This window comes from Pseudomonas sp. I8001 (assembly GCF_013385345.1).
Lineage (GTDB): Bacteria > Pseudomonadota > Gammaproteobacteria > Pseudomonadales > Pseudomonadaceae > Aquipseudomonas.
Genome location: NZ_JACAQC010000027.1, coordinates 1 through 96448, shown reverse-complemented (window position 1 = coordinate 96448; position 96448 = coordinate 1). Strand labels below are relative to the sequence as shown.

General features: G+C 60.9%; 79 protein-coding genes and 1 tRNA gene. 25 read left to right on the top strand and 55 right to left on the bottom strand.

Going from position 1 to position 96448, the window contains the following annotated elements; genetic code table 11:
- Window positions 1–264: 264 nt before the first annotated feature.
- From HX839_RS19470 to HX839_RS19455, 4 genes are all read right to left on the bottom strand, one after another.
- On the bottom strand, window positions 265–666 hold the full coding sequence (locus HX839_RS19470; RefSeq protein ID WP_003218118.1) for a biopolymer transporter ExbD: 402 nt from the start codon (window positions 664–666) through the stop codon (window positions 265–267).
- A 1-nt stretch (window position 667) separates the two neighbouring features.
- A complete protein-coding gene (locus HX839_RS19465; protein ID WP_085984637.1) occupies window positions 668–1393 on the bottom strand; it encodes a MotA/TolQ/ExbB proton channel family protein in 726 nt (241 codons plus the stop codon).
- A gap of 50 nt (window positions 1394–1443) precedes the next feature.
- Entirely contained in the window at window positions 1444–2256 is an 813-nt protein-coding gene (locus HX839_RS19460) for an energy transducer TonB (RefSeq protein ID WP_177067561.1), read from the bottom strand.
- 240 nt (window positions 2257–2496) lie between these two features.
- Window positions 2497–3348 (bottom strand): LysR family transcriptional regulator, encoded by an 852-nt coding sequence (locus tag HX839_RS19455; RefSeq protein WP_008433713.1) that lies wholly within the window; start codon window positions 3346–3348, stop codon window positions 2497–2499.
- Window positions 3349–3453: 105 nt separating this feature from the next.
- Between HX839_RS19455 and HX839_RS19450 the strand changes: the two genes are divergently transcribed.
- From HX839_RS19450 to HX839_RS19425, 6 genes are all read left to right on the top strand, one after another.
- The gene (locus HX839_RS19450) at window positions 3454–3915 is read left to right on the top strand and encodes a nucleoside deaminase (protein ID WP_087693642.1); all 462 of its coding nucleotides are present in this window, start codon (window positions 3454–3456) and stop codon (window positions 3913–3915) included.
- The gene (locus HX839_RS19445; protein WP_134325532.1) at window positions 3902–5101 is read left to right on the top strand and encodes a CynX/NimT family MFS transporter; all 1200 of its coding nucleotides are present in this window, start codon (window positions 3902–3904) and stop codon (window positions 5099–5101) included. Before HX839_RS19450 ends, HX839_RS19445 begins: the two co-directional genes overlap by 14 nt.
- Before the next feature lie 74 nt (window positions 5102–5175).
- Window positions 5176–6108 carry a LysR family transcriptional regulator gene (locus HX839_RS19440; RefSeq protein ID WP_003218124.1) on the top strand — a complete coding sequence of 311 codons (933 nt, stop codon included), beginning with the start codon at window positions 5176–5178 and terminating at the stop codon, window positions 6106–6108.
- 130 nt (window positions 6109–6238) lie between these two features.
- Window positions 6239–7411, top strand: coding sequence for an L-dopachrome tautomerase-related protein (locus tag HX839_RS19435; protein WP_177067560.1), 1173 nt, complete (start codon window positions 6239–6241; stop codon window positions 7409–7411).
- Window positions 7412–7423: 12 nt separating this feature from the next.
- The gene (locus tag HX839_RS19430; RefSeq protein ID WP_008433706.1) at window positions 7424–8305 is read left to right on the top strand and encodes a LysR family transcriptional regulator; all 882 of its coding nucleotides are present in this window, start codon (window positions 7424–7426) and stop codon (window positions 8303–8305) included.
- Between the two features lie 291 nt (window positions 8306–8596).
- Complete coding sequence (locus tag HX839_RS19425; RefSeq protein WP_003218128.1) at window positions 8597–8908, top strand: putative quinol monooxygenase; 312 nt, start codon at window positions 8597–8599, stop codon at window positions 8906–8908.
- A 38-nt stretch (window positions 8909–8946) separates the two neighbouring features.
- On the opposite strand, the gene HX839_RS19420 is transcribed toward HX839_RS19425, so the two are convergent.
- Entirely contained in the window at window positions 8947–10026 is a 1080-nt protein-coding gene (locus HX839_RS19420; protein WP_102367874.1) for a fatty acid desaturase, read from the bottom strand.
- Window positions 10027–10127: 101 nt separating this feature from the next.
- On the opposite strand from HX839_RS19420, the gene HX839_RS19415 reads away from it, so the two are divergent.
- Entirely contained in the window at window positions 10128–11132 is a 1005-nt protein-coding gene (locus tag HX839_RS19415; RefSeq protein ID WP_177067559.1) for an AraC family transcriptional regulator, read from the top strand.
- 145 nt (window positions 11133–11277) lie between these two features.
- Here HX839_RS19415 and HX839_RS19410 read toward each other — a convergent pair whose 3' ends face one another.
- Together HX839_RS19410 and HX839_RS19405 are read right to left on the bottom strand one after the other, a co-directional pair.
- Window positions 11278–11643 (bottom strand): response regulator, encoded by a 366-nt coding sequence (locus HX839_RS19410; RefSeq protein WP_003218132.1) that lies wholly within the window; start codon window positions 11641–11643, stop codon window positions 11278–11280.
- A gap of 38 nt (window positions 11644–11681) precedes the next feature.
- Window positions 11682–12368 (bottom strand): Crp/Fnr family transcriptional regulator, encoded by a 687-nt coding sequence (locus HX839_RS19405; RefSeq protein WP_177067558.1) that lies wholly within the window; start codon window positions 12366–12368, stop codon window positions 11682–11684.
- 83 nt (window positions 12369–12451) lie between these two features.
- On the opposite strand from HX839_RS19405, the gene HX839_RS19400 reads away from it, so the two are divergent.
- On the top strand, window positions 12452–12976 hold the full coding sequence (locus HX839_RS19400; RefSeq protein ID WP_003218136.1) for a DUF962 domain-containing protein: 525 nt from the start codon (window positions 12452–12454) through the stop codon (window positions 12974–12976).
- Between the two features lie 156 nt (window positions 12977–13132).
- Here the strand turns inward: HX839_RS19400 and HX839_RS19395 are convergent, their stop codons facing one another.
- The 6 genes from HX839_RS19395 to dibA all read right to left on the bottom strand — a co-directional run bounded on the left by HX839_RS19395 (window position 13133) and on the right by dibA (window position 19487).
- Window positions 13133–14113: a sulfate/molybdate ABC transporter ATP-binding protein gene (locus tag HX839_RS19395; protein WP_003218138.1), complete on the bottom strand. Its 981-nt coding sequence runs from the start codon at window positions 14111–14113 to the stop codon at window positions 13133–13135.
- Window positions 14114–14116: 3 nt separating this feature from the next.
- Complete coding sequence (gene cysW, locus HX839_RS19390) at window positions 14117–14989, bottom strand: sulfate ABC transporter permease subunit CysW (protein WP_003218139.1); 873 nt, start codon at window positions 14987–14989, stop codon at window positions 14117–14119.
- Between the two features lie 13 nt (window positions 14990–15002).
- Window positions 15003–15821 (bottom strand): sulfate ABC transporter permease subunit CysT, encoded by an 819-nt coding sequence (cysT, locus tag HX839_RS19385; protein ID WP_003218141.1) that lies wholly within the window; start codon window positions 15819–15821, stop codon window positions 15003–15005.
- A 163-nt stretch (window positions 15822–15984) separates the two neighbouring features.
- Entirely contained in the window at window positions 15985–16995 is a 1011-nt protein-coding gene (locus HX839_RS19380) for a sulfate ABC transporter substrate-binding protein (protein WP_003218143.1), read from the bottom strand.
- Between the two features lie 76 nt (window positions 16996–17071).
- Window positions 17072–17254 carry a sulfur starvation response protein OscA gene (gene oscA / locus HX839_RS19375; protein WP_003170956.1) on the bottom strand — a complete coding sequence of 61 codons (183 nt, stop codon included), beginning with the start codon at window positions 17252–17254 and terminating at the stop codon, window positions 17072–17074.
- A gap of 322 nt (window positions 17255–17576) precedes the next feature.
- On the bottom strand, window positions 17577–19487 hold the full coding sequence (gene dibA, locus HX839_RS19370; protein ID WP_177045619.1) for a phosphodiesterase DibA: 1911 nt from the start codon (window positions 19485–19487) through the stop codon (window positions 17577–17579).
- 166 nt (window positions 19488–19653) lie between these two features.
- Here dibA and desA point away from each other — a divergent pair, with 166 nt between their 5' ends.
- Window positions 19654–20838 (top strand): delta-9 fatty acid desaturase DesA, encoded by a 1185-nt coding sequence (gene desA / locus HX839_RS19365; RefSeq protein ID WP_087693634.1) that lies wholly within the window; start codon window positions 19654–19656, stop codon window positions 20836–20838.
- 391 nt (window positions 20839–21229) lie between these two features.
- The gene (locus HX839_RS19360; RefSeq protein ID WP_177067557.1) at window positions 21230–22228 is read left to right on the top strand and encodes a sensor domain-containing diguanylate cyclase; all 999 of its coding nucleotides are present in this window, start codon (window positions 21230–21232) and stop codon (window positions 22226–22228) included.
- Window positions 22229–22348: 120 nt separating this feature from the next.
- Here HX839_RS19360 and HX839_RS19355 read toward each other — a convergent pair whose 3' ends face one another.
- The 3 genes from HX839_RS19355 to gabD form a co-directional block, all read right to left on the bottom strand.
- Window positions 22349–23557, bottom strand: a complete 1209-nt coding sequence (locus HX839_RS19355) for an HDOD domain-containing protein (RefSeq protein WP_177040710.1) — start codon at window positions 23555–23557, stop codon at window positions 22349–22351.
- A gap of 137 nt (window positions 23558–23694) precedes the next feature.
- Window positions 23695–24972 (bottom strand): 4-aminobutyrate--2-oxoglutarate transaminase, encoded by a 1278-nt coding sequence (gabT, locus tag HX839_RS19350; RefSeq protein WP_003218153.1) that lies wholly within the window; start codon window positions 24970–24972, stop codon window positions 23695–23697.
- A gap of 182 nt (window positions 24973–25154) precedes the next feature.
- On the bottom strand, window positions 25155–26597 hold the full coding sequence (gene gabD / locus HX839_RS19345) for an NADP-dependent succinate-semialdehyde dehydrogenase (RefSeq protein ID WP_177067556.1): 1443 nt from the start codon (window positions 26595–26597) through the stop codon (window positions 25155–25157).
- Window positions 26598–26992: 395 nt separating this feature from the next.
- Here gabD and HX839_RS19340 point away from each other — a divergent pair.
- Window positions 26993–27069 (top strand) — tRNA-Arg (locus HX839_RS19340).
- Between the two features lie 57 nt (window positions 27070–27126).
- On the opposite strand, the gene HX839_RS19335 is transcribed toward HX839_RS19340, so the two are convergent.
- The 6 genes from HX839_RS19335 to HX839_RS19310 all read right to left on the bottom strand — a co-directional run bounded on the left by HX839_RS19335 (window position 27127) and on the right by HX839_RS19310 (window position 34358).
- Window positions 27127–27726, bottom strand: a complete 600-nt coding sequence (locus HX839_RS19335) for a hypothetical protein (protein WP_177067555.1) — start codon at window positions 27724–27726, stop codon at window positions 27127–27129.
- Window positions 27723–28283, bottom strand: a complete 561-nt coding sequence (locus HX839_RS19330) for an RNA polymerase sigma factor (RefSeq protein WP_003218160.1) — start codon at window positions 28281–28283, stop codon at window positions 27723–27725. Before HX839_RS19330 ends, HX839_RS19335 begins: the two co-directional genes overlap by 4 nt.
- 26 nt (window positions 28284–28309) lie before the next feature.
- Complete coding sequence (locus HX839_RS19325; protein ID WP_177067554.1) at window positions 28310–29971, bottom strand: VWA domain-containing protein; 1662 nt, start codon at window positions 29969–29971, stop codon at window positions 28310–28312.
- Window positions 29972–30045: 74 nt separating this feature from the next.
- Complete coding sequence (locus HX839_RS19320) at window positions 30046–30639, bottom strand: hypothetical protein (RefSeq protein ID WP_003218164.1); 594 nt, start codon at window positions 30637–30639, stop codon at window positions 30046–30048.
- An 88-nt stretch (window positions 30640–30727) separates the two neighbouring features.
- Window positions 30728–33316 carry an autotransporter domain-containing protein gene (locus HX839_RS19315; RefSeq protein WP_177067553.1) on the bottom strand — a complete coding sequence of 863 codons (2589 nt, stop codon included), beginning with the start codon at window positions 33314–33316 and terminating at the stop codon, window positions 30728–30730.
- Window positions 33317–33665: 349 nt separating this feature from the next.
- Window positions 33666–34358 (bottom strand): hypothetical protein, encoded by a 693-nt coding sequence (locus HX839_RS19310; protein WP_102367864.1) that lies wholly within the window; start codon window positions 34356–34358, stop codon window positions 33666–33668.
- 390 nt (window positions 34359–34748) lie between these two features.
- Between HX839_RS19310 and HX839_RS19305 the strand changes: the two genes are divergently transcribed.
- Complete coding sequence (locus HX839_RS19305) at window positions 34749–35006, top strand: hypothetical protein (protein ID WP_008433674.1); 258 nt, start codon at window positions 34749–34751, stop codon at window positions 35004–35006.
- A 50-nt stretch (window positions 35007–35056) separates the two neighbouring features.
- Here the strand turns inward: HX839_RS19305 and HX839_RS19300 are convergent, their stop codons facing one another.
- The 19 genes from HX839_RS19300 to HX839_RS19210 all read right to left on the bottom strand — a co-directional run bounded on the left by HX839_RS19300 (window position 35057) and on the right by HX839_RS19210 (window position 62751).
- On the bottom strand, window positions 35057–35446 hold the full coding sequence (locus HX839_RS19300; protein WP_008433672.1) for a hypothetical protein: 390 nt from the start codon (window positions 35444–35446) through the stop codon (window positions 35057–35059).
- Window positions 35447–35590: 144 nt separating this feature from the next.
- Window positions 35591–36079 carry an Imm6 family immunity protein gene (locus HX839_RS19295; RefSeq protein ID WP_008433671.1) on the bottom strand — a complete coding sequence of 163 codons (489 nt, stop codon included), beginning with the start codon at window positions 36077–36079 and terminating at the stop codon, window positions 35591–35593.
- Between the two features lie 358 nt (window positions 36080–36437).
- Window positions 36438–37163, bottom strand: a complete 726-nt coding sequence (locus tag HX839_RS19290) for a hypothetical protein (RefSeq protein ID WP_008433670.1) — start codon at window positions 37161–37163, stop codon at window positions 36438–36440.
- Between the two features lie 4 nt (window positions 37164–37167).
- Window positions 37168–37329, bottom strand: a complete 162-nt coding sequence (locus HX839_RS19285; protein WP_008433669.1) for a hypothetical protein — start codon at window positions 37327–37329, stop codon at window positions 37168–37170.
- Between the two features lie 136 nt (window positions 37330–37465).
- Entirely contained in the window at window positions 37466–37702 is a 237-nt protein-coding gene (locus HX839_RS19280) for a methyltransferase domain-containing protein (RefSeq protein WP_256579544.1), read from the bottom strand.
- A 135-nt stretch (window positions 37703–37837) separates the two neighbouring features.
- Window positions 37838–38296, bottom strand: a complete 459-nt coding sequence (locus HX839_RS19275) for an SMI1/KNR4 family protein (protein ID WP_008433668.1) — start codon at window positions 38294–38296, stop codon at window positions 37838–37840.
- 6 nt (window positions 38297–38302) lie between these two features.
- Window positions 38303–46687, bottom strand: a complete 8385-nt coding sequence (locus HX839_RS19270) for a DUF637 domain-containing protein (RefSeq protein WP_102367863.1) — start codon at window positions 46685–46687, stop codon at window positions 38303–38305.
- 31 nt (window positions 46688–46718) lie between these two features.
- A complete protein-coding gene (locus tag HX839_RS19265; protein WP_102367862.1) occupies window positions 46719–48440 on the bottom strand; it encodes a ShlB/FhaC/HecB family hemolysin secretion/activation protein in 1722 nt (573 codons plus the stop codon).
- 321 nt (window positions 48441–48761) lie between these two features.
- Entirely contained in the window at window positions 48762–49244 is a 483-nt protein-coding gene (pgaD, locus tag HX839_RS19260) for a poly-beta-1,6-N-acetyl-D-glucosamine biosynthesis protein PgaD (protein ID WP_177067552.1), read from the bottom strand.
- Window positions 49241–50587 (bottom strand): poly-beta-1,6-N-acetyl-D-glucosamine synthase, encoded by a 1347-nt coding sequence (gene pgaC / locus HX839_RS19255; protein WP_003218180.1) that lies wholly within the window; start codon window positions 50585–50587, stop codon window positions 49241–49243. The genes pgaD and pgaC overlap by 4 nt, the downstream gene beginning before the upstream one ends.
- Before the next feature lie 3 nt (window positions 50588–50590).
- Complete coding sequence (gene pgaB, locus HX839_RS19250; protein ID WP_102367860.1) at window positions 50591–52588, bottom strand: poly-beta-1,6-N-acetyl-D-glucosamine N-deacetylase PgaB; 1998 nt, start codon at window positions 52586–52588, stop codon at window positions 50591–50593.
- Between the two features lie 12 nt (window positions 52589–52600).
- Complete coding sequence (gene pgaA / locus HX839_RS19245) at window positions 52601–55054, bottom strand: poly-beta-1,6 N-acetyl-D-glucosamine export porin PgaA (protein ID WP_177022636.1); 2454 nt, start codon at window positions 55052–55054, stop codon at window positions 52601–52603.
- A gap of 181 nt (window positions 55055–55235) precedes the next feature.
- Window positions 55236–56732 (bottom strand): YdgA family protein, encoded by a 1497-nt coding sequence (locus HX839_RS19240; protein ID WP_087693604.1) that lies wholly within the window; start codon window positions 56730–56732, stop codon window positions 55236–55238.
- A gap of 266 nt (window positions 56733–56998) precedes the next feature.
- Window positions 56999–57631, bottom strand: coding sequence for a hypothetical protein (locus tag HX839_RS19235; RefSeq protein WP_003218188.1), 633 nt, complete (start codon window positions 57629–57631; stop codon window positions 56999–57001).
- A gap of 81 nt (window positions 57632–57712) precedes the next feature.
- Complete coding sequence (locus HX839_RS19230; protein WP_008433656.1) at window positions 57713–59155, bottom strand: efflux transporter outer membrane subunit; 1443 nt, start codon at window positions 59153–59155, stop codon at window positions 57713–57715.
- Window positions 59152–60042 (bottom strand): efflux RND transporter periplasmic adaptor subunit, encoded by an 891-nt coding sequence (locus HX839_RS19225; RefSeq protein WP_003218191.1) that lies wholly within the window; start codon window positions 60040–60042, stop codon window positions 59152–59154. The genes HX839_RS19230 and HX839_RS19225 overlap by 4 nt, the downstream gene beginning before the upstream one ends.
- Entirely contained in the window at window positions 60039–60248 is a 210-nt protein-coding gene (locus tag HX839_RS19220; protein WP_003218193.1) for a DUF1656 domain-containing protein, read from the bottom strand. The genes HX839_RS19225 and HX839_RS19220 overlap by 4 nt, the downstream gene beginning before the upstream one ends.
- The gene (locus tag HX839_RS19215; RefSeq protein WP_102367858.1) at window positions 60245–62323 is read right to left on the bottom strand and encodes an FUSC family protein; all 2079 of its coding nucleotides are present in this window, start codon (window positions 62321–62323) and stop codon (window positions 60245–60247) included. The genes HX839_RS19220 and HX839_RS19215 overlap by 4 nt, the downstream gene beginning before the upstream one ends.
- Window positions 62320–62751 carry a MarR family winged helix-turn-helix transcriptional regulator gene (locus HX839_RS19210; protein ID WP_008433651.1) on the bottom strand — a complete coding sequence of 144 codons (432 nt, stop codon included), beginning with the start codon at window positions 62749–62751 and terminating at the stop codon, window positions 62320–62322. The genes HX839_RS19215 and HX839_RS19210 overlap by 4 nt, the downstream gene beginning before the upstream one ends.
- Window positions 62752–63011: 260 nt before the next feature.
- On the opposite strand from HX839_RS19210, the gene HX839_RS19205 reads away from it, so the two are divergent.
- The gene (locus tag HX839_RS19205; RefSeq protein ID WP_003218199.1) at window positions 63012–63290 is read left to right on the top strand and encodes a hypothetical protein; all 279 of its coding nucleotides are present in this window, start codon (window positions 63012–63014) and stop codon (window positions 63288–63290) included.
- A complete protein-coding gene (locus tag HX839_RS19200) occupies window positions 63287–63580 on the top strand; it encodes a type II toxin-antitoxin system RelE/ParE family toxin (protein WP_177027844.1) in 294 nt (97 codons plus the stop codon). Before HX839_RS19205 ends, HX839_RS19200 begins: the two co-directional genes overlap by 4 nt.
- Window positions 63581–63584: 4 nt before the next feature.
- On the opposite strand, the gene HX839_RS19195 is transcribed toward HX839_RS19200, so the two are convergent.
- Both HX839_RS19195 and HX839_RS19190 read right to left on the bottom strand, forming a co-directional pair.
- Window positions 63585–63830, bottom strand: a complete 246-nt coding sequence (locus HX839_RS19195) for a DUF2789 domain-containing protein (RefSeq protein ID WP_003218203.1) — start codon at window positions 63828–63830, stop codon at window positions 63585–63587.
- A 75-nt stretch (window positions 63831–63905) separates the two neighbouring features.
- Window positions 63906–65501, bottom strand: coding sequence for a glycosyltransferase family 39 protein (locus HX839_RS19190; protein WP_177067551.1), 1596 nt, complete (start codon window positions 65499–65501; stop codon window positions 63906–63908).
- Between the two features lie 222 nt (window positions 65502–65723).
- On the opposite strand from HX839_RS19190, the gene HX839_RS19185 reads away from it, so the two are divergent.
- Window positions 65724–67886, top strand: coding sequence for an outer membrane assembly lipoprotein YfiO (locus HX839_RS19185; RefSeq protein ID WP_177067550.1), 2163 nt, complete (start codon window positions 65724–65726; stop codon window positions 67884–67886).
- 3 nt (window positions 67887–67889) lie between these two features.
- On the top strand, window positions 67890–68594 hold the full coding sequence (locus HX839_RS19180) for a DUF3142 domain-containing protein (RefSeq protein ID WP_008433644.1): 705 nt from the start codon (window positions 67890–67892) through the stop codon (window positions 68592–68594).
- A 62-nt stretch (window positions 68595–68656) separates the two neighbouring features.
- On the opposite strand, the gene HX839_RS19175 is transcribed toward HX839_RS19180, so the two are convergent.
- From HX839_RS19175 to HX839_RS19125, 11 genes are all read right to left on the bottom strand, one after another.
- Entirely contained in the window at window positions 68657–71110 is a 2454-nt protein-coding gene (locus HX839_RS19175; RefSeq protein ID WP_177067549.1) for a TonB-dependent siderophore receptor, read from the bottom strand.
- Between the two features lie 93 nt (window positions 71111–71203).
- On the bottom strand, window positions 71204–72160 hold the full coding sequence (locus tag HX839_RS19170) for a FecR domain-containing protein (protein WP_003218213.1): 957 nt from the start codon (window positions 72158–72160) through the stop codon (window positions 71204–71206).
- Window positions 72157–72666 (bottom strand): sigma-70 family RNA polymerase sigma factor, encoded by a 510-nt coding sequence (locus HX839_RS19165; protein WP_177067548.1) that lies wholly within the window; start codon window positions 72664–72666, stop codon window positions 72157–72159. The genes HX839_RS19170 and HX839_RS19165 overlap by 4 nt, the downstream gene beginning before the upstream one ends.
- Before the next feature lie 73 nt (window positions 72667–72739).
- Entirely contained in the window at window positions 72740–74182 is a 1443-nt protein-coding gene (locus HX839_RS19160) for an efflux transporter outer membrane subunit (protein ID WP_177067547.1), read from the bottom strand.
- Window positions 74179–75237 (bottom strand): HlyD family secretion protein, encoded by a 1059-nt coding sequence (locus HX839_RS19155; RefSeq protein WP_177067546.1) that lies wholly within the window; start codon window positions 75235–75237, stop codon window positions 74179–74181. The genes HX839_RS19160 and HX839_RS19155 overlap by 4 nt, the downstream gene beginning before the upstream one ends.
- A 26-nt stretch (window positions 75238–75263) precedes the next feature.
- Window positions 75264–76799 (bottom strand): MFS transporter, encoded by a 1536-nt coding sequence (locus HX839_RS19150; RefSeq protein WP_087693599.1) that lies wholly within the window; start codon window positions 76797–76799, stop codon window positions 75264–75266.
- A 229-nt stretch (window positions 76800–77028) separates the two neighbouring features.
- The gene (locus HX839_RS19145) at window positions 77029–77949 is read right to left on the bottom strand and encodes a LysR family transcriptional regulator (RefSeq protein WP_003218223.1); all 921 of its coding nucleotides are present in this window, start codon (window positions 77947–77949) and stop codon (window positions 77029–77031) included.
- A 198-nt stretch (window positions 77950–78147) separates the two neighbouring features.
- Entirely contained in the window at window positions 78148–78996 is an 849-nt protein-coding gene (locus tag HX839_RS19140; protein ID WP_177067545.1) for an ABC transporter permease, read from the bottom strand.
- Window positions 78997–79008: 12 nt separating this feature from the next.
- Window positions 79009–79860: an ABC transporter ATP-binding protein gene (locus HX839_RS19135; protein ID WP_008433632.1), complete on the bottom strand. Its 852-nt coding sequence runs from the start codon at window positions 79858–79860 to the stop codon at window positions 79009–79011.
- 1 nt (window position 79861) lies between these two features.
- Window positions 79862–80887 (bottom strand): ABC transporter substrate-binding protein, encoded by a 1026-nt coding sequence (locus tag HX839_RS19130; protein WP_003218229.1) that lies wholly within the window; start codon window positions 80885–80887, stop codon window positions 79862–79864.
- Between the two features lie 14 nt (window positions 80888–80901).
- Window positions 80902–81795: a TauD/TfdA family dioxygenase gene (locus HX839_RS19125; RefSeq protein ID WP_177067544.1), complete on the bottom strand. Its 894-nt coding sequence runs from the start codon at window positions 81793–81795 to the stop codon at window positions 80902–80904.
- Between the two features lie 298 nt (window positions 81796–82093).
- Between HX839_RS19125 and HX839_RS19120 the strand changes: the two genes are divergently transcribed.
- From HX839_RS19120 to HX839_RS19100, 5 genes are all read left to right on the top strand, one after another.
- Window positions 82094–82804 carry a GntR family transcriptional regulator gene (locus HX839_RS19120; RefSeq protein ID WP_177067543.1) on the top strand — a complete coding sequence of 237 codons (711 nt, stop codon included), beginning with the start codon at window positions 82094–82096 and terminating at the stop codon, window positions 82802–82804.
- Between the two features lie 452 nt (window positions 82805–83256).
- Window positions 83257–84021, top strand: coding sequence for a DUF3050 domain-containing protein (locus HX839_RS19115; protein WP_134325511.1), 765 nt, complete (start codon window positions 83257–83259; stop codon window positions 84019–84021).
- Window positions 84018–84965, top strand: coding sequence for a diiron oxygenase (locus HX839_RS19110; protein ID WP_102367850.1), 948 nt, complete (start codon window positions 84018–84020; stop codon window positions 84963–84965). The genes HX839_RS19115 and HX839_RS19110 overlap by 4 nt, the downstream gene beginning before the upstream one ends.
- On the top strand, window positions 84962–88345 hold the full coding sequence (locus HX839_RS19105; protein ID WP_177067542.1) for an amino acid adenylation domain-containing protein: 3384 nt from the start codon (window positions 84962–84964) through the stop codon (window positions 88343–88345). The genes HX839_RS19110 and HX839_RS19105 overlap by 4 nt, the downstream gene beginning before the upstream one ends.
- 27 nt (window positions 88346–88372) lie before the next feature.
- The gene (locus tag HX839_RS19100; protein ID WP_177067541.1) at window positions 88373–88822 is read left to right on the top strand and encodes an SRPBCC family protein; all 450 of its coding nucleotides are present in this window, start codon (window positions 88373–88375) and stop codon (window positions 88820–88822) included.
- Between the two features lie 42 nt (window positions 88823–88864).
- On the opposite strand, the gene HX839_RS19095 is transcribed toward HX839_RS19100, so the two are convergent.
- Window positions 88865–90745 (bottom strand): methyl-accepting chemotaxis protein, encoded by a 1881-nt coding sequence (locus HX839_RS19095; protein WP_003218243.1) that lies wholly within the window; start codon window positions 90743–90745, stop codon window positions 88865–88867.
- A gap of 279 nt (window positions 90746–91024) precedes the next feature.
- Here HX839_RS19095 and HX839_RS19090 point away from each other — a divergent pair, with 279 nt between their 5' ends.
- From HX839_RS19090 to HX839_RS19075, 4 genes are all read left to right on the top strand, one after another.
- On the top strand, window positions 91025–91525 hold the full coding sequence (locus tag HX839_RS19090; RefSeq protein ID WP_008433614.1) for a sigma-70 family RNA polymerase sigma factor: 501 nt from the start codon (window positions 91025–91027) through the stop codon (window positions 91523–91525).
- Complete coding sequence (locus tag HX839_RS19085; protein WP_003218246.1) at window positions 91522–92505, top strand: FecR domain-containing protein; 984 nt, start codon at window positions 91522–91524, stop codon at window positions 92503–92505. Before HX839_RS19090 ends, HX839_RS19085 begins: the two co-directional genes overlap by 4 nt.
- Before the next feature lie 105 nt (window positions 92506–92610).
- Window positions 92611–95103 (top strand): TonB-dependent siderophore receptor, encoded by a 2493-nt coding sequence (locus HX839_RS19080; RefSeq protein WP_177067540.1) that lies wholly within the window; start codon window positions 92611–92613, stop codon window positions 95101–95103.
- Between the two features lie 71 nt (window positions 95104–95174).
- Window positions 95175–96350 (top strand): PepSY domain-containing protein, encoded by a 1176-nt coding sequence (locus HX839_RS19075; RefSeq protein ID WP_177067539.1) that lies wholly within the window; start codon window positions 95175–95177, stop codon window positions 96348–96350.
- Window positions 96351–96448 lie beyond the last annotated feature (98 nt).

Genomic DNA, 96448 nt, shown 5'->3' with positions numbered 1-96448 from the left:
GGCCATGGATGGCCCGTCGCGGCGGCCCGCGGAACCGGGCCGGAGTGCGGGCATGCCGAGCCTAGGCGAGGCACCGAGTGGTGGGGCAAAGACCTTTTGGTTACTTTTGGGGCGTTTGCCAAAAGTGACCCGCTGTAAGAGCGGAACCATAAGCCGCCGTTACCTAAATAATGGATATGTACCCAGCCCCCCAAAACCACAGCCCAAAAAAAAGGCCGCACCCTGCCAAGGAGACGGCCAAAAAAATTGTCGAGGCATTTGAAACTAACGTGCAGTAATCACCGACAGCTTGGTAATCCCCGCCCGCTCGATCGACGCCATGGCTCGCGCCACTTCGCCATAGTTCACTCCATCATCAGCCTGCAGTTGCACCCGCACATCCGGGTCCTTGGCCTTGGCCGACTGCAAGTTGAACTCCAGCAAATCCGGCTGGATTTCATCCTTGTTGATAAACAGTTTCCCGGCCGCATCAATGCTCACCACCAGCGGGTCCTTCTGCTCCACCGGGGCCACGGCCTCGGTCTTGGGCAAGTTGATCGGAATCGCATTGGTCAACAACGGCGCCGTGACGATAAACACCACCAGCAGCACCAGCATCACGTCCACCAGCGGCGTAACGTTGATCTCGCTCAGCACCTCATCACTGTCTTGCGTGGAGAAGGCCATCTCAGGACGCCTCCTTCACTTTTTGCGCGCCACCCTGGGCACCGGCCTTGCTCAGCGTCGGGTGCAGCAGCACGCGGAACGAGTTCTTCTGCGCCAGGCTGTAGAAGTCGTGGGCGAAGTCGTCCAGGTCAGCAGCCGTGAGCTTCAGGCGACGCAGGAAGTAGTTGTAGACCAGCACCGCCGGCACCGCGACGGCAATACCCACACCCGTGGCAACCAGTGCCGCACCGATCGGCCCGGCCACGGTTTCGAGGCTGGCGGAACCGGCGGCGCTGATGCCTTTCAGGGCTTCCATGATCCCCCACACAGTGCCGAACAGGCCGATAAACGGCGAGGTGCTGCCGATACTCGCAACCACGGCCAGGCCGGTTTCCAGGGAGCGACGCTCACGCACGATCTGTTGGCGCAAAGCGCGTTCAAGACGGTCCTGATGGTTGATCGCCTGGCTCAGGTCAGCAGCGTGTGGCGCTTCACCCACCTGGATCGCGGCGTAACCGGCCTGGGCCACACGAGCGGCGGCGCCGGGTTTGGTTTCGGCCAACTCAGCGGCCGAGTCCAGGCTGGATGCCGCCCAGAACTGTTTGTGGAACTTGCGATCCTGGGACTTGAGGCGGCCGAACTGGACGCCCTTGAGCAGGGCCAGGCCCCAGGTAGCGACCGAAAAGACCACCAGCAGCCAGATCACCGCGCTTTCGATGGATTCAGTTGGAGATGCTAATGCCATGATGTTTTCCCTCTGTGCAGGTCGCGATGTGTCCAACACACCGCATCCAATAATTAATGAATCTTGAAATCGATCGGTACGCTGACCCAGCCGTCCTGGGCCACATCACCCTGCTTGGCCGGTACAAAACTCCAGCGCTTCACGGCAGCCAGTGCGGCTTCGTCGAGTTGCTGGCGACCACTGCTTTTCTGAATCTGGATCTCACCCGGCTTGCCGGTGGCCAATACATGCACCCGCAACAGCACCGTGCCTTCCCAACCCCGGCGCTGGGCCAGTGACGGGTATTCGGGCGCCGGGTTCTTCAGGTACGCGGCGTTGGCCGAGGCCGGTGTGACCGGCGCGGGCGCAGGCGGTGCCGGCGGTGCTGGAGACGGTGGCGCGGGTACAGGCGGCGCGGGCGGCTGCTCGGCTACCGGTTTCGGTGCGGGCTTGGGCACAGGCTTCGGCACCGGCTTGGGTTTCGGAATCTTTTTCGGCGCCGGCTTGGCGGCCAATTCATCAACCACCGGCGGCGGTGGCTCGACAACCGGTGGCGGCGGCGGTGGCGGTACAGGCGGTGGCGGCTCCACAACCGGCGGTGCCGGCTGGGAAAATTCGATCGTCATCGGCGGGATTTCCGGCGGCACAATCGGCAGCACCGGGGTTGGCTTCTGGCTGACCCAATAGATCACCGCGCCATGCAAGGCCAGCGCGAGAATCCCCAACAGGATCGCTTCACGCCGACTCAACACACCCTTCGGGGTTTTCTGCGTACGCAACTGCCCCAACGGCGCGCGATGCGGCCGGCCAAGGTCGACCAACTCACCACCCGGTGCGTGGCGCCACTGCGCCTCTTGTGCACTGGCGGCGGTCTGGACATTGCCCATTGATTAACTCCCCTGCGGTCTTAAGCAAAAAAACCGACGGGCCTGCCTTGGCGGCCGTCGAGGGCTGAATCATCGGGGGCAGACGCTTATCTCTTAAAGTAATCTTTAAAGTTATAGATAGATCTAAATTGAATAACCGAAACATCCGGATACGCCGAAGCCACGTCCTGCGCGGCCTGGCGCCGTGGGGGAAAATCTCAATGCTTTTGAGGCATACAAAATATTCACTGAAGGCATGGCTCAGCGTGGATTACCGGCACATAAATCCTGCAATTGGCGTAGCAACGCCTGCCCGGCCGCACCAAGGCCGTTGCGTCCATACAGCGCCAGCCGCACGCCCTGCACCGCAGGCAAACCGCTGTCCGCGCCCAACACCACGTGCCCGGGCTGCACCACCCGCACCGGCAACAGGCTGATCCCCAGCCCCGCCGCCACCGCCGAACACACGCTGGCCAAGCTGGCGCTGGAATAACCGATGCGCCAGCGCCAGCCGCCCACCTCCAGGTGATGCAGCATTTCATTGCGGTACAGGCCGCCAGCGGGAAACGCCACCAACGGCAGCGGATCACGTCCCAGGGACGGCGAACTGCGGCTGTCGACCCAACACAACGGCTCCGGCCAGGACACCAGGCAGTCATCGCTGTCACCCATTTGCTTGACCAGCAGCACGTCGAATTCACCGCCGCGATAATCCCGCAACAATTCCGGCCCCAAGCCGCTGGTGACCTCCAGGCGCACCCGGGGATAAGCCTGCACAAACGCCGACAGCAGCGGCATCAGGCGCTCGGCCGCAAAGTCCTCGGGCACCGCCAGGCGCAACACGCCATCGCTCTGCTGATTGATCAGCACGTCGGCCGCCTCTTCGTGCAGCGCCAGGATGCGCCGCGCATACGCCAGCAAGCGTTCACCTTCCACCGTGGCTACCACGCGGCGCTGGTCGCGGTCGAGCACCTGGCTGCCCAACGCATCTTCCAGGCGGCGGATCTGTTGGCTGACCGTGGACTGGGTCAAGTGCAGCCGCTCGGCCGCGCGGGTGAAATTGCCGCAATCGACGACGGCAACAAAGCTGCGCAACAACACAGGATCGAACATGGGCTCACCATTCCATTTGCCACTGATTGGCATGGTTATATTTAATTTCAGAATACCCCTGCGGCTGCCCATACTTCACGCCTCATTGCGCACGAGGGGTTTTCCATGACTGACGATCAACAGCATCTGCATCACGCCGTGCAACTGGCCAAGGCCAACGTAGCCGCCGGTGGCCGCCCGTTTGGTGCCGTGCTGGTGCGCAACGGCGAGGTGCTGGTGGAGGCGGTCAACGAAATCCACTTGAGCCAGGACCCCACCGCCCACGCCGAGATGCTCGCCATCCGTGCCGCCAGCCAACAACTCGGCCCGCGCCTCGACGGTTGTGTGATCTACGCCAGCGGCCAGCCCTGCCCGATGTGCCTGAGTGCGATGCACCTGTGCGGCATATCCCGCGTGGTGTTCGCTGCCAGCAACGACGTGGCGGCGCCCTTTGGTTTGTCCACAGCAGCGATCTACCAGCAACTGGCGCTGCCGCTGGCGGAGCAAAAATTGCCCGTACAGCACCTGCCGCAGGCAGCGATGCAAGCCCTCTACCGCGAGTGGCAGGCCCTGCATGACGCTGAATAATTCATTCGCCGGCAAGCTCGCCGGTTGGGGTTTGCTGGTAGTGCTGGGCCTGAACCTGCGGCCCATCCTCAGTTCCATCAGCCCGTTGCTGGGGGAAATCCGTCTGGCCACCGGCCTGAGTTTCCAGAGCAGCGCCCTGCTCACCAGCCTGCCGGTGATCTGCATGGGCCTGGTGGCGCTGGTAGGTGTGCGCCTGGAGGCGAAGCTGGGGGAGCGTCGCGGAATCGCCCTGGGCTTGATGATGATTCTGCTGGCGTGCCTCGCGCGCTGGCTGTTTGGCCAGGCGCCGGCGCTGCTGGCCACGGCATTGTTCGGCGGTGCGGGTGTGGCGCTGATCCAGGCGCTGGTGCCGGCGATGATCAAGCGCCAGTTTCACCAGCGCGTGCCGTTGGCGATGGGGGTTTACTCGGCTTCGCTGATGGGCGGCGGTGGCTTGGCCGCCCTGCTCAGCCCGTTGGTGGCGGGGCATTTCCAGCAGTGGCAGGCGGGGCTCGGGATCTGGCTGCTACCGGCCCTGGGCGCACTATTGTTGTGGGCGTGGCTGCCATTGGGTGCGGCGAAAAACCCGCAGGTGACGGCGCCGTTCCAGGGCCTGCGCAACCGTCGGGCGTGGTTGCTGGCGCTGTATTTCGGCCTGGTGAATTGCGGCTACATGAGCATGGTCGCGTGGCTGCCGGCCTACTATCAGCAGTTGGGTTGGGGCGTACTGCCCAGTGGTTCGCTGCTGGCGTTCATGACGATCTTCCAGGTAATCGCCGCGCTGCTGATGCCGGCACTGGCGCAACGTGGCATTGATCGTCGACCGTTACTGAGCATCAGCCTGCTGGCCCAGACCGTGGGCTATATCGGCCTGCTGACGGCGCCGCTGGAATTCCCCCACGTGTGGGTGGCGTTGATCGGTTTCGGCCTGGGAGCGTGTTTCGCCCTGAGCCTGTTGCTGACCCTGGATCACCGCCGCGACCCTCGGGAGGCCGGCCAACTGGCGGCGTTCGTCCAGGGCGTGGGCTTTTTGATCAACGCCGTATCACCGTGGCTGACCGGCTGGCTGCGGGAATTGACTGGCAGTTTCGTCAGCGCGTGGATGGTGCTGACGCTGACGGTGGTGGCGATGCTGATACTCACCCGGGTGTTCAGCCCGGGCACCTACCGCACAGGCTCTATGGATATGCAATTTGAATCTAGATAAAACAATGAACATTCTTTTGCGGAATAAGCGAGGCGATTAGAATCGCGGTTTCCTTCAGGACGCCGGAAAACTCCATGGACCTTCGCCAACTGCGCTACTTCATTGCTCTGAACGAGTACCGCAGTTTTGTGCGCGCCGCCGACGCCATGGGCATTACCCAGCCGGCGTTCAGCCGCAGCATCCAAAGCCTGGAACAGGAGTTTGGCTGTGTGCTGGTGGACCGCGCCCACAAAGACCTGCGCCCCACTCCCGAGGGCCAGGTGGTGTTGCAACATGCCTTGTCGCTCGTTCAGGGGGCGGCGCGGCTGAGCCACGAAGTCACCCGCATGACCAAGCTCGACGCCGGCGAATTGCGCTTTGGCTGCGATGCCGTGGCGGCGGTGAACCTGGTGCCTGGAGCGATCGCACGGTTTGTCGGCGCTCATCCACGAGTACGCAGCGGTTTGCATGTGGATAACTGGGAAAAACTCGGACGCAGTTTGAGTCGCGAAGAGATCGAATTCTTCATCGCCGATGTGCGCCACTTCGAGGCCGATCCGAATTTCCAGACCCAGGCCCTGACACCCCGGCGCAATGTATTTTTCTGCCGCGCCGGGCACCCGTTACTGGCCAAGGACAGCCTCTCGACCAACGACTTGTTTGACTACCCGCTGGCCACACCGCTGATCGCTCCCGGGGTACGCAAGCTACTGGCCAACCTGAGCGGGCGTGTCGACTTTTCTCCCGCTATCGAACTGGAGCAGTTTGCGGCGCTGGCAGCCATCGTGCACCAGTCCAACGCGATTGGCCTGGGTGCCGAGGATGCGTTTGCCGAAGACTTTGCCCGTGGCGCACTGACGGTGTTGCACTGGCGCAACGTGCCTCACAGCCTCGACAGTTTGAACAACCGCTGCGGGATCATCAGCCGTACCGGGTTTCGCTTGTCGCCGGCGGCGAAGGCGATGATCGAAACCCTGATCACCGTGGATACCCCCTCTGCTGAAGCAAGCTTGCTCGCCCGCAATTAAAAAACCAGGCTTGCGCGCGACAGCCCATTCTCTTGATTTCAATGAAACTGTTATCGGCAATCAGCGGGTTTTTTCGCCTGCCGGGAACCGACACCATTGGCTCCAGAACAGAAAAACCTGGAGCCCTGCCATGTACTTGAAATACCCAATCAGTTGGACTGCCCTTGCCTTGGCAGCGGCCCTCACCGGCACCGCCGCCCAGGCTTCCATGCCGGCGAACCTGCCCGCCGATCAGAGCGTTGGCGCCATCGAGCAGGTGCACGCCTTCCACGATGCCATGCCCACCGGCGTGAGCGTTACCGAGACCGGACGCATCTTTGTCAACTTTCCTCGCTGGGGCGACGAGGTGCCGTTTACCGTCGCAGAATTGCGCGACGGCAAAGTCGTACCCTACCCTGACCAGGCGATAAACCAGGCCAACCCCAAAGACCCGGCCAAAGGGTTTATCAGCGTACAAAGCGTGGTGGCCGACGGGCGCGGACGCCTCTGGATACTGGACACCGCGGCGCCTGGCTTCTCGCCTCCACAGCCAGGTGGTGCCAAGCTCGTCGCAGTTGAGCTCGCCACCAACAAGGTGGTCAAGACCCTCGTATTCCCGAAAAACGTCATGCTGCCCGGCACCTACGTCAACGACATGCGCTTTGATTTTCGCGTGGGTGACCAAGGCGTGATCTATATCACCGACTCTTCACTTACCGGCCCGGGCGCGATCATCGTCATGGACATCGCCAGTGGCACGGCCATACGCCGGCTCAGTGGTGCACCCTCGACCTCGGTCGACCCGAACTTCGTACCCACGGTCGAAAGCCAGGTCCTGAAAGTGCGGGATGCCAAAGGCGGCACCCAGCCTTTTGCCGTGGCTTCGGACGGCATCGCCCTGTCGGCTGATGGGCAGACCTTGTATTTCTGCCCGCTGTCGAGTCGGCACCTGTACGCCATCCCCACGGCACTGCTGCGTGACGAGACAGTCAGCGAAGCACGGCTCGAAATGGCGGTCAAAGACCTCGGGGAAAAAGGCGCCTCGGACGGGCTTGAAGCCGACGCCTCGGGGGCCGTGTATGCCGGCGACTACGAAAACAACAGCGTGCGCAAACGGCTGGCGAACGGGCAATGGCAGACCATCGTCCATGATCCGCGTGTGCTTTGGCCCGACACACTGTCAATCGGTCCTGATGGCTACCTGTACTTCATCGCCAATCAGCTGCACCGCCAAAGCATCTTTCACGCAGGCAAAGACTTGCGCCAGAAACCCTACAGCCTGCTGCGCGTGAAGATCGATGCCGCGCCGGCGCCCACACACTAGCGGCGCCGAAGCATGAATATTGATGCGTTGAACCTGTTCATGCGATCAACAGAGCTGGGCAATATCACCGCAGCCGGCAGGGAGCTGGGACTCGCGCCCTCGGTGGCCAGCCACAAACTGGCGAAGCTTGAAGAATACCTGGGCATGCGCCTGCTGCATCGCACCACTCGCCAGGTCAGCCTGACCGAAGACGGTGCGCTGTTTCTGCCCCATGCAATCCGGGTGCTGGCAGCCGTGGACGAGGCCTATCTGGTCGCGGTGAAAGGCAAGGACGTGGCCAAGCGGGTGTTAAGAGTATCCGCCCCCGGGTCCTTCGCGCGGATGTGCCTGATGCCGGCCATTACCCGGTTCCTGCACGCCAACCCGAAGCTGAAGATCGACCTGATACTGTCCGATCAAATGCAGGACCTGACCGAGATCGGGATTGATGTGGCAATCCGCATCGCCGCCCTGAAGGACTCATCCCTGGTGGCGCGCAAGCTCGGCTGCGACAGACGCATCCTGTGTGCGGCACCCGCCTACCTCCAGGCGCATGGCGAACCGACTTCACCTGCGGAGCTGGTCAATCATTCCTGCATCCTGCTGGGCGACGAGGACCATTGGCGTTTCGTGGGTGCCCAGTCACACAAAGTCACGGCAATCAGTGGTTCGCTCAGAGTCAATTGCGGCGAAAGCGCACGGCTTGCAGCGGAAGGTGGGCTCGGCATCGTCTCTGTTTCACAGTGGAACGTCAGGCCCTCACTGGAAAGCGGCGCATTGGTGGAAATCATGCCGTCCTGTGTCCTGGAGCAAACCCGGGATATATGGGCGATCTACCCCAGCGCGCGGTTGATCTCATCCAAGGCTCGGGCTTTCGTCGAGTTCATGATCGCCGAGTTCCAGGGCGATTTTTAGCATCGGAAAAAATCATGACGCTGACTCACCAAGCTGCAGGCAAAACAAATCTCGCGAGCGGCCCACGCGTCGTTCGACTAGGGGTGACAGACTTGTCGTTCCATCGGGTTACCGCTGCGGTGGTAGCGCTGGTGTTGCAACGCATGGGCCTGACCGGGCAAAGACGGCCGTTCGATTCCGAGGCCTTTTACGAATTCTGAATTCGCGGCAGGCTGGCTACAAGGGCCTGCTCACTGAGGCTAGTTTGGCGATGCAGATGTTCTGCAATCTCCCCAAACCGAGGATTCCAACATGCTCTACCTGGTTTTCAGCGGCACCATCAAAGAAGGCAAACAGGCCGAGTTCTATCGTGATGTAGCGGCCGTTTCACAAAAGCTCACCCACCAGCACGACAAGGCCGTGGTCTATCAATGGCATAAGGATGAAGAGAACCCCAACCGGTTCTTTCTCAACGAACAGTGGGAAAGCGTCGCGGACCTGCACGCGCATTTCGAAACGCTCTACAAAGCCTTCGGCCCGGCGAAACCCACCGAGCGCCTGCCGGCGAAAATCCTCGCGTACCTGGATGAAGCACAGGTGAACTTCTACCAGGCCATTCAGTAAATCGCACCCGGTCACCCCAGGGTGACCGGGACGCTTGCTCAGCTCGCTGTCCTTTCCACCGGGTTGAGTTCGCTCAGCCGTCCCTCCTGGCGCGCAAACCGATTGGCCCGGGCAAACGTGCCAAAATCGTTGAAGCGCACGCCCATCTCCGCCATCACCTTGTGCGCCGTTTTCACCGTCATCTGGCGGATGTAGAACGGCTCCTTGACCACAAAGTGATGAATCCCGTGGGTACTGCCGAAATTGAAGCAGAACGCCTGCAACGGCCACAGCCACCACGGGTTGAGCACCTGGGTTTGCTGGATCACGTTGCCCGGCTCGATGTCGCCGTAGTAGTGCATGTTGGAGCTGACAAAGTGCAGGCAGAAGGTACGCAGCACGTTGGGGCCGATGATCACCACGGCGGCGATGTCGATGATGTGCATCACCGCCAGCGTGTTGGCCGACCAGTCGATCGGCGCGCCCAGCAGGCTGGCGATGCCATTGGCGGCATGAAAGCCGAGGAACACATACCACGCGCCCCAATGCAGCAGCGCCAGCGGTGCGTAGACCAGCGCCGTGCGCTTGAGAATGCCCAGCTTGTGCTTCCAGGACGGTGCCCGCAGCACCCGGATCAGTGCCGACATGATGTTGTCGCCGACCATCAGCAAACGTGCCAGGCCCCACGGTTCACCGTTGGTGATCGCGCGCTCTTCGATGTCGGTTTCGCTGCCGGAAACCTTGTGGTGATTGAGGTGGATATGGCGCCGTACCCAAGGGTTGATGGTGCTGGGCCGCGCCAGCCACACCAGGCCCATCATCAGGTTGTGGGGCAGGCGCTGCTTGCGAAAGTACATGCTGTGGATCAGGTCGTGTTCCAGTTCGTGGGTCAATGACGCGAGGAATGCGTTGAGCAGCAGGCACACCCACCACGCCATGTGCCCGGTGATATACAGCGCCGCCGAACCCAGCATGCCCACCAGGGCAAAGGCCAGGATGCCCGCGCCCAACGCATCCTGATGCAGCAGCCAGGGGTGGCGCTGGCGCAATAACAGCCCCTCGGCCAGCACCACTTCACGAATATGCGCTGAACGCTGTTGTGCGTTCATCTGCCGGGGGCTTGCAGAAGTACCGTCCATGCTTCCATCCTCTGTCTTATTGATGCGTACATCCTGCCCTATGCGATCTGGCGGGACGCTAGCCCCACACGCCAACCTGTTGACCGCAAGCGCCAATCAACATGACCGAACCGACCTCTCTCGCCAGCTGGACCCGCGCCCTGCGCAAGCAGCTCGACGCCCTGGGCCTCGACAGCGCCGCGCTGTGCGCCCAGGCCGGGCTCGACCCGCAGTTGATGGAAGATCCGAACGCGCGCTACCCGCTATCGGCCACCACGCGCCTGTGGGAACTGGCGGTACAGGCCAGCGGCGACCCGGCGATTGGCTTGCGGGTGTCGCGGTTTGTCAGCCCCACCACCTTTCACGCGCTGGGTTATGCGCTGGTGGCCAGCGGCAGCCTGCGGGAAGTGTTCGAGCGGATCGTGCGCTATCACCAGGTGGTCAGCGACGCCCTGAGCCTGGAGCTTAGCCGGGAGGGCGAACGTTACCGCTTTCGCCTGCAACAGCCCCCCGGTACACCCGCACCCGCGTTTGAGGCGATTGATGCGTTCGCCGCGATTTACGTGCGCACCTGCCGCAATCGCCTGGGCCGGGAGTACGCGCCGCTGGCGGTGTACCTGCGGCGGCCCGAGCCGGCTGATCCCAAGCCGTGGCACACGGTATTTCGCGCGCCGGTGTTTTTTGCCGCCGAGGAAGACCGTCTGGAATTTGCGGCCCGGGACTTTGACAGCCACCTGGACGATGCCAACCCCGAGTTGGCCGAGCACAATGAAACCGTGCTCAAGCGCACCCTGGCGCAACTGCGGCCGCTGACCTGGGAACGCAAGGTGCGTTCGGCCATCGAAGCGCAGTTGCCTGACGGTGAGCCGAGCGCCGAGCGCATCGCCCAGGCGTTGCATCTGAGTTTGCGCAGCTTGCAGCGGCATCTGGCGGATGAGGGCTGCCGGTTTGATGCGCTGCTGAACGAATGCCGGGAGAACCTCGCGCTGCTGCATCTGCGGGATCCCGAGTGTTCGCTGGCGGAGATCAGTCATTTGCTGGGGTTTGCCGATACCAGCAGCTTCAACCGGGCGTTCAAGCGCTGGACCGGGATGACGCCGGGGCAGTTTCGGGATGGGTTGAGGTAGCTGGAGTTGCGGCGGCTGCGAGGGCCTCTTCGCGAGCAAGCCCGCTCCCACATTTGACCGCATTCCAAAGGATGTACTCGGTCAAATGTGGGAGCGGGCTTGCTCGCGAAAGCGGTCAATCAAACACCCCAAAAGCCAGTGGCAGTCAGCGCCCCCGATCCCGCCGCAACACTTTCTTCACCCGCGCCACCAACGCCCGGGCTTCAAACGGCTTGAGCAGATAATCATCCTCATGCAGTTCCAGCCCACGCAGCCGATCTTCAATCCCGTCCGGCGTGGTCAAAAACAACATCGGCGTCTCACCCTTCAACCGGATCGCCTGCTGCAGCTTCCAGGCGTTCAGCCCCGGCAGCATCACATCCAGGATCACCAGGTCGTATTCGGTGCTTTCCACAAAGCGCAGGGCCGCCATGCCATTGGCCGCCACCTCCACCGTGTAGCTGGCCTCTTCAAGACTGCGGCCCATCGCCTCGGCCGCCTCTGACTCGTGTTCCACTAGCAGGACGCGCATAACACACCTCGAATAATCGTGAACGCAGGCTACCACCCTCAGGCATGCGCCGCCTCGCGCAAACGTTGCGGGTCGAGGATTTCGATCTCGCCATAGCCCAGGCGCACGATGCCCTGGCCTTGCAGGTCCTTGAGCAACGCATTGGTGGTCTGGCGCGACAGGCTCAGCATCGCGGCCAAGTCTTCCTGGGGCAGTTGCAGCACCTGCCGGGCCTGCTCGATGTCGCCATAGCCCTCGGCGATCATCAGCAGGCGGTGCGCCACCCGCACCGACGCCGGCATCAGGCTCAATTGCTCGATATTGATAAAGGTCAGGCGCAGTTTCTGGCTCATCAACAGGGCCATGTCGCGCCAGTAACGCGGAGTCTGTTCAAGAATGTGCAGCAACGCCGGCTGCGGTACCTGCAGCAACGTACACGGCCCGACGGCGCAGGCATCGTGGGTGCGGGGCAACCCGTCGAACAATGAGATTTCGCCGAACCAGTATGGCAACTCCGCCAGGCTCAACACTGCCTCCTTGCCCTGCTCGTTCACCGCGCTGATGCGCAGGGAGCCTTCCAGCACCGCATACAACCCACACGGCGGATCGCCGCGCTTGAACAGGTATTGCCCCACCGTCAGCTGCCGCAACCGGGCGCTGGCCAGCAAGCTATTCTGTAGATCAGCAGGCAGATGGCTGTACCAGTGACCGGTGGCCAGCCGTGGGTGCCATTTCTCTACATCCATGCGAACTCCGAAGATTGTCGGCCAGTTGACAGTGTGTCGTGGGCCTACAGGGCATGATCAAACATCCTACAGGAGGAACAACAATGAAAAGCCTCGTCGACCATCTCAGTCAATACGCCGCCTACCACCGCGACCCGCGCAATATCGCCAGCCACTTTATCGGCATCCCGCTGATTGTGGTGGCCGTGGCCGTGCTGCTGTCACGCCCCGAATGGACGGTGGCCGGGCTGTGGCTGTCGCCCGCGGTGGTAGTGGCGCTGCTTTCGGCATGGTTCTACCTGCGCCTGGAACTGGCGCTCGGCGTGTTGATGACGGTGCTGATGGGCCTGTCGGTGTGGGCCGGGCATGTGCTGGCGGCACAAAGCACGCTGGTGTGGCTGAGCAGCGGCATCGGCATGTTCGTGGTGGGCTGGGTGATCCAGTTTGTGGGGCATTACTACGAGGGGCGCAAGCCGGCGTTTGTCGATGACGTGTCCGGGTTGATCGTGGGCCCGTTGTTCGTGGTGGCGGAGTTGGCGTTCCTGGTGGGGCTGCGGCATGACCTGAAGCGGCAGATTGAAGAGCGCTCGGGGCCCGTGGCCGTGCGGCACAAGAACGCCACGGCCTGAGCAACACTGGAGATCCAAATGTGGGAGCGGGCTTGCGGCGCTTGATCGTTCCCACGCTCTGCGTGGGAATGCAGCCCGGGACGCTCCGCGTCCTGAAGCGTGACGCAGAGCGTCACAAGAGGCGTTCCCACGCGGAGCGTGGGAACGATCAACGTCTTAAGCTTTTTGCCAGACCTTGGGCTTGAAGAACAACGTCTCGCCCCGCGCCAAACCCGTCAGGCTGTCGTGGTCTTTCACCACTTCAGCCTCGATCAACTCGCTCTGGCCTTCGACCTTCAGGGTCACCCGGGTGGTCGCGCCAAGCGGGCGAATATCACGCACTTCAGCCGCGTGGTGGTCTTCCAGTTCATGGCGCGACAGCGACACTTCATGCGGGCGGAACAGCACGTGCTTGTCTTCACCCAAATGCAGGCGGTTGGAGTCCCCGAGGAAGTGATAAACAAAATCACTGGCCGGGTTTTCGTAGACTTCGCCCGGTGAGCCAATCTGCTCGATCACGCCCTTGTTCATCACCACGATGCGGTCCGCCACTTCCATGGCTTCTTCCTGGTCGTGGGTCACGAAGACCGAGGTCAGGTTGATGTCTTCGTGCAGGCGCGCCAGCCAGCGGCGCAGTTCTTTACGAACCTTGGCATCCAGGGCGCCGAAGGGTTCATCCAGCAGCAGCACTTTCGGCTCTACCGCCAGGGCGCGCGCCAGGGCGATACGCTGGCGCTGGCCGCCGGAGAGTTGTTCCGGGTAGCGATCCGACAGCCAATCGAGCTGCACCATGTTCAGCAGCTCGTGGACTTTCACGGCGATCTGGCTTTCGGTGGGGCGCTGGTTTTTCGGTTTCATGCGCAGGCCGAACGCGACGTTGTCGAACACGGTCATGTGGCGGAACAGCGCGTAGTGCTGGAACACAAAGCCGACGTTGCGATCACGCACGTCGTGGCCGGAGACGTCTTCACCATGGAACACGATGTTGCCGGCATCCGGGGTTTCGAGACCGGCGATGATCCGCAGCAGGGTGGTCTTGCCGCAGCCGGACGGGCCCAGCAACGCCACCAGCTCGCCACTCTGGATGTCCAGATTGATGCTGTTCAGGGCCTTGAAGGCGTTGAAATTCTTGCTGACATTACGGACTTCGATCGACATGACTTATTCCTCACCAGCACTTTTGCGCAGGCGGTTGATACGGTTCTCGCTCCACTGCTTGAGCAGCAGGATGAAGAGCGCCAGGATCAGCAACAGGCTCGCGACGGCAAACGCGGCGACGTGGTTGTATTCGTTGTAGAGGATCTCGACGTGCAGCGGCAAGGTGTTGGTCACGCCGCGAATGTGGCCGGACACCACCGACACCGCACCGAACTCACCCATGGCCCGCGCGGTACACAGCACCACGCCGTAGATCAGGCCCCACTTGATGTTCGGCACGGTGACATGCCAGAACATCTGCCAGCCGTTGGCGCCCAGGAGGCGCGCGGCCTCTTCTTCCTGGGTGCCCTGCTCCTGCATCAGCGGGATCAGCTCACGCGCCACGAACGGCACGGTGACGAAGATGGTCGCCAGCACGATGCCCGGCAAGGCGAACACGATCTGGATGTCATGGTCTTGCAGCCACGGGCCAAAGAAGCCCTGGGCGCCGAACATCAACACGTAGACCAGGCCGGCGATCACCGGCGATACCGAGAACGGCAGGTCGATCAGGGTCACCAGGATACTTTTGCCACGGAACGAGTACTTGCTCACGCACCAGGCGGCGCTGACACCGAACACCACGTTGAGCGGTACCGAAATCACCACGGCGATCACCGTGAGTTTCAGCGCCGACAGCGCGTCCGGCTCAAGGATCGCGGTGAAGAACGCACCCAGGCCATTCTTCAGGCCCTGGGACACCACGATAAACAGCGGCAGCAACAAAAACAGGAAGAACACCAGCCAGCCAAGGCTGATCAGGATGCGTCGGGACACCGCACTGCCACGACGGGCAGCGTTGGCCGAGGACGCGGCGGAAATAGACGATTGGGACATGTTCCGCGCCTCCTTATGGGTGTTCGATGCGCCGCTGCAGCAAGTTGATCAGCAGCAGCAGGACAAAGGAAACCACCAGCATCAGCACACCGATGGACGTGGCGCCGTGGTAGTCGTATTGGTCGAGCTTGACCATGATCAGCAGCGGCAGGATCTCGGTTTTCATCGGCATGTTGCCGGCGATGAAGATCACCGAACCGTACTCACCGACACCTCGTGCAAACGCCAAGGCGAAGCCGGTCAACCAGGCAGGCAGCAGCGCCGGTACCAGGATGTAGCGGAACACTTGCAGGGGCTTGGCGCCGAGACAGGCGGCGGCTTCTTCGATTTCCCGGGGGATATCGGCCAACACCGGCTGCACGGTACGCACCACGAATGGCAGCGTGACGAAGGTCAGCGCGAGAGTGATGCCCAGGGGGGTATAGGCGATCTTGAAGCCCAGGTCGGCGGCGAACTGGCCTACCAGCCCGGTGGGCGTGTACAGCGCGGTGAGTGCAATACCGGCGACGGCGGTGGGCAGGGCGAACGGCAAGTCGATCATCGCATCGATGATCTTGCGCCCGGGGAAGGTGTAGCGCACCAGTACCCATGCCAGCAGGGTACCGATCACGCCGTTGATGATCGCGGCATACAACGCAGTGCCGAAGCTCAGTTTCAACGCCGCCAGCACACGCGGTGCGGAGATGATGTTCCAGAACTGATCCCAGGTGAGTTGAGCGGCATGTACAAACATCGCCGCAAGGGGGATGAGTACGATCAGGCTGAGGTACACCACGGTGTAGCCCAGCGTCAGCCCGAAGCCGGGTATGACGGGGGAGATACGACGCGACATAAGAGTCCTTGGTTAGCGGGTAGATACCACTGTAGGAGCGAGCTTCTGTGGGAGCTGGCTTGCCTGCGATGCCGGCACCTCGGTGTATCAGTTACACCGAGGTGATGCTATCGCGGGCAAGCCCGGCTCCCACAGAAAGCTGGCTCCTACAGTTTGATTTTGCTTACTGCGCCGAGTAGATCTGGTCGAACACGCCACCGTCATTGAAGAATTTCGGTTGGGCAGTTTTCCAGCCGCCGAAGTCTTTGTCGATAGTCACCAGGTCCAGTTTCGGGAACTGCTGGGCGTATTTGGCGGCGACTTTCTCATCGCGTGGGCGGTAGAAGTTCTTCGCCGCAATCTCCTGGCCAGCCGGGCTGTACAGGTGCTTGAGGTACTCGGTGGCGATCTCGGTATTGCCCTTTTTCTCGGCGTTCTTGTCGACCACGGCCACTGGCGGCTCGGCGAGGATCGACAGTGAAGGTACAACGATGTCGAACTTGTCGGCGCCGCCGTCTTCCTTCAGGGCCAGGAAGGCTTCGTTTTCCCAGGCCAGCAACACGTCACCCTGACCGTTGTTGACGAAGGTGATGGTCGAACCGCGCGCGCCGGTGTCGAGGATCGGCACGTGCTTGAACAGCTCTTTCACGTATTCCTGGGCCTTGGCTTCGCTGCCACCGGCTTTCAGGCCGTAGGCCCAGGCGGCGAGGAAGTTCCAGCGGGCGCCGCCGGAGGTTTTCGGGTTCGGGGTGATCACCGACACGTCTTTCTTGATCAGGTCGCCCCAATCCTTGATGCCTTTAGGGTTGCCCTTGCGTACCAGGAACACGATGGTCGAGGTGTACGGGGTGCTGGCGTCCGGCAGGCGGGTTTGCCAGTTTTCCGGCAGGGTCTTGCCCAGTTTTGCGATTTCGTCGATGTCGCCGGCCAGGGCCAGGGTCACGACGTCGGCGCGCAGGCCGTCGATTACCGCTCGGCCCTGCTTGCCCGAACCACCGTGGGATTGCTGAATCTTGACGTTGTCACCCGGGTGCGACTGCTTCCAGAAGCTGGTGAATTCAGCGTTGTAGTCCTGGTAGAGCTCGCGGGTGGGGTCGTAAGACACGTTGAGCAGTTCGTAATCCTTGGCAACAGCGGAACCGGCAAACACGGCACTGGCCAGTGCTGCCAGGGCATAACGGCGAATCGACGACATAGAAGGCTCCTGAAATTCTTGGGTGTTGGCTTTTTTCTTATAGTTGCGGGTCTTGCAATCGAATCGCCGGTGTTGCTCAGCTCGGTTTGTTGCCCGGGTTCTGCAAACGGAATTTCTCTTTGCGTTCGATTTGTACTACCTGGGCGTTGTGCACAGTGATTTCCACCGCGCCAAACCGCAGATCGCGCAGGGCGCTCTGGATCTCGCGCAAAATGGCTGCTTCGTCCTGGCCGTCAACGCTACGTAGAGATGCGCTCATGGTCGTGCTCCTGAAATGAGAAGTGCCTCGCAGTGGCGGCACTGCTTGCGGCGTGAGGGCGATAGTAGATAAGCGCGGATATTCTTAAAAATACTATTTAAGAATGTTTATATAACCAGAAAGAATTTTCTGATGGGACGTGGGGTTGCGAGGGGTTTGGCGGGACGACCCATGAAATAAAGCCGTGTGGAGATCCAAATGTGGGAGCGGGCTTGCTCGCGAAGGCGGTGGGTCAGTGACAGATTTGCTGACTGCCACACCGCCTTCGCGAGCAAGCCCGCTCCCACATTTTGGCCCTGTTTGAAATCAGGACAGGCGGTGGTTAACGAATTGTCGGCGCCCTCGCCCAATCCAGCTCACTGGCCGGCATCGGCCGACCAAACCAGTACCCCTGGCCCAGGTCACAGCGCTGTTCCAATAGAAACCGCGCCTGCTCAACCTGCTCGATACCTTCGGCATGCACCTGCATGCCCATGCTCTGCGCCAACGCGATCACTACCCGCACGATCGCCGCATCGTCCTCATCCCATGGCAACCCGGCGACAAAACCCTGGTCGATCTTGAGCTTCTGCACCGGCAAGCGCTTGAGCCGCAGCAGCGATGAGTAACCGGTGCCAAAGTCGTCGATGGCCAGGCGCAAGCCGAGCTCACGCAGGCGATGCATTTGCTCAAGGGCGACTTCCGGGTCTTCCATCACCGCGCTTTCGGTGACTTCCAGCTCTAAAAGCGCCGGATCCAGCCCCGTGTCGTGCAGCACCTTGGCCACTTGCTCATACAGCTCCCGCCGGGCAAACAGGCGGCTGGACACATTCACCGCGAGAAACGTCAACGGTGCACCGTCTGCCAGCCACTGGCACATCTGGCGGCAGGCCTGGTCCATGACCCAGGCGTCGATGTCGGCAATCAGCCCGGTGCGCTCGGCAATCGGGATGAATTCCCCCGGCGGCACCAGCCCGCGCTCCGGGTGCTGCCAGCGCACCAGGGCTTCGACGCCGATCATTCGGCTGTCTTGCAGGTCGTGCACTGGCTGGTAGTAAACCCGCAGCTCCTGCTGATCCAGGGCGCGGCGCAGTTCACCGGCCATTTCCACGCGGTGCTGGGCGTGGGCAGTAAGCTCTTCGGTGTACAAGGCGTAGCCTTCGCGGCCGGCGCTCTTGGCCTTGAACAACGCGGAGTCGGCGTTGCGCAGCAGTTGCTCGGCGCTCAGCGCGTCGCTGGGGAACAGGCTGATCCCGATGCTCACGCTGATAAACAGTTGATGGCCGTCGAAGATGACCGGTTCTTTCATCGCGTCGAGAATACGTTGCGCCAGGGCGGCGGCCTGGCCCACCTGTGGACAACTTTCCGCCAGCACCGCGAACTCGTCACCGCCCAGGCGCGCCAGGGTCACGCCGGGGCCGAACAGGCCTTGCAGGCGCTCGCCGACGGCCTTGAGCAACTGGTCGCCGACGTTATGGCCGAGGCTGTCGTTGATGATCTTGAAATGGTCGAGGTCGAGCAGCAGCAAGGCGCAGCCACGTTTATGGATCTGCGCGGAGGCCAGGGCCTGTTCGGCACGATCGGTGAACAGCAGGCGGTTGGGCAGGTCGGTCAGCGGGTCGTGATGGGCCAGGTGCGCCAACTCGCTCTCGGAGTGCTTGATGGCGCTGATATCGGAGAACACCGCGACGTAGTGGCTGATATGGCCCTGCTCATCACGGATCACCCGGATGGTCTGCCACTGTGGGTAGATTTCGCCGCTTTTACGGCGGTTCCAGATTTCACCGCTCCATTCACCGTCACGTTCCAGCGTCTCGAACATCGCCTGGTAGAAACTGGCCGAGTGGCGCCCGGACTTGAACAGGCTCGGCTGGCGCCCCAGCACGTCTTCGCACTGGTAGCCGGTGATTTCGATAAAGGCCCGGTTGACGTGAACAATCAGCCCCTGGGCATCGGTGACCAGCACCCCTTCGCGGGTGCAATCGAACACGGCGGCGGCCTGGCGCAGGCGCTCGCGGTTTTCCTTCAGTGGCTGCTGGATCAGGTTCGCCCGGGCAAAGTGCGCGCAGAGCAGGTAGATCGCCAGGGCACTGAGGCTGACCCACAGGTAACCGCGTATCTGAAGCCAGCGGCCCAGCTCCACGGGTTCATCGATAAAGTTGATCAATACCTGATGGCTGAGCTGAATCCACACAATCGAAACCAGCAGGTACATCAGCCCGGCACGCAGGGCACCTCGGTATGAAAACAGCATATGTTCAGTAATCCTTACTAAAAAACCAGATTCGCCCTACAAAGGTTACGGATTATAGAATAAGAAACATCCAGTCACTCCTATCTGAAAGGGCGGCTGGTTTTATCTGTAGGCTTAGTGATAATGCGCAAGCTGGTTTTTTCTTTATCTGAGGGCCATACAGCCTATGTGGTACAACGGTTTTCTTGACTTGTCGGCCTGGCAACTGGTGGCAGTCACTCTGTTGATGACCCACGTGACCATTGTCGGGGTCACGGTCTATCTGCACCGCTATTCAGCCCACCGCTCCCTGGAGCTCAATGCTGGCCTGAAACACTTCTTCCGCTTCTGGCTGTGGCTCACCACGGCGCAGAACACCCGCGAGTGGACCGCTATCCACCGCAAACACCACGCCAAGTGCGAAACCGTCGACGATCCCCACAGCCCGGTGATCAAGGGCCTGTCCACCGTGCTGCGCAAAGGCGCCGAGCTGTATCGCGCCGAAGCCGAGAACCCCGAGACCCTGCGCATCTACGGCAAGAACTGCCCGGAAGACTGGATCGAGCGCAAGCTCTACACCCCGTACCCGCTGCTGGGCGTGGCGATCATGGGCGTGATCGACCTACTGCTGTTCGGCACCATCGGCATCACCATCTGGGCCATCCAGATGATGTGGATCCCGTTCTGGGCTGCCGGCGTAATCAACGGCCTGGGTCATGCCATCGGCTACCGCAACTTCGAATGCCGCGATGCGGCCACCAACCTGATTCCCTGGGGCATCATCGTGGGTGGCGAAGAGCTGCATAACAACCACCACACCTACCCCAACTCCGCCAAGCTGTCGGTGAAGAAGTGGGAGTTCGACCTGGGCTGGGCCTGGATCAAAGTGTTCAGCTTCCTGCGCCTGGCCAAGGTGCAACGGGTCGCGCCGATCGCCCACCGGGTCGAAGGCAAGGGCAGCCTGGACATGGACACCGCGATGGCGATCCTCAACAACCGCTTCCAGATCATGGCCCAGTACCGCAAGTTGGTGATTGGCCCGCTGGTCAAGCAGGAACTGGAAAAGGTCGATCACTCGGTGCGCCATCAATTCCATCGCGCCAAGCGCCTGCTGTCGCGGGAGACCAGCCTGCTGGATGACCGCCACCACGTGCGCATCCAGAGCATGCTGGAGCACAGCCAGGCCCTGAAAGTGATCTACGAGAAGCGCCTGGCGCTGCAGCAGATCTGGCTGAAAACCAGCACCAACGGCCACGACATGCTGGCGGCGATCAAGGAATGGGTGCACGAGGCCGAGGCGAGCGGGATTCAATCCCTGCGGGACTTTGCCCATCAGCTGAAGACCTATTCGCTACGGCCTGCCGCGGCCTGATACGGCTGTAGCGAGCCGATTTTTTGTGGCAGGGGAGCTTCTGTGGCGAGGGAGCTTGCTCCCGCTGGAGTGCGCAGCGCTCCCAAGATTTTGGGGCCGCTACGCAGCCCAGCCGGAGCAAGCTCCCTCGCCACAACAAGCTCCCTCCCCATAGCAGCTCCTTCCCCACAGCAGCCCCCTCCCCACCGCAACTCCTTCCCCACAGCAAGCCCCTCCCCCCCAACAAACTCGCTCCTACATGTTTCTGGCGCCATTTCTTGGTCGCCTCTAATCGGCGCTGATAACGGAACTTCGCAGCAAATTCCCCCTCTCAATCAACACTTCGCCATCCCGGCGGCCCTTGTTGTGACCGCTGCCCAACCCCGCGGCCTGCCCAGAGAGAGTTGTGCCGATGGTCCACGAAAAGACCTTCACCAACACCCCCGTCCTCGAACACCCACGACCGGCAGCCGCCGCTACGTTGCTGGCCCTGATGCATGCTCAGGGCGAAGTGGAACGGCTGAGTGAACGCGAGCAACTGCTGAGTTCGCTGTTGGTCAGTGTGAATGCCGTGCTCTGGGCAATCGAGTGGGACACTCGCCGCGTGCTGTACGTCAGCCCGGCCTATGAGCGGGTTTTCGGACGTACGGCGGGCATGTTGTTGACCGACTATCGGGAATGGCGCAACAGCATCCACCCCGAAGACCTCGACTACGCCGAGCACAGCCTGGCCCAGGTGCTGCACAGCGGCGCCGTGGAAGACCGCGAGTACCGCATCATCACCGCCGACGGGCAGATCCGCTGGCTCAGCGACAAGTGTTACATCAACCAGCAGGCCGAGCCCGGCCAGCCGGTGATCGTGGTAGGCATAGCCGAAGACATCACTGAAAAGAAGCAGCTGGAGCTGGAGCTGCACCGCCTGGCCACCACCGATGTGCTGACCCGCAGCAGCAACCGCCGGCATTTCTTCGAGTGCGCCCACCACGAGTTTGAACGCGCCTGCCTGCAAGGCACGCCCCTGGCGTTCCTGTTGCTGGACATCGATGACTTCAAGGTGGTGAACGACACCTACGGCCACCTGGAAGGCGATCAGGTGTTGCAGCGTATCGCCGAGAGCGGTCGGGGAGTTCTGCGCCGTGGCGACCTGTTCGGGCGCATTGGCGGCGAAGAGTTCGCCGCCATACTGCCCGGTTGTGCCCCGGAGATGGCAATGCAGGTGGCCGAACGCCTGGGGCACGAGATTGCGCAGCTGAGCTTCAGCCACGACGGTGAGAGCTTTGCGGTCACCGTCAGCCAGGGCCTGGCCAGCCTGACCGCCGAGGACGCCAACGTGGACAGCCTGTTTGCCCGCGCTGACGCGGCCATGTACGAGGCCAAGCGCCAGGGCAAAAACCGCGTGCTCCCCGGCTGATGCTACACGATGACCTGTGGGAGCCGGGCTTGCCCGCGATGCAGGCACCTCGGTATGTCGGTTGTACCGGGATGATGCTATCGCAGGCAAGCCAGCTCCCACACTGGCACGCATCGCCTGCTAGGTTTTGCGCATACGCGTCAATTCCGGCAAACCCACCTTGAGCAAGCGTGCCGTCTTGCCTTTCGCCAATGCCTCGACGCCTTCATGCTCGGTCAGCCGCGCCAGTTGCGCCGCCAGGTTCATCACCAGCGCTTCGCGGGAATACACCCCGCCCTCCAGCGAATAAATCGCCGCGATCAACTGGCGCAACTCCAGCGGCAGGCGCCAGCGTGTGCGCAGTGCCGAGCCATAGGCCGCACCGAAGGTGTAGAGGGACTCGCCAATCGCTTCATCATCCAGTTCGCCACCGCCCAGCAGCCAGTCTTGCAGGCACCGCAGCAAGGCCAGGTCGCCAAGGCGATGGAGGATCCCGGCGCTGTAGCAGCGCTCGTGATCCAGGTCGAGCATGCGCGCCAGGCTGCGGGCGTAGTCGGCGGTACGCTGGGACAGCTGCCAATGACGCTCGGCGTAATCCACAAGGCTCGGGTCGCTCAGTACCACGTTGTGCTTGAGGGCGAGCCCCAGGATCAGGTTCATGCTCTGCCCCGCCGCCAGCTTGTGCAGGGCCATGCCCAGGGTCTGTACCGGCGAACCGTGATGGCCGGCGCTGTTGGCGGCGGCGATCAACACGGCAGTAATCTGCGGGTCCATGCGCACCTGCTCTTCCAGGCGCTTGAGGTCCAGGCCCTCCGGCTCCAGGCTATGTTGCACCGCAGCCTGCACGTCGACCCGCAGCGGCGCGCCGTCTGAGGCTTCCCGGCGGCGCTCCAGAAACACCGGCAAGGTCATGCCCGGCGCCAGGGCCGGGACTTCGCAATACACCGTCTCACCTTCGTTCAGCAGCAAGTCCTGCAGGCGCTGGGTCAGGCTTTCCATGTTCAGGGGTTTGGTCAGGTACGCGGTCGGTGCCAGCGGCAAGGCTTCGCGCACACTGGCGCTGTCGTTGCGGGTACTCAGCAGGATAAACGGCAACAGCGGCGTACGCCGTTGCAGGCGCACGCTGCGCAGCAGGCTCAGGCCATCGACGCCGGGCAGCTCCCAATCGGCAATGATCAGGTCATAGGGTTTGTCACGCAGCAACTCGGTGGCCCGCTGGCCATCGGCACACACATCCAGCCGTGCGTCACAGCGCACATTCAGCAACACCTGCTTGAGCAGATCTCGGGACCAAGGGTCGGTCTCGGCAATCAACACACGGGGTACAGCCGGTAAATCAACAGCAGTCATCCAGCACGCTCCATCGGCAATACCAGCACCTTAGACAAAGGAGCCGCCTGCGTACAATGAACAACGGCTGAATACCGTTCATCGGGCACAAAAAAACCCGCCTAAGCGGGTTTTTTGTCGATCAGGTCAACTTTTGATCACAGCTCGGAGAAGCACTCTTCGATGATCGCCAGGCCTTTGTCCAACTGCTCGTCCGGCGAAGTCAGCGGAACCAGCACGCGCAACACGTTGCCGTAGGTGCCGCAGGACAGCAGGATCAAGCCCTTGTCACGCGCCTTGGCCACCACGGAAGCGACAGCAGCGGCGTTCGGCTTATGGCTGTCGCCATCTTCGAACAGCTCGACCGCAATCATCGCGCCCAGGGCACGCACTTCGCCGATCACCGGGTACTTGGCCTGGATAGCTTTCAGACCGGTCACCAGGCGCTCGCCGACAGCCTTGCAGCGGTCCAGCAGGTGCTCTTCTTCGAACACTTCCATCACGGCCAGGGCCGCGGCGCAAGCGATCGGGCTGCCAGCGTAAGTGCCGCCCAGGCCACCTGGTGCAATGGCGTCCATGTATTCAGCCTTGCCGCATACACCGGCCAGCGGGAAGCCGCCTGCGATGGATTTGGCGAAGGTGGTCAGGTCGGCGGCAACGCCCATCTGTTCCATGGCGAAGAAAGTACCGGTACGGCCGGCACCGGTTTGCACTTCGTCGGCGATCAGCAGGATGCCGTGCTTGTCGCACAGTTCGCGCAGGCGCTTCATGAAGGATTTAGGCGCGACGTAGAAACCGCCTTCGCCCTGCACCGGCTCGATGATGATGGCAGCGATATCACGCGGCTCGGCATCGTTCTTGAAGATGCGTTCGATGCTGGCGATGGAGTCGTCATCGCTCACACCGTGCAGTTCGTTCGGGAACAGCGCGCGGAACACGCCGCCTGGCATCAGGCCCATGCCGGCCGAGTACGGCACGACTTTGCCGGTGAGGCCCAGGGTCATCATGGTGCGACCGTGGTAGGCGCCGGTGAACGCGATCACGCCGGCACGGCCAGTGGCGGCGCGGGCGATCTTCACGGCGTTCTCTACCGCTTCGGAACCGGTGGTGACCAGCAGGGTTTTCTTGGCGAAATCACCCGGCACCTTGGCGTTAACTTTTTCGCACAGCTCAACGTACGGCTCGTAGGCCAGTACCTGGAAGCAGGTGTGAGTCAGCTTGTTCAGCTGTTCGGTCACGGCGGCGATGATTTTCGGGTGCACGTGGCCGGTGTTCAGCACGGCGATACCGCCGGCGAAGTCGATGAACTCGCGACCTTCAACGTCGGTCACGGTGGCGTTCTTCGCCGACTCGGCGAAGATCGGGTGAATCTGGCCAACACCGCGTGGTACAGCGGCTTCGCGGCGTTTCATCAGGGATGCGTTGGTCTTGCTCATAAAGTCCTCATTCGCCACTCATCGGGTGGCGTGGTCCAAGGAATACGTGGCGGGGAGGCAACTACGGCAGCATGCGATGATCGACTGCCACAGCTTTCCCGGCCACTACGAATAACGGGGTGAAACACGCAAAGGGACAGCGCTCTCGTGCCCTTTGCGTTTGCAGCAATGCCTTGCCGGGCTTAGATGCCCAGGCAGAGGTATTTGATTTCCAGGTAATCCTCGATCCCGTACTTGGAGCCTTCACGGCCCAGGCCCGAAGCCTTGATGCCGCCGAACGGCGCCACTTCGTTGGAGATCAACCCGGTGTTGACGCCGACCATGCCGTATTCCAGGGCTTCAGCCACACGGAACACACGGCCCAGGTCGCGGGCATAGAAGTAGGAAGCCAGGCCGAACTCGGTGTCGTTGGACATCGCGATCACTTCGGCTTCGTCTTTGAAGCGGAACAGCGGCGCTAGTGGGCCGAAGGTTTCTTCCTTGGCCACGGCAGCATCTTTCGGCACGTTGACCAGGATGGTCGGCTCGAAGAAGTTGCCTTCCATCACCTTGCCGCCAGCCAACAGGGTCGCGCCTTTGCTCAGGGCATCAGCGATGTGCTCCTGAACCTTGGCCACGGCCTTCTCGTCGATCAGCGGGCCGGTGGTGGTGCCCTCTTCCAGACCGTTGCCGGTCTTCAGCTTGGCCACTGCCACTTTCAGTTTCTCGGCGAACGCGTCGTACACCGAATCCTGGATGTACAGGCGGTTGGCGCAGACGCAGGTCTGGCCGTTGTTGCGGTACTTGGAAATGATCGCGCCTTCGACGGCCTTATCCAGGTCTGCGTCGTCGAACACGATGAACGGCGCGTTGCCGCCCAGTTCCAGGGAAACCTTCTTGATGTCCTTGGCGCATTCGGCCATCAGCTGGCGACCGATTTCGGTGGAGCCGGTGAAGGACAACTTACGCACGATCGGGTTGCTGGTCAGCTCGCTGCCGATATCGCCGGCGCTGCCGGAGACCACGCTGAACACGCCTTTCGGAATGCCGGCACGCTGGGCCAGCTCGGCCAGGGCGAACGCGGAGAACGGGGTTTGCGATGCAGGCTTGAGCACCATGGTGCAACCGGCAGCCAGGGCCGGGCCGGCTTTACGGGTGATCATCGCGGCCGGGAAGTTCCACGGGGTGATGGCAGCGGTAACGCCGATTGGTTGCTTGATCACGATCAGGCGCTTGTCCGGCTGGTGGCCGGGAATCACATCACCGTAGACGCGCTTGGCTTCTTCGGCGAACCACTCGATGAACGAAGCGGCGTAAACGATTTCGCCCTTGGCTTCGGCCAGCGGCTTGCCTTGTTCCAGGGTCATCAGGCGAGCCAGGTCGTCCTGGTTTTCGATAATCAGCTCGAACCAGCGACGCAGCTTGTTGGCGCGGTCCTTGGCGGTAAGTGCACGCCAGGCCGGCAGGGCCTTGTCAGCTGCTTCAATGGCGCGACGGGTTTCGGCGGCGCCCATTTTTGGCACGGTACCGAGGATTTCGCCGGTAGCGGGGTTGTTGACCTTGATCGTTTGACCGTTGTCCGCATCGACCCAAGCGCCATCAATAAAGGCTTGCTGGCGGAACAACTGGGTGTCTTTGAGCTGCATGTCGGCTTTCCTTAACAGCACCGCGCACGCGCGGAGCGAATTAGAGTTGTTGAAAGGCGCCTTGAGGGCTGCCGTCAGGGAAATCATTCACTGGGCGCAAGCACGTAAATAGCGCACGAAAGGACAAATGTGCGGTTCAGCACCCAGGCAGGAGCGTTTGAAATCTCAAACGAATCCTAGGATCAATGGGGGTGCAGGGCAATAGTCTGTTCGAAAAAAAGAACGAAAACGGCGCATTTGCTCGATTTTTCTGATCAGCGTGTTTCGGGCGAGTTCAACCGCAATTCGTCGAGATGCCCGGTACAGGGCTTCGGCAGCGCCTAATCCTACTGGCAGCAGGCCGAAAAGCGGCATGGACGCCCAAGGTCGACATGGGTATGATGTCGCCCGCACAAGCATCCGTAGCTCAGCTGGATAGAGTACTGCCCTCCGAAGGCAGGGGTCGTGGGTTCGAATCCCGCCGGGTGCACCAGATACAGATGAAAAAGCCCCAGGTCGAAAGGCCTGGGGCTTTTTTGTGGGCGTCGATTCAGGGTTTCTGCAACGCCTCCAACCGCGCCGGCAAGTCTTCCTTGGGAAAGCGCTTATGCAACTCCAGCAGCTTCTCATCCGCCGCCTTCGCCTCTCCCGCCTGCCGCAACCGCAGGATCTCCTGCAGCCCTTGCTCCAATGACGGCAGCACAACAGCCGCGCGCTTGCTCATCTTCGCCACCGGCTCATCCGCCAGCGAGCCCGCGACTTCTGCCTGCACCTGCGGCGCACTGTCAGCCTGCGGAGCCACGGAGAATCGAGCCATCGGCGCGGCTGCCGGGGCCGGGCGGGCCTGTTCCTGCGGGGCGGCCGCGTAAGTGCCTGTAGATAACTCCGGCTGCGGCACCGGCGAGCGCGTGACCAAACCAATCATCAGGGCCACACCCGCGACGGTGGCAAATGCCATCTGCCAGCGCGGTCGTTGGCAGGCCTGCAACCAGCGCTGCCACAGGCTGGGTTGCCGCACGGGCGCTTCGCGGTGGGCGGTGGCCAGGATGAAGGCGTCCAGGGAAGCCGGCGGCTCGCCGCTGGTGTGTTGACGGAAATGCTCGATCAGCAGCTCGTCGTTCGAGTCCTGGGTATGTCGGGAGTCAGTCATGCGGGTACCTCCTCGGCCAGCAGTCGGCGCAGTTTCTGCTGGGCGTAACGCAAGCGGCTTTTTACCGTTTCCAGTGGGGCGCCGGTGAGCGCGGCGATTTGTGGCACTTCCAGCTCGCCATGCAGGCGCAGCAGGAACACTTCGCGCTGATCTTCGGGCAAGTCTTGCAACGCGCTGTCCAGGCGCGCCTGGTCGCGGCTCAGGCTCAGCAGTTGCTCAGGCCCGGCGCTGTCGTCGGGCTGGCCGTGAAGCTGCTCATCGTAGCTGTCGTGCAGCGGGTTGTGGATGCCGTGCTTGCGCCAGTGGTCGATCAGGCGGTTGCGGGCAATCTGGAACAGCCAGGTGCGAAAACTCGCCCGCCCCTGTGGCTCGCTGGTGCTGCGGATCAGGCTGAGCCAGGTGTCCTGGAACACTTCCTCGGCCAGTTCGGCCTTGTTGCTCAAGGACACCAGAAAACGGTACAGGCCCTGTCGATGCCGCGCGTACAGGGCCTCGAACGCTGCACCGTCGCCGCTGCGGTAGCGGGACAGCAGGGCTTCGTCGCTGGGTGAATCCATCAGGTGGCGCACTCCTTTGAGGTGGATCAGTGTCTGGCCGGGGCCTGGAGGCTCTGGGCCAATTCGACCAGTTGCACAAATTCGCCGCGCAAACCAAAAGGGTCGTCGCCCCGTGCGGAACGGGCCAGTGCGGCCGTGTCCTTGAAACTCATGCTGCCAGTGTAGCGGCCATCACCCTTGAGTTGCTGGGCGAAGGCGGCCACGGCGGCAGAGAAGCGCAGGTCGTCGCTGGGTTTGCCGCTCTGCGGGTTGCTGATCGGGTGTTCGATCAGTCGGCTGTTGCCGCCTTCCGCTGGTTTGTAGCGTACCCGCAACATCGCCAACTCATCAGTTTTACCGTCAGCCTTGGCCGCCGATGCGTAGCGCAGTGGCTCCAGCCAACCCTGTTCACCCTTCGGGACAATTTCATACAACGCGGTCACTGTATGCCCTGCACCGATTTCGCCGGCGTCGACCTTGTCGTTGTTGAAATCCTCACGCTTCAGGGCGCGGTTTTCATAGCCGAGCAATCGGTATTCACTGACCTGCGCCGGATTGAATTCCACTTGCAGCTTCACATCCCGGGCCACCACGGCGAGGGTCGAGCTGAGCTGATCTACCAACACTTTGCGGGCTTCGCGCAGGTTGTCGATATAGGCGTAGTTGCCATCACCAGCGTCGGCCAGTTGTTCCATCAGGTGTTCGTTGTAGTTATCCACACCGAAGCCGAGGGTGGTCAGGGACACGCCGCTTTTGCGCTGGTCGACCGCCATTTGCTTGAGGCTGTCGAAGTCGCTCACGCCTACGTTGAAGTCACCGTCGGTGGCCAGCAGGATGCGGTTGATGCCTTTGTCGATAAACCCTTCGCGTGCCATTTGGTAGGCCATTTCGATCCCCGACGCGCCTGCGGTGGAGCCGCCGGCGGTGAGTTGGTCGATGGCGTTGCGGATTTTGGTTTTGTCCCGGCCCGAGGTGGGCTTGAGCACCACTCGCGATTCGCCGGCGTAGACCACCAGCGAGACGCGGTCCCGGTCGCGCAATTGATCCACCAACAGTTTCAGGGTGCTCTTGACCAGCGGCAGGCCTTCGCGGCGATTCATCGAGCCGGATACGTCCACCAGAAACACCAGGTTGGCCGGTGCCAGGTCTGCCACCGCGCGGTCCGAGGCCTTGATGCCGATGCGCAACAGTCGGGTGTGGGGGTTCCAGGGTGACGGTGCTACTTCAGTGGTCACGCCAAAGGGCGAGCCGTCAGTAGGCAGGGCGTAGTCGTAGGGAAAATAATTGACCATTTCCTCCAGTCGCACAGCACCTTCGGGCGGCAGGCTGCCTTGATTGAGGAAACGTCGTACGTTGGCATAGCTGCCGGTGTCGACATCGACGCTGAAGGTGGAGACCGGTGTTTCGGCAACGCTGCGGATCGGGTTGTCCGGGAGGTTCTGATAGTGCTCCCGAGGCTCGGTCTGGTATTGCATGGCGATCGAGTCGTTCATGACCAATCGCGACGCCATCGGTGCAGGCGCAACCCTCCGCTTGACCATGGCCCCCTGGACGCTGGCGGGCTCACTTTGCACCTCCACGACAGGCGCCGACTCAGCGGGCTTGGCCACGTCACGGGATGAAGAAAGCCCACACCCGGCAAGCGCCACCAGCAGGGTCACGGTGAAGCCTTGGGCGGCAGGGCGCAACAGCAGAAGAGGACGGGACATGGGCTGAACCTCGTGAATGAATGATCCGTTCACAAGGTCAGACGCAAGGGGCTGGCGATTCGGGTTAAAGCAACTTAGAGCGACGGAATATTTCCCGTCGCCGCCACAGTCGCCACCGGGACACGCTCGTTAGGCGCAGTTACGTCATACACATGCTGCTCACAGCCCTTCCCGATAATCACGAATTCCACCAGGTAAACCTTTTGCTTCTCAGGCTTGAAGGTCGAACTCATGGGGCCGCACTCATAAACATAGGTTTTGACGAGGCCGACATAGTTGGCGTTGTAGACCCGTGACTCGCCGATCACTTCAAAGGGCTGCCCCGGGTCAGCCTGCACTTCCAACTGCGGGAAGCGTTTGGCGACGGCGCTGTTGCCCACTTCGTTCATCTTGGCGATCCAGCCGAATACCTTGCCACGGCCGGAATCCACCACCGTCCCGAGGATTTCCGGACGCTGATCTGCATCGGAACTACGGCGTACGGAGAACTGCACCGGATAGGTAAAACCGGTTGCCTTCATGATGACCTTGGCGTGTTCGGCGTCCACCTCGACCTTTTTCTGCTGCAACTGGACGCCGTCCGTCAGCAGGCTTGGCGAGGAGTTCCTGGCAGTGGAGTGGCAGCCGGCCAAGGCCAGGGCGAGGATTAAGAGTGAGGTCTTTTTCATGGGTTACTTCCTTGAGCACATTTAAAAATCTGGCTCGGGCTACGTGGGAGAACCGCAGCCCGATGCCGTTTTCTATCGGCCGTAATACTTAAAACGCGTACCGCGCCTTGAGCATGACCCCATCGGCATCAAAACCACTGCGGGCCTGGCGGGTGTAGCTGGCACCCACGGTAAAGTCCGACACCTGGTAGTTCACGCCGACACTGGCTTCATAGCTGTCACGCGCCACCGAAGCGCCGGTGACGGTGAACGCAGAACCGCCGAGCACATAGCTGGAGGTTTGTGCGACGCGATCACCCATCAGGTCGTGATACGCCATCAAGGTTGCTTCCGGCTGCAAGCTACCGGCACCCATGGGCAAGTTGCCCGCCAAGCGCACACCAGCGCCCAGCTCGCCCACTTCATAGCGTTGCGACTGGGTGCTCAGCGCGGCCGAGGAGCCCTTCTCGTCGAAACCGTCCATGCGCACGTTGGCGTAACGCGCTGCCACACGCGGCTCGATCACCACGGCCTGCGACGGCTTGAAGCTGTAGCCGCCGATCACACTGGCAGACAGCACATTGCTGTCGTAACTGCCCTTGGCTGTGGTGCCGGCGATATGGCGTTTGCTGTCGTTGTCGTTATGGCCATAGCTGAAGCTGCCGTCGACAAACCAGTTTTGCAGCGACCAGTTGCCGTACAGCGACAGCGCATGGCCCTCCACATCGGTCTTGTTGCCGAGGTCGGAATGGATGTTGGAGTTAAGGTAGCTGTAAGCCACGCCCAACGTGGTGGTGTCGTTCAAGCGCCCGTCCACACCCACGGCCATGCCGCTGCTGTTGGCCGAGTAGCCGTTGTTGCCGCCACGCCCGTCCTGGTCCATGTTGCTGCTCAGGCCCTGCACCCACACGCCGCCGGTTTGATGGCTTTCGCGCTGGTCGGTGAGGCGGTTGAAGATCGCGCCGTTGACCACGGTCTGGCCCGACAACGCCACGTCCAGGGCGCCGCGATTGACGTCCGGCTTGAGTTGTTCGCTGACCTGCGCAAGCTGCTGTGCTGTGCCGGCGTCAGCCAGGGTTTGGAACACTGGGTCGTTCTGATTGAGTCCGCTCAGTACGTCGTTTTTAAAGGTGTTCACCGCCGTCGCTGACGCAGCGCCGGCGCCCACCGCGGCGAGCTCCTGCTGCAATTGCTGGTTGTCTTTAACCGCCACCACGGCCTTGACCGTTTGCGCGTCGGCCGAGTAGCTCAGCACGTTCAGCAGAGAGGACGAGCTGGCCACAGACAGGCCATTGTCTTGCACGCTGGTGGCTTGCAACAGGGTGTACTGAGTGCCGTTGTTGGTGCTGGCGAAGTCGCCCGGCTTGGCGCTCACGGTCAGCTTCGAAGCCTGGGCGAAATTCGCTGCACCGTTGACAGTCAGGTACGGCGTTGTCGGCACTACGCTGTCGGCCAGGTGCATATCAATACCTGCGCCGCTAGCAATGTTGAGGTTGCCAGTGATCGCAGTACCGGGCGCCGACAGGTTCAGCGAGCCCGAGTTGACCGATACCGGCGCGATGATGCGGCTGCCGGTGAAATCGGCCTGGCCTGCGACATTCACCGCGCTCAAGTTGAGCAGGTCGCCGGTGATTTTGCCGCCGGTCCAATTCAGCGTGGCAAGGTTGGCGGCGTCGATGGCGATGCCGGCGTTACTGCGGATTTCGCCGGCTTGCTGGTTGATCTCGAACGCCGAGGTCTGGTCCGCGGCATCTACATGAATGGCTGTACCATCGGCGCTGATCGTGCCGCGGTTAACGATGCCGCGCGCGCCGGTCGCGCTGTTCTGGGCAAAGGTTGCCCCGGCAAACTCGAAGGCATTGGCGTTGGTGCCCGTGGCCTCGACGGTGCCGGTGTTGAGGATGTAGTCGACCTTACCGTTTAGAAACATCACCGTCTTGGCGTCATTGCCGTTGGCAGAAAGCAGGCCGCTGTTTTCGATGCGCAGAGGGTTGGTGTCGGTTTCCACCTCGATGCCCCAGGCGCCCTCGCCCGTCGCCTTGAGCGTGCCGGCGTTGAGGATTTTGCCGCCGACGGTGGTCCCCAGATTGTTCTGACGGTCGAGGATCAGGCCGATGGCGTAATCACCGTTCATGTCGATCACACCGGTGTTCGAGACGTCGCCGGCGATGGTGGTGCCATGCAGGTAAATGCCTTCGCCGCCATCCACGTAGGAAGGTGAAGCCGGCGGCGTCAGGGGCAGCGTGGAACGGATGGTGCCGGAGTTGATGACACTTCCACCGATGGTCGTCGCGCCGATCTCAAGCCCCTCGTAACCCCCATTTTTCATAAGAATGTTGCCCGCCTGGACCACGTCCCCGGTGACAGTTCCCGGGCTCAGGTTCTGCGGGCCCGACCAGAAAAGCGGGTCCAGGGCAATCGCACGGATGGCGGCGCCCTGGGAATCCAGAGTGATGTCGGCACGGTTGATCAACGAACCCTGGATAGTGGTGTTGGCCACACCCAGTCCGGCAGGGTTGGTGGTGGTCGGCACCACTACTTCGGAGAACGTCCCGTTGATAATCAATGACTCATTAAAGGTCTCGCCGACCCAAATGTTCTTGCCCTGCCCCAGGTCGAACTCCACGGCCAGCGCTTGCGAACTGATTGCGCCGACCATGAGTGCCAACAGGTTTTTCTGGAACTGCTTACGCTTCATTTCAAACTCCATGAACTACATTAAAAGCCGCCAATAGGCCCGGCGGCAGTAGGTGTACTAAGCGAGGGATCAATTGATCCGAATGCATTCCCCCAGGGTGCCTTCCTGAAACGCAGGCGCGCGCCTGTGCACCACAGCGGGCGGTGACAGAAAAGAGGCTTGGGGGGCGAGGTTCACATTAATCCTTAATGTCATTTGAAAACGCTGCAGTCCATGCAGCCCGACCGGTTGCGGGTGGGCGGGGTAAAGACACTGGGATATACAAAATGTTCAAGGTGCTCGGCGGGTTCTATCAAACTGCTCGCGTCAGGATCAGCCACCGCAAGCCACGCGGCGACCTCTCGCTGGTCTACTTGAGCTCCTTCACCAGATAACTCCCGGAGATCTGCGTGATACCCGTCAACGCGCGGCGCAACGCCTCAGGATCAGTGCGATAAGTGAGCGGCGTGTAACCGTAGACATTCTGGCCATTGAACGGCGTGATCGACTCCACCGTGCGCCAGAGCATCTCGTCGCCACGGTCCATGCGCGCCACCACGGTTAGCGTCGGGTAGACCACGCTGCTGAAACCCTGGGTCAGGCGAAAGCCCCACTCGCCTACCGTCAGTTGAATCTGCGCATCGGCCGGCTCGTCGTCACCCACCACTTTGAGCGATGACGTCTTACCCAAGGCATCGATAAAGGCCTGCTTGAGCAACACGCCCAAGTCGATATTTTCGGCGTCCATCACCGTGAGGATCGCGGCCGGCGTCGACATCTCGGCCAGTTGCCCTGCCTTCATGCCGGCGGCAAACCCCGCGCCGCTCAAGGCCGCCGTGCCCAGCTTGGACGCGCCGCTGGCCATGCCGACGCCCGCACCAAGCCCGGCGCCCAGGGCCGCACCCCAGGCTTGTTCACGGCCCATGTAGACCATGTTCTTTTCCCACTTTACGGGCAGCACTTTGACCGTCTTGACCTGTGCGCGATGCTCGGGCGTGAGGGGCTGGCTGACGCAGCCGCCGAGGATGAGGGTGGAGAGGAGAATCAGGAGAAGGTTTTTCACATCAGTCCTTTAATGTTGGTGGTGGGTGGATGCGTTTAATCATCGCCAGGGTGTCGGCAATGGGGGTGAAGACATGAGGCATTGGGAGTGGGCCAGTACTTTGCTGCCTTGCGTGGGTTTGGGTGCGGGCTTATAGTCCGGGCCGTCGCCCACATGGCGATTCAGGTTTGGCGACCTGACAACAGAGCGCAAAAGCATCCCGCTTCTATGCAGGTGTTTTTGCACCCGCAAAGCTGTGCATGATATGGCGGCTGTGCGCGGGAGACCTTCGGGTCTGCCGGTTTTCTCTGTTGCCGGTTCGCCAACCTGCGTACGGCCGCCACCCATTCGTTTGGCGACGAATGAGTGGTGGCTTAATCCACCAACAGAGTACTGACAATGAATCGATACATGCCCCTCACGGGCCACGACTGCACCGTCCCCGCCCTGCTTATCGACACCCATGCGCCCCTCGATGTCCTCCACGACGCCGCCGTGTACCGGATTCGCGCCGTCACCCAACTGCTGGAAAACCTGGCCTTCCGCGACCAACTCAGCAGCGATGCTGTGGTGCTTCAAGACTTCGCCCAATTGCTGGCGATTCCGCTGCGCGATGGGTGTGATTTGCTGGATGTCATCAGTCGCAGACTCAATACCGATCCATCCTGAGTAAAAGCCGGGCGGCCTGGGTGCCGCCCCTTTAACTCGGTTAAACAACCTCACTTACCATGAAGCAAAACTTTTAAAGCATCTTTAGAAACGCACACTATGCGTGCCCACTCTTCTTTTTCCAAATACTCTTTATCAGAAAGATCAGGACCATACTTATCAAAAAGCGCGTCAATAGCTTGAACCACGTCCTCGATGGCTCTAGCTTCCTGATCATTTTTCAAAACTAGCCCTATCCAAGTGTATGCATTTTCAGCGAGCCCTGTATCGTCATATAAAAAATGTATTGTGTAATCAAGTTCATCATAAGCTAAATTCGGCGATGAACGTTCTACCCAGGCACGGAACTGGTAATCTGAGTCCGACAAACCTGCCAGATAGGAAACCAGCTCCTCTCTCATACTCGGAAATTTTAACTCGGAGAGTTCCAAGTTTTCCATTTTTTATACTCACTCTGGGCAAAGGGGACGGATTTATTTAATTGACCTAGCTGGAGTTTTTAAATCTAATATTTAAACAAATCCGTCACTTTTACGTCCTAAATAAATCCTTGCCCTTTACGTTAAAGAGCAACTCTGCCAGCATTAAAACGTGGATTGCCCCCTATTTTCCAAAACGTGTGCAGATAGATAAACACTCAACTTATCAGACAAGCCTATCCGTTCAATATAAGCAACAATATATACAGCAGAGCTCTCGTCCGCCTCACATACCGGCTCAGACATTTGCTCTTGTAGCCCTACAATCTTATAGGCCTTATTGGCAAAAAAACCGATCACCAACAATATTAAAATTAAACTATTTTGTTCTACGCTTTCAGATGCAAAATTTCCTTCTGCCAGCGGTCCGCTCTGCATATCATCGGAGTCTAGATAATATGCTAATTCATCAGCACTGAGCCCTCGATCAGACAACCATCGCCAACACTTATCAACTGCCTCCTGACATTTTTTTTGCGTATCACTCGCCGAGTCAAGGTTACGTAGAGCATAATCAAGCAACAGAAGGAAAATTGAGGCTTTCTTTACCCACATCATACTGTCAATGACTTTAAGCGCTTCTTCATTGTCCATTAACTATTCTCCCATCTTTAACTAGGACTGTTAGACGATTTGGCATTGCTGCCCCTCCCTCAGCGGTAACTCTTAGCAGAAGAGTAGGATAGCGCTGACTGAATTGTTTAACCACCCCATTCAGGTCACTATTACCCGTCAAACCTGCACTACACTTATTACAGATACCACTTGCATTTGGTTAAAGGGGACGGATTTATTTAATTAACTCATAAGAAATTTTTAATATTTAAATAAATCCGCCCCCTTTACGCTGTTATATCATCGACCGAGAAATAGGGGGTCAGACCACTATTAATACTTTAATTAGAAAACCGTGGCCTGAACCCTATTTCCCGCGCCCGATTCTCGCTCTAATTCACGCGTTAAACAAAACTTCTCTCAGCAAGTCCTGCCTCTCTGCCTGAGCCCCTACGGCTGCAGTGAAGCACTGATTATAGGCAGCAATCTTCAAAACGCCGCCCAAATCTTCTACTGCAAAGCAGTCGATATCCATTAACTTCTTTTCGTCGACACCCACTAACTGAAGCAAGGATTTGCTTACCCACATGAAAGCGCCAACCGCCTCAATGTAGCCGTTTCTTAAAACCCAACGCCCAGGATTTTTTGATATATCTACGACCTCTTGGGTCAGCGGAAAAGGCAGCCCATTACTTTTCTTGGGCAGATGAGCGTGTTCGACGCGCTCAACTTCAAAGAGCGTAAGACTCTCGGCATTTTGCCATCGATCATACTCGGCGTCGTAAATTCGAGCCTGAACAAAGCCGGGCTCATCGATTAAAGCTTCAATCAAGGTCTGTGCAACTTCAATCGAATTCGCCAGGTGTTTCATATCAAGCCGATAAAACGCTTTATCTGCCACATACGAAAACTCGACAGAACCGTTTGCCAGCTCAATAAAAAAACTCTGACACTTGTTTTTCTCCAAGTAATTCGAAACGTCCGCCAACCCTATTTTCTTGCCGGTAAAGCCATCAATGACGGTATCCTCATTAAAGTTTTTGAGCTGTTGTATTAGCCGCCCCCATACAACTGAAGCGCCATCATGTAGCCTCTCGCTAAAGACAATTTCAATTTCAGCCATATGATTAGCCACCGAACTCTTTAATAATCACAGTAATATTACGTTGCTTTCCATACTCTATAAGCTTGCTCGCGTCAGCCATTCCGCCCGGTTGAACTCGGATGTCCAAAATTTTCGTTGCCGGTACGCCATCCACGGTAATTTTTGAACTTTGCAAGGTGTCCATATGGGTTCTCATGTCATAAGACCACCCTTTACCTCGGGTATCAATCGTTTTCAAACTCACCACATTGGGTCAAAGGGGACGGATTTATTTAATCAACTCATCTGGATTTTTAAATATTTAAATAAATCCGTCCCCTTTACGCACTTGGTATTTTTCCGTAAGGGTTCGCAGCATTTGCGTTGACAAATATCTTTCCACCAGGCTCAACCACGCGAGTAGCTTCCGGAAGAAAATCCATCATTGAGTTAGTACCACCTGCACTCTTGGGAATGAATGGGTTACTAGCAACAATCTCTCCCACCGAACTATCCTTGAAAGGAAGTTTCGTTGCGTCCGCTCGAATACCAGACTGAATATCTGCTCGGACATCCACGTTTATAGCACCAGGAGTTTGAGCATTCTTCCCACCAAATAACTCAACAGTGGGTTTCCCACCAGAACTAGCTAATTCTCCTGTCGCTTTTGCACCGAGCCTTTCTCAACCATTTTTTAAACGCAGAATCGTTATTCAACTGAAAGACATTATTCTTTTTTCTAAGAAATCGATAAAGTTTTTCGCATACAAACTAGAAGTTTGATCAGAAAGTTCAAGCCTATAAACAGGATACTCTCCATCATTAAGACCATCGTCCGTGGCAAAATAAAATGATTCCCCTGCACCCGGCGGTTCGCAGATAAATAGCCTCTCCTTCCCACACAACCCATTTCGACCGTTAACGATTGACATATAAACGATATCCCCCCCCCTTACACTATCAAAATCCATTTCGTAGATACTATAAATCTCCTCCCCAGATATTTCCCCGCCAGAATAACACTTCAGCCACCATTTATAGCTATCAGGCAACTTCAACCCAAGACGAGCTTCAGCTTTATAAATCCACTCATCAGCAATCCCGTCACCATAATCAGCAAACTCAACGTAATCCGACTCTTTAATAAGATTAATTATTCTCGAATAATCCACGCCTAATTACTCCCCGCTCCGAGCCCGCAACTTCCAATAATCCGACTGATAAGAGTTAAACTCTTTAGCCTGCTTTGTCAATGTTTTTGCATTCAAATCCGTAGGAACTGAAACATAGTCAGTCGTAGGGTTTCTGTATTCTGCAGAGTCTTTGTAACGAGTATACCTAAAGCTTTGAGCGGCATTGGATGGGACATGAAGAACACTGCTATTCTGGCTATGGAAAACAGAACCAACTTCTGCAAGTGAACCACGAGTACCAGCGAATCCATTAACTTCAGTTTGCGAGAGATGATGTAACTCAACTGATTTCCCATCATACCCAATTGGTGCTCGACCCGAGGCCATCCTCTCAAGGTTTGAGCCTTCAACAGTTTTACCTCGTACTCTCCAGGTCGATAGGGCCTCTGGGTCAAAGAGGTCGTTACGTTGATAAACAGTCCTATCTAGAACTGTTGTTTTATTCCAAAAAACATCAACTTTAGGCGTCGTACTTGCAACATTACTACCCGCCGTCGTGCCCGTACCAGCAGAACCTAGCCCTTTTGCACCACTGGCAAGCTCTCCAGCTAACTTACCATTAAAGTATTTACTCGCGCCGCCAAACAGAGCCGCCTGAGCTGCGGATTTCGCCGTGCTCCATGCCAGGTCAGACGTTACGCTCGACTCTCCTGGAAAGGTTTCCGGAAAGAAAGAAGCTAGCACTCGGTCGGGCTCATTGGATTTAAAATCCGCCGTAATCCGGCTAGCAGAATCCCATGCCCCCACCATCGAGGTGGTGCCAAGCGCTCCTAAGCCGATGGGTAAGGCACAGGTAACAACGCCAACACATGCGGGTGACGACATCACCATCCCGGTATATGCAGTAGCCCCTCCGACTAGGCCAAGGGCAGTGTCTTTGCTTGCTCCAACGACCTGCACCGCCTTGCCGTGAGCATTGAGCGTATCGTCGCTCCAATCCTGCCAACTACGGCCACCAAACTGGCCGGTCGCCTCAAGTAACGCGATCTCCTCACTAAAAGTGGCGCCGCGATCCTGAAGTGCCTTGAAGTCCTTATAGGTTTCATCGTTGGTCGGGATCGACTCTGCGCAACTAACCAAAGCGCAGGCCGCCGCATTCAAACGATCAGCCTTTTCCGGATGGAACCGTCGCTGTTCATCCAACGCATCGGCTTGAGACTTGTGAAGCTGGTGGTTGTACTGCGTGGCATTTTTCGCCACCCAGCCACCCTTCTCCAATTTGCTAGCATCTGCATCTTTTTGTGTGGCCGCAGCTAAAACACCGACCAGTTGAGAACTCATGGACAACAATGTCTTGTCGCCCTTCACGATGTCGTTAAGCTGTACGACCAGTGCCTCATTGGCGCCGGCTGCCAATGCGCCTGTACGGAAATCTCCACCCGTTGCTTCGGCCAAGAGGCCACCGACCATCGCATGAATCGCGATCTTGGGAATTGAACCGTTTTCGATGTTCCACTTTTTCGTGTAGTCGCCGACGGCATTGAAGCTGGCCGCTGCCAGGGTATTGAATAGCGCAGTTTTCAGCGCCTCACTCCCACTGCCGCCCTGCCCCAATGCTTTACTCAACAGCGTTGAAGTACCGCCTTGCAATGTCTGGTTCGCGGCAAACTGCCCTACACCAGTCCATGTGTTGAGCTGTGGCCCCGTTATTTGCTTAGTCGCCTGATCAGTATGAGTTCCGGTCCAGCCATCAAAATAAGCTGCGGTCAATCCAGCGGTCACACCGGAAATCGTATACCCCTTCAAAGCATCCGAAGAGGTGACATCCTTGAACACCGCCCCTAAGTTGCCACGATTATTAACGACACTAACCGTCGCATTGGTCGCAGCGCCTGCCGCTACGGCTCCCGCACCTGCCGCGACAGCGACGCCTGCTCCAGCACCTGCAGCCGCAGTCATTGCCAACGGCCCGACAAATGCGGCCATCAGAATTGCTATTACAATCTGCGAGCCCGCACCTAAACCGGAGTTACTGTATTTGAAGCTATCGTGGATCTCTTTGACTTGGCGCCAGTCCACGTCACCGCGCTTTTCAGCATCCTTGAGCCAAGCCAGATTCGGATCGGCTTTGACCATGGTATCGATGGTCTGACTAACGGTTTGCTGATCGATCTGCCTGACATCAATCTTCAATCCGTCGACAGCTTTGATAACGACCTGCCCTTGAGCGATCATTTCACTCTGGCGCAGCGTTTCGTCAGTGTTGCCTTTACCTTTGGCGCTGAACCAAGCGAGGTCACCCTTGCTCTTGGTATGGCTCTCGTCATGAAGGTCTTTGACGCCTTCAAAGACGATGGCCCCGCCACTGTTAAGAATGATGTCATTACCACTATCAAGCTTCGCGACCTGGTAACGCTGGTCACCTTCGCTGATCAACGTGAGGTTGCCGCCAGTCTTGATCTCGGTCCCAACGTTCGTGGTGCGGGTTACTTCGTCTCGCTGCTCTTTCTTCGCGCCCCAGCCACCGTTCTCCTTCATGTCATACAACGTATGAGTACTGTTCTGCGCCGCCAGCAAATTCAACTTATCCCCGCTATACAGATAAGCCTCATTCCCCGCACTGATCTTGCTCGCCACCAGCGTGGTGTCGCGCCCGGCCTGGCTCGTAAAGTCCCTGCCCGCCGTCAGCACACTGGCTAACTGCGTGGTCTGCTCATCCGCGGTCTTAATGCGTTTCTTGCCGTCTTTTTCCTTGCCTTCGACGTTGTGCACATCGCTGACAGACGCCACGTTGAAATCGCGCCCGGCCTGAATGTTCAGGTCCTTACCCGCGGTGGCGTTGCTGCCGATGATGTTGACGTCTTGCCCCGCCACCATGCTCAGGTTGCCACCGGCCGTGACCGTGGCCGCTTGGTTTTTCACGTCGGTGGTGATGCTGGATTTGTGCCCGCCGTCGCTGAAGGCGTGGATCTCGCTGGTGTCGCTGACGGCGATCAGGTTGAGGTCGCGCCCGGCTTTCAGGTCGGCATCGCCGCCGGCGGTGAGTGCACCGTGGTTGGTGAGGTCGCGGCCAGCGTCGATGGCCAGGTTTTCGCGGGCGGTGATGGTGCCGGCGCTGCTGTCGGTGAGGGTGCGCATGCCGGCACCCTGGCGCACCTGGATGGCGGTGTTGTCGTTGGTGATGTCGCCCTTCAGGGTGGTGAGGCTGACCTGGGTGCCGCGTATCTCGCCAGCCATGGAATTGCGGATGCTGTCCTGGGCCAGCAGGCTGAGGTTGTTGCCGGCCTCGATCAGGCCGCCGGTGTAGAGGCTGCCGCTGCTGGCCACTGAGAGGTTGTTGCTGGCGCGCAGGGTGCCGACGTTGATCAGGTCGCCGCCGGTCATCAGGTTGAGGTCGCGGCCCTGGATCAGGCTGTTGCCGCGCACGTTGCGGGAGTCGGCCTGGGCCAGGTAGAGCACCGGCACGAGCACGGTCTGGCCGTCGACCACGCGGTTTTCCATCCACACGATGTCGTGGGTCAGGGCGCCGACTTGCTGGTCAGTGAGGGATACGCCGACGCTCAGGCGCAAGGCGTCCTTGCTGGCCAGGGCGTTGTCCATCAGGTAGCGGAACTGGTCGTAGTCGCTGGTCAGGCCACCGGCGAGGAAGCGTTGCCCGGTTTGCGCCAGCACCGCATCGCGGATCAGCCGTGACTCGTATTGCCCGTCACCCAGGCGACGCCAGGCGTTGTCGGGGCTGTAGCCGAGCTTGCCGAGCATGTAGTCGGAGCTGAAGAAGCCCGCCACAGTGGTGAGGTTCGGGTTGGTCTCGATCAGGTAGTGACTGGTGGGGTCGGCGTTTTTGATGAACAGGCCGTAGTCGCCCTTGGGCAACTGGAAGCCGGGCGCGGTGGTGGGGTCGACCGGGGTGAAGGACTCGCCGGTGTAGTCCACGGGTACGTAGCGGCCGTCGGGCGCGATGCTGGTCACCGGCAATACGCTGCTCGGCGCCTGGGCGGTGGCGTCGTTGACGTGCTTGCTCAGGTTGATGTTGATGCCGCCGACGGGGATGCCGGTCTGGTCGTCACCGAGGGTGCCGGTCAGTTGCTCCAGGGTGTTGGTGTGCAACGTGCCATTTTGCAGGGTGCGCGCAACGTTGAGGTTGACCGCGCCACCGGCCTGTATCGTCGCGGTGTAGCCTGGGCCGCCGTTGTCGGTCCAGGTGGTGACGTTGCTTTGCTCGGAGAAACGCCAGTCGCTCGACCGGGCCTTGAGCACCTCAAAGCGTGCTTCATCGAAATTACCCGCTGCCACTGCTGCGTTGAAGGCGGGTACGTCGATGTATTCCATCCGGTCCCACTCATCGGTGTCGATGCGCTGCGGGGTGCCGATGACGATGGTGTTCTGCCCGGTGCGAGTCGCGGCGCCCTGGTTGAGCAGGTCGTTGGCGGTGATGCTCAGGTTGCCATTCGCCGCCAGCAGGCTATAGCGGTTCTGGACGTTGTCGCCCTGGATCAGCAGGTCTTTGCCCGCCACCAGGCGCGCAGAGGCCGAGTCCTTGATCGCGGATTCAAGGTAGGTCTGGTTGATGGTGATTTGACCGCGCTTGAACGAGTCGTGCCCGCCGCAGTGCTGGCCGCACTGCCAATTGAGGCTGCCGGTGGTGATGGTCTGGCCCAACTCGAATTCAGCCTTGGCGTTTTCCACATTCCGCGCACTGATGCCGATATTGCCTTCGCTTTCAACCGTACCGGAAAGGTTGCTGAAGCCCGCCGCCATGCCGCCATCGAGCGCCGCGAAACTCAGGTTGCCCTTGCTGTAGACGTCGCCGTACAGGTTGCTGAAGCTGTTCCCGCGCAGGGTCAGATCGCCGCCGCTGAACAGCAGCGTGTCGGCGCTATTGCTGATGCCATTGCTGGCGCTGAGGTTGACGTTGCCTTGTGAACCGAGGGTGCCGCGGTTGTTGATGTGTGCGGCGGCAATGTCGAGTTGCTGGCGTGCGGTGAGGTAGCCGAGGTTATCCAGCGTACCGCCCAGGGTGATGCGGGTGGTGGTGCCGCCGGCCAAACGCCCGCCGTTCTGGCTGAGGTTGTTGGCGACCACGCTCAGTTTTTGCTGGGCCGAAAGGCGGCCACTGTTGGTCATGTCGCCGGTCAGGTTGACACTCAGGTCACCGTCGCTGAGCAACTCGCCCGCGTTATCCAGGCTGGCGATATCCAGGGTCAGACCCTTGGCGCTGGCCAGGCGGTCGCCGGCCTTGAGGCTCAGGCCCTGGGTGCTGGTGTAGTGCAAGGCTTCATTGAGTTGCACACGGCCGAGGCCATCGACCCGGCCGAACGACCAGTCGGCGGTGCCCAGGCCATTGATGCTGCCCTGGCTGCCGCTGAGGCTGCTGGTATTGAGGCTGAACACGCCGGTGCCAGCGTGCTGCAGTTGCCCGGCCTGGTTATTCAGATGCCCGGCGCTGAGGCTGAAGGCCTGGCTGCCGAATTCAAGAATGCCGTTCTGGTTATTCAGTTGGTCGGTGACCGTCAGCGTGCTGCTGGCGCCTTCCATCGCCCGCAGTTGGCCGCCCGCGCTGTTGTCGAGGTTGCCGCCATTGAAGGTCAGGCCCTGGTTGGACTCAATCAGGCCGCCTTGGTTGGTCAGTTGGGTACGCGAGGTCAGGCTGAGCTGATTGCCGCTGATCTGGCCGTTGGCGCTGTTGTCCAGGGTGGCGCCGGAGACGGTGACGTGCTCCTTGCCGAACAGTTTGCCGCCCCGGTTGGTCAAGGCCTCGACCGTCAGTTGCAGGTCGCTCTTCAAGGCGGTCAACGCGCCGGCCTTGGTACCGTCTTGGCTGTTGTCGACGCTGTCGGCTGTCACCGTCAAGCTGTCGCCTTGCACGGTGCCGCCCTGGTTGTTCAAGGTGCCCAGCGTCAGGTCGACCGCCGCACCACCGCTGAGGATCATGCCCTGGCGATTGCTCAGGTCCTGGCCGCGGTAGCTCACGCCCTGATTGCCGGCCAGGAGTTGGCCCTGGTCGTTGTCGAGGGTTTGCGCCGCGATATCCAGGCGCTTGCCCCGCAAGGTGCCGCCCTGGTTGTCGAGGGTGGTCAAGGCCTTGACCAGCACACTGCGTTCGGCGGCGTCGATCACGCCGTTGGTGTTGGTCAGCAGGTTGCTGATGTTGAGGGTGATGTCGCCGTCATTGCTGACCAGCGCGCCCTTGCTGCTGTTGTCGAGGTCTTGCGCGGTGACAGTGAGGGCCTTGCCGAGCAGGATCCCGGCGCTGTTGCCCAGGCGCTTGCCGGTCAGCAGCAGGTCACCCTCACTTTGAATACGGCCCTGGGTGTTGAGCAATTGGTCGTTCAGCACCACGCTCACACCCGGCACACCACCGGCCAGCAACCCGGCACTGCGGTTGTCGAGGCTGCCGGCGCGGACGTCCAGTTGGTCACCGACGATACGCCCGGCGCGGTTGTCGATCTGCCCGCTTCGCGCATCCAGCAGCAACTGCTTGCCGATGATGGCGCCGCCCTGGTTATCCAGGCTCGCGGCGTGCAGTTCGATGTCGCCCTGGGCGGCCTGCAAGTGACCTTTGGCGTTGTTCAACTGTTGGGCGACGGTCAAGGTCAACTTGCCGGCATCCGCGCTGAGTACACCTGCGTCGTTGTTGCTGAGGCTGCCGAGGGTAGCGGTGAGTTGACCACCCACCAGCTTGCCGTCCTGGTTGGCGACGTCACCGGCGCGCAGGTTCAAGTCAGTGCCAGCCTGGGCATGACCCTGGCTGTTGTTGAAGGTGTTGGTGACGGTGAGGTTGAGCGCGCCTTTCTCGGCACTGATCAAGCCCTTGGCACTGTTGTCGAGGCGGGCGGCGTTGACCGTCACGGCGTCGGCAACCAGGAAACCGTTCTGGTTGTTGATTGTGTCCGCTGTTACACCGAGGTTGCCCGCGACAATCTGCCCGCCGGTGTTATTCAGCGTGCCGCTGTTGAGCGTCAAGCTGCCGCCCGCGACCTGGATATGGCCCTGGCGGTTATCCAGCGAATCGGTTTGCAGCGTTGCCGCCTGATCGGCACCGAAGCGAATCAGCCCGCCGAGGTTGACGATGGCCGGCGCGTTGATCGCCAGCGCTTGCTCGCCATACACCCGCGCGGTGGCGCCCTGGTTGGTCAGTCTGGCACTGTTCAGCGTGACGGTTTTACCCTGGATCACTGCGCCCTGGTTGTTCAGTTCCCGGGTGGCCGTGGCGCTCAGCGAGCGGCTGGCCAGGACGTTGCCGCTGGTGTTCAGGGTTTGCGTATTCACCACCACATCGCCGGTAGCATTGCGGCTGTTATCGGCCTGCACGCCTGCTTCGATGATGCCCGGGTTGGTGACGGTGGTGGCGTTGAGTTCGATGCGTTGGCCAGCGGCCAGGCTCTTCTGGTTGACCAGTTCTTCAGCACTGCTCACCTGCACATTGCCGGCGGCGTAGACCTTGTCGGTCAGGTTCACGTTCTGCGCGGTGACCTTGAGGTTACCGGTGGTCGCCGTCTGCGCCATGCTCAGGCGCCCGTTGGCATCCAGCTGGATATCGCCGCCACTGGCGGCCAGCGTACCGTCGAGTTTCACCCCTACGCCGGCCTCGGTGCCCACCAGTTTGATCGCACCGGCGTACATGCCGCCCAATGCCGAGGAATCGATGGCCAGCTCGGGCTTTGCGCTGCCGTCATCGGCGCGCGCGGTGGCTTTCAGGCTTTTGGCATCGACGTCGTTACGCCCGGCAATGACGGTCAATTCTCGTGCGTTGATCTGCGCATTGATCTTGGCCGAGCGGGTGATGATTTCGAAGCGGTCGACGTTGCTGGCATTCAAGCCTTCGCCGTCAATGGTCACGGCGCCGCCGTCAACCTGGTAGCGCTGCAACTGGCCGCTGGCGTCGAGCACCGGTTTGCCGGTGGTGAGGGTCACGTTGGGGGTGTTGATAAAGCCGCAACCGCTGCACGTGACGCCGTACGGGTTGGCGACGATGACCTTGGCCGACTGGCCCGCCACTTCGGTGTAGCCGCGCAACTGGCTGGGGCTGCCGCCGTTGACTTCGTTGAGGATGACGCTGGCCGCGCCGCCCTTGAGGTTGGGGTTGCCGACGATGTAGCCACCCAGCTGGGTGTTCGTCATGGGGCCGTTGGCGTTGTTGAGGATCACGCCGTTGGGGCCGACGTTGTAGTCCTTGAATTGGTTATGGGACAAGCCACTGCCATTGGGGGTGGCGATGTTCACCACCGGTACGCCATTGCCGGCCTGGCCGACGGTGGTGCCCGGCGCGCTGACCACAATGCCTTCGGCCTGGGCCAGCAGCGGCTGCCAGAACAGCGCGTTGGCCAGGATCAGCACCAAACCGCGCTTGGGCAGGCCGAAGAACGAGTCTCGCGGTTTCAGCGCAGCAGAAGGTTGGCGGGCCAGGAAGGCAAAGTGGCGAACATCCATTGTCATATTCTCGATGTAACGGGGCGTTGAATTACAGGAAGAAATCCATGCGGAAGTAGATCGGCGCTTCGCGCTCGCTCATCACTGCCGGGCGTTCCAGGGAATGGGCAAAGGTCACGCTGGTGCTGACGTATTTGCCACGGGCGAACAGCTCCAACGAGTTGCTCGAGACCCGGCCATGCACGTTGTCGTTGTAGCGGCCATTGCTGATCACACCCTGGTCGTAGCCGACGCTGGCGCCGTATTCGGCAAAGGCCGGGCGCATCCAGTCCCAGGTCACCGGGCGCGCCCAGCGCACGTCGTTGCGCCAGTAGCCGCCGCTGTCGCCGGTGAGCTGCTGGTCTTTGAAACCGCGCACCGAGGCCGAGCCGCCGAGGCTCATGCGTTGGGGGCTGAACAGAATGTCTTCACTGCGTTGGCCGGTGGCCAGGCTGGAGAAACTGAACGACTCACCCCATAGCGTGAACGGCTGCAAGTAGCTGACGGTGGCGGTGTATTTGCGGTAGCGCGCGTTGGGCAGGCGATTGCCGTACTGATCGCGCTCGTTTTCAGCTTGGGCATCGAAGGCGCCGATGCCGTTCTGCATGCCCAAGTCGAGGTTGACGAAGGCATTGCCGATGCGGCGGCCGTGGTTGATGCCCAGTTGCAGCTCGCTGAGGCGGTTGCTGCTGGTTTCGAGGTGAGCGTCGTTGATGTAGTTGTTGGTGCGCAAATGGGCCAGGCCGACGTTGACCGAGGTCTTGCTGACGTCGTCGCGATGGATCACGCGCTCGGCGCGCAGTTGATGGTTTTCGTTGTCGCCGTTCTGCTTGAATTTGTAGTCGTCGGTCACGCCGTAAGTGCGGTAATCACTCTCGCTGTAGGTGTAGCTGAAGTTCCACCAGCCCCACGGCACGTTGTAATACAGCATGCTGTTTTTCGAGGTTTTCTGGTGGTCGCTGACGGCATCGTGGCCGCCGCGCAACACCAACTGGTCGGCCAGGCCCAGCGGGCTGTCCCACTCAAGGCCGGCGCCCCACTGCTGTTCGCCGGTGCTTTTCTGCCCGTCGTTGTTGCGCGACAGGCTGGCGCGCCAGGGCTTTTGCGGGACGTTCTTGACCTGCACTTCACTGCCGCCCACCTGGCTGCCGGGGGTCAGTTCCATTTGCGCCTGCTTGGACGGCAAGCGATTCAACTGGTCCACCAACTGCTCGATTTCCCGCAGGTTGAGCTGCTCGCCGACCTTGCCGGGGAAGGCCATGGCCAGCTCGCGCGGGGACAGGTTGCTGCCGTCGGCGCCCTTCAAGCCTTCGAGCTTGCCTTCCACCACCAACACCTGGAGGTGGCCGGTGGAAAGGTCCTGCTGCGGCAAGTAAGCACGGCTGGTAACCATGCCTTTGTCGATGTAGTAGTCGGTGATCGACTTGAGCACTTGGTTGAGCTGGGAGACGCCCAGGCACTGGCCGATATACGGCTTGAGCAGGCGCTCGCGGTCCGGTGCAGGCAGGCTGTCGGCACCCTTGAGTTCGATGTCTTTGATCGGGAAGCAACGGGTGTCGGCCGGGGTGGCAGGCGCTTCGGGCTTGGCTTCTTTGCCGGGCAGTTCCTTGAGGTCTTCAAGGCGCCGGCGCTGTTCTTCCAGCAGACGGTTTTGCCGGTCGCGGATCAGGTCCTGATCGCCAGGCGTGGGCGCAGCCGTCGCACTATTGAGTGCGAAGCAAGTCAGCAGGCAAACGCCCAGCAGCAGCCGAGTCCGTGGCAATAATAAAGACATGTTCGATCCGTCGAAAAAGCGGGGGCCGGCAAACTAACATCGAACTTCCGGTGGGCCAAGATTCTGGCTTAGTGGGAAGTTATGTTTAACAGGCATATAAGTTGCTGATTATTAACAATAAATAAATCATGCAACGTTTAATTGCTTGCAATTGGAATTTTTATTCCGACAAGCGGTAACAGTTTTGATACACCTCCAATGGTGGCGCTTACAATTGCCATTACTTGGCCATCAATGCGGTATCAAGACTGGTTAGTAGCCAAAAGATGAGAAAAGTTCGCGGTTATTTTGTGAATTGGATCCCATTTTTCGATATCCCGGTTAACCAATCTCCTTGGTCCGCTCCTGCCCCGCCACCAACTTCAACCCTGGCCGCTCCACATGCCGGGACACATGGGCTGTCACTTCCTGCACACCCCCTTCGTGGTCGTTATGAATCACCAGCACACCCGGGCGACGCAGTTGTTCCAGGTCGCCTTCCCCCAGGCTGAAACTGTCGCTCAAGCGCTGGTCGCTCAAGGCCTTGGCCGCCGAGCGCCGCTGGGCAAAGTGCTTGCCACGTCGCTGCTGGTAGCGTGCCCAACTGATCAGCACGACTGCGTTGAACACGGCAATCCACAGGTAGATCTGCAAGGTATCCAGCGCCGCGAAAATCGGCGCATCGATCCGCGGGCCGCCGTGGCTGTCGAGCATCGGCACCAGCCCGCGCACCAGCAGGATGATCAGCCCGGCCCAGGCCAGCAGGGTCAGGAATACGTCGATGGCCCACATCACCGGGCGCTGTTGGGTTCGGATCAGGTTCATGGCTGCACATCCGTAGTGGGGGCTTTGATACCGCGATCCGGGCTGACCCAGCGCGCGCGTTTCTGGTGTTGGCGGAACAACACTTTGGGGAAGCTGACCAGGGTGGTGAACAGGCTCACCAGCCAGAACACCAACGGGTACCAGACGGTCCAGAACAGGGTTTTCCACAGGCCCTTTTCATAGCGCCGGTCGATCATGATGCTCACCGCGAACTGCACCAGGCACACCACCGCCAGCAGCAGGCCGGTGAAGGCCGGCGGCATCAGCGAGTCGACGGCGATGGCGGCAGGCAGCGTCACCACCTTGCCCACGGCCCAGAAAATCACCGAGAGCAAAAAGGTGAAGGCCCAACCGGTGGACAGGCAGTACTCGAACAGCAGCGGCCACAGGTAGCGATGGCGCCATTGCCAGATGCCACGAATATTTTTGAACAGCACTTCAGCGCCGCCCTGGGCCCAGCGCAGGCGTTGCTTCCACAGGCCGCCGAGGGTTTCCGGCATCAGGATCCAGCACAGCGCGCGAGGCTCGTAGAAGATGCTCCAGTGGTCCAGTTGCAGCTTCCAGCTCACGTCGATGTCTTCGGTGATCATGTCGGTGCTCCAGTAGTCGACCCGGTCCAGGGCCGCCCGCCGAAACGCCACCACCACGCCGGAGACGGTGAAGATCCGCCCGAAGACCCGCTGGGTGCGCTTGATCAAGCCGATGATCGAAGAGAACTCGCCCACCTGCACCCGGCCGATCAAGGTGGAGCGCGTGCGAATCCGCGGGTTGCCGGTGACCGCCCCCAGGCGCGGGTTGTCGAGCATCGGCGCCACCAGGTACGCCGCGGTGTTCGGCGAGAGCAACGCATCGCCGTCGATGCACACCAGGTATTCGCTGCGCGCCGCCACTGCGCCCATGCGCAGGGCCACGGCCTTGCCCTGGTTTTGCGCCAGGTGCAGCACCCGCAGGCGCGGCTCTTTCAGGGCCAACGCATCGAGCACGGCGGCGGTGTTGTCGCTGGAGCCATCGTTGATCGCGATCACTTCGATGTTGCGGTATTGCTGGGCCAACGCGGCGCCGATGGTTTCGGCGGCGTTGTCGCCTTCGTTGTAGCAAGGGATCAGGATCGAGATCAGTGGCTCGCCGGCGAGTACCGGCGCCGGGGTGTCATCCGCCCACGGCCAGTGGCGCTCCCAGTGCAGCCAGAAGTACAGGCCGCCGGCGATCCACAAGCCGGACATGAACAGTGGATAGAAGAAGACGAAGTCCATCAGGAACTGCCCGGTGACCAGAAAGATCAGGCCCAGGGGCACACCCAATACCAGCGACAACACGATAAGCGCGAGGATTCTGTCAAACATGAGTCAAGGATTCCACTGGTTGGAAAGGGCCGGACGCACGGTTTTCAGATCCGGCGAATTCTCCAGGAAGTTGTCGGGGTAGTAGCCAAAACTGGTCACGCCCTGACGCTTGAGCACGCCCATCCACTCGGCCATTTGTGCACCGTCCAGATCGGGGGCGGCCGAGGTACGCCAGTCCTTGGCTTGCAACTCGAAGACTGTGCGTTGCAGCGCGCCGGGGCGGGCCTTGACGGTGGCCACGAGCTTTTCCAGCCAGGCGTTGGAGCCCTTGAGGTCCTGGCCTTCCATCAGCGGCATGGCCATCGGCGCAGTCCAGTCGTAGCTGGTGAGGAAGTCGTCGAGGTTCTGCGCGAACCAGGCTTCGCTGCCCGGGTTGAGCATCGGTTCGGCGAAGATATTGCGTGCAGTCTGCACCTGCGGGCCGCGCAGCTTGCGGACCTTGGCCGTCAGCTCATGGGTGAAGTCGATCAGGTAGCGGCTCTTGAAACGCGTCCAGCGGTGCATCACCGCAGGGTCGGCGCGCAGGGCTTCGATGGTGTCCGGCAGGCCATTGGCGGCGTAGGCCTTGAGCGCCAGCGGGCTGGCGTCTTCGAAGTCCGACAGCACCGCGTCGTCGTGGAACAGCACGCCGTCGATGGCACTGGTGCGCGCCAGGTCTTCGTAGATCTCACCGATGACCTGCCGCACTTTCGGATCGAACGGCGACAGGCGCTGGTACTGGTCCGGGTCGATGGCGACCTTGCCGGTTTGCGGGTCCCAACGGGTAACGCGGGGCAGCTTCGAATCGAGGGCGAAACTGAGCACCGGCATCCAGGCAAATACGTTCACGTGGGCCCGGGTGCGCAGTTGCCAGGTGACGCGGTTGAACAGGTCGGCGCGCACCGGCAAATGGCGGTTGGGGAAGTACAGCGAACGCACCAGGCCATCGCCCTTGGGGTCGGCGAAAGCCTGCAGGAACACGGTGCTGGCACCCATGTCGACCACGCGCTGGATCAGTTTGTCGAGGTTGCGCACCTGCTGTTCCGGGTCCGGGTCGTAGACGTTGTCCAGGTCCACATGCAGCACCCGCAGCGGGGCTTCAGTCTGGGTCGCGACGATGGCGTTGGCGTAGTGTTCGCCGTCCGGGTCGGAGGCCACCAGGAAGCGCGGGCTGCTCATCAGGTTGCCGAGGCTGTCGAGACCGTCTTCCAGGGTCAGGGCCATCTGGTAACCCTGCTCGCCCACCACCGCCAGCGAGGTGCCATCGGCAGCGCCGTAAGGCCACACCCACACGCGCGGCGCCTTGCCGGTGACGGCGCGGATCTTGTTGGAGATCGCCGTCACGTCGGTGCGCATCCGCGCCTGGAACTGGGCTTCGGTTTCGTAGCGATGGGTCGCCGGGTCAAAGCGTCGGGTGGTGGCGGCCGGTTGCAGGTTGCCTTGTGGGTTGGCCAGCACGCCCTTGTGGTTGGCGTCGGTGTGCGCGGCGATTTCCACCAGGCCGGACTGGGCGATTTCGCGCACCTGCTGCCAGGTCAGGAAGTCCGAACGCGGCCGAGGTGTACCGGCGAAATCCACCGGCTGGTTCAGCGGCGTATCCACCCACGAACCCACCGGCGCCAGCAGCGCGTGCCAGTTGTAGCTGCGCAGGATCGGCATCACACGGGTGTAGAAGCTCGCGTAGCCGTCATCGAAGCTGAGCATGATCGCCTTCGCCGGCAACTCCGGGCCGCCGTTGCGGGCCGCCAAAATCTGGTCGACGGTGACGGGCTGGTAGCCGTTTTCCCGCAGCCACGCCAACTGCTCGATCAAACGTTCGGTGCGCACGGCCACGACGGCCTGATCGGGGTCGCGGTCCTCGATGTCGTGGTAGGCGATACCGAGGAAATGGTTCTTCGGCCACGCCGCTTCGCTGGCAGGCTTGAGCCGCTCGGCGGGTGGAGTGAAAGGTGCGGGTTGCTGGGCGCAAGCGCTGCTCAGCATTAACCCCAGGGCCAACAGGCAACGGGACAAGACGGGCATGATCGGACTCTTCTAGAAGCGGTAGGTGAGGTCGACGATCAGGCGCAGGTCGCTTTCGCGCTCACCGTCATAAGGTCGGCTGATCCAGCTGAGGTTGGCGCCGGTTTCGAGCACGTCGTTCCAGCGAAACCGCTGGCCGTAGCCCACCAGTGCAACGCCGCCGGTACCGTAGTCGCGCTGGCTGTAGGTGCCCGCCCCCACCTGGAACTGCTGGCTCCACTGGGTTTCGTAGCGGTGGTAGAGCACGTGGTTGACGGTGGCCGTGGGCAGCACGCTGAAGTCCGAGCGCGGGTTGAAGTACGGCGTGTCTTCCTTGGTGTTGCGGCTGGTGCCGACTTCCAGGCCCAGGTCGACTTGCACCCCCGGCGAGCTGTACACGCCCTGGCGACCGGTGAGCAGCGCTTCAAGGCGGTTGTTGCCGTCGCTGAAGTGGGACGGGCTCAGGGCCAGTTTCCATTCGCGGCTTTCGTTGGCGCGCCAGCGGATAAACCCGCTGCCGCCGTTGGCAGTAATGTCGGCATTCAGTGCCCGCAGCGGGGTGCTCGCGGAGAGGTAATCGAGACTGCCGCCGTACTGCCATTGGTCATTGATGTCGCGGGCAATCGCGATGCGTGCGCCCTGCTTGTCGCCAAAGCCGTAGGAGTGGTTGGAGACCTCGGCTTCGAGGGTCATGTCGCGGGTGCGCCGCTCTACACCGAGGCGCTGCCAACGGTGTTGGCCGGTGCCTTCTTCGAAATCGGCGGTGGCGTAGCCGGCCCCGCCAAACACGCGCCAGTCTTCATCGATGGGCGGGCTGTAGAGCAAGGTTTCGATGCCGAAATCGCGGCTGCCGGACACCGCGCCCGCGCCGTTATCGCCGCCGCCGTTGCTTTTGCCGGTGTAGGCCTCGACGCGCAATTCGGCCATGTCGTGCACATCCCGCAGGCGGCTGAGGCGCTGTACCTGGCGGTTGTCCGGGGCGCGGTCGACCACGTCATCGGTGAGTGCATCGAGCTGACGCCATTCCTGCAGATCGAGGGCAGTGTGGCCTTGGGAAACCTCCAGGCCGATGTCGCGCGGGGCCTGGGCTTCGGTTTCCTTGAGGGTGTTTTCGGCGCGCCGTGGCCAGTCGCGGGCACGGTACATATCGGCCTGGGCCAGGCGCAGGCCGATATTGCCCGGGGCCTGTTGCACCAGGGCTTCCAGGCCTTTTTCGCTGGCGGGCAGGTCGGCGCCATAGGTGCCGGCCTGGGCGGCCAATTGTTGGGCGTCCATCCAGGCGTCGTTGGGGTTGCCGATGGGCAAGCCCTTGAGCTCGACCCGGGGTTTCTGGGTGCTCGCCAGGTTGTCGGCGACTTCGCGAGCTTCCACCACTTGATCGTTTTCGAGCAGGGCGTAGAACAGCGCGGTGCTGTCTTCGACGTGATCGCCGGCGTCCGCATCGCTTGCCGCCAGGGCCTGGCGATACAGCGGCGCGGCCTTTTCCGGCTGGCGCTGGTCGAGGTAGGCGGCAGCGACCCAGCGCAGGGCGTAGGTCGGCAGTTGCACGCCTTCGCCCTTCAGCACTTCGTAGTCGCGGATCACCTCGGCGGTGCGCGCCCGGGCTTTCAGCGCGCCCAGACGGTCGATGCGCCAGCGCACCACGTCGTCATGGGCGTTGGCATCCGGTGTCCAGGTGGTGAGCAGTTGGTCGTAATCCTTGAGGGCACGGTCGGCGATGACGTAGCGCTCTTTTTCACTGCGGGTCGCGAACTCGGCCATGCGCACGCGCTCGGCGGCCAGGTCGCCTTCGAGGCGGCGTTGGGTGACCGGGTCCAACAGGCCAGGGCGCCGGGCAGCGAGGCGCAAGGCCGGTTCCGGCAGGCGCGCACGTTGCAGGGCGACGATGTATTCGCGGGCGACTTCAGGTTTGTTGCCGGCACGCATGAACGCCTGGTCGAATTCGAACAGCGCGTCATAGGTAGAACCGGCACGGGTCAGTGCGTAACCCAGGGCCATGCGGCGGTCGGCGTCGTCGGGCTTGGCGGCCACCAGGGCGCGGGTGCGCTGCACCGCTTCAGCGGTCTGGCCGGCGTCCGCCTGGGTCAGGGCCAGGCCGAGTTGCAGGTCCGGGTTATTCGGCTCGCGCAGCAACGCCTGGCGATACACGGCAATCGCCGGTTCCCAACGCTGCTGGTTGCGATAGGTGCGGGCGACGGTGGCCAGCGCCTGGGTGGTGAGGGTGCGTGAGCGGCCCTGGGCCTCGTAGACCGTCAGCACCTCGGCGTCCTGGCGCGCCCAGCTGGCAATCAACAGGTGATCGCTGACCTGCCCCGGCGTCTGGCGCTCGGCGGGCATTTGGCGCAACAGGTTGAGGGCCGGACCATAGTTGCCACTGCGGGCCTGGTTGATCAGCGAATCATAGGCCGCATCGGCCGATGCCACGACGGGCCAGAGCAGTTGGCTGCACAGGGCCAGGCGGATAAACGGATGAATATTACGCGACATGTCGTCAGCTTCCTCACCAGGGAAAGCTGTAGCGATAAGTTCACCTGCACGACACTCCAGGCGGCCGGCATCTGATGACGCGGCCAAGCTTTCCCGGGGCGCAATATCCTTGAGGGGGGTACAAAAAAGGCCAATTCAGAACAATTGTTCAGAATTGGCCTACATCACTTTGAGCCGAATCTTATTGAGCGCCGCTGACCGCGCCGAACTTGCCCAGCACAAAACCAATGAATTGCTCGACGGTCATTTTCTGGCCGTTGAAGGTCACTTCATTGTTGGCGTAGTGCAGCTTGGACACGATATCGGTACCCACCAGGGTCGCCAGTTGAGTACCCACGGCCATGCCGCTGATCATCTCGCTGGCCATCTGGGATTGCTGCTCGATGGCTTTCGGGTCGGTCACACCACCGATCTGCGCCTGCAGGCCGGCAACGTCCTGGATCATCGGCTTGGACAGGGTCAGGTTGGCGTCCAGCAGCGCAACGATTTGCTTGCCCAGTTCAACCGGCGGCAGGTCCATGCTCGACGGCTTGGCGAAGTCCGCCACCAGGTTGAAGCGGCTCTCGCCATTGGTGGTTTTCAGCGACAGGTTTTCTACCGCCACTTGCGGCTTGGCAGCCAGCAGTTGGTCGACGTTGGCCTGGGCCAGGGTCTGCTCGGCTTCGGTCAGTTGCAACTCAGGCACGGGCTGGCCAGCAGCGGCAGCGGCCTGGGCCGGCTGTACTTTTTCCTGGTAGAGCTTGGTCAGTACCAGCATCGACGGGATGTCGACGTTCTTCATGCTGACGGCCATGGCCGCCGAACCCACTGGCTTGCCCTGGTAACCGATCTCGTCGATCTTGTAGTCGACGCGGCCGGCCAGGTTGTTGTCCTTGGTTTCGCTGCTGTCTTTCTGCTCAAAGTTCTTGAGAGTCAGCACTGCTTGCTGCGGGCCGAAGGTGACCTTGGTGTTGGTCAGCTCGACGGTGTTTTGCCCGGTGTAGAAACCGAAGGTGGTTTTTTCCAGGTTGCTGGCGATGGTCAGGCCGCTCAGCTCCGCATCCAGCTTGGCGTTGTTGGCATCGACAACCGAGACCTTGAGGCTGTCCATGTAGCCGCTGGCCTTGACCTTCTTGCCTTCGGCGGTGGAGTCGAAGTCGAGGTTGGCGCCGGAGAAGCTCACGGCCGACTTGTCGTCCTTGAGTTCCAGGGGCAGCAGTTCAACGTTGCCGGTCACCGAGCGGTCATAGCCGATGTTGGCCACGCCTTTGAGGGGCGACACGTCCTTGCTGGCAGCGAACCATTTTTCGGTGGTGGGGTTTTTCTCGAGTTCGTAGTGACTGGTGGCCATGACCGGCAGCCACTTCAGCGACACCAGGCGCGAGAACGGCAGCGGGCCGTGTTCGATATGGTCGACGAACAGCAGTTCGGTGTCCTGATGATTTTCGCCGAACACCGCGCCCTGGGCCTTGAGGCGATAGTGGGCGGTGCTGCTGAACAGCTGGCGGTCGAGGGAGACCAGTTCGAGGGTCACAGTGCCGTCGACACCGGCCATGGAGGTCTGCAGTTCCTTGTTGGCGTCCTGGATGGCGGTTTGCAGCACCGGCTCCAGTTGCTTGCCGGTGTACCAGGCACCGCCTGCACTGATTGCACCAATGGCGACGACGATACCCAAGAGAACGACTGCTGGCTTATTCATGTAGTGACCTGATCAAATCCTGTGAAGTGGGCTGTCTTCCCTGAACCCCGAAGGGTGTCGGCTCAAGCCCGCCGAAATCCGGGGAAGATTAGCATTGGCTGGCGTATGCAGCCCAATTTTTCAATAGGCGCAGACTTCAGAGCTGAACGGTAAAGTGCCTTCGCGAGCAAGCCCGCTCCCACATTCGACTGCATTCCAAAGATGGAACTCGATCGAATGTGGGAGCGGGCTTGCTCGCGAAGGCGTCAGTACAGACACCACAGATTTCAGGAATACTCGGTTTCGATCTCATCGAGTTGATGGTCGAAGCTTTTCAGGCGCGCCGTCCACGTATACACCAGCACCTCAAACTCACGGTGAATCACCGCATTGCCCGGCGTATCCGACTTGGGATCATAAAAATCCAGCTGGTAACGCTCTCGCGCCATCGCAGTGGCCACATCGGATAATTCCCGGGCGTTATTCAGCCAATGCCGTCCGTCGGCGACTTGCCGATCAAGCATCACGCATTGTTTTTTCAGGGCTTCGAGGCTTTTTTCCAGCGGTGTGCCGGTCAGTTCGCCCATGACTTCCTGGAAGGTGCGCCCCGGCTGCCAGTAGCTGCCCCAGAAGTAGCGGTCGAACACCGTCTCGACCCGGCGCAGGGCAACCTTGGTGTCCCAGATCGCCACGCGGGTCTTGCCTTGTTCGAGCAGTCTTCGCTTGATTCGCTGGCCCTGGTAGGAGGCCCAGGCCACCACGCCGATGGACAGCACCGCGATCAGCGCGCTGGCGCTGTCGAGGAACACCATGGCCTTGTCGATTTGATGGGCCAGCATGATGCCGTAGAAGTAAGTCGCCGATAGCAACACCAGTGCGAAGAACACGCACCAGAAAGCGGGAGCATAAGGGTTTTTCATTATTGGAATCCCCATGAGCAAACGCGAGCAGTGACCAGCGGACCATCACGTAAGTCCGCCTGTCAAAGCATAGCAATCAGCTCAGGGTTTGCTGGCTTGTGTGGCTTGCGTTCGTCCACTTTCCCAGCCGCCGCCCAGGGCCAGGAACAAATCGATCTGGCTCATGGCAACCTGGGTGTTCGCCGCGGCCAGTTGCGCCCGCACGTCGGTGTAGGTGCGGGTAGCTTGCAGGTCGGCCAGGAACGACGCGCGGCCGGCCTGGAAGAACCGGTGCGTCTGCTCCGCCGCCTCTTTGGCCGACGCGCCGGCATCCGCCAGGGCATCGCGGCGTTGCAGTTGCGCGGTGTATTGCGCCAGGCCCGTCTGGGTTTCACGGATAGCGTTGAGCACCACCCCGTCGAAGTGCGCCAGGGCGCCCTGGGTCGCGGCTTCGGCTTCGTGGATGCGGGCGCGGGCGCCGTTGGTCGGCAGCGTCCAGCTGATCAGCGGGCCAAAGCCCCAACGGTTGGTGGCCGGCGTGCCGAGGTCATCCAGGATGCCGACGGTGCCCACGGTGGCGCCGATACTGATGTCCGGGTACAGCGCGCCGGTGGCCACACCGATGCGCGCGGTGGCCGCCGCCAGTTGGCGTTCGGCCTGGCGCACGTCAGGGCGGCGCTTGAGCAGCGTGGCGCCATCGCCCACCGGCAACAACTGCGCGATGTGCGGCAGCTCGGCGCATTGGGCAGTGCCGGCCGGCAGTTGATCCAGCGGCCTGGCCAGCAACATCGACAGGCGGAACAGCCCGGCCTGGCGCAGTGCTTCATAGCGCGGCATTTCGGCGCGCAAGGATTTGTATTGGGTTTGCGAACGGGTGACCTGGGTTTCATCACCGCGCCCGGCATCCCGCAGGCGCTGGGTCAGGTGCGTGCTCTGGGCTTGCAGGTCGAGGGACTCGTTGGCGATCGCCAGCTCTTCGTTGGCCGCACACACCTGGGTGTAGGAGCGCACCACGTCCGCCACCAGGGTGATACGGGCGATATCAGACGCCGCCTGGGCCGCATCGGCAGTGGCCTGGGAGCTTTCAATGCCACGCTGCAAGGTGCCGAACAAATCGAATTGATAGGAAGTGCTGATACTGGCACTGCCGATATTCGCCACCGGGACTTTTTCCGTCAGCAAATAGGCCTCACCCGATTCTTGCAGGCGCTGGGCTTCGGCCTTGGCCCCGGCACTCCAGCCGCCGGCCGATTCGGCTTGCTGCACCTGATAGCGCGAGCGCTGCAAGTTGGCCGCAGCCACCCGCAGGTCGGTGTTGGAGGCCATGGCCTGCTCCACCAGCTTATCCAGGCGCGGGTCCTGGTAAAGCTTCCACCAGTCCGCCGGTACCGGCGCCGACACCACATTGCTGCCCTCCCCGGCCAACTGGCCCTGAAGGTCACCGCGGTTCACGGCCGCCTTGTCCGGCAGTTTGTAATCGGGCCCCACCACTTGGCAGGCCGACAGCAACAACCCCAGCCCGGCGGTTGCTAAAAGCCGTTTCATGGCTTGTTCTCCGACTTGGGTTGGTCGTCGATGATCGACACGGTGGCGGTGCGCCCGGCAATCATGCGGAAGTCTGCCGGCACATCGTCAAACGCAATGCGCACCGGAATCCGCTGGGCCAGGCGCACCCAGCTGAACGCCGGGTTGACGTTCGGTAGCAGGTTGGAGCCGCTGGTGCGGTCACGGTCTTCGATACCGGCGACGATGCTCTGCACATGCCCGCGCAGGCGAGCGTTGTCGCCGATCACGCGGATGTCGACGCTCTGGCCGACGTGAATGCCGTCGAGCTTGGTCTCTTCAAAGTAGCCGTCGATGTGGAACGAGTTGCTGTCCACCACCGACAACACCGGACGCCCGGCGGTCACGAACTCCTGGTTACGCGGCGCACGGTCGTTGATGTAGCCGTCCACGGGGCTGCGGATCACCGAGCGGTCCAGGTTGAGTTGCGCGGCATCCACCGCCACTTGCGACTCGGCCAGGGCCGATTGGGCACGGGCGACGCGGGACTGGCTTTCTTCCAGTTGCTCGCTGGCCACCAGGTTGCCGAGGCCACGGTTACGCTTGTTCTCGCGCACGGCCTGGGCCAGGGTTTCCTGACGGTCGGCCACGGCGGCCTGGGCCTGGCGCAGGGCCAGCTTGAAACGGTCCTGGTCGACGGAGAACAGCACCTGGCCGCGCACCACCAACTGGTTATCGCGCACGTCCACTTGCTGGATCAGCCCGGACACGTCCGGGGCGATCTGCACGATGTCGGCACGGATGTGGCCGTCACGGGTCCACGGCGCGAACATGTAGTACATCACCATGCGCCACACCACGACGCAGGCGAAGGTCACCACCAGTAACGTCAGGACTACACGGCCAATGGTCAAAAAAGGTTTTTTCATGTCATGAGGTATCGACTGAGTGAATCCACTGCGCCCAGCAACAGAGCGTAGAGACCCACATTGAACAATGCCCGGTGCCAGACCAGGCGATAGAAGTGGACGCGGGTCAACAGCCCGTGCACCACCAGGTACAACACATACGTTATGCCCATCAGCACCAGCAACGTGGGCAGGAACACCCCGCTGATATCCAGATCACCGATCATAAAGGCGCTCCATCGGGTAACGGCGCTTCCATCTCTGTGCCGCCAAGAAATTCCACGCCGGGCAACAGCGCCAGGCGCAAGCCGCTGAGGGCGTGCAACAAATGCAGGCGGGTTTCGTCCTCGCCTTGCAGTCCCTGGCCGTTGAGGGCGCGGCGGGTACGGTCGAGGGTCATCAGCAGACCGCTGGGGGCCGGCAGACGTTCACCGGCCTTGAGGCAGGCCTTGAAGTAACCGCCGACGCCTTCCACCACCTGGTTCAACAACACCCGCGGCACCCCGAGGATGCGCGGCGAGTACGCCAGCAGGTCCAGCAGGTTCAGCGCCACCCGCACTTCCCGCAGGGCGATGCCGGTGTCCTGGCCGGTCATGGCCAGGCGCGGCAGGTGTTGCATCAGGCGGTCGAGCATTTGCACGCCCATCTTGCGGTGTTCGGCCAGGGTCGCAGGCTCGGTCAGGGTGACGATGTCGCGCCAGCTGAAACGGGTCAGGCGCTTGGCCGCAAGCTCAGCGCCGAACGGCCGGGCAATCAGGGTCCAGACAAAGGCGAACAACAGGCCCACCGGGCCCGCCAGGTTGGAGTTGGCAAAGGCCAGGAAGTCCGCGTCGTAGGCACCCTGGATGCTGATGAACGACGAGGTGTTGACCAGCGTCAGCAGCATGCCGAGGTAGAAACGCGGCTGTACCGTCAGCGTGCCGATGCAGATAAAGGGCACCGAAAACGCCAGCACCAGCATCGGGAAATCGTGCAGGTTGGGCAGCACCAGAAACAGGTAGAGGCTGGCGAACAGCACCGACATCGCGGTCCAGAAAAAGAACCGGTAGATCTGCGGCGCCGGGTCGTCCATCGAGGCGAAGAAGCTGCAGGCCACCGCCGCGAGGATCACCGCGCTGCCACCGTCGGTCCAGCCCAGGAGGATCCACAACACCGAGGCGACGATGATCGCGGTGACGGTGGAAAACGCCGAGTAGAACATCAGGCCACGGTCGAGGAATGGCGTCAGCCGGCCCAGGCGCCAGTGGCGGTAAACTGCGCGCCAGCTGTCCTGGCTTTCGCACTGGATGGCGGCTTGCAGGCTGCGGCAGTCTTGCCACAGATCCACCCACTCGCCCAGGCGATACAGGGCGTTGGAGAACAGCAACTGATGGCGGTCATCCAGGGCGTCGGCATCGGGTTGCAGGGCTTCGATCTGGTCACGCAGGACACGCCAGCGTTCGAGGGGCGCATCCTTTTGCGTGCTGGCCAGCCACTCGTTGGCGGCGGTCAGCAGCGGCGTGAAGCGCTCGAGCAATTCCGGCGCGCGGTGTTCCAGGGCGTACACAGCGTCGTCCAGTGCGTCGATCACCGGCAGCAGGTGGATCATCCGCCCGCGCAGCTCCTTTGTATTGCGCACCGTTTGCGGCCGGGAGCCCTCGTGGGGCAGTTGGCCGATCATCAATTCCAGGGTGTTGAAGGTAGCGACCATGCCGCCGCGCAGGGTGCTGATTTCCTCGGGTTGCACGTTGCGGCTGAGGAAGCGCTGGCTGTAGACCTGGGCGTCGGCAAACCACTTGCTCACCGAGTCATCGAACACCGGCGCCAGGCGTCGCGGCCAGAACATCGCCCCCACCACCGCCGCCACGGCGATGCCGAGGAAGATCTCTTCGGTCCGCGCTTCGGCCACATCCCACACCGCCAGCGGGTTATCCACCACCGGCAGGGCGATCAGCGGCAAGGTGTAGCCGGCCAGCATCAGCGCATAGCTGTTGGCGGTGCGCAGGTGCAGGGACAGGAACAGCAGAATCCCGGTCCACAGCGCGATCACCACCACCAGCAAGTAAGGCGTCTGCACAAACATCGGCACAAAAAACACCGCTGCGGCCGCCCCCATGAAGGTACCGACCGCCCGGTACAGCGCCTTGGAGCTGGTAGGGCCGACAAACGGGCTGGACACGATATACACCGTGGCCATCGCCCAATACGGACGCGGCATTTGCATCAGCATGGCGATGTACAACGCGATCATTGAAGCGGCGAATGTCCTTACGCCATAGAACCAATCCCTGGCCGGCGGCATGCCGGTAAAAAATCCGTTCAAGAACTCACAACCATGGGATGTTGATTGGCACCTTCGAAGGCCCGCAGTACACGCAAAGCAGCTTCCAGGTCATCGGGGTCGATTGTCGCCAGCACCTCGCGGCGCAGGCGCACCAGTTGCTGTTCCACTGCCTGCACCAGCTCGCGGCCACGCGCGGTGAGGCTCAAGGCCTTGGCGCGGCGGTCGTGGATGTCTTCGGTGCGGCACACATAGCCAGAACTGCACAGCTGATCCAACAGGCGCACCAGGGACGGGCTTTCCATCCCGGCGGCCTGGGCCACCTTGACCTGATGCACACCGTCGCCGAGGCGGCCGATCATCAGCAGCGGCACGGCGCAGGCTTCGGAGATGCCATAGCTGACGAGCGTGGTCTGGCAGATTTTGCGCCAGGTCCTGGCACCTACCACCATGCTGCTGCTGATGTTCATCTGGAGTTGTTCGAGGGTCTGGGACACTGGATTATTCGCATACAGTTAGTTTGCTAACTATCAATATGGTCGATGGATCCAATGCAGTCAAGTTTTGATACAAATTTGCGGATGGGTGGATGGCCCGTGGGCTAAGTAAAGCTGGTTTGGGGAAAGGTGTTTCGCCGTCAGCAACCGTCAGTCGCCTCACTCAGCTCACATGCGTCGTCAGGTATGCACGTTGTATATACTTCGTACATACCAATCTAGAGCATTCACTTATGTCAAAACTAGCCGTTTTCACCTTGAAGCTTGAGTCGGAACTACGCGACCAATTCATGGCCGAGTGCGAGGCTACCCACCGTCCTGCATCGCAAATCGTGCGAGATATGATGCGTCAGTTTGTCCAGGCCCAGCAGGAATCACGGGAGTACGACGCGTTCTTGCAGCGTAAAGTAGACGCCTCTCGCGCCTCGATACAGGCAGGCAGAGAGATTTCCAATGAGGATTTGGAAGCTGAGTTTTCTGCGAAACGTGCTCACGTAGATAATCAGGAATGAGGGTTGCCTGGACGCCGGAAGCGGCGCAGGACCGTAGGGATATCTGGGACTTTTTATTTGAGAAAAACCCACAAGCCGCAGCCGATATGGATCGACGCTTCAGCAGTGCAGTGCTGGGGCTGGCAAAACACCCAGAAATCGGCCCACTCGGCAGGATCACAGGCACACGCGAAGTCATTCCTCATCCAAGCTACCGCCTTGCTTACCAACTTGAGCCCGACGTAGAAAGGGTCGTGGCGCTTGTGCACACCGCTCGCCAATGGCCACCAGAGAAAGCAACCGCCTCTTGACGGCTTAGACTCCTCGCCCCTCTCTCAACCGCAAATTCAACTCATCCACCACCTCCGCCCAATCCGCGTCCTCCAGAATCTCTTCACGCAAAAACGCCCGCTGGGCCGGCGTCCAGAAAAACGCTTCCGCCAGATGCAATTCGGGCTTGAGTGGGGAGTGGACCGCGATGAACCGCTCGATGCTGACCGGGTCATCGGGCAAACCGAGCTGTTTGAACAACGATGGCAAGTTGTGGACTGGGGATTCCATGAGGCGTTCCTGGAGAGAGGGTTCACCTGAGTCTAGCGCCCCAGGCGAACATAAACCTCTCAGGTGTTGCGCGGATTAATCGCAGCCCTCACGGTGCACGCCCGCTGGCGCGTTACACAGCACGAACAGCCGGGCCCGCGCGCCGCCGCCGTCCTGCTGGCTGAGCTGACGCCATCCGGCCGGCAACGGGGCAAACTCATCCGGCGGCTCCGCGGCGCTGATCAGCCATACACGCTGGATCTCGGCGGGTAACGCCGACAAGCGATCAAGGTAGATGCGCCCGCCATCCTGGTCCACCAGGGTGCCAAAACCATAGGCATTAGGCCGGGTGGACTTGCCGGCGGCGGTCGGCGGTGTGAAAAGCTGCAACTGGGCGTCGGTCTCGTCGTAATAGACGTAGGGCAGGTACCACAGCATGTCGCTGATGACGATGCGGTCATCTTCCTGGTAGTTGCGATTGACGAACTCCACCACCACGTTGAACTGATCATGCTCATCGACGGTGGAGTTGGTCTTCACGCCCACCAGCTCGACCCCGACAAACAACACGAAGACTGCCGCTGCTGCGAGCGGCAAGCGCGACGACAGACGGTCGACGGCCAACGCCACGATGATCGGCAAACTCATTGCGTAGGCGGTGAGATAACGCTCGATAAACACCGGGGAAATAAACGAAACCCCATAGACCAGCAACACTGGCAGCATGAAAAAAAGCCCCAGCAGCCAGCCAAAGCGAAAGCGGCTTTGATCGCGCCAGGCAGTCACACCGACCAGCGCCATCAGCAATAACGGAAACACCACAAAGAGCGGTCGCCACAAGTGGTCGCCCGGGTCCTGAATGAGGAACTGCCACACCATCGACGGCACGGAATACAGGTTGACCGGGTCTTCCCAGCCAATATCACCGCCCACCTTGAGTTCTTCGGTGTGCTGCACCAGGCCCAGCAGATTCGGGAGCCAGGGCAAGTACAGCAACACAATGGCAACGTTGGCCACCCACCAGCCCGCACGCGTGACCAGGCGCAGGCCGCCGGCCCGTGGCTGGCGCAGCAACAGCAGCCATGACCAATGCACCAGCACGCACAACGCGGTGAAATAGTGGGTGTAGAAGGCTGCCGTCATCAACAGCGCATAGGCCACCAGATAGCGCTTGCGCTCAGGCTGGCGGACCCAATACACCAAGGCCAGGGTGGCGGCCAGCAGCCACACGCCCAGCAGCGAATACATCCGCACTTCCTGGCTGTAGCGCACTGCCGTGGGCAGCAACGCCAACAGAATCCCGGCCAGCACCGCCGCGCGACGGGTCGCGATCAGTCGTGTCAGCCAGATTCCCAGGCCGACTGCGACCACACCGGGGATCGCACTCATGCTGCGCAGGGAGAAAATGCTGTCGCCGAACACCTCGATCCAGCCGCGCAGCATGAAGAAATACAGCGGCGGATGAACGTCATGTGCGGCGTGAAACCACAGGTCTTCCAGGGAATACTCGGCGAGCAGCAGGCTTGAACCTTCATCGCCCCAGATGGCGGAGGCGGTCAGGCCATAGAAACGCACGGCCATGGCCAACGCCACCAGCGGTACCCACCACAACCGAGCCAGCCAGCCGGCATTCTCCCAAAGGCCAGGATTGAGCACGGGCAATGCCCCGGCCTTGTTGTCTTGTTCCGCCACAGAGCGTCGCACCTCTACTTCCTCACCCACTACTGAACCTGCGCTTGCGCGAACACCCGCCACTCTAGGTCAAAAGGCCTTGATTCGCCCGCTGTTTTGCATGGATTTGACCAACCATCCGCCAATCGGACAAATCTGAATTTTGCGCAGGACGTCTCCGACGCTTTCATCGGATCACGCTATGATTGCTGCCTTCCATGGATTCAGGATCAAGGACATTTCATGCGCATCGGTCTTCTGTCACCCCTGGCACTGGCATTGCTCGCCACCCTTCCCCTCCAGGCCCACGCCAGCGGCGATGACTCTTGCTACCCGGATTGGCGGGTGTCGCGCAACAGCCTGGACGTGTGCAGCAACCTGCCCTTCCTGAGCCCCGGCAATGACAGCCGGGTCAACCTGCGGCTGTTGCTGGCGGACAAAAACGTCATGCCGCTGGCGCCGAATGCCTTGGGCGAGCAGGACGTGTCCGAAGGATTTGGCCCGGTGCCCTTTCCGGTGTATCGGCTTATGCCGGCTGCGGATGAGCCCGACAACAAACCCGACGACTCGCGCACCGCCGAACTGGATGCACTGCTCAGCCCGCTGGGCATCACCCGCGACGACGCCAAGACCGCCGGTGAAGCCTTCCTTTCCGGCGAAGGCAGCCGCTGCCGCAGCAACGCCGATGACAGTGCCGCCGCGTTTATCAGCCAGGTGGTGAAGGCCGATGTACCGCAGGCCGAGCGCCAGTTACTGGCCAAGCTGCGGCTGCAGATGCTCGGCAGTTGTTCCTCGGACGGCGTAGCGGCAGGCGAGGCCGACCAAATCAAATCGGCAGACGGCCAGGCATTGCTCACCTATCTGAAAGCCGCCGGGGACTTTTACAGCGGACGCTTCAGCGATGCGCAAAAAGGTTTTGCCGGGCTGACGAGCAGCTCGCTGCCCTGGCTGAAGGAAACAGCGCTGTACATGACCGCCCGCACCGCGCTGAACGACGCCCAGCAAAATGCCTTCGATGAATACGGCACACCGTCGCTTGAGCATGTGGATAAGTCTGCCCTGCAACGGGCCGAAAGCGCTTTCAACGACTACCTGAAAACTTATCCACAGGGCGAATACGCCGCCTCCGCCCGTGGCCTGCTGCGCCGGGTGCACTGGCTGGCGCCCAACCCCGACAAACTGGCGGACGACTTTGCCTGGCAACTGACCCAGGCCACCGATGCCCAGCGCAACGTGTCGCTGGATGAACTGGTGCAGGAAGCCGACACCAAGCTGCTGACCAGCACCACGGCACCTGTGGGCAACCCGCTGATCCTGGCCCTCAACGACCTGATGTGGATGCGTGCCGGTGAGCCGCCGAAGCTCACGCGTGAAGCGCTCGATGCACAAAAAGCGGTGTTCGCGCAGGAGCCCGCGCTGTATGCCTACGTGCAGGCGGCGTTTGCCCTGAACGTCGAGCATCAGCCCGACCGTACCTTGAAGCTGCTGCCGCAAGACGTGCCGTCGAATCTCGACTACTTCGCTTTCAGCCAACAGACCCTGCGTGGCCTCGCGCTGGAAGCCAAGGAAGACTGGAAAGCCGCCGAAGCGCTGTGGCTGCAACTGCTGCCGCTGACCAAGCAACCGTTGCAACGTGACCAGCTGGAGCTGGCATTGGCGATGAACTACGAACGCAGCGGCCAGCTGGCCAAGGTATTCGCCGCCGATTCGCCGATCAGTGCCAAGCAGGTGCGCTATATCCTGCTGCGCAACGTCGCCGGTCCCGACCTGCTGCGCCAACAGCTTGCCCATGCCGAAGACCCGGTAGAGCGCCAGACTGCGCAATTCACGCTGCTCTATAAAGACCTGCTGCGCGGCCAGTTCGAGACCTTTGCCGAGGACCTCAAGCAACTGCCCGCCTCGGTTCCCGATGACAAGCTCGGCACCAGCCTGGGCTACGTCTACAGCGGCGGCCAGTCGTTGAGACTGTTCCAGTGGAACGGTGACAAGGCCGAGTCCGGCTACACCTGCCCGAGCATCGCGCAAATCGCTAGTACCTTGCAGGCCGATCCGAAAAACCCGCAGGGCCTGAACTGCCTGGGGGAATTCGTCCTGCGTAACGGCCTGGACGGCATGCCCCTGGAACAAGCGCGCTCCGCCGGCAGCCTGGGCAGCACTGCCTCGCCCTTCAAGGGTGAAACCTTCTCGCGACTGGAGGGCTACAAGCGGGTGATCGGCAATCCCAAGGCACCGCGAAACGACAAGGCCTACGCGCTGTTTCGTGCCATCAACTGCTACGGACCTTCGGGCTACAACAGTTGCGGTGGCGAGGACGTCGACAAGAACGTGCGCAAAGGCTGGTTCCGCCAGTTGAAAACCGGGTTCGCCGACACCCAGTGGGGCAAGTCGCTGCAGTACTACTGGTAAGCCGTGAAGCGCTTCTGGCTGGCCCTGCTCCTGCTGGCAAGCCCGGCCTTCGGTGCGGTGGACGCCCGCGACCATGACGCGTTCTGGCTGTGGAGCGGCGTCGCGCCGCAGCCGGTGCTCAAGCAGGCGAAAACCCTGTACATCCTCCAGGGCCAGATCAACTCGACCCGCCGCGCGCCCCGGCGTGGCGTGCAATTCATCGCCCAGGGCATGAGCGTGCCGCGCATCACCCAGGGTGAAATCTGGGTGGTGTACCGCGCCCACACCCTGCACTGGCCCGAGTCGGTCTACAGCCAGATGCTCGGCCAGGTGCAACGCTGGCGGGATGCGGGCAACCCGGTGGTGGGCATCCAGATCGACTTCGATGCGCGCACGCAATACCTCGACGAATACGCGGATTTCCTGCGCGACCTGCGCCAACGCTTGCCCAAGGATCTACGCCTGAGCATCACCGGGCTGATGGACTGGAGCAGCAACGCCGACCCGGCCGCCATCGCACAACTCAAGGGCGTGATTGATGAAGTGGTGGTGCAGACCTACCAGGGCCGCCACAGCATCCCGGACTACGCGGCGTATCTGCCACGCATGAACCGGTTGGGGGTGCCGTTCAAGATTGGGTTGATTCAGGGTGGGGCATGGGAGGAGCCGGGGTATTTGAAGGGGAGTGAGTGGTTTCGCGGGTATGTGGTGTTTTTGCAGAATCCCTGAGTGCCCACGGTCCTTGGACTGTGGGCACTCAGGGCTACAAAAAGCCCGCGAATGACCGGTATCTACCAGTCATAAGTCAAGCTCGACACCACCGTGCGCCCTTCCCCGTAGTAACAATCCAGGTCACTGGTGCATTGCGACACGTAGGTCTTGTTGGTGAGGTTCTGCACGTTCATTGCCAGCTTCACGCCTTTGAGCTTGAACGCCGAGCGGCCCAGGTCGTAGCTCAGGCTGGCGTCGTAGACGGTATAGGACGGAATGCTGAACGCCCCTGCGTAGTAATCACCAAAGCTGCTGCGAACGTAACGCGCGCCCAAGCCTGCGCCAACACCGGCCAGGGGTGTGTCGCCAAGGACGGTGTAGTTGACCCAGACCGAAGCGGTAAGCGGCGCAATGCCGGCCGGATGCCGGCCCTGACGACCGTCGTTGTCCTTGGTGTACTTGATGTCATTGCGCGCCGCTGACGCGACCACGTCCCAGGCATCGCTGAGGGACGCCTTGGCTTCCAGCTCCACGCCACGTGAGCGCATGGCACCGCTCTGGGTGCTGAAGGTGGTGTCTACCGGGTTGGTGGTCAGCACGTTTTTCTGATCCAGTTGATAGACCGAAACCTGCACAAAACTCTTCTGGCCCGGCGGCTGGTATTTCAGGCCGACTTCGTACTGGTTGCCGGTAGAAGGATCGAACGGTTTGCCGCTGATATCGGTGCCCGACAGCGGCAGGAAGGATTCGGAGTAGCTGATAAACGGCGCCAGGCCATTATCGAACAGGTACACCAGACCGGCCCGGCCGGTGAACGCCTGGTCTTTGCTGCTGGTGCGGGTGTCGGCCAGTGGCTCCTTGTTGACCACGTTGGCCCAGTCGTAGCGCCCGCCAAGGACCAGCGCCCACTTGTCCAATTTGATCTGGTCCTGCACGTACAAGCCGGTCTGGGTCACGGTGCGGTCCCAGCGATAAGGCTGGCCGAAATTCAGCCGCTGGCCATAGACCGGCTTGAACAGGTCGATCACCGGCGGATTACGGTCGTACAGGCCGTGGAATTGCGAGTTGAAGTGGTAGTAATCCAGGCCAACGATCAACGTGTGGGACAGTGCGCCGGTGTCGAACTCCGCTTGGGCGATGCTATCCACACCGAATACTTTGTTGTGCTGCGACCAGTCCACGCCGAAGCGCTGCAGGTAGCGTTGGTCTTGCACGCCGGTTACCGGGTTGGGCACAAATCTGTAGCCGTGCAACGGTGCGGTGTAGCGATCGTCCACTTCGGCGTAGCGAGCGTTTTGCTTGAGGGTCCAGGTGTCGTTCAGGCGATGGGACACCTCATAGCCCAACACGTACTGCTCGCGGTTGTACTGGTTGACGCCTGGCTCACCGATGAACACATCACGCTTGATCTTGCCGTTGGGGTTGTCCCAGATCGTCCCGGACGCGGGCAAACCCTGGGCCTCGGGCACGCCTTTGTCTTTCTGGTACTGGGCGAACACGGTCAGGCGCGTGTCGTCGTTGGGCTGCCAGGTCAGGCTGGGGGCGATGAATTGGCGTTTGTTCTCGACGTAGTTGATCTCGCCCTGCTCGTCCTTGGCCAGGCCAGTGAGGCGATAGAGAAACTGGCCTTGTTCATCCAGTGGACCACTGAGGTCGATGGCGGCGCTTTTGTGTTCGTAGGTGCCGGCTTCCAGCACCACTTGATGCACCGGGGTTTCGCTGGGGCGCTTGCTGACCATATTGACGATGCCGCCCGGCTGGTTCTGCCCGTATAACACCGAGGCCGGGCCCTTGAGCACTTCGATGCGTTCCAGAGAGTACGGCTCGATCTGCAATGCCCCGCCGGTGCTGCCGCCGCCATAAGGCAAGTGCAAACCATCCAGATACAGCGGCGTAGGCGAGAAGCCGCGAGAGGTGGGTTCATCGAACAGTTTGACGCGGTCGGAAAAGCCGCCGGCGGTCATGCCCGGCGTATAAAGCAGCGCCTGGGTGACGCTTTGGGCGCCGCGCGCCTTGATCTCGGCGGCGGTGATGACGTTGATGGTCTGGGGGATTTCCACCAGCGCCGAATCGGTCTTGCTGCCGGTGGCGCTGCGCTTGGCAACGATGCCGTCGACAGCGCCCCAGGCCGTTTCCTGATCCTGTTGGCCACTGATCTGCGTCGCTCCGAGTTGCAGCGCACCGTTCGCCGGCAGCGCCTGCAACGACCAGCCGCCCTGGGATTGCACCGCGACCAACCCGCTGCCGGCCAACAACCGTTCCAACCCTGGCCCGGTGGCGTAGCGGCCCTGCAAGCCGGCGCTGCGCTTGCCTTGGGTCAGCGAGGCGTCCACCGACAACAGGATTCCCGAGGCGCTGGCGAACTGGTTCAAGGCCTGGTCGAGGTTGCCTGCGGGAATGTTGTATTGGCGCAGGGCTTCAGCACTCTCCTGGGCCTGGACCACGCTCGGCACCACAGGCGCCGTCGCCAGCAGACTGACAAACAGGCCACGGCGCAGGGCGCGGGCCAGGGGTTGGATTGGGTGGTGCGACATTGCAGGGCTCCCCGTGAGAACGCTTCTTGATTGGCTTTCAAGAGGTATCCCGGACGGGGTTGGAAAACCGACAAGCCGCAGGCAAAAAATTTTTTAGCCCCGCGCCTTGATCGTGACCCAATAGCGCGTCACCGCCTGTACCTGCACCGGCAACGAACGCTCAAGCGCGTGGAGAATCGCGTCGGTGTCATTCAGCGGAAACACGCCGGTCAACAGCAAGCCGGCCACTGCCGCATCGCAGCGCAACAGCCCCGGGCGATAACGGCTCAACTCGGCAACGAACTGCCCCAGCGGCTGGCGCTCGGCGATCAAGCGGTTCTCGGTCCAACTGCTGGCATTGGCATCCACCGGCACCCGCGTCGAAGTCCGGCTGGCGCTGAACCACAGGCTGTCCCCGGCATTCATCTGCACCGCCGCACCGCGCACCGGACGTACCTGCACACGTCCTTCATACAGGTCGACGCGGCTGCCATCGTCCACTTCACGCACGGCAAACCGGGTGCCCAGGGCCTGCACATCTCCGGCCGGGGTTTCGACGATCAATGGCCGGGACGGATCGTGGCCGCTGGTCAGCAGGATCTCGCCGCGTATCAGGCGGATACGCCGCTCACTGGCGCTGAAGCGCAAGTCGACCGCGCTGTTGCTGTTGAGGTCCAGGCGCGTGCCATCGCTCAAGGTCAGGTGGCGAATCTCGCCGGTGGCGGTGCGGTATTCGGCAAACGCCGCCTGCCAGGGCTGGCTGCTTTGCACCAGATAGCCGCTGCCACCGGCCACCAGCAACAGCCCGAGCAGTTTCAAGGCGGCGCGGCGTTGGGTGTCCGGTGTATCGCGTAACACCGCACGGGCACTGTCGACAGGCACACCGCCGAGGGTTTGCTGTAACTGCTGCAAGCGCTTCCAGGCGCGCCGGTGTTCCGGATCGGCCTCCTGCCAGCGCGCGAAGGCCTGGCGCTGATCGCCGTCCATCTCGCCGCCCCATTGCAGCATCAACCACTCGCTGGCCTGCTCGACAATGGCCGGGGCAATCGGCGCTTCGTGCCGGGTTCTCATTCTTCGTAGACGACCTGGTAGCAGGCGAGAATCGCCCGGGTCATGTAGTTCTGCACCGAGCTGACAGTGACCTCCAGGCGCTCGGCAATCTGTGCGTAGCTCAGCCCTTCGAACTGCGACAACAGAAATGCGCGGCGCACGTTGTCGGGCATGCGGTCGAGCATGGCGTCGATCTGCATCAGGGTTTCGAGGATCAGTGCGCGGGTTTCCAGGGACGGGGATTCGGGCTCCGGCAGGTGGGCAATGCTTTCCAGGTAGGCACGCTCGATGCGCAGGCGTCGCCATTGATCAATCACCAGGTTGCGGGCGATCTGCGTCAGGTAGCTGCGGCTTTCCTTGTCACCGGGAAAGCGCCCCGATACCAGTAAGCGCAGGAAGGTGTCCTGCGCCACATCGGCGGCGTGTTCGCGATCCCCCAGGCGTTTGCGCAGCCAGCCTTGCAGCCAGCCATGATGGTCGCGATACAGGAGATGAAGCTGTTGCCGGCCGTCAGTCGCGGTGTCCATGAAAAGCTCGGATACGTTATTGAGAGCAATTATCATTACACCTTGTTGCGTGGCTGGCAAAGTTCTTTGTCATTCAGCGTCCGGCGGTCTGCAACGGGTACACCGATTCCCAGCCCCCGCCCAATGCCTTGTACAACCCGACCATGGCCAGGGACACGCCGGTGGAGCTTTCCACCCACTGCTCCTGGGTCGCCAGCAACGCACTTTGCACGGTCAGTACGTTGACGAAATCCACCACGCCTTCGACGTATTGATGCTGCGCGGTGCTGAGGGCGATCTGGTTCTGCCGCACGGCTTCGGCGAGGCTGTCGCGCCGCAGTTGGCTGGCGTTGTAGCGGGTCAGTTGATCGTCGATTTCATGCCAGGCCCGCAGCACGGTCTGCTGGTAGGCCAGGGCCGCCTCCTGTTGCTGGGCTTCGCGCAGATCGAGCATGCCTTGCAACCGGCCACCGTTGAAAATCGGCAAGCTCAGTTGCGGGCCGAAGGCGAATGCACGCGAACTCCACGAGCCGAAATCCGCCAGCTGCAACGCCTGGGAGCCCACGCTGCCAGACAGGGTGATGCGCGGGTAGAAGTCGCCCTTGGCCACACCAATGGAGGCGGTGGCCGCATGCAAGCGAGCTTCGGCCTGGCGGATATCCGGGCGGCGCTCGGCCAGTTGCGACGGCAGGCCGATGGCGACCTGGCGTTGGGTTTGCGGCACCGCAGCGTCCTTGGACAGCTCGGCGTACAAGGCTTGTGGCGGTTCGCCCATCAGCAGGCTCAGGGCGTTGATCAACTGGTCCTGGCGTTGCTGCAAATCCGGCAGGCGCGCCTCGATGGCGGCCACTTGAGCAGCGGCTTCGGCTACGTCCAGGTCAGTGGCGACACCGTCGGCCAGGCGCAGTTGCGAGAGCTTCAGGCTGTGGCGCGCCACCTCGAGGTTTTGCTCGGTGACGGCGCGGGTGTTTTGCACGCCGCGCAGCTGGATGTAGTCCTGGGCGGTTTCCGCCAGCACCGACAACAGCACCGCACGGCGGTCGTTTTCGGCGACTTGCAGAGTGGCGTCGGCGGCTTCGGTTTCGCGTTTTACCCGGCCCCAGAAGTCCAGTTCCCAGGCGGCGGAGAAACCCATGTCCCACTGGTTGAACGCCGAGCGGCCGTTCTTGCCCGAGGCATCGCTCAAGCCATCGGCGCTGTTGCGCTGACGCAGGTAATCGCCGGTGGCGTTGACGGTCGGGTAGCGCTCGGCGGTGATCACCTGGCGCGCCGCGCGGCTTTGTTGCAGGCGGCTGCTGGCGAGTTTCAGGTCAAGGTTATCGGTCAGCGCGCGATGGGTAAGCGCGGTGAGCTGCGCGTCGTGGAACACTTCCCACCAGCGCTCTTCCAGCGGATCGTTGACCGCGTGGCTGGCGGCTTGCCGGCCATGGGGCTCGGTCCATTGGCCGACGGGATTCTGCGGGCGCAGGAAGTCCGGGCCGACGGTGCAGGCACTCAGGGTGAGCAGGCTCAAGGTTAACCAGGCAAGGCGTCTCATTGCTGCGCCACCTCACGTTGCTGGGCGGCGGCGTGGGTGTCGACGCTGGCTTCCACCGACATGCCGACCCGCAGGCGCTCGGTCAACGCCTGGCCGGGCTCCAGGATGATTTTTACCGGAATACGCTGCACCACCTTGGTGAAGTTGCCGGTGGCGTTGTCGGGTTTGACCGAGGCAAATGTCACGCCGGTAGCTGGCGCCAGGCTTTCGAGGTGGCCCTTGAGCACTTCGCCGTCGAGGCTGTCGACCTGCACGTCCACCGTTTGGCCAGCGTGCATGTGGGACAACTGGGTCTCCTGGAAGTTGGCCACCACGTAGGCCTCGGCCAGCGGTACCACGGCGAGGATCTTGCTGCCCGGCGTCACATAGGCGCCGACCCGCACCGCGCGCTCGCCGACCATGCCGTCCACCGGCGCGACGATGCGGGTGTACGACAGCTGATAGCTGGCCATTTCCAGTGCGGCCTGGGCACGTTTCAGGCCGCCCTCTGCCGCATCACGCTGGGCGCTGAGGATTTCCACCTGCTTGCGTTCAGCGGCCAGCACCGCCGTGGCATTCGCCAGGCGTGCGGTGGCCTGGTCAATACGCGTCTTGGCTTGCTGGGCGTTCTGTACGGTGCCGGCGCCTACACCCGCGAGGTGGTTGTAGCGGTTCAGTTCGTGTTCGGCAAACGCCACTTCGGCGCGATCCGCCGCCACAGTCGCCTGGGCCTGGGCGATCACCGAGCTTTGGCGCTCCAGGGTTGCCGTGGCATTTTTCAGCTGCGCCTGGGCCACCAGCGTATCGGCATCGGCCGCCTGGGCAGCGGCGCGGAAGTCACGGTCATCAATCAGCGCCAGCAACTGCCCGGCCTTGACCCGCTGGTTGTCTTCCACCAGCACTTCCTTGATGAAGCCGGCCACACGCGGCGCCACCAGGGTGTAGTCAGCGGCGACGAAGGCGTCGTTGGTGCTCTGGCGTTTGCTGCCGAACACACCCGGCGCCAGCAGGTAAACCAGCACACCGACGGCAAACACGGTGATGACGGTTACAGCGATTTTGTCTTTGCGTTTCATAACAATCCCTTTGGCTCAGTGAGCAATCAAGTCGGCGCGCGGGGCGGATAAATCCGCGTCGGCATCCAGAAAATCAGCAGGATCAACGCCGCCGCGACACCGGCCATGACGTAGTAGAGATCCGAAGAGGTGAGCACCACGGCCTGCTCGTGCAGCCGATGGGCAAGGCCGGCGGCATCGCTGTCGGCCAGGGGCGAGTTGCCCAGGCTGTCCACCAGCATGGTCGAGTGGAAATGCAGGCGGTGTGTGGTCAGGGCATCGAGCACGCCGGTGGCGACCACGGCAGCCAGGCCTTTCACGGTGTTGAACCACGCCGAGGCGAAAGGCCCGTCCTGGGGCGTGATGCTGCCGGTGGAGAGCATCAGCAGCGGCAACACCGCCATCGGTTGCCCGAAGATTTGCAGCAGTTGCAGCACGTAGAAATCATCGCGAATCCATGCCGACGTGAGTTGCGCCCCGCCCACGCAGGACAGGATCAACATGCTCAAGCCAATGCCCAATACCCAGCGGCAATCGACCCAGCGCAAGTTGCACAACGCCGCCACCAACGGCAGTGCGATCAACTGCGGCAGCGCCATGATCAGCATCACCGGTGCAGTTTGCAGCGGGCGGTAGCCTTGGACCTGGGCCAGGTAGCTGGACGGAATGATCGTCACCGCCAGCAGCACGATCAGCACCCCGGCGAGCACAATCAGCGCGAACGACAGGTTGCGTAGCCCAAGCATCTGCAACTTGAAAAACGGCATCGGGTGCGACCACTCGTTGATCATGAACAGCACCAGCAACACCAGGCCGCCGATCAACAATGAGGTAATCAGCGGCGACTCGAACCAGTCCAGCCGATTGCCCTGCAACAGGCCGATCACCAGCATGCAGATCGCCGGGAAGCCCAACAGCAAGCCGCGCCAGTTGAACTGCTTGAAGCGCTCCAGGCGCAGCGGGTCCTGGGGCAAGCCGTAGGCCACGGCCGCCATCGCCAGCAGGCACGGCCCGACAATCTGCCAGAACGCCCATTGCCAGCCGACGTATTCGGTCCACATGGCCGCCAGCGGTGTGCCGAGGCTGGGGCCGAAAGTGGCCGTGAGGGCATAGCCGGCCAGGCCGTACAGCTTGACGTTGGCCGGCAGGAACCGCAGGGCCACGGTCATCAGCATCGGCGGCAAGGCGCCACCGGCCAGGCCTTGCACGGTGCGCAGGATCAGCAGGCTTTCGTAGTTCGGTGCGAACGGGCACAGCACGCCAAGTATGGTGAACAGGCCGATGGCGCAGAGGGTGAAACGGCGCAGAGAGAACGTCACCGAACACCAGGGTGCAAAGGCCATCGCCGAGACAGAGGTGGCGGTATAGGCAGCCACCAGCCAGGTGCCTTCGTCGAAGCCGATGTACATCGCACCGCGAATATCGGCGAGAGCAACTTTGGTCACCATCTCGTTGAGGCCGGACACCAGTACCGCGAGCAATACGCCCACCAGGCCGATGATGATGCGCGGGCCGAAAACGGGCGGGGTAATGGCGGTCGGTTTGGCTGCGGCCAGGGGTGCGGGAGCAGCGAGGGACGTCATGAACTACAACTCGGAATAGGAAATACCCGAGCAGTTTAATAAGGCTTAGACATGACAAAAAGTGACTTATAGGAAGCTTATAAGTGCACCAGACGCAATGATCAAAATGTAGGCGATCTCTGTGGGAGCCGGGCTTGCCCGCGATTGCATCACCTCGCTATGCCTGAAAAACCGTGTCGCCCGCATCGCAGGCAAGCCAGCTCCCACATTGGCCGAGCTCACTTGCGACTCACGTTGGCTGCGCTTCCTTCCACGTCGCCTCGCAGCATTCACGCATGGTCTCGCGCAGCCATCTATGGGCCGGGTCCTTGTCGAAACGCGGGTGCCAGGCTTGGGTCAGCACCAGGGTCGGCAGGGAAATTGGCAGGGTGAAGGCTCGCAACGGCAGCTTCAGGCGATTGGCGCTGTAGAGCGCTTCCTTGGGCACCGGCAGGATCAGGTCGGAGTCCGGCAGCATGAACATCGCGCCGTGAAACCCCGGGGCGATCATCGCGACTCGGCGTTCCAGGCCCTGGGCGTTCAGGGCGGTGTCGATGGGCCCCCGGGCAATGCCGCGGCGGGAGATGCTGATATGCGAATAGCTGGCAAACCGTTCGGCGGTGATTTCTCCATCGAACAACGGGTGCCCTTCCCGTGCCAGGCCGACGAAGGTGGTGGTGAACAGGTTCTGCACCTTCACTTCCGGAGTGATCGGCATGGTGTTGCCCACCCGCAGGTCGAGACGGCCTTCACGCAGGGCCTCGTCATCGGTGTCGCCTTCCGGCACGAAGCGCAGTTCGCACAGCGGTGCCATGCGTTCCATGGTGTCGAACAGCCGACCGCCATACACTCCGACAAAAAAGTCATTGGCCCTCACGCTGAAGCGCCGGCGCAGGGTGCGCAGGTCCACTTCGTCCGCCGAGCGGAACAGCAGCGCCGCCTGCTCCACCACGCTGCGCACCTGGCCTTGTAGCTCCAGGGCCTTGGGCGTCGGTACCAGGCCGCGACCGGCGCGCACCAGGATCGGATCGCCCACTGCCTCGCGGATGCGCGTGAGGGTGCGACTCATGGCGGCCGGGCTCAGGTTCATCCGCCGCGCGGCGCCTACCACACTGCCCTCGTCCAGCAAGGCGTCGAGGGCGACCAGCAGGTTCATGTCCGGTAATTGCATGCCAAGCACTCGTGATGGGTTGGGAGTGAACTTGGCGCAATCGTAGCAGACTGTGGTGAGGGAGCTTGCTCCCGCTGGGCTGCGAAGCAGCCCCAAAATTTGCAATCGAGACTTTTCTGAAAGAACGCGGTGATGTTATTGGGGCCGCTTCGCGGCCCCGCGGGAGCAAGCTCCCTCGCCACAGGGTTGGTGTTTCAGTCAGCGTTGCATGCCCCAGCGCTTCACGGTGACCCGCTCCAGGGTGTCGAACACCAGGTTCTCCACCAGCAGCCCGATCAGGATCACCACCGCCAGGCCGGCAAACACTTTGTCGGTGTACAGCTCGTTGCGGTTCTGGAAGATGTACCAACCCAAACCGCCTTTGCCGCTGGTAGCACCGAACACCAATTCGGCAGCGATCAGCGTGCGCCAGGCGAACGCCCAACCGATTTTCAGCCCGGCGAGAATCGACGGCAGCGCAGCCGGGATCAGGATGAACAACACGAAGCGCATACCCTTGAGGCCATAATTTCGACCGGCCATGCGCAGGGTTTCGGAGACGCCGAGGAACCCTGAATAGGTGTTGAGCGCCAGCGCCCACAACACTGAATGCACCAGCACGAAGATCAGGCTGTTCTGCCCCAGGCCAAACCACAACAGCGCCAGCGGCAGCAGGGCAATCGCCGGCAACGGGTTGAACATCGAGGTCAGGGTGCTCAGCAGGTCACGCCCCAGTTGGGTCGACACCGCAAGCGTGGTCAGGGCAAACGCCAGCACAATGCCGATCAGGTAACCCTTGATCAGCACCACCAGCGAGATGCTGACCTTGCTCAACAACTCGCCACTGGCCATGCCGTCGTAGAACGCGCTCAGTGTCTGCAGGAGGCTCGGCAGCAGCAGGTCATTGTTCTGATAACGGGCAGCCGCTTCCCAGAGGATCGCAAGCACGATCAGGATCAGGCTTTTACGCAGCCAGCCTTGTTGCCACAGGCGCTGGCGCCACGGCAACTCGCGCTCTACGCGTACACCGGGCAACGGTTCGAGAGTGATTTCATATTCCTGGCGCATGGTGCAAACCCTTCAATAAGCGATGCGGATATCGGCGAAACCCAGTTCGGTTTCCACCTCGGGCGCCTCATCAAACAACAGCCGATGAATGCGCCGCGCCGAAGCCTGGAACTCCACACCGCCGAGGCTGTGCAGGTCGTATTGATGGCTGTGGATTTCCGCCCGCACCCGCCCCGGGTGCGGCGACAGCAACAGGATGCGGTTGCCCACCACCAGCGCTTCCTCGATGGAGTGGGTGACGAACAGCAGGGTGAAACGCACCTCTTCCCAGAGCAGCAATAGTTCTTCCTGCATCTTGCGCCGGGTCAGGGCGTCGAGGGCGGCGAAGGGTTCATCCATCAGCAGGATTTTCGGCTGCATGGCCAACGCCCGGGCGATTGCCACGCGGGCTTTCATGCCGCCGGACAGGGTGTGCGGGTAGGCATCGGCAAAGGCCGTAAGGCCGACTTTTTCCAGGTAGTACAGCGCCCGCTCTTCGGCCTCGCGACGCTTGAGGGTTTTGGACGCCAGCAGCGGGAACATGACGTTCTGCTTGACGGTTTTCCACGGCGGCAGTTGGTCGAACTCCTGGAACACCACGATACGGTCCGGCCCTGGCTGCTCGACTTTTTGCCCGAGCAGACGGATCTCGCCTTCACACGGCTTGATAAAGCCGGCGATGGATTTCAACAGTGTGGATTTGCCGCAGCCCGAAGGCCCCAGCAATACAAAGCGGTCTGCCGGATCGATCGCGAAGCTGACCTGGTGAGTGGCCCGCACCACCCGTTCGGGCGTGCGGTATTCAAGGCTGACTTTATCCACCGAAAGCAGTGCTTCGGTGGTGGTCGGGTTGCTGGCCGTGTGGCCTTGCAAGGGCGCGTTCATGTCAGCTCCCTTGCAGCGGTTTGGCGTCCTGGAAGAAGTAATCCTTCCACGATTCGGGTTTGTTTTTGATCGCGCCGACGCGGTAGAGGAATTCCGCCAGCGGGTAGGTGTTTTTCGGTGTGACGCTGAATTCGAACTGCGGGTTTTCGATGATTTTCAGCAGCTCGGCGCGGTCGATCTTGGCCTTGGTCACGCGGATGTAGGTATCGGCGGCGGCGCCTTTGTCGTTCTGGGCGAACTGCGCCGCTTCGGTCAGTGCCTCGACGAACGCCTTGTAGGTTTTCGGGTTGTCGTTGCGGAATTTCTCGGTGGCGAACAGCACGGTCGGCGAGTTAGGCCCGAGGATGTCATAGGAGTTGAGCACCACATGCACGTTCGGGTTGGTCAGGGCCTGCTCCTGGAACGGCGGGTTGGAGAAGTGCCCGGTCAGCTCGGTGCCACCGGCAATCAGCGCAGCCGTGGCATCCGGGTGCGGGACGGCAACGGTGTACTTGTCGAGGCGATTGAATTCCTTGTCGCCCCATTGCTTGGCGGCAGCGTATTGCAGGAAACGCGACTGCACGGAAACGCCCACTGCCGGTACGGCAATGCGGTCTTTTTCGGTGAAGTCGGCAATGGTCTTGACCTTGGGATTGTTGCTCACCAGGTAGTAGGGGAAGTTGCCCAGGGAGGCGACGGCTTTTACGTTTTGCTTGCCGTGGGTGCGGTCCCAGATAGTCAGCAGCGGGCCAACGCCGGCCCCGGCGATGTCGATGGAACCGGAGAGCAGCGCATCATTGACGGCTGCGCCGCCGGACAGTTGCGTCCAGTCGACCTTGATGTCGATGCCTTCCTGCTTGCCGTATTTTTCGATCAGGTTCTGGTCGCGCACCACGTTGAGCAACAGGTAGACGATGCCAAACTGCTCGGCGATGCGAATTTCGCCTTCGGCCTGGGCGGCGGCAGGCGCCACAAGACTGCCGGCCAGCAGGCTGACGCCCAGGCCAACCGTCGCGGCCAGGCGCGCAAATGGGGTTTTCTTGGACATGGTCGTGCTCCGGGTCAGAAAGGCGCGTCGCCCTGGATGGTGGTGCGGTACAACTTGCGCCGCAGGTGGCTGGGGCAGCCGGCCGCCAGGTGGATCAGCGAGCGGTTGTCCCAGAACACCATGTCGTGGGGCTGCCACTGATGGCGGTAGATGTTTTCCGGCAGCACGCTGTGGGCGTACAGCTGGGCCAGCAGGTCGCGGCTTTCATCCTCAGGCAGGCCGACGATACGGGTGGTGAAGCCCTCGCTGACGAACAGCGCCTTGCGGCCGTTTTCCGGGTGGGTGCGCGCAATCGGGTGTACCACTTCCGCCACTTGAGCGAGTTGCTCGGGCGTGAGGGTCGGGCGCCAATTGCCTTCGAATTTGGTTTCGCTGTAGCGTGCGGTGTAGGAGTGCGCGGCGCTGCGGCCTTCAACGGCCTTTCGCAGGGACTCGGGCAGGTTGTCCCAGGCTTTATGCATGTCGGCGAACAATGTGTCGCCACCCTCGGACGGCAGCTCCTGGGCATGGAGCATCGAGCCCAGGCTCGGCAGCTCCTTATAGGAGAGGTCCGAGTGCCAGAACTTGCCAGCATCTCCCAGGCCGATGGATTGGCCGTTTTCGATGATGTTGGAGACGATCAGGATTTCCGGGTGGTTGGCAAGCAGGAATTGTTTGAGCACATGGATTTGCAGCACGCCGAAACGGCGGCTGAAGGCGATCTGTTGCTCGGGGGTGATACGTTGGTCGCGGAAGACCACGACGTGATGGTCCAGATGCGCGCGGTGAATGCGTGCGAAGTCCTGGTCGCTGACCGGGCGGGCCAGGTCCAGGCCTATGATTTCGGCGCCGACGCTGCCGGGAAATGGACGGATCTCGAAGGTTTGTGTGGTGTCGGTCGCTGTTGGAACAGTAGAGGTGGCAGACATGAGTTCACTCCCGTGCAGTCAGGAGAGTGACTTTATAGTCATAAGAACCGCATTTTAAATACCGTTAGTGAATATCGATATGCAGCAATACCGCTATTGGCCCGACTCCCGGGAATAAAATGTGCACGACGGACCTTTAGCCTGTAAGACCTGACAAATGGGAGCTGTGGGCCCGAAGAACACGCTGTTGAGTCGCTTACAAGCCGAAACCTTGCCCGTTTGACAAGCTTGTGGACAATCTCTAGTGTGCATTGGATCCAATTAGCCACCTCACCTTGAAAAGGAGGATAGCGTAGTCGTGACGCAGAAGCCGAACCCTTTGAGCAGCATCCAGATCAGCGGGCCTATCCCCGCCCATCTCGCCCGCTCCGTGATTGAAGAAACATTGCGCAACGCCATCCTGGATGGCCGCTTGCCCTGTGGCACCGCCATGCGTCAACAGGAGCTGGCCAGCTTGTTCGGTGTCAGCCGGATGCCGGTGCGCGAGGCATTGCGTCAACTGGAAGCCCAATCGCTGCTGCATGTGGTCACCCACAAAGGCGCGGTGGTGGCGCCACTGATCGAGGACCACTCGGCGGAAACCTACGCCCTGCGCATGCTCCTCGAATCCGAAGCGCTGCGCTTGTCGATTCCCCTGCTCACGCCCGATGACATCGCCCAGGCTGGCGCCTTTATCGACGCGCTGGAACGGGAAAGCGACTACACCGAAATCGGCCGCCTCAACCGCCTGTTCCACATGGCGCTATATGGCAAGGCGGGCAATCAGCGGTTGCTCAAGCTGGTTGAACACGGCTTGAACGAAGAGGAACGTTTCCTGCGCTTCAACCTCGAGGCCATGGGCCTGGGCAAGACGTCCCAGGAAGATCACCGCGAACTGCTCGACCTCGTGGCGCAAAAGAAGGTCGACGAAAGCATCCTGACCCTGCGCAACCACCTTACCCGCGGCATGGAGGTGATTACGGGTTACCTCAAAACTCTTGAAGAGACTGAACAGAACGCTGCGCTGTAAATTCGGCGTGGAACTGAAACGCCTCCCTCGACCACAAAGCGCTGCAAAGTGACGCTGGCCGACGGAGGCCAGTGCACCACCATTACTCCCGTTAAACCATTAAGTCCAAAGAAAACTTCACACACTCCGCAGAGCGATCCAACTACCGCAATATTCCAACTCGAAAAACTTATAAAACTAAAAACACCTGAATACTTAATCAGATTATTACCAACACTCCAATTCTCCCAATCGACAGCGTGAATCCATGCTCGGTGCGTCACTGCGCGTGGCGTTCCTTTAAATAAAGCCTTGGTATTTTGTCACAGCATGCTGCTTGCCAGTAACAGTGTCAGCCTCGTACAGGGCTGCCTGTTATCAAGGCACCCGCGCATCCGTGAAAACCAATGTTTATTTGTCGCTAAAGCACAACGCTTTTATCAGGGAAGAGACAACGACTTATAGGCATCAACATGTTCCAGCACTCACACCTGCTTAAACAAAAAAAGCAGAAGTTACATATCCATCCAATATTCAAACATATAAATACCCTTCCAAAGTTGCAGTACTTTATGGAAAACCACGTATTCGCCGTGTGGGACTTCATGACACTCACCAAACGCCTGCAACATGACCTCACCGGTATGCGCCTGCCCTGGTTACCGCCAACGGACCCGCAAGCGGCTCGCCTGATCAATGAGATCGTATTGGGCGAAGAGTCGGACGCGTATCCCGGCCATGGGCACGGCAGCCACTTCGAGTTGTACCTGGAAGCCATGCGTGAAGTCGGCGCGAGCACGGCGAACATCGAGCGGTTCGTCAGCCTGCAGCGTGACGGCAACGATGCAGAAACGGCCCTGCAAAAAATCGATATCCACCCGTCCGTGGCCCGGTTCGTCAGAAGTACCCTGCAGGTTGCCCTGGACGCCCCGACGCACTGCGTGGCGGCTGCCTTTCTCCACGGGCGCGAGAGCGTCATCCCGGCGATGTTCAAGCGCATCCTGGAGGAGTGCGAGGTGCTCCATCGCCAGGCGCCCACCTTCTGCTACTACCTCAAGCGCCACATGGAGATCGACGCCCAGGAGCATGGCCCGGCGGCAACGCAATTGCTGCAACGCCTTACCCTCGGCGACCCAAGCCGCGAACAGCAAGCCGACAGTTGCGCCCTCGGCGCCGTGGAAAGCCGCCTGGCCTTATGGGATGGGTTGCATAGGTGCCTGCCGGAGATGAGCGCATGAACCCTGCCGACTACCGCTCATTTGCCGACGACTGGGAGCGCCGCGCGACCATCCGCACACGCCCGCGGCGGCGGCTGGAAAACGATCAGAAACTGATCTACCCCCTGAGCCGACAGCCCCTGGTGCTGAGCGCAACCTTTATCGACCGATGCCCGCAGTGCCGTGATTTTGTCTTGCTGCAGACGTTCTACAAGTTCATCAACGACGTGGTGATCTTTGAAACCGAGATCGTCGACAAGACCGCACGCAGCATCGCCAAGAATCGCTTTTCGGTGCCCTTCCCGCTTGCCTGTCGCTACGACGCCATGACCGTGGTGGTGGACGAGGATTACCACGCCCTCGTCGCCCTCGATTTCATGCAACAGACCATCGAGATGACCGGGATCCCACCCCTTGAACTACCCGCGCAAATCGAGCTGAGCCGCGCCTTGCCTGCCGCACTGGCGCTGGCGCCCGAACACCTGCGCGATGCCGTGGAACTGATTGCCGTGGCCATCGCCGAGAACACCGTGACCCATGACGTGGCAGCGTTTTCCAAGGACGACAGTGTCAAGCAGTCCATCCGTGGGTTGATGGCCGACCACCTGTTTGACGAGGGCCGCCACGCGCTTTTCTGGACGCGCCTGGTGCGTATTTATTGGCAGTCTGCAGACGCCGCGGACCGCGACTGTATCGCCCGGATCCTGCCGGTTTTTCTCCAGCATTACCTGACCCACGACCTGCAGAAAAACTTCGACCTGCACTTGATCGAGCACCTGGATGTCAGTGACGGCACGCGCTCTGCGCTGCGCACTGAAGTGCAGGCGATGGGCTTTCCCATTACCCGCCAGCACCCGTTGATCGGCAATATCATGGGCTTCCTGAACCACAGCGGCCTGCTGCAAACGCCGAGTGTGGTTGGGGCGCTGGATGCCTTTCTTGCGGCGCCAGGAGGGCACCCATGAGGCACCTGAAGATTGGGCTGGCGGGCTTCAGCGCGGCGCTGAATGAACTGGGTGAGACATTGGCGCAATACGGTCATGGGGTGGTGCGAGCACAGGATGTCACCCACCTAGTAGACCTGCTGATTGATGACGGTAGCGAGGAGGTTCCGCCCGGCGTGACGTGCACAGCCTTGATGAGCCTGCGCGTGGGTATGGGAGCGTTGACCGACTGTGGATTGCCGGCCCTGCAGCTCAGGTGTTACGCCCACTCACGGCGACTCCTGACAACCCTGGAGGTTGCCGGAGAAGCCTGTGGCAATGGTCAACAGCTGCGTCAACACGCAGTACGCAGCCTGGTGGAGTGGGTAGCCCAACAGGTGAGTGGGTTCTCCCGGGACCCGGGCTATTTCTCGCAGGCGGCCGTCGCCTCTGATGATCCGGAACACGGCCTCCAAGCGCTCGCATCCCTGGCGTACCTGCATCGTTTTAACCTGACGGCCGATTTGGTTCGGCAGCAGCAAGCCCAGGTACCCCTGATCGAACGATTGGAAAACAGTCTGCAAACCTTCGCCGACCGGCCAGCGTTGAACATTGCCGGCAGCGGGCTGACTTACCGACAGTTGCATCGCCAGAGCCTGGCTATCCAGCACCGTCTGCGACCTCTGCTTGGGCCCCACGACACACCGCCGGTAATCGGCGTCTGCCTGGACAAATCCCTGGAGCTGTACGCCAGCATTCTCGCGGTACTCGCCTGCGGTGCGGTGTACCTGCCCCTGGAGCCGGGCCACCCGCTGCAACGCCAGCAAGCGATGCTGGAAAACGCCGGCGTCTCGGTGCTGCTGGATGATGGCAAGCATCCACTGCGGGACGGGTTTTGTGCATTGGATGTGAGTGCCGTCGACACTCCCGACACCTCGCTGCCAATGCGCCAGTGCCCCGCCATGGACGACCCTTGCATGGTGCTCCACACCTCGGGCACTACCGGCCAACCCAAGGGCGTGCTGCTCAGCCAGCACAACCTGGCCCATTTCAGCGCCTGGTTCGGGGGTCATGTGCAGCTGAGCGAACACAGCCGGGTCTTGCAGTTTTCGCCCTTGAGTTTTGACTCGTCCCTGATCGATATCTTCCCGAGCCTGATCGCGGGCGCCGAGCTGATCGTGCCCAGTGAGGACCAGCGACGCGACCCGCAGCAACTGGTGGAGTTGATCCGACAACAGCGCGTTACCCACGCCTTCCTGCCGCCGGCGCTGCTGAGCATCCTGCCGCTGGATCAACCCCTGGGCCTGGCGCACCTGATGACCGGAGGCGACGTGTGCGAGCCCTATGTCATCGAGCAGTTGGCAGGCCAGTGCCGCCTGCACAATTTCTACGGGCCCACCGAAGCCACCGTGCTGGTGACCAGCCACACGTTGCAGCCGGGCGACAGCAATCGCAACCTCGGCACGCCCATCGCCAACAGCCAGGTACTGATCCTCGACGAGCACCTGCAACCGGTGGATGAGCAGGTGTTGGGCGAACTGTACATCGCCGGTCCCGGCGTCAGCCTGGGTTACCTCAACCAGCCGCGTCAGACCGCCGAGCATTTCGTCCCCCTGGAGTTACCCGACGGCCAGACCTTGCGGGCCTACCGCACAGGCGACCTGGCGAAGTGGACCGCTGCCGGCATCGAGTTGGTCGGGCGCCGGGATCAGCAGGTGAAGATCCGTGGGTTCCGGGTCGAACCGCAAGAGATCGAACATTGCCTGCGCAGCAGTCAGCTGTTTCGCCAAGTGGCGGTGGTGATTGACCGTGAGCGGCGAATCCTGGCTTTTGTTGCTCAGCCCGAAACACAAGACGCCCTGCCTGCACTGACGCAGCATGCCCGGCAAACACTGCCGGACTATTTGCGCCCAACCCTGTGCACGGAACTTGCGAGCATGCCGTGCACCCCCAACGGAAAGGTCGACCGCCAGGCATTGCTGGCGTTACCGACTCCAACGCTGCCGGCCATCATTCACGGCGAACCGCACACGCCCATGCAAGTGCAGTTGCTCAACCTGTGGAGCGAGTTGCTGGGCATGCCGGTCACGCAGCTGTCGGCCGACGAGAGCTTCTTCAATCTTGGCGGCCATTCCATCCTGCTGTCGACGATGCTGCTGCGTATCCGCGAGCAGTTCGGGCGCAGCCTCTCCCTCAGCCGGTTTTTTGAAACCCCCACGGTTCGTACCCTCGCTACGCTGATGGGGGACGACGCACCACCCGAAGCACCGACCGGCCAGGCTACCCGGGATGCGCTGCGTGAGCTGCATGTGCAGGCATTGCCGGCTGAACAGGCGGGCGAACGTCGCCGGGTGATCGTGACCGGGGCCAACAGTTTTCTCGGGGTGCATATCGTCGAGGCACTGTTGGCCGAGGGTGCACTTGAAGTGGCGTGCCTGGTGCGCGAACGGCCCGGACATTCGGCGACCGCGAGGTTTGCCGAGGCCCTGCGAGAGTACCGTCTGGAACACCTGGACCTGAGCCGGGTGCAGGTGTATGCCGCCGACATCAGCCAGCCGCGTCTTGGCCTGTCGAGTGAGGTGTATGACTACCTCGCCGGGGAGTTCGGCGTGTTGGTGCACAACGCCGCCCACGTCAATCATGTGATGGATTACGCCACCCTGGCCAAGGACAACGTCGAACCGGTGCTGGAATGCCTGCGCCTGTGTGAAACCCGGTGCAAGAAGGTCTTCAATTTTATCTCGACGCTGTCGGCCGCCAGCACTATCGACGCACATGGCCAGGTACTCGAAAACCCCGCCGCGGCCACCCCGCCGCTCTACATCCAGAATGGCTACAACCTGTCCAAATGGGTTGCCGAACGCTTGCTGGGACGCGCCGCAGCGCAAGGTGCCTGGGTCAATATCCATCGCCCGGGGAACATCAGCTTCAACAGCCACAGCGGAGTCTGCGAGCCACAGAAGAATCGCCTGATGTTGATGCTCAAAGGTTCACTCCAACTGGGCCTGGTGCCGCACCTTGAGTTGAATTTCGACCTGATGCCGGTGGACTTTCTCGCCCGGTTTATTGCGTTCCACAGCAGCCGCTGCCGTGCTGGAGGGACGGTGTTCAACCTGCATAACCCGCAGCCCCTGAGCTGGGAAACCTACGTCGACGCCTTTCGCCAGGCAGGCCACGCATTCGAGCTGGTGAGCGTGGCTCACTGGCAACGTCACCTGCACACAGTGGACAGCCGCAATGCGCTGTTCGGCGTACTGGGCTTCTACCTCAACGGGGTGGGCGAGGACATCGGCGATACCTCGATGATCCGCCATGACAACGCACGACGCGGCGTCGAGCAGATGGGCGGGCGCTACCCCGAAAAAAATCCGGCGCTGTTACGCAAGGGCTGCGAGTACCTGCGCAGCACCGGTTTCCTGTGACCAGGCTCTCAATTGAAGGAAGACCTTATGAAACCCGATACGTTGATTCGCAACCCTTGCGCCAAACCTGTGGTGTCCTCAGTTGTGGTTGCCTGTGATGCCGCCAGTGCGTGGGCGGTGGTCGGTGACTTTGGCGGATTTGATCGATTCATCCCCGCCTTGTCCCACATCGAAATCACTGGTGCGGGCGCGGGATCGCTGCGCAAGAAGTTCTTCCACGATGGACACCTGGTGGTGGAGCAACTCAACAGCCGCGACGAGCAGGCCATGCGCATGACCTGGACCACGATCTACAACACCTTGGGCGTAGCACGGTTGTGGGCCGCCATGGATGTCGAACCGTTGGGAGCAGGATCCTCACGGGTGACCTGGACGATCATCGCCGAGCCGGTTGAACCTGGCGCGGAGGGATTTGAGCCGTTTGTGCAGGCATTCGCCGACGGTGCGCTGGCGAATGTGCGAGCGATGTTTGGCTAAAGGAGACAGGAGCGAGCAGGCTCGCTCCTGTGTGTTCATCGATCAGATTTTGAAACTGTCGACCAACTGCTTCAGGCGGTTGGCCTGTTGAGACAAGGCGTCGCAATCCTTCAAGGTTTCGTTGAGGTTGGCCACGCCCTGCTGGTTCAGCAGGTTGATCTGGTTGATGTCGACGTTGAGGGTTTCCACCACGGCGGTCTGTTCCTCGGTGGCGGCCGCTACCGACTGGTTCATCCCGTCGATCTCGACGATCCGCTGCGTCACGCTGACCAGGCGTTCACCGGCCTGGTTGGCGACCTCGACGCTTTCTTCGCTGGAGGTCTGGCTGGCGTTCATCGTGGTCACGGCCTCACGCGAGCCAATCTGCAGCGAGGTGATCATTTTGTGGATCTCTTCTGCCGATTCCTGGGTGCGGTGCGCCAGGTTGCGTACTTCATCCGCCACCACGGCAAACCCACGACCGGCCTCACCGGCACGTGCCGCTTCAATCGCGGCGTTGAGGGCCAACAGGTTGGTTTGCTGGGAGATACCTTTGATCACATCCAGGATGTGGCCGATGTTGTCGGTGCTGGCGTTCAGGGTTTCAATCTGCGTGCAGGACAGGCTGATTTTTTGCGAAAGCTCCGACATCGCCAGGATGGTTTTCTCAACCACCTTGCGCCCATCATCGGCCTGCTCACTGGCACCGCTGGCGTGTTGCGAAGCATCAGCGGCGTTGCGCGCGATTTCCTGCGTGGCGGCCCCCAGTTCGTTGATCGCTGCGGCCACGCTGTTGGTGCGCGCGCTTTGTTCGTCGGAACCGATGATCGACGCGTTGGACGAGGCCATTACTCGCTGGGACAGGTCGTGCACCTGGCGCGTCGCCGAGGAAACTTCGGAAATCGACGCGTGAATACGCTCGACGAATTGGTTGAAGGCACTGCCCAAGTCACCGAACTCGTCCTTGCTTTCCACTGTCAGGCGGCGGGTCAGGTCACCCTCGCCCTGGGCGATGTCCTGCATGGCGCGGCCCATGGTGGTCAACGGGCGCATCAAGACCTGGATCAGGACGCTCAGGAACACGGCAATGGCGGCAACCGCAATGAACATGGCGATCAATGCCGAGGTACGGAACTTACCCAGCGGTGCGTAGGCTTTGTCTTTGTCGATCGACAGGCCGATGTACCAGTCGGCATTCGGCAACCCGCTGATCGGGGTGAAGGACAAAATCCGTTCCTGGCCATTCAAGACCACTTCCTGGCTGAGCTTCTCGATGCGCACGTTGGTGCCCGGGTAGATGTCCTTGAGGTTCTTCATCACCTGGTCCTGGTCCGGGCTGACGATTACCTGGCCATCACCGCTGACCAGGAATGCATGGCCGATGCCGCCGAAGTCCACCGAGTTGATGATCTTCACCAGGGTTTGCAGGCTCAGGTCACCGCCGACCACGCCAAGCAGTTCGCCATTCTTTTTCACCGGCATCGCGATGGTCACGATCAGCCCGCCTACCGCAGCCATGTAGGGCGGTGTAAGCATGGTCTTGTCGGCTGCGACAGCTTGCTTGTACCAGGGACGCTGACGCGGATCGTAGCCATCGGGCATTTTGGCGTCGGGACGCTGGGTGAACACGCCGTTGGTGGAACCGACGTAGGTGAACTGGAAGTTGGAGGTAAATGCCGACTGGTCGACCAACCCCGGAAGATCGGCAGAGCTGCCTTGATGGGCCACGTTTTGCGCGAGGCTTTCCAGTACCAGCACCCGCCCGCTGAGCCAGTTCTGCACGCTGCTGGCGGTGAGTTCACCGGATTGCTGAATGGACGACTCCAGGTTTTGCCGGATGGTATTGCGCTGCAAGTAGTCGTTGTAGAACGTGAATAACGCGAAGGCCAGAACCACTACGCCTGACGCGGCCAACAGAATTTTATGACTGAACTTGAGATTCATTTCATTGACTTCTTTTTGCCAAAAGGGGGTGAGCGTGCCGGATGCAACATTCCATGTAACGGTATAGGCAGACTCTGCGACTGCTCTATTTCGGTGCACGCATGGCTCGTCAGGCTTTCGGCCAAGGCAGGATAAATCTTAGGAATTTGTGAGAAGCATCTGCTTTTAATGTCAGAAACCGACCAGTGGTAGCGCTCTAACGTCAGGAGTTGCAAAATTTTTCAGGCTTGTCGACAATGCGACTAATTATCATTTGTGACGCTTTGCCAGGCCGTGTGAATGCCCTCATCCGAGTACGCAGTACAGACGCTTTACAGCAACCATCATGGCTGGCTGAACACTTGGCTGCGCAGCCGTCTGGGTAACGCAGCGGATGCGGCGGACCTGGCCCAGGACACGTTCGTGCGGCTGCTGCAAAAAACCGAACGTTTCGAACTCAAGGCCCCTCGCGCTTTCCTGCGCACTATCGCGCGGGGCCTGGTGATCGATCATTGGCGTCGCGAAGAAATCGAGCGCGCCTACCTGGAGTCCATCGCGCATTTGCCCGAAGCCTTGGCGCCGAGTGCTGAAGAACGTGCGTTGATTCTGGAATTGCTGGAGTCCATCGCCCGGCTTCTGGACGGACTCAAGCCCAAGGTACGCAAGGCGTTTCTACTGGCTCAATGCGACGGCCTGACTTACAAGCAGATTGCGCAGCAGATGGGTGTGTCGCTGCGTTCGGTGGAACGCTATGTCGCCGAGGCGCTTTATCACTGTTATGTGCTGCGGTATGAGGCATGACCTCGATGGATAACACCGCGCGCGCAGGAATCGACCCGCAGGTGGTCAAGCAGGCCATCAGTTGGATGCTGCGCCTGCGTAACAATCGCGCCAATGTCCGCCTGAAGGCGCAGTGCGAGCACTGGCGCGAGGCTCATCATGAACACGAGTTGGCCTGGCAACGCGTGCAGGCACTGCAGCATGAATTAAGCAGCCAGTTGGCGGCGATTCCCGGGGCCCATGTGGCGCTGGAAAACAGTGCCCAGCGCCTTGGGCGCCGGCAGGCATTGAAGGTATTGTCCGGCGTGCTGTTGATGGGTTCCGCGGCCTGGGTCAGCCGAGACCTCACCGGCTGGCAGCGTTGGACCTCTGACCTGGCTACCACCACTGGCGAACGCCGTAGCGTGCAACTACCGGATGGCACGCGCCTGCAGCTCAATACCGATAGTGCAGTGGACCTCGACTTCAACCCGCAACAACGCTTGATCACATTGGTGCGCGGGGAAATCCTGGTGACCTGCGGCGCCGCGGCGACCGCCCCCCTGCTGGTTCGCACCCGCCATGGTTTGTTCGAAGGAATAGACGGGCGATTTGTGGTGCGCCAGGACAGCGATTGCACACGTCTGAGCGTCGCGTCAGGCAACGTGGCGATTCATTCACCGCATACCGCCGACGGGCTTTTCACTCAAGTGCATGCAGGAGAAAGCTACCTGGTGCGTCAGAATGCGGCCGCTCTGGCGCCGCCTTCGGATATGGATACAGGGGCCTGGGCCGACGGATTGATCGTCACCCGCAACATGCGTCTTGCCGATTTCCTGGCGGAGGTGGGGCGCTATCGCCATGGTTATCTGGGCTGCTCGAGCGATATCGCAGATTTGCGCTTGTCTGGTGTTTTTCGCCTGGAGGACACCGAGAAACTATTGGCGATCCTTCCGCAGACGCTGCCTGTGCGCCTGCGCTATCGCACCCGCTGGTGGGTGAGCCTGGAGCGTCAGGCCTGATTATTTTTGGCGTGCCTGATTTATTTTTGGCGGCTTTTTTCCGTGAGTCCGGCTTAGACAGTAAGCAATTCAATCTGCCTTCAGCGACCTCTACGGATCTCGATAATGACTGTGCGTTTTTTCAGCAACTCTCCCTCTTCCTACCCTTTGCTCGGCAAAGCCGTACGCGCAGCATTGCTGTCGACCACGATGGGCATCGGCTTGCTGCCAGTGGCCGGTGTCGCGGCTGATAGCGGGGTCGAACGTATCAGCCAGCGCTATGACATCCCGGCAGGCGCGCTGAGCGATGTGCTCAATCAGTTTGCCCGTCAGGCAGGCATCACCCTTTCCAGCACGCCTGCGCAGACTCAGGGCCGCCAGTCTCCCGGACTGCACGGGGAGTACTCGGCCGAACAGGGCCTGAGCCAATTGCTCAACGGCTCAGGCTTGCAGGCGCAGGCCCAGGACGACGTGAGTTTCGTGTTGCAGGTCCAGCCCGAGAGCGAGGCGCTGACCTTGCCGACCACCGACATCAAAGGCTTCGCCCTGGGTAATGCCCTGGGCAGCATGGAAGGCTACAACGCGACCCACAGCCAGATCGCCACCAAGACCAGTATCGCGCTGCTGGAAACGTCTCAGACGGTTTCAGTGGTGACCCGCGAGCAGATGGACGACCAAGGCTCGCAAACCGTTGCCCAGGCCATGCGTTACACCCCTGGCGTGCTGACCAACCCTTATGGCGCCACTCACCGCTATGACTATGTGGCGATGCGTGGTTTCAACGACGGTTCGGTGGATAACATCTACCTGGACGGTCTGAAATCCATGGGTGACAGCGGAACCTACAGCACCATGCAGGTGGACCCGTATTTCCTCGAGCGCGTAGATATCCTCAAAGGACCGTCATCGGTGCTCTACGGGCGCAGCTCACCGGGTGGGCTGGTGGCGTTGACCAGCAAGAAGCCATTGTTTGAGCCATACCATCAGGTCCAGGCCACGATAGGTTCCCAAGGGCAGCGAGGCATGGGTTTCGACTTCAGCGGCCCGGTGGATGACGACAAGCGCATTGCTTACCGACTGACCGGGCTTGCAGACAAGTCCGACACGCAATTCGACCATGCCAAGGAAAAACGCTACGCGCTGGCACCCACCTTGAGCATCGACTTTACCGATGACACGTCCCTCACACTCCAGGCTTACCTGCAGCATGACCCCGACGGTGGCTACCACGGAGGCATGCCGGCAGATGGCGCGTTGCACCAGCGCAACGGCCAGCGGATCTCCAATCACTTCTTCGAAGGCGAGCCGAGCATTGATGGGTACAAGCGTGATCAACAGTCGTTCGGCTATCAGTTCGAGCATCGCTTCAATGATGTTTTCACGGCGCGGCAGAACTTTCGGTATCTGGACTCCAAGGTCCGGCTGGACCAGGTGTATGCCTATGGCTGGACCACGCCCACCAGTAATGAGCTGAATCGCTACTACTCAGGCGGTGACGAAAAGCTGCATGCGTTCATCATCGACAACATGCTGCAGGCTGAATTTTTTACCGGCGCGACCAAGCATACGGTGTTGATGGGGGCGGACTATCAGCGGCGCAAAACCGTCGTGGACTGGAGCAGCGGCTCTCTTGCGCCAATCAATGCGTTCAACCCGGTGTATGGCAATTCCGAGATCAGCTATTACAGCCCAACCAGTTATCTGCGCCGGCTCGAGCAGACCGGCGTTTACCTGCAAGACCTGATTGAGATGGACAAGTGGCGGTTCTCCCTCGGGCTGCGTCAGGACTGGGTTGAGACCTCCGATGAAAATCGCATTGCCGAAGCGGGACGACCGCTGGGCACAGAGATCAGTGATAAACGTACCAAACTGACCGGCCGGGCCGGAGCGCTCTACTTGTTTGATAACGGTCTCGCGCCCTACGTCAGCTATTCCGAATCCTTCAACCCGAACTCCTATTCGGACAGTGCCGGCAATCCCCTTGCACCTACCGACGGCACCCAGTGGGAAGTCGGCTTGAAGTATCAGCCGCCGGGTACCGACAATTTGTTCACGGCCTCGCTGTTCCGCATCGACCAGGAAAACCTGGCGACCAAACTGCCGCAGGAAAACTTCTATCGCGCGGTCGGCGCTGTGCGCTCCCAGGGCCTGGAGCTGGAGGCGCATATGCAGTTGACCGACCATCTCAAATTGTTGGGCAGCTATACCTTCACCGATATCGAGTATTCGAAGTCGATGGTCAGCACGCTGAGTACCGCAGACAACGTGATCGAGAACAAGGGGAACTCGCCGACGCAGGCGCCGCGTCATATGGCGTCGGTATGGGCAGACTACAAGTTCGATAGCGGCGCACTGGATGGCCTGCGACTCGGTGGTGGTGTTCGTTATGTCGGCTACAGCTGGGCAGATGCGGAGAACACCATGAAGGTGCCCGCCTACACGCTGTTTGACGCCTCGATGGGTTATGACCTTGGCAAGGTTGGACTGAAGGGTGTGGATGTACGCCTGAATGCCAACAACCTGACGAACGAGTCGTACGTGGCGTCGTGTGCCAGTTTGAACTTCTGCTACCTGGGTGAAGAGCGCAACGTCAGTGCGACGGTGAGCTACCAGTTCTAATCCCTCTCGATTCATACAAAGCCAGTTCCTGATTCCAGGCGCTGGCTTTGTCGTCTTTGCAGGAAATTTTTATGCGCGCATTGCTGGTTTTACTTCATCGCTACATCGGGTTGGCAACGGCGTTGTTTCTGATGATGGCGGGACTCACGGGCAGCCTTCTGGCGTTTAACCATGAGTTGGATGAATGGCTCAATCCCGGCTTTTATGGAGCAACGGCCAAAGGTTCGGCATTGCCGCCAGGTGAACTGGTGGACACGTTGCAGGGGCAGCATCCCAAACTGCAAGTCTGGTACATGGAGTATCCACAAGAGGCCGGTCATACCGCGATGCTGGCGGCAGTTGCGAGAAACGATCCGGCGACTGGCAAACCCTTTGAGGAGCCCAACCAGGTCTTTTACCTGGATCCGGTCAGCGGCGAAGAAATGGGCCGGCGCGTTTGGGGGGCTTGCTGCTTTCAGCGCGAGAACTTCATTCCGTTCATTCTGGAATTTCACTACAACCTGACACTGCCGGGCAATTGGGGTTTGTGGCTGATGGGACTGGTGGCGATCGCATGGGTGTTCGATTGTTTTATCGCGCTGTGGCTGACCCTGCCGAGAGGTAAACCGTTCTGGAAGAAGTGGTCCACGGCGTGGAAGATCAAGGGCGGCCACGCTTACCGGCTGAACTTCGACCTGCATCGTGCAGGCGGGTTATGGCTTTGGCTGTTGTTGCTGCCGATTGCAGTCAGCAGCGTCGCGATGAATTTGCCGAGCCAGGTGTTCAAGCCTGCTGTCTCGCTGTTCTCACCGGTTGAGCCTAGCGTCTATGAGGCCCGTGGCAGGTTACCCGCCGAGCAATTGGGCGTGACACAACTGAGTTATCAACAGGCCTATGAGCGGGCGCTGGAGGAAGGCAAGCGGCTGGGACTGACGGCGGCGATTGGAGAGCTTTACTACAGCTTTGAGTACAACTTTTATGGGGCGGGTTTTGGACAACATGATACCGAGGCCCATGGGAAATCCTGGTTGTTTTTCCACGGGACGGATGGGCGTTTACTGGGGCAAGAAATAGCAGGGCAAGGTACGTTGGGAGAGCGCTTTTATCGGCTGCAACTGCCGATCCATGGGGGCAGGATCATCGGGGTGACGGGTCAGGTGCTGATTGCGCTGCTGGGAGCTGTGATCGCGATGTTGTCTGCTACCGGGATCTATATATGGTGGCGCAAGTTAATGGCCAGGCGAAGCAGTAAGGCACGCAAAGGGTGAGCCGGTTCTAGTTGTTTGCCCAGCCCTTAAACGACAAAACCCCTGTCTGCGCTAGCAGACAGGGGTTTCGGAATTCAATCTTGACGATGACCTACTCT

Bases quoted from the DNA above. Each gene is read 5' to 3' on its own strand.
- HX839_RS19470 (WP_003218118.1), bottom strand. From the start codon at position 666: ATGGCCTTCTCCACGCAAGACAGTGATGAGGTGCTGAGCGAGATCAAC.
- HX839_RS19460 (WP_177067561.1), bottom strand. From the start codon at position 2,256: ATGGGCAATGTCCAGACCGCCGCCAGTGCACAAGAGGCGCAGTGGCGC.
- HX839_RS19455 (WP_008433713.1), bottom strand. From the start codon at position 3,348: ATGTTCGATCCTGTGTTGTTGCGCAGCTTTGTTGCCGTCGTCGATTGC.
- HX839_RS19450 (WP_087693642.1), top strand. From the start codon at position 3,454: ATGACTGACGATCAACAGCATCTGCATCACGCCGTGCAACTGGCCAAG.
- HX839_RS19445 (WP_134325532.1), top strand. From the start codon at position 3,902: ATGACGCTGAATAATTCATTCGCCGGCAAGCTCGCCGGTTGGGGTTTG.
- HX839_RS19440 (WP_003218124.1), top strand. From the start codon at position 5,176: ATGGACCTTCGCCAACTGCGCTACTTCATTGCTCTGAACGAGTACCGC.
- HX839_RS19435 (WP_177067560.1), top strand. From the start codon at position 6,239: ATGTACTTGAAATACCCAATCAGTTGGACTGCCCTTGCCTTGGCAGCG.
- HX839_RS19430 (WP_008433706.1), top strand. From the start codon at position 7,424: ATGAATATTGATGCGTTGAACCTGTTCATGCGATCAACAGAGCTGGGC.
- HX839_RS19425 (WP_003218128.1), top strand. From the start codon at position 8,597: ATGCTCTACCTGGTTTTCAGCGGCACCATCAAAGAAGGCAAACAGGCC.
- HX839_RS19420 (WP_102367874.1), bottom strand. From the start codon at position 10,026: ATGGACGGTACTTCTGCAAGCCCCCGGCAGATGAACGCACAACAGCGT.
- HX839_RS19415 (WP_177067559.1), top strand. From the start codon at position 10,128: ATGACCGAACCGACCTCTCTCGCCAGCTGGACCCGCGCCCTGCGCAAG.
- HX839_RS19410 (WP_003218132.1), bottom strand. From the start codon at position 11,643: ATGCGCGTCCTGCTAGTGGAACACGAGTCAGAGGCGGCCGAGGCGATG.
- HX839_RS19405 (WP_177067558.1), bottom strand. From the start codon at position 12,368: ATGGATGTAGAGAAATGGCACCCACGGCTGGCCACCGGTCACTGGTAC.
- HX839_RS19400 (WP_003218136.1), top strand. From the start codon at position 12,452: ATGAAAAGCCTCGTCGACCATCTCAGTCAATACGCCGCCTACCACCGC.
- HX839_RS19395 (WP_003218138.1), bottom strand. From the start codon at position 14,113: ATGTCGATCGAAGTCCGTAATGTCAGCAAGAATTTCAACGCCTTCAAG.
- cysW (WP_003218139.1), bottom strand. From the start codon at position 14,989: ATGTCCCAATCGTCTATTTCCGCCGCGTCCTCGGCCAACGCTGCCCGT.
- cysT (WP_003218141.1), bottom strand. From the start codon at position 15,821: ATGTCGCGTCGTATCTCCCCCGTCATACCCGGCTTCGGGCTGACGCTG.
- HX839_RS19380 (WP_003218143.1), bottom strand. From the start codon at position 16,995: ATGTCGTCGATTCGCCGTTATGCCCTGGCAGCACTGGCCAGTGCCGTG.
- oscA (WP_003170956.1), bottom strand. From the start codon at position 17,254: ATGAGCGCATCTCTACGTAGCGTTGACGGCCAGGACGAAGCAGCCATT.
- dibA (WP_177045619.1), bottom strand. From the start codon at position 19,487: ATGCTGTTTTCATACCGAGGTGCCCTGCGTGCCGGGCTGATGTACCTG.
- desA (WP_087693634.1), top strand. From the start codon at position 19,654: ATGTGGTACAACGGTTTTCTTGACTTGTCGGCCTGGCAACTGGTGGCA.
- HX839_RS19360 (WP_177067557.1), top strand. From the start codon at position 21,230: ATGGTCCACGAAAAGACCTTCACCAACACCCCCGTCCTCGAACACCCA.
- HX839_RS19355 (WP_177040710.1), bottom strand. From the start codon at position 23,557: ATGACTGCTGTTGATTTACCGGCTGTACCCCGTGTGTTGATTGCCGAG.
- gabT (WP_003218153.1), bottom strand. From the start codon at position 24,972: ATGAGCAAGACCAACGCATCCCTGATGAAACGCCGCGAAGCCGCTGTA.
- gabD (WP_177067556.1), bottom strand. From the start codon at position 26,597: ATGCAGCTCAAAGACACCCAGTTGTTCCGCCAGCAAGCCTTTATTGAT.
- HX839_RS19335 (WP_177067555.1), bottom strand. From the start codon at position 27,726: ATGACTGACTCCCGACATACCCAGGACTCGAACGACGAGCTGCTGATC.
- HX839_RS19330 (WP_003218160.1), bottom strand. From the start codon at position 28,283: ATGGATTCACCCAGCGACGAAGCCCTGCTGTCCCGCTACCGCAGCGGC.
- HX839_RS19325 (WP_177067554.1), bottom strand. From the start codon at position 29,971: ATGTCCCGTCCTCTTCTGCTGTTGCGCCCTGCCGCCCAAGGCTTCACC.
- HX839_RS19320 (WP_003218164.1), bottom strand. From the start codon at position 30,639: ATGAAAAAGACCTCACTCTTAATCCTCGCCCTGGCCTTGGCCGGCTGC.
- HX839_RS19315 (WP_177067553.1), bottom strand. From the start codon at position 33,316: ATGAAGCGTAAGCAGTTCCAGAAAAACCTGTTGGCACTCATGGTCGGC.
- HX839_RS19305 (WP_008433674.1), top strand. From the start codon at position 34,749: ATGCCCCTCACGGGCCACGACTGCACCGTCCCCGCCCTGCTTATCGAC.
- HX839_RS19300 (WP_008433672.1), bottom strand. From the start codon at position 35,446: ATGGAAAACTTGGAACTCTCCGAGTTAAAATTTCCGAGTATGAGAGAG.
- HX839_RS19295 (WP_008433671.1), bottom strand. From the start codon at position 36,079: ATGGACAATGAAGAAGCGCTTAAAGTCATTGACAGTATGATGTGGGTA.
- HX839_RS19290 (WP_008433670.1), bottom strand. From the start codon at position 37,163: ATGGCTGAAATTGAAATTGTCTTTAGCGAGAGGCTACATGATGGCGCT.
- HX839_RS19285 (WP_008433669.1), bottom strand. From the start codon at position 37,329: ATGGACACCTTGCAAAGTTCAAAAATTACCGTGGATGGCGTACCGGCA.
- HX839_RS19270 (WP_102367863.1), bottom strand. From the start codon at position 46,687: ATGGATGTTCGCCACTTTGCCTTCCTGGCCCGCCAACCTTCTGCTGCG.
- HX839_RS19265 (WP_102367862.1), bottom strand. From the start codon at position 48,440: ATGTCTTTATTATTGCCACGGACTCGGCTGCTGCTGGGCGTTTGCCTG.
- pgaD (WP_177067552.1), bottom strand. From the start codon at position 49,244: ATGAACCTGATCCGAACCCAACAGCGCCCGGTGATGTGGGCCATCGAC.
- pgaC (WP_003218180.1), bottom strand. From the start codon at position 50,587: ATGTTTGACAGAATCCTCGCGCTTATCGTGTTGTCGCTGGTATTGGGT.
- pgaB (WP_102367860.1), bottom strand. From the start codon at position 52,588: ATGCCCGTCTTGTCCCGTTGCCTGTTGGCCCTGGGGTTAATGCTGAGC.
- pgaA (WP_177022636.1), bottom strand. From the start codon at position 55,054: ATGTCGCGTAATATTCATCCGTTTATCCGCCTGGCCCTGTGCAGCCAA.
- HX839_RS19240 (WP_087693604.1), bottom strand. From the start codon at position 56,732: ATGAATAAGCCAGCAGTCGTTCTCTTGGGTATCGTCGTCGCCATTGGT.
- HX839_RS19235 (WP_003218188.1), bottom strand. From the start codon at position 57,631: ATGAAAAACCCTTATGCTCCCGCTTTCTGGTGCGTGTTCTTCGCACTG.
- HX839_RS19230 (WP_008433656.1), bottom strand. From the start codon at position 59,155: ATGAAACGGCTTTTAGCAACCGCCGGGCTGGGGTTGTTGCTGTCGGCC.
- HX839_RS19225 (WP_003218191.1), bottom strand. From the start codon at position 60,042: ATGAAAAAACCTTTTTTGACCATTGGCCGTGTAGTCCTGACGTTACTG.
- HX839_RS19220 (WP_003218193.1), bottom strand. From the start codon at position 60,248: ATGATCGGTGATCTGGATATCAGCGGGGTGTTCCTGCCCACGTTGCTG.
- HX839_RS19210 (WP_008433651.1), bottom strand. From the start codon at position 62,751: ATGAACATCAGCAGCAGCATGGTGGTAGGTGCCAGGACCTGGCGCAAA.
- HX839_RS19205 (WP_003218199.1), top strand. From the start codon at position 63,012: ATGTCAAAACTAGCCGTTTTCACCTTGAAGCTTGAGTCGGAACTACGC.
- HX839_RS19200 (WP_177027844.1), top strand. From the start codon at position 63,287: ATGAGGGTTGCCTGGACGCCGGAAGCGGCGCAGGACCGTAGGGATATC.
- HX839_RS19195 (WP_003218203.1), bottom strand. From the start codon at position 63,830: ATGGAATCCCCAGTCCACAACTTGCCATCGTTGTTCAAACAGCTCGGT.
- HX839_RS19185 (WP_177067550.1), top strand. From the start codon at position 65,724: ATGCGCATCGGTCTTCTGTCACCCCTGGCACTGGCATTGCTCGCCACC.
- HX839_RS19175 (WP_177067549.1), bottom strand. From the start codon at position 71,110: ATGTCGCACCACCCAATCCAACCCCTGGCCCGCGCCCTGCGCCGTGGC.
- HX839_RS19170 (WP_003218213.1), bottom strand. From the start codon at position 72,160: ATGAGAACCCGGCACGAAGCGCCGATTGCCCCGGCCATTGTCGAGCAG.
- HX839_RS19165 (WP_177067548.1), bottom strand. From the start codon at position 72,666: ATGGACACCGCGACTGACGGCCGGCAACAGCTTCATCTCCTGTATCGC.
- HX839_RS19160 (WP_177067547.1), bottom strand. From the start codon at position 74,182: ATGAGACGCCTTGCCTGGTTAACCTTGAGCCTGCTCACCCTGAGTGCC.
- HX839_RS19155 (WP_177067546.1), bottom strand. From the start codon at position 75,237: ATGAAACGCAAAGACAAAATCGCTGTAACCGTCATCACCGTGTTTGCC.
- HX839_RS19150 (WP_087693599.1), bottom strand. From the start codon at position 76,799: ATGACGTCCCTCGCTGCTCCCGCACCCCTGGCCGCAGCCAAACCGACC.
- HX839_RS19145 (WP_003218223.1), bottom strand. From the start codon at position 77,949: ATGCAATTACCGGACATGAACCTGCTGGTCGCCCTCGACGCCTTGCTG.
- HX839_RS19140 (WP_177067545.1), bottom strand. From the start codon at position 78,996: ATGCGCCAGGAATATGAAATCACTCTCGAACCGTTGCCCGGTGTACGC.
- HX839_RS19135 (WP_008433632.1), bottom strand. From the start codon at position 79,860: ATGAACGCGCCCTTGCAAGGCCACACGGCCAGCAACCCGACCACCACC.
- HX839_RS19130 (WP_003218229.1), bottom strand. From the start codon at position 80,887: ATGTCCAAGAAAACCCCATTTGCGCGCCTGGCCGCGACGGTTGGCCTG.
- HX839_RS19125 (WP_177067544.1), bottom strand. From the start codon at position 81,795: ATGTCTGCCACCTCTACTGTTCCAACAGCGACCGACACCACACAAACC.
- HX839_RS19115 (WP_134325511.1), top strand. From the start codon at position 83,257: ATGTTCCAGCACTCACACCTGCTTAAACAAAAAAAGCAGAAGTTACAT.
- HX839_RS19110 (WP_102367850.1), top strand. From the start codon at position 84,018: ATGAACCCTGCCGACTACCGCTCATTTGCCGACGACTGGGAGCGCCGC.
- HX839_RS19105 (WP_177067542.1), top strand. From the start codon at position 84,962: ATGAGGCACCTGAAGATTGGGCTGGCGGGCTTCAGCGCGGCGCTGAAT.
- HX839_RS19100 (WP_177067541.1), top strand. From the start codon at position 88,373: ATGAAACCCGATACGTTGATTCGCAACCCTTGCGCCAAACCTGTGGTG.
- HX839_RS19095 (WP_003218243.1), bottom strand. From the start codon at position 90,745: ATGAATCTCAAGTTCAGTCATAAAATTCTGTTGGCCGCGTCAGGCGTA.
- HX839_RS19090 (WP_008433614.1), top strand. From the start codon at position 91,025: ATGCCCTCATCCGAGTACGCAGTACAGACGCTTTACAGCAACCATCAT.
- HX839_RS19085 (WP_003218246.1), top strand. From the start codon at position 91,522: ATGACCTCGATGGATAACACCGCGCGCGCAGGAATCGACCCGCAGGTG.
- HX839_RS19080 (WP_177067540.1), top strand. From the start codon at position 92,611: ATGACTGTGCGTTTTTTCAGCAACTCTCCCTCTTCCTACCCTTTGCTC.
- HX839_RS19075 (WP_177067539.1), top strand. From the start codon at position 95,175: ATGCGCGCATTGCTGGTTTTACTTCATCGCTACATCGGGTTGGCAACG.